Genomic DNA, 115,343 nt, shown 5'->3' on the forward strand with positions numbered 1-115,343 from the left:
AAAGTATCAACGCCCGGCGGGGGCGCAGCCGGGCAAGAAAAAACCCTCACTGCATTACGCAGTGAGGGTTTTTGGTGATCCCGCTGGGATTCGAACCCAGGACCCATACATTAAAAGTGTATTGCTCTACCAGCTGAGCTACAGAATCCTTTACTTTGCAACCGGCGGGGGTTATTCGCTGATTGTGGCACAAAAGTAGAGGCCCAGATTTAATCGTGCAACTGTTTTGCGTAAAAAAGCCTGCCTTTTTTTCTTATTCCTGACTACGGTTCTCCAACCTGTTCAGGCCCAAAAAGTTAGTTCTGCGCTTCAGAAGGCGGATTCTCTGTTTCAGGCTGGTCAGGTGGCGCAGGCTTACCCACTGTTCCGGCAAGCCCGGGAGCAGGACGGGGTACAGTCGGGCCGGCAACTGCTGCGCATGGCCTACATTCAGGAGGCGCTCGGGCACTATCCGGCAGCGTTGTACTACCTGAGCGTGGCCCAGGCCTGGCAGCCCCGCTACGGCACCTGGCGCAAAATGGTGACCCTGGCCCAGGAGCACCGCCTCACCGGCTACCCTGACACGTGGCGGCAGAACTTGCTCATTGGTTTGCAACGCTACTACTACCGCCTGCTCCAGGTCATGCTGATGCTGGCCATTGTGGGGGGCCTGTTGCTGGGGCTGCGCCGCCGCACCGCCGACCGGGCCTGGTGGGGCATTTACGCGGCCTACCTGCTCAGCATCGGGCTGTTTCTGAACCTGCTGGCCCCGGCGCGGATAGGCTTGGTGGCCCGCCCCCGGGCCCCGCTCATGGCCGGCCCCAGCGCCGGGGCCGCCTGGCTGACCACTGCCGCCGCCGGGGACCGGTTTGAAGTGCGTGGCCGCCAGGACATCTGGTACCGCGTGCAGTGGCAGGGCCGCGACGCCTACATCCGCCGCCCCGATTTGCTCCTGGTGGAGTAAGGGCACCAGTTGTCAGTTTCTGGTTGTCAGTTGTCAGTTGTCAGTTGTCAGTAAAAGAACGTCATCCTGAGCGGAGCGAAGGACCTTATCACGTAAAAACGACATCGTAATAACGACCCGTTCGAGCGTGATAAGGTCCTTCGCAAGCTCAGGATGACGTTCTTTTACTGACAACTGACAACCAGAAACTAACAACCAACAACCAACAATACGCCTTACAGGCTGAAATCGGGCTCTTCTTTGCGGAAGTGGTTGAGCACGAGCTTGTCGGCGAGGCCAGGGAGCAGTTTATTAAGGAGCACCGTGAGCTTGCCCTGGCCGGTGAGCACCAGGTCGCGGCGGCGCTGGCGCACGGCCGCGAGCAGGTGTTGGGCCACTTCCTCGCTGCTCATCATCTGCTGCTCGTCGCGGGGCGACTCGCCCTGCGGGGAGCCGTCGGCGGCCAGGGCCACGTTGCGGATGTTGGAGGCCGTGAAGCCGGGACAGGCCAGCAGCACGTGCACGCCCTGGGGCAGCAGCTCGGTGCGCAGGGCCTCCAGGAAACCGTGCATGGCAAACTTGGAGGCCGAGTAGCCCGTACGGCCCGGCAGGCCCCGGTAGCCGGCAATGCTGCTGATGCCCACAATGGAGCCCTTCGCGGCCGTGATGTGGGGCAGGGCAAACTTGGTGGCGTACACCGTGCCGAAGAAATTGGTTTGCATCAGCTGGCGGATGACGTCCAGGTCGGCGTCGCGGAAGAGGGCGCGCATGCTGATGCCGGCGTTGTTGATGAGCACGTCGAGGCGGCCGAAGGCGGCTACCGTTTCCTGCACGGCCCGCTCCGAGTCGGCTTCCACGCCCACATCGGCCCGGATGGTTAGGTGAAGAATCCCGAGGCGGGTGAGTTCTTGGGCGGTTTCCCGCAGGCGGGCTTCGTTGCGGCCCGTGATGGCCACCCGGGCGCCGGCCTGCCCGAAGGCCAGGGCCGTGGCCCGACCGATGCCCGAGGTGCCGCCCGTGATGAGCACTACTTTATCTTTCATAACAGCAGAAAAAAACGGGGCGGCCGCAGCCCCCCCATGAGGGGCCGCAAAACTACGGCAAAATCAGCCGGCGTATCAGGTATCCCCGCCGGCCGGCGCCCGGGCCGCCGGCTGTAAAATCACGGTGCCGGAACCGCGCATTTTGTTTGGGATTGGGCTACCTTCGGGCTTCGTCTTACATCCGCTTTTATTCTCGATTGTTATGCCCCTACCTATACCCCGACTCCGGGGTGGGAAAACGGGATTCGCCCCGGCCCTGCTGGCCCTGGCCCTACCGCTTTTCCCGCTCCTGGCGCGGGCCCAGACCTGTCCGCCTGCCGCCGCCAGCTGCACCCCCGGCAACGCTCCCGCCGCCACCAGCGCCTTCGGCATGGGCATATTCAACGTGACGCTGGGCGGCCTCAACCATACCACCGACGGGGCCCAGGACGGCTATAAGGATTATGCCTGCTCCCAGACGGCTACCCTGGCCGTGGGCACCGACGTGCCCATCAGCATCCAGACCAACCCCAACGCCGACGAAACCGTGCGGGTCTGGGCCGATTTAAACAACGACGGCGCATTTGCCGCCACCGAGCTGGTATTCAGCTCCAACGCCAGGCGCCTGCACACGGGTACGGTGCGCCTGCCCGCCAGCACCGTGACGGGCCTACGCCTGCGCCTGCGCGTGGCCGCCGACTACTCCAACGCCCCCGTGCCCACGGCCTGCTCCACGCCCCAGTATTCGCAGACCGAAGATTATGCCCTGCTGGTCACCAGCAGCGCCCAGGCTCCGGTGGCCGATTTCCAGGCCACTCCCACCCAGACCTGCTCCGGCGTAGTACAGTTCACCGACCAGAGTCAGAACGGCCCTAGCAGCTGGCAGTGGAATTTCGGCGACGGCACCACCAGCACCCTCCAGAACCCGCGCCACACCTACGCCGCGGCCGGCACCTACACCGTTTCCCTCACGGCCACCAATACCGTAGGCAGCAGCACCAAAGCTCGCCCCAGCTATATCAGCTACGACAACCTGGTGCCCGTGGCGGCCGCCTGCACGCCCGCCACCACGGCCTACTGCTGCGGCTACGGCATCACGCAGTTTACGCTGGGCAGCTTTACCAACGCCTCGGCCAACGGACAGGCCGGCTACGAGGATTTTACCTGCTCGGGGAAGTCGGAAGTGACGGCCGGCAACCAGTATCCCGTGCGCCTGACCACCGGCCCGGCCAACCCCCAGGATACGCGGGTGTGGCTGGACGCCAACAACGACGGCGTGTTTGCCGCCGGGGAGCTGCTGTTTGAGGCCCTGAACACCATCAACCCCTCCGGCACCCTCCAGATTCCGGCCACGGCCCTGCTCGATACGCCCCTGCGCCTGCGCGTGGTGTCGGATTTCGTGGGCTCGCCCTTTACGGCCTGCGGGGGCATTCAGTACGGCCAGGCCGAAGACTACACCCTTACCGTGCGCGTGAACGTGGCCCCGCCCACCCCGGAATTCACCTCCGATTACGTGGCGGGCAGCTGCCAGACCAGCATCCGGTTCAGCGACCTGAGCCAGAACGGGCCCAGCAGCTGGCGCTGGGATTTCGGCGACGGCACCACCAGCACCCTCCAGAACCCGAGCCACACCTACGCCGCCACCGGCACCTACACCGTGTCGCTGGCCGCCACCAACGCCTACGGCACCACCACCAGCACCCGCCCCGGCTACGTGGTGGTAACGGTACCCTGCCTGCAATACTGCGCGGCCGCCGGCAACAACGCCGGTTTCTGGATTACCAACGTGCGCCTGGAAACGCCCCAGACCACCGCCTTCAGCAATACCTCCGGCGCCGACCCCCGGGGCTACGGTAACTACGCGGGCCAGCTCATGACCATGCGCCAGGGCCAGAACTCCACGCTCCAGGTAACGACCAACGCGGCCTACCAACGCGTAACCAGCGTGTGGATTGACTGGAACCGGGACGGGTTCCTGGCCTCGTCGGAACTGGTTTCCAATGACCTCAGCTACACCCAGACCAGCATTGTGGTGGCCGTGCCGACTACGGCCGACGTGACCGGCATCACGCGCATGCGCATCATGGCCCGCCTCGACAACAACACGGCCCAGCCCTGCACCGGCAGCCAGCTGCGCAACAACACCGAAATTGAGGATTACAGCGTGCTGGTAGTGCCCCTGACGGCGGCCAGGGCGGCCCGGAACCTGCCCGCCCTGGCCGTGTTTCCCAACCCCACCGCCGACGGCCTCCTGCGCCTGACCGAGCCCGGAACCCCCGATACCTACGCAGTGGAGGTGGAAAGCCCCCTCGGAGCCCGGCTCTACCAGGGGCAGCTGCGCCTGGGCTCCGGCCTCGAAGCCGGCCTCGACCTGAGCCACCTGCCCCGGGGCCTGTACGTGCTGCGCCTGCGCGGCACCCGCGGCCAGAGCGCCGTGCGCCGCCTCGTGCGCGACTAAGCTGAGTTACCGCCTTTGTTTTGAGTGGCCGACCTGCCCGGCAGGTCGGCCCGGTTCTTTTTTATCCTGCGTTATGCACCCACGTTTACTGCGTATTAGTTTACTTCTGTTCTGGCTGGCCCTGCTGGTGGGGGCGCGGCCGGCGGCCGCCACCCACCTGCTGGGCGGCGAAATGAATTACAAGTACCTCGATGCCAACGGCCCGGCCAATGCCCCCTTCCGCTACCAGATTGCGGTATTGGTCTACCTCAACAAGGAAGCCGGTTCTGTCGCCCCCGACGGCCGGCCCTGGGTAGACATCACGTTTTACAATAAGTCGCAGAACGGGGCACGCATTATGACCGTTTCGGTGCCGCGCTCCAGCTTTGCGGAAGTCACGCCGCCCACCTCCGTCAGCTGCACCCTGCCCAACAGCCAGCCCCCGCGCGTGACGCTGGCCAAGTACGAGACGACCGTGAACCTGCCGCTTTCCTTCGACGGCTACTACGCCCTCTACACGGACCTGGCCCGCAACGTGGACGTGACCAACATTCTGGACCCGGGCAACACCAACATGACCCTTTACACGGACATGGCCCCGCCCCTGCTGCCCAACACGTCCCCCGTTTTCTCCGATACGGCCGTGGCCGTCATCTGCCAGGGCGACACCAGCATCATCCTCAACAACGCCTACGACGCCGACGGGGACCGGCTGATTTACGCCTTTGGCACCCCCTACCAGGGAGATGCCCCCTTCGGCAACTTCTCGCCGCCGCCCCCATCCGTCAGCTACGCCGCGGGCTATAGTGCTACCCAGCCCTTTGGGGCGGGCAGTTATGCCTTTCTCAATGCCAGCACCGGCCTGAGCCGCTACTCGGCCCCGCGCCAGGGCAAGTACGTGGTGGCCGTGGATGTGAAAGAGTACCGCACCATCAACGGCCGGGAAGTACTGGTGGGCACCACGCGGCGCGATATTCAGCTGGTGGCCCGCCCCTGCCAGGCCAACCGGCCGCCGGTATTCACCCCGGCTTCGGTGGCCGTGCGGGATTATACCGTGGAAGAAGGCCGCCCCCTGACGTTCAGCGTGACGGCCACCGACCCGGAAGGCAAGCCCCTGACCATGAAAATCAACAGCGCCCTGCTCGATGGCTCCGGCGCCTTTGACTTCAGCGTGAACGGCAACCAGGGCACTCTGCCGGCGGGCAGCGGAGTGGGCAGCGCCAACGTGACGGCCACGGCCAGCATCACGGGCCAGTTTGAATTCAATACCCGCTGCGGCGACGCCCGGACCACGCCCTACGACGTGGTGGTGACCGTGACGGACAATACCTGCGGCAGCAAGAGCGTAGCGGAAGTATTCCGCATTATCGTGACCCGCGCCGCCGGCCCCAGCGGCATCGTGGGCGACACGGCCGTGTGCGACCGGAGCCAGGCGCTGACCTACGCCGCGGCCGGCCCCACGGCCAGCTCCTATCGCTGGACGGTGCAGGGCGGTACCATTCAGGGTTCCGCCACGGCCCGCAGCGTACAGGTGCTCTGGGGCACGGGCGCCACCGGCACCATCACGCTGCGTAGCCTCTCGGCCGGGGGCTGCGCCACCGATTCCATTTCCCGCCGCGTGACCTTCGGCCAGGGTACGCTGAACGTGACGCCCAACGTGACTATCTGCGCGGGGGCCGCCACCACGCTGACCGCCAGCGGGGGCCAAGCCTACGCCTGGACCAGCAGCACCGGCCAGACCTTCACCGGCGCCAGCATCACCGTTTCGCCCACCCAGACGACCACCTACACCGTCACTACCACCGGTACTACCTGCGCACTCAGCCGCCAGGTAACCGTGACGGTAAATGCCACCGCCGTAGCCAACGCGGGCGCCAACCGGGCCGTGTGCGCGGGCACTACCACCACCCTCGGGGCCGCGGCCCTCACCGGCTACACGTACCAGTGGAGCCCGGCCGCCGGCCTGAGCAGCGCCACCAGCGCCCAGCCCGTGTTCACGGCCTCCACTCCCGGCACCTACACGTTTACCCTCACGGCCACGGCCCCGGGCAATTGCACCGCGACGAATACCGTGACCATCACTGTAAACCCGGCCGCCGTAGCCAATGCCGGGGCCAACCGGGCCCTGTGCTCGGGCGAGGCCACTACGCTCGGGGCAGCCGCCCTCACTGGCTACACCTACCAGTGGAGCCCGGCCACGGGCCTGAGCAGCAGCACCAGCGCCCAGCCCACGCTCACGCTCACCAATGCCACCGGTGCCCCCGTCACGGCCACCTACACGCTCACGGCCACCACGGCCCAGGGCTGCACGGCCACCAGCACCGTCACGGTGACGGTCAATCCGGCGGCCGTGGCCAACGCCGGGGCCAACCGGGCTCTATGTTCGGGAAGCAGCGTGACGCTGGGCTCGGCGGCCCTCACTGGCTACACCTACCAGTGGAGCCCGGCCACCGGCCTGAGCAGTGCCACCGCGGCGCAGCCTACGCTCACGCTCACCAATACCACCGGCGCCCCCGTCACGGCCACCTACACGCTCACAGCCACCACGGCCCAGGGCTGCACGGCTACCAGCACCGTAACCATCACCGTGAACCCCGCCGCCGTAGCCAACGCCGGGGCCAACCGGGCCCTGTGTTCGGGCGAGGCCACTACCCTCGGCACGGCCGCCCTCCGCGGCTACACCTACCAGTGGAGCCCGGCCACGGGCCTGAGCAGCAGCACCAGCGCCCAGCCCACGCTCACGCTCACCAACACCACCGGTGCCCCTACCACGGCCACCTACACGCTCACGGCCACCACGGCCCAGGGCTGCACGGCTACCAGCACCGTAACCGTCACCGTGAACCCCGCCGCCGTAGCCAGTGCCGGGGCCAACCGGGCCCTGTGTTCGGGCGAGGCCACTACCCTGGGCACGGCCGCCCTCAGCGGCTACACCTACCAGTGGAGTCCGGCCACGGGCCTGAGCAGTGCCACCAGCGCCCAGCCCGTGTTCAGCCAGCCGAACACCGGCGCCCCCGTCACGGCCACCTACACGCTCACGGCCACCACGGCCCAGGGCTGCACGGCCACCAGCACCGTAACCGTCACCGTGAACCCCGCGGCCGTAGCCAACGCCGGGGCCAACCGGGCCCTGTGCTCGGGCGAGGCCACTACCCTCGGCACGGCCGCCCTCAGCGGCTACACCTACCAGTGGAGCCCGGCCACGGGCCTTAGCAGCGCCACCAGCGCCCAGCCCGTGTTCACGGCCCGCAACGCCACTTCGGCCCCGATTACGCTTACCTACATCCTCTCGGCCACTACCGCCCGGGGCTGCCTGACCCGCGACACGCTGCGCCTGACGGTGAACCCACGCCCCGCGCCCGACAGCATCCGGGGCTCGGTTTCGGTCTGCCCCACGGTGCAGGGCGTGGCCTATAGCATTCTGAACCCCACCAACTCGGCCTACCAGTGGGAGGTGACGGGCGGCACCATTGCCAGCGGCCAGGGCACGGCGGCCATTACCGTGAACTGGGGCGCGGCCACTGCCAACGCCTCGGTGCAGGCCTTCCAGTTTAACTCCTTCGGCTGTTCTTCTGACACCATCCGCCTGCCGGTGCGGGTGAATCGGCAGCTGGCCACGGCCCGGCCCACCGGCCCGCTGCGGGTCTGCCTCGCCGATGGCCCCTTCACTTACCAGACCGCCTACACCAACGGCTCGGTGTATGCCTGGCAGCTTGTGGGCGGCACCCAGGTCAGCACCAGCCAGGCCGCGGTGCAGGTACGCTTCACCCAGCCCGGCGTGGCCAAGCTGGTGGTAACCGAATCCAGCAACCCGGCCGGCGGCATCTGCCGGGGCCAGAGCGATACGCTCTACGTGACGGTGCTGCCTTCCCCGGCCACCACTCTCACCGTAGCCGGCCCCGACCGGGTGTGCGGGGCCAGCGGTGACCTGACCTTTACGCTGCCCGGCTCCGCTACCTCGGCCTACGTGTTCACGCTGAACGGCGCCCCCGTAACCTGCACCGGCAACACCGTTACGCTGCCCGTGCCCGCCGTGAGTGCCACGCCCTACACGCTCAGCGTCCGGGAAACCAACGCCAACGGCTGCGCCGGCCCGCTCTACAGCAAAATCTTTCTGGTAGTGCCCCCGCTCGCCATTACCGGGCCGGCCAACTACTGCCCCGAGTCCCGCACGGGTCTGCGCTTCACGGTGCCGGCCTACGCGGGCGGCCAGTTCCAGTGGTCGGCCCCCGGGGCCACCATTACCGGCGGCCAGGGCACCAATACGCTCACCCTCGATGTGCCCGCCGGCTCCACCAACGTCACGCTCAGCGTCACCGATGCCAACCCCGCCGCCCAGAGCTGCGCGGCCACTTTCACGCTGCGGCCCGATAACGCCGCCGTGGCCCTGAGCACGGCCTCGGTGGAAGCCGCCGGCCAGGACCGCAGCATCACGCTGGCCCTGGCCGTGCCCAACAACACGGGCAACGGCAACCGCGTCCGGATTCTGCGCCGCGACGCGGGCAGCACCGCCGCCTACGCAGCCGTGGGCGACGTGGCCAACACGGCTACCAGCTTCACCGATATCGGCGTGGACGCCGACGCCCGCGCCTACCAGTACCGCCTCGACCTGACCAATGCCTGCGGCACCGTGCTCAGCAGTGAGGAGCACACCACCATCCTGGCCACGGCCACCGCCACGGAAAGCCCCGACCCGCGCCAGGCCGGCATGGTTCAGGTGAGCTGGACGGCTTACCAGGGCTTCCCGGTGCAGGAATACCGCATCAGCCGGGTGGCCGACAACGGCGCGGCCGAGCTGGTGGCCACCGTCAGCGGCACCACCCTGAGCCTGGAGCAGGCCAGCGGCACGGCCGGCTTCAGCCAGTGCTTCCGGGTGCAGGCCGTCAGCACCGAGGCCACGGCCCGCACGGCCTTCTCCAACGATGCCTGCGTATCGTTTGATAACAAGCTGGGCTTCTACAACATCATCACCCCCAACGGCGACGGCAAAAACGACGTGCTCACCATCAACAACGTGCACCTCTACCCCGCCAACACGCTCACCGTGTACAACCGCTGGGGCAAGCAGCTCTACGAAACCCGCAACTACCGCAACACCTTCGGGGGCGAGGGCTGCAGCCCGGGCATGTACTACTACCTCTTCCAGCTCGATAACGGCACCAGCTACAAAGGCTGGTTTCAGATTGTCCGCTAGAGCCCGTCTGCTCACCCAAAAAGCGTCGTTCAGGTCCCATCTGAACGACGCTTTTTTGCGTGCACGCCTTCCCTTATTTGTCACGCAGCCTCTCCGACACGAACTCCGGGGCTTTCGACACGACTCCCAGCCCCTTCGACACGACTCCCAGAGCGTCCGATACGACTTTCAGAGCGTCCGACACGACTCCCAGAGCGTCCGATACGACTTTCAGAGCGTCCGACACGACTCCCAGAGCGTCCGATACGACTTCCAGAGCGTTTGACACGACTTCCGGAGCGTCCGATACGACTTTCAGAGCGTTCGACACGACTTCCGGGCCCTTCGACACGACTTCCGGAACGCTATCCGCAGAATCCGTGCAATCCGATGCATCCGTCTGAATTCGTGATTACCTTTGCAGCGTGAGAAAATCCGTTAAAAACATCCCGGCGGAGCTGCTCCGCGAAGTCGAAATTACCGACATGGTGGCCGAGGGCAAGTGCCTGGTGCGCCGCGAAAACCTGGTCATCTTCGTGACGCAAGTGGCCCCCGGCGACGTGGTGGACCTGCGCGTGACCAAGGCCAAAAAGAACTTCCTGGAGGCCGTGCCCACGCACTTCCACAAGTATTCGGAGCTGCGCGTGCAGCCGTTCTGTGAGCATTTCGGTACCTGCGGGGGCTGCAAGTGGCAGCATTTGGGCTACGAAACCCAGCTCCAGTTCAAGCACCAGCAGGTGGCCGACACCCTGCAGCGCATCGGTAAGGTGGCCCTGCCCGACATCCTACCGATTCAGGCCTCCCCCGACCAGACCTACTACCGCAACAAGCTGGAGTACACCTTCAGCCACAACGGCTGGCTCACCAACGAGCAGATTGCCAGCGGCCACAACTACGAGCGGCGCGTGTTGGGCTTCCACACCCCCGGCCGCTTCGATAAGATTCTCGACATCAACCACTGCTGGCTGCAGCCCGACCCCAGCAACCAGATCCGGCTGGCCGTGCGCGACTACGCCCTGGAGCACGACCTGCCCTTCAACAACCTCGTGACCCAGGAAGGCTTCCTGCGCAACCTCATCATCCGCACGGCCAACACCGGCGACCTGATGGTGATTCTGCAGTGCTACTATGCCCACGACGCGCTGTTTCCGCTGCTGGATTTCCTGCACGAGCGGTTCCCGCACATCACCTCCCTCAACTACGTGCTCAACGACAAGGGCAACGAAACCTTCCACGACCTGGAGGTGGTGTGCTACCGGGGTGAGCCGCACATTCACGAGGAAATGGAAGGCCTGCGCTTCCGCGTCGGTCCGAAATCGTTCTACCAGACCAACTCCGAGGGGGCCTTCAACCTCTACAAAATCACCCGCGACTTCGCCCAGCTCACTGGCTCGGAGCTGGTGTATGACCTCTACACCGGGGCCGGCACCATCGCCAACTTCGTGGCCCGGCAGGCCAAGCACGTAGTCGGTGTGGAGTATGTGGAATCGGCCGTGCAGGACGCCTACATCAACTCCGAAATCAACGGCACCACCAACACCGAGTTCTACGCCGGCGACATGAAGGACGTGCTCAACGCTGAGTTCATTGCCAAACACGGCCGCCCCGACGTGGTCATCACCGACCCGCCCCGCGCCGGCATGCACCCCGACGTAGTGGCCCGCCTCCTCGAAATGCGCGCCCCCCGCATCGTGTACGTCAGCTGCAACCCCGGCACCCAGGCCCGCGACCTGGAGTTGCTGGACGAAGCCTACCAAGTGGTGAAAGTGCAGCCCGTAGATATGTTCCCCCACACCCACCACGTAGAGAATGTGGTATTGCTGGAGTTGAAGTAGCTGGTGTGGCTGCCGAGGAACACATACCTATTATCTGGCAGAATCAGGAAATCGGGACTCTCCTGAATCCGGTGCCAGATATGTGGTATCTAGAAGGTTCCTGGGTTAGCAACAACACTCCATCTGCAAATTCCTTTGAGTCAGCAGCCAGAGCGCTCAATGCCACAGCCACATTCAACAATCTAAAGGAGGGGATTGAGGTTTCGTTACAGGATAATGAAGGCAGTCAGACACTCGCCATTGTTATTTCCTTAACTGACCCGCATACCCTGTTCTTACGAAGGATAAATAGCAGCTTACATGACGTACCGGCTGAGACAACTGAAAGTATTTTCAGTTCAATTCTTCGAAAAATCACTGCCTTGATAACCCAACTGTAGTAACAAGTTGACTACGAACCACACCAAAGCTCTCTAACTGAATAATTAAGTACCTCAGCACCACTACCAAGTATTTTGCAGAGTTGCGGCCGGCACATATGTTTCCCCACACCTGTCACAGAAAAAGCCTGATGCTACTGAAACTGAAGTAAAATGCGACCTATGGGTGTTCAGTTCGAACTAGTAAACCTTGATAAGGAGGAGGTTATTTCTTTTGCAGGGATTGATGCCGGCAATAAGATGCGAGAACTCGCTGGGACAATTGTTACCAGTAACATTGTAACATGGTACTTGCTCCAAAATATTGGGGACCGAATAAGTTTTGTAAATGACACAAATGAGTCGCATGTCTTGTTCGGTCGTACTTACAGCAAAGACACCTTAGCCGCTTATCGAGATGTTACGCATCAATCAATCAACCAATTGATTGATGCTGGCATATTACGTCAAGCAGGAAATAAGATGGTTGATGAAGAAGAAGGGCTTTCTTATCAAGTCTTGCTCAACATTTGGGATCCAGCCATTCCAAGTAATAAATAACGTAATGGACTACACCAACGACCCCGAACTGAACGGCAAATACCTCGGCACCATCACCAAGGATTTCGCTACCGTTTCTGATACGCTGAGCGAGGCTTCCTCGCAGATCCGCAAGCGGGATATTTCCAAGTATCCCATCTTCGTGTTTGCCCGCCAGGAGGTGCCGCTGGGCGGCCTGCTCATCAACGCCGATGAGCTGAACCTGGAGTGGCACGTGTTTGCCAGCTACCTGGAGCTGTTCGTGCAGCAGGGCATCGTGGGCCAGGACGGCATCGAAGCCTTCCAAAGCACCTACCGCGACCCAAACGAGTACTGCTGCCTGTTCGTGCTCGATGAGGAGTTCACCAACTTCGTCTACATCCCCTACCCGGAGGATTAACAAACCCTGTCATCCTGAGCAAAGCGAAGGACCTTATCACGTATGAACGACAATCGTATCAACGACTCGTTCCAGCGTGATAAGGTCCTTCGCTTTGCTCAGGATGACAGGGTTTTTATTCTACTCCCCCTACTCAAAATGCTCAAACCCCTGCGCCTTCAGCGGCACCGGCTGGCCGGCTTTGGTGATGAGGTTGGCGCCTTCGCTCTTGTCGACCATGTGGCCGATGATAGTGATGTCGGGGTGGTTTTTGATTTTGGCGTGGTCGGCGAGCGGGACGGTGAACAGGAGCTCGTAGTCTTCGCCGCCGTTGAGCATGCACATGATGGGGTCGAGGTTGAACTCCTCGGCCACTTCCAGCGTGGGGTTGGCAATGGGCAGGTTCTCGGTGAAGATGCGCGCCCCGGTGCCGCTGGCCTGGCAGAGGTGGAGCACCTCGGAAGCCAGCCCGTCGGACACGTCAATCATGCTGGTGGGCGTCACGCCCAGGTCGCGCAGCTCGTGCACCACGTCCATGCGGGCTTCGGGACGGAGCTGGCGCTGGAGCACGTAGGGGTATTTGCCGAGCTCGGGCTGGGTTTCGGGGTCGGCCTGCCAGGCCTGCTTCTCGCGCTCCAGCACCTGCAGGCCCAGGTAGGCCCCGCCCAGGTCGCCGGTTACGCAGAGCAGGTCGTTGGGGCCGGCCCCGCTGCGGCGCACGGCTTTGCCGGCTTCGGCCTGGCCCAGGGCCGTGATGCTGATGGTCAGGCCGCCGCGGCTGCCGGTGGTGTCGCCGCCCACCAGGTCCACGTTGTAGGCTTCGCAGGCCAGCTTGATGCCCTCGAACAGCTCCTCCACGGCTTCCACCGTGAAGCGGGCCGGAATGCTGACCGCCACCACTAGCTGGGTGGGCAGGGCGTTCATGGCGGCCACGTCCGATACGTTGACGGCCACGGCTTTATAGCCCAGGTGTTTGAGGGGGCAGAACGTGAGGTCGAAGTGCACGCCTTCCACCAGTAAATCGGTGCTGATAACCAGTTCCTGACCGGCGGCCGGGGCCAGAATGGCCGCGTCGTCGCCGATGCCGAGGATGGTGCTGGGTTGGGTGAGCTGCACGGTTTGCTGAATCCGGCGGATCAGGCCAAACTCGCCTACTTGGTCAAGGGGCGTCATATTCATCACAGATTACGTTGATTTCTCACTGATTTCGCTGATGCAAACGGCGCGGGGCCGTCTGGGGCCAAAACAACCGCAAAGGTAAGGCGGCCGCAAGTAAGGGCCCGTCCGGCGTCGGTGCCGGCCAGGACAGGGTTTCCCCGGGACCTTTTGCCCGCAACCAGCGGCACTTTCGATGGGCCCGGCTCCTGCCCTTACCCTTCGCCTTGCCGGGCAGCCGGCGCCCGTCCCGGAAGAGAATCGGCTTCGTGAGGCAGGCCCCAGCCACCCCTACTTATCCCTGATTCTGTGCAGAATAGCGAAGAGAAGGAGTCCAAACTTTTTCTTGCTAACGAACGTTAGCAATGGTATATTTGACCTGCTTTTCCCGCCCGCTCCTCCCCATGGAACCCACCCTGCTTTCCCGCAAAGACCAGATCGACCACGTGGCTACGGCCCTGTTCCGCACCCGGGGCTTTGCGGCCACCAGCATGCGCGAGCTGGCCACGGCCCTGGGCATGGAAGCGGGCAGCATCTACTCCCACATCCGCAGCAAGGAGGAAATCCTGCACCGCATTTGCTTCCGGCTTGCCGACCGCTTCTTTGCGGCTTTCGAAGACGCTGCAAAGAACGATACGCTGCCCGTGGCCGACCGCCTGCGCCGTGCCATAGAAAGCCACGTGCAGGTGCTCACGGAGGATGTGGCCGCTTCAGCCGTGTTTTTGCACGAGTGGCGCCACCTTTCCGAGCCGGCCCGCACCGAGTTTCTGGCCCTGCGGGAGCGGTACGAAGCGGGGTTCCGCCAGCTGCTCGGCAGCGGGGCCGCCGCCGGCACGCTGTATGCTCCCGACCCTGCTTTTGCGGCCCTTACCCTGCTGGCCTCCCTTAACTGGCTGCCCGCGTGGTACTCGCCTGAGGGCAAGCTGGCCCCGCCCGACATTGCCCACCGCCTCGCCAATCAGCTCCTGTTTGGGCTGGAAGTGCGGGCTTAGTATTGAGTAGTTGGTAGTGAGTAGTTAGATGGCGTTCGTTAGAACCCATTTTCAATTTCTACTCTTAATCTACGTTTCAAAGTCTCAATACTTCATACCAATTACTCAGTACTAACTCAAAACCCCACCACCATGTACGGCTCCGCTTCCACCCACGATATACCCGCCAAAGCCACCACCGGCCTCGAGAACGAAGACCCCATCCTGCTGGCCGAATTTGAGGCCCGCATTGCCCGGGGCGAAAAAATCGAGCCCACCGACTGGATGCCCCAGCTCTACCGCAAGCAGCTCACGCGCATGATTGAGCAGCACGCCCACTCCGAAATCATCGGCTCCCTGCCCGAGGGCACCTGGATTACGCGCGCCCCCGGCTTCCGCCGCAAAATGGCCCAGATGGCCAAGGTGCAGGATGAAGTGGGCCATGCCCAGCTGCTGTACTCGGCTGCCGAAACCCTGGGCAAAACCCGGGAGCAGATGCTCTCGGACCTAGTGAACGGCAAGAGCAAGTACAGCAACGTGTTCAATTACCCCACTCCCACCTGGGCCGACTCGAACGTAATTTCCTGGCTGATTGACGCGGGCGCCATCGTCAACCAGATGGCCAATGCCAAGGGCAGCTACGGCCCCTACTGCCGGGCCCTGGACCGGATCTGCGCCGAGGAGGCCTTCCACCTCAAATACGGCCACGACGCCGTGGTGCATATGGCTACCGGCACGCCTGTTCAGCGCAAGATGATGCAGGAAGCCCTCAACCGCTGGTGGCCCGCCATCATGACCTTCTTCGGTCCTTCCGACAAGATGAGCGTGCACACCGAAATCCTGATGCGCTGGAAGGTGAAGATGGCCACCAACGACGCCTGCCGCCAGCAGTTCCTGGATATGTACGTGCCCAAAATCTGGGAAATCGGCCTGACGTTGCCCGATGCCAACCTGCGCAAGAACGAAGACGGTGTGTGGGAATTCACGGAGCCCGACTGGGAAGATTTCAAGCGCGTGATTAACGGCGACGGCCCCTGCAACGCCGAGCGCATTGCCGTACGCCGCGCGGCCGAGGAAAACGGTGCCTGGGTGCGCCGCGCCCTGCTGCAGCCCCAGGCCCGCTACGTCCGCCCGCTGGCGTAATTTCTAATGTGTTGAATGTGGGAAATGTGTTGAATGTGCCGAGGGTGTACTCAACTCATTTTCCACACTCTGCACATTTTCCACATTCTGCACATTAGCCAAAATGCTTTCCTCCTTCGATCCGCGCATCAACCGGTTGGGCCTGCCCGAATCGGCCCCGCCCCCGCCCGATAAGGCGGCCCTGGACCAGTTCCCGACTTACGAAGTGTTCCACCAGCGCAAAGAAAACGCGGCCTACGCCTACGTGGGGCCGGTGCACGCGCCCGAGGCCGACGTTGCCTTCCTCTTTGCCAAGGAGCAGTTCAGCCGGCGCTTTCCGTGCACCGGTCTGTGGGTGGTGCCCACCAGCGCCATTCAGGTAACCGGGTACGTCGGCGACCAGGAATCGGTGTACGACCAGTTGCCGCTGCTGCCGGCCGATGCGCTGCCCGCCGCTGCTGCCGCAACGGATGAAGCCTACGATATCTTTCACCTAAAAAAGCGCGGCAAGGCGCACGCCCACGTGGGTCAGGTGCGCGCCGCCTCGCCCGAAGCCGCCTTGCAGCAGGCCAAAGCTGCCTTCGGCGACCAGCGCCCGGTCGTGAACGTGTGGGTGATTTGCAGCGCCGATGTGCTGCGCTCCGACGACGACGACCGGGACATGTGGACGACCACCCCCGACAAGAAGTACCGCGAGGCCATTGCCTACAAAGTGCAGGACCGCATCGACCGGTTCAAGCAGGAAGGCTGATTTTTTTAATGTGACTGAATATGGAAATGTGGGTGAATGTGCACCGGGCATTTTCACATTCACCCACATTTCGCCCATTTCCCACATCACAATCGATGAACCCCACCCTCGACCTTCTTTACCGCCTCGCCGACGACCAGCTGATTCTGGGCCACCGCAACTCCGAATGGAACGGACTGGGTCCGATTCTGGAGGAAGACATTGCCTTTTCGAGCATGGCCCAGGACAAGCTCGGCCACGCCCTGCAGCTCTACACCCTGCTCCACGAGCTGGGCGAGGCGGAGCCCGACACCGTGGCTTTCACCCGCAACGCCCCTCAGTTTCACTGCTGCCAGCTCACGGAACTGCCCATCGGCGAGTACGACTTCAGCCTGATCCGCCACTTCCTCTTCGACCACGCCGAGCTGCTGCGCTTCGAGGCCCTGGCTGGCAGCTCCTACGAGCCCCTGGCCCAGGTGGCGCGCAAGGTGAAGGGCGAGCTCAAATACCACGTGCTGCACGCCAACACCTGGGTCAAGCGCCTGGGCTCGGCCACCGAGGAAGCCATCGGGCGGATGCAGGCGGCGCTGGAGTTCACCCTGCCCTACGCCCTGGGCATTTTCGAAACCACGGACGCCGAGCCCGACATTATCCGCAGCGGCCTGTTCATTGGCGAAGCCGAGTTGCAGGCGCGCTGGGAAGCCAGCATTGGCAAGGTACTGGCCCAAACCGCCCTCACGCTGCCCGATCTGCGCACCCTCACGCCCGTCGGCGGCGGCCGCCGCGGCCAGCATACCGAGTACCTGCAGCCCCTGCTGGACGAAATGGCCGAAGTATTCCGCCTCGACCCCACCGCTGACTGGTAAGGCTAGATGAAATTATTGGATTACGCTAGAACGGCCACGCTGGTGAGTCGGCACCCGCCCCACGAAATTGCGCGCCGCCTGACCGTGGAAACTGCTCCTACCAAGTGGTATGATATCTTCACTATGCAGCAATTCGTAGGCGATGTTTATGCGGAGAGTGGCTTCCGTATTCAACAGACCGGCCGCAGTCAACTTCGCATTCAGGGTAGCATAAGGCCGCTGGATTTCGGGGGTAGTCAGATTGATTTGACGTTTGAGAATAGGACTTCTAATAAAGTGTCCCGAGCTGTTCTGCTTCTCATCGTCAGCGTTTTTCTGCTGACAGCCTGCATTTTTATCTGGCGCGAGGGTTTTTCCTTTACACATCTGTACTTTGTCTTGATTCCGCTTTTGATGGTGATTTTGATAAATCTAGGGCCTAACATGGAGTACGACCTTAGTCTGATGAGGCTTCGTGAGTTGCTCAATGCAAAAAATGCCGAATAAAACGGGTTGACCAGTTAGGTAGCGGCGGAATCAATTGTAGGTAACGGGGTAAGTCTTTGGCTGAAACCTGTTCCTCGCTGACCTATTCACAAAGCCCTGTCACCCCTCAACCCCACCCCACCCATGCCCACCACCGAAGCGCAAATTCTCGACTGGCTGCAAGCCGTGACGGACCCCGAGATTCCGACGATTTCGCTCGTGGATCTGGGGGTGATTCGGGAGGTGCGGGTGGAGGACGACGGGGGCGTGCACGTGCGTCTGACGCCTACCTTCGCCGGCTGCCCGGCCATGGACTACATGCGCCGCGACGTGGAAACGACCCTGCTGGCCCATGGCATCCCGCGCGTCACCACCGAAATCAGCCTGCGTGACCCCTGGACCTCGGATATGGTCACGGACCGGGGCCGGGAGGGGTTGCGCCGGCACGGGCTGGCCACCCCGCCCAAGCTCAACGGCGGCCTGCTCGACCTCGATATTCTGGAGTACGCCGAGTGCCCGCGCTGCCACACCACCAACACGGAGCTGCGCACGCCCTTCGGGGCCACGCTCTGCCGGGCCGTGCACTACTGCCACGACTGCCGCCAGCTTTTCGAGCAGTTTAAACCTATTTGACGGGTTGGGCGGCCCGGTTGTGGCCGGTTAACCAGCGCTGATTTTTTTTCAGGCAGAACCGATTGATTTTCGGGTGGTTTTCGTTGGGCTGCTACACGTTTTTTTTCGCCTGCCTGTCTATGAAGCGCTTTACCTCGCTGCTGCTGCTACTCACGGCCCTGCTTTCGGCCAGCTGTAACCGGACTCCCAAACCTCTCGATCCGGCTTCGGCAGAAGCGGTAAGGGTGCAGCTCAACATTCTGCGCGATACCGTGGCGGCCAGTTGGAGCGAAATGCTGGCCTCCGACGACGCCAAACTGCGCGATACCCGCCAGTTGCTGCGTGAACTCACCGCCCAACCCGGCCCCGACCGCGCCCAACTGGCTCAGCTCCAATACGCCAACGACCGGCTGCCCGGGCGCCGCTACAACCAGCTGACCATGGCCGAGTCGGCCCGCATTGATGCCTATGATGCGGCTCAGGATTCCTTATTACAGGTGGTGTACCGCCTAGCGCTGCCGGCCGACCGGGAGCCCAGCCCCATGGTGAAGGAGCTGACTGCCCGGATTCAGGCTGCCGACGCCGACCTGATTGCCTACCGCGTCCACTACGATCAGGCTGTCACCCGCTTCAACGATTACCTGGTGGAGCACGCTTCGGAGCTGCAGCAGCTTGGTGGCGCTTACGCTACACTAGAACCCCTGCCCCGGTTTACTATCGGGAAATAACAATCAACGTTCCAGCCTTATTTCCAGTCGGGCCGGGTCGCATTCTGGAACAGCCGCACACGGTTGCGTCCATCTAGGTCCATCACCCAAACCTCCGGCACCGACTGGGCTACGTTGTTGACCTGCACAAAAATAATCCGGGCCCCATCCGGGGCGTAGCGGGGCAGCACATCGTTAAAGCCCAGTGGCTTGCCCGAGGTGGACGTACCGCTTACTCCGGCTGACACATCGGTTACACCAGTACCATCCAGATTCTGCGTGAACACGTGCGCGTTGAGCTGGCGGCCGGTTCCATCCTCGAAACCGTCCAGGTCGCGGGTATAGAGCAGGCGGCGACCATCCACGCTGAAAGAAGGTGAATCGAGCCGGCCGGGCTGGTTGCGGACGGCCAGCGTCAGGTTGGTGCCATCGGCATTGAGCAGGTAGATTTCCGCGTCGTAGACGTTCACGCCTACCGTTTGCACCGCAATGCGGTTACCGAGCGCCGTCCAGTCGCACTCCCGGAAATGGCGGTTGGCGGGGGCCGTGGCCAGCAGCGTCAGCCCGGTTCCGTCGCGGTTAATGCGGTAGAGCTTGTTGTAGCTGCTGTAAATCAGCTGGGACCCATCGGGCGACCACCGGTAGCCGATGCCCTGGTTGAAATAACCATCCACCGGCTGCAACGTTACCTGCCGGCTGTCCGAACCGTCACGGTTCATCGTGTAGAGCTGAAACTGCCCGGTTGCGTTGGAAGTATACGCCACCCGGTCGCGGTTGGGGCTGAGCTGAGGGGCCGTTTCGATGAACGGAGAGGACGTGAGCCGGAGCAGATTGGCGCCGGTTTCATCGGAGGAATAAATATCGGTATTGCCATTCTCAGTGCGGGCAAACAGGTAGCGGTTGTCCGGCTGGCTTTTGGTCTGGAAGCTCCAGACCTCACCCCGCACGGTTTCGCCGGCCTTGTCGCGCACCGTTACCTGCCAGAAATAGGTGGTATTGTATTTCAGGTTCGTGACGGTCACCATCGTGTCGCGGGAGTTGCTCAACAGTTGGCGACGGTCGGTAGAGTTGCTTTCGTAGAGCAGCACATCGTTACGGAGCGTGTCGCTTTTGCCATCGGGGTCGCTGACGCGCCACGTCAGCGTGAGGCTGGCATTTTGGTCGGAGGCTTTGTCGGCAGGGCTGGGGCTGGCGGGCCCGTTGGGCCGGCGATTGGTACCCACCGCTTCTTCCAGCAGGATGCGCACCTCCGTCGTAGCATCCAGATTTACCTGCACGTTCACGGTTTCCTGCTTGTAATCCGTCTTCTTGACGCTCAGTGCATACTTCCCCACTGCCAGATTGGAGATATCGAATTTACCCTGGGCATCGGTGGTATAGGAGGAAGTAGCCGGGTTGGTGGTAATGACCACGTTGGCTAAGGGTTGATTGTCCTGACTATCGAGCACCACGCCCGAGAGGCTTCCGTTTTGAGCCGGTTCAATTGTCGTATCCTCACATCCCAACAGGGCTTGCACGCATAGTACAACCATCAGCAGCCGGGCTGCCAGGCGCAGATAAGATAACATCAGAGGGGGAAAACGGGTGGGAAACAAGCGGGAGAAAGAGCGGAAGAGGTGGGTAAAACCAGTGAATCAGAGCCGGACGAGAGAATCCTGGGCCAGCAGGCGGTTATCGGCCCCAAACAGGCGCAGATGCACCCGGTACTGATCGGCCTCGCCCACGTTCAGGGTACTTTGCGAAAGCACCCCACTCTCCCGGGCCCCAATCGTGAGGTATCCCGATTGTGCATTGTGGCTGGTACCGGCCGCGCCGCGCCGGTCGGTCACCATTTCGTAGCGGACTTCCAGCGTTTGGTCGGATGTATTATGGCAGCGGCCTACCAGCGTCAGGAGCGCCCCTTCGCGCCGGGCATCCAGGTGTACCTGGCAAGGGCTGGGCGACTGCGGCCATATTCCGCCCAGCGGGGCGAGCAACAAATATAAAAAGGGGTTCATACGACTGGCTTTTAGCGAATTGGCAAAACCTTACGAAGCACTCCGGGCAAACCCGGAATGCTTCGTAAGAGGATATTCAGGGCAGTTGGGTGGCTTTGCCCTGCTCAATCATCACGTTGATGCCGTTGCCGCGCATCGTTACGTTGTAGCCCGGGGCATTGCCCCCGGTTTCACGTTGCAGCAGGTTGTTGTTATTGCCCTGCTGCTCCACTGAATAGCGCTGGTTGTCGCGCACCAGTTGCTGATCCACTTGGTTGCGGTTGCCGTTCTGCAGAATGTTCGACTCGGTATTGTAGCCCGTCAGGTCGCTGACGGCCACGTTGCCTGTGCCCACCTGCGTGATGGTAGTGCGGTTAGCCAGCCCCGTTTGCAGGGCGGCGGCGGCATTGCCGTTGCCGGTTTGCAGAATGGTAGCCACATTGCCCCGGCCAGCACTCAGCAAGTGTTGCTCAATAGTCGCTTGGTTGCCGTTGCCCTGTTGGGTAAGCAGGGCCTGGTTCTGGTTGTCGGGGCTAGCAGCGGGCAGCAACGCCGGGGTGGCACCGGCCTGCTGAATCAGCTGCTGGCCCGTACTGATATCCTCCGGATCTTGGCTCCGCTGCGCCCGGGCCTGCGTAGCGGCCAGCAGTGCCAGGCCCCAGAACAAATGCTTGATTGATGGTATCATACATTGAAATTGAAAACGTGAAGAGAAGGCGTAGTACACTATATGTAGCCGGAACCGATGCTTTTACCAGTTAGCTATTATAAAAATAAGTTTAATTATTAACAATAAAATTATAAAATTAAACTTTATGATAAACCATAAAAGCACCCGCCGACTACATGCAGTGGCGTGGTGCTTTTACTAGGAGAGAACAGATGCACGAGGTACTGCAGTCAGCTCGGTATACGTCAGCAGGCAATGAATCCGATAGTGCTGGCAAGGAGGCCGACTGATCCGGCGGGATTCAGTCTGACCGCCCTTCGCCATGCTGCCCGGGCCATGCGCTGCTGACCGGCGGGAGCCGACTACGGATGGTTTTGCTTTACCAGGCTGGTGTTATTGCTGCCAATCTGGAGTACGTCGCTGGAGTTACCGGTCATGCCCTGGTAGGTTGAAGCCGAGTTGCTGGAGCCCAACTGACGCTGACGGGCGTAGTGGTCGTCGCCATCCTGATCGATGTAGGCGCTGTTACCGGGCCGGAAGTCGGCGGCGGCACTCTGCTCCTGCACGGCCGTGTTGCGGTAGCCGTCCTGCTCGATGCGGGCATTCTGCTCATCCAGCAACTGGGTCTGGGAGGCGCGGTTGTTACCCCCAATCTGCTCCACGTAGGCCCGGCTGTTGTAGCTGTGAATCAGGCCACCCTGGGTCTGCTTGGAGATGTTCTCGTAGCCGCTTTGCGTGGCCGTTGCTTCGTTGTACAGGCCCCGCTGGTCCTGATCGGCATTGTTGGCCCGGCCAATCTGCGAGATGCTGGCTTTGTTGCTCAGAGCGCTATAGTCGAGGGAGGCACGCTGGCGCTGGCGGGCGACGTTGCCTTCGCTGCCACTCTGGAAAATGGTGGCCTCGTTGGTCGTTCCGGTCTGCTCCTGGGTTGAGGTATTCATACCGCTAAGCTGAGTAGCCGTGGCTTTGTTGCCATTGCCAACCTGCGTCTGGGTGGCCGTGTTGCCATTGTCGCGCGGAATAAAGTCGCCCTGAGTTACCTGCGCCTGGTTATTATTACCAGTTTGGGTTTGGGTAGATGTCTGGAAGCTGTTTTTCTGAACCGAAGAAGCGGAGTTGGATGAGCCCGCGTTCTGAGTCTGGGTGATGCTGTTGCTGTTGCCCGTCTGCGTACCCGAGGCCGTGCTCGAGCTACCTGCCTGCGTAACTGTAACGCTGTTGCTGTTACCGAGAGAGGAAGAAGACTGCGTATTGCCCTGAGCGAAGGCACCACCGGCAATCAACAGGGAGGCGGCAAGGAAAGTGAGCTTTTTCATGATGAGAGTGGGATTTTACGTAAAGTTTACTTGCATTAAAGAACTATTTTTTATTACCTCCGGAGTAATAACATAAATCTATATCAATAAAGTTTAATTGCAAGCATGTGTTAAATAAAAATTGTTAAACTTAACTTTAAAATAATCATATATAAAGTGAACACCGCCAACAAGGCCCCATAAAACACTGATAAACAACACCATCTGCATTTAGCGAAGGGACTGGCGTTGGCCGGCGGGGTTGCGACCCAGATAAAAAGTGAGACCACCACGCAAGGAGCCATATGAATCATTATACGTTCCCAGCGTAATCCTATCGAGCTGATCAGTCAAAAAGTAACGCCCCTCCAGGCCCACACTCAGGCCCACCCGATCGGTAAGCAGGTACTCCACTCCCACGCCGGCCGTGAGATGCCCCAGAGCAGCACGGGCATTAGTCCCTCGTGCTCGGGCCGTAACGCCGCCGCCGGCCAGCACAAATGGCGTAAACCGATCCTGAGGAAACAACCGGTACTGGCCGCACGCTTCCAGGTAGTTAAAGGTTTCCCGGTAAAAGTCGCCGGCCCCCAGCTCAAAGCGTCCCAGGTGCACGGATGCGGCCAGCTTCGGGTTTACGGCCTGATAATGCAGACTCAGCTGGCCACCGGCCCGCAGCTGCGGGCTTTTGAAGTCACCGTTGTAGCGGGTAGCGGCTCCGCTCAGGCTTAGTCCCAGGCGCCCGCGCCGCTCCCGCTGCACACGGCCCAGCACGTCAGTCTGCTGGTTTTCGGCTTTCTCGCGCAGATAAGCGGCCACGGCGGGCCCTTGCACATCGGCCTCGTTCAAGGGCGACCACAGGTTATCACGAATGCCTTCATAAATCAGGGCTTCCACCGATTTTTCAATGGCCTCCTTCACCGCCATCTCGGTGGGCTCATTGTACGTGAAGCCGGTTTCAGTTTCCAGCAGGCGCTTAAAGTTCACGAACCGGAACAGACTGGCATCTACCTGCTGAGAGAGAATGGTTTTGGAGGTGTATACGGTTTTGAGAATTTCGCCCGTGCTGGTACTGATGGCCCGCAGATACACCGTTACGCGGTCCTGACGGTACTGGCCCGAGGCCCCGGCCCCAAAATAGCGCAACCCCGCCCCGCCCGTAATCACGTTGGCATCGTAGGATACTACCCCGCCTTCGAGCAGAATGCCAGCGAACAACAGGGAAGGCAGCGCCGGTTGCCGCTGGCCGGTCAGGTCCTGGTATTCGGCCCGGCTGGAACGGATGATTTTGCGCTCGTTGAGCAGGTTGCCCAGGTTTTCGCGCTCAATGGGATTAAACCAGCGTGATTCCTCCAGGGCCCGCAGCAAAATGCTGGTACTTCCCTGGGTGATGGCCGTTGAGAAACTCGACCCGTTTTGGCTGGGCTTGTACTGACCGGTCTGGTCGCGGAACTTATAGACGGCAGCCACAATCCGCTCCCGGGGCGGCGGCAGCTGATAGAGCGCCCGGTTGCCCTCCACATCGGCTCCCAGCCGGGCCTTTTCCGGCGTAAACGACTGATGAAAAAACGGGGCGCAGGCCGTAGCTGCCCCCCAAACCCCCACTCCCAACAACACCCGACGACACAAGGAACGTAGCATAGGTAGCAGTAGGCCGCATTAAAAGTAAGGCACCGTAACGGTGGTCTGGTTGCCGGTATTGGTATCGGTGATCTGGATGGAAAAGCCTCCGCTGGAGGGCACCACGTTGATCTGGTAGGAGCCGACGTTGTAGTTGCCCGCCTGCAGGCCCTGCCCGGCGCTGCCGAACTGATTGCCCACGAGCTTCTGAGCCAGCTGCCCCAGAATCTGCTGATTCAGGTTCTGCTCAAACTGCTTGATTGGGTCCTGTTGGAACGGGTTAGACGTGGAAGCCGCCGGGTCAGCAATGGAGTTCTGAGACTGAGCCGAGCTCAGCAGCCAGGAATAATTGAACGTGTTGCCTCCCCCGAAAGCGGGGTTTTTGGGCTCGTACACGAAATCCTGGCCCATTGCGCCATGCGCAAACAACGCGAGCAGGGCCACCAGCGCGGCACGGAGGATGGAAGAGTTCATACCAATGAAATGGGTGGAGTAAGACGAATCAGAATCGGGAGGCTCAGAATACTTCGGGCGGAACGCGGCCCCCGCGCTCCAGCTGGCGGCTTTCGTCGCGGGCACGCGCCAGGAACTCCTGGGCCACTGATAAAGCGTAGGCGGCCAGCTCCTCTACTACTTCCGCCTTGGGCTGAAGCGGCAATTCGAGCAGCTCGTTGTCGTTCACTTCGAGCGAAATCAGGGTACTGGTGCCGCGGGCGGGCTTTTCGCGCACCACAATGGTGAAATCCGTTACGCCCGGCGGCACTTCCCAGTGGGTGTAAAACTCGTCGTAGAAGTCGTGGCCAAACTTGGAAATCGTCTGATCCATGACCAGCCCGTCGATTTCAGTAGCCTTGAACTGGCGCCGCTCCTGCCCCGCCGACGAGTCGCCTACTGCCTGTAGCAACAGGCGCAGGGCTTCTTCGAGCTTTTTGGGCGGCAACGGTACGGCCTCCGACTCCTTGGTGGCGGCCGGTGGAGCAGGTTTGAGAGGTGGTTTAGGAGGTGGTTTAGGAGGTGTAACCTGAGCGGCCGCGCTCAGGCTCAGCAACACCAGCATCAGGCAACTTACCCCCAGGGCCCACGGCCGCCACCACAGATAATACACCACGGGACGCGCGGGTTTTTCAGACGAGGACGTGGATGTTGCAGGCATAACACAGTAGTTACCAACCGAGCAGCAGACGAACTGTAGAAGCCAGATTCAAGAATTGAATCATAACAAGTATTATTCGCCACTAAATCGACATAAATGTAATTATATAATAAAATAATACAAATAAATAATTGATTTATTCAGCGCCTTTTCTCAGCTTACTACTCGCCTGGCTTCCACACACAACCTAACCACTTCACAGTCAGGCGCAAAATAGCGGCATTCACCTGACTCCTTATGGATCAGACGAATGCCGCATCGACTCTAAGAACAAAAGCGAGCTGCTACTCGCTACTCCCAGAGCGGGTAATGCTCCAGGTGCACTTCCTGCCCGAAGAAGATGCGGGTGCTCTCTTCAAAGGAGCGCGTAAAATCCGACACGTAGAAGTGATGGCGGGGCGGGGTCGCACCCGCTTCGGCCAGCAGCTGCCGGCTTTCCAGGTAGCGGCGCACGTGCTGGGCCACTATGTCGGAGGCGTCCAGCACTTCGGTGCGGCCCTGGTAGAACTCGGCAATCTGCTGCTTGATGAGCGGGTAGTGGGTGCAGGCCAGCACCAGCGCCTCAATCCCGTCGAGGGCGGGGTTGGAGAGGTAGGTTTCGATGACGTTGCTGGCAATGGAGTCGTTGAAGAAGCCTTCCTCTATCATGGGCGCCAGCAGCGGCGTGGCCAGGCTGCGCAGCTGCACCTGGGCATCCAGGTCGTCGATTTTCTTCCGGTACACGTTGCTGTTGACCGTCTGCTTGGTGCCAATCAGGCCCACCGTGCGGCCCGCGTATTCCTGCCCCACGTGGGCCACAATGGGGTCGATGACGTTCAGCACCTGGGCCTTGGAGCCCACGTATTCGCGCACCAGCTCGTAGGCGGCCGCCGAGGCGGAGTTACAGGCAATCAGGATGACTTTGCACTGTTGCTTGAGCAGCAGGTCGCAGATTTTGACCGCGTAAGCTTGAATGGCGGCCGTGCTTTTGTCGCCGTAGGGCAGGTGGGCCGTGTCGCCGAAGTACACCAGCCGCTCGTGGGGCAGCACGCGGGCCACCGCCCGGGCCACCGTGAGGCCACCAATGCCGCTATCGAATACGCCGATGGGGCGCGTGGTCAGGTCGGGGGAAGAAGTCGGGGAAGTCATGGAAGGCGAAGGTACGGGATGCGGGCAGGGTTTCGCCGGACGTAAGTGGGGCCACAACTGAAAAAGCCGAAACTCCACGTCCGTCAGGGGCCACTCCCCTACCCACTCAGCCGCCCGTCGGCGGCGTAGCGCAGCTCCCCCAGCTCGACTAAGTCGCGGAGCAGGGCCGTGACGGCGGAGGCCTGGCCGGGGGTGTAGTGGGTGAGCACCTCGCGGGGCGTGAGGGGCGTGGCTTTCACCAAATCCAGCAGCTGAGTCCGGAGCTCGGGCAGCGGGGTGGCTTCCTGGCGGGCTTTTTTGCGGGCCAGGCAGAAGTCGCACACCCCGCAGACCGGCGCGTCCAGCTCCCCGAAATACTCCAGCAGCAGCTGCTGGCGGCAGCGCCCCCCGGCGGCGTACCGAATCACGGAGTCGGTTTTATGGATGGCCAGGTCGCGCTGCTGGTGTAGGCGCTTTTGCTCCAGTGGGAGCTTATCGGCATCGAAGCGCGGGGTCGTGAACAGGGCCTGGGGCGACTCGTGGCGGGGCTGAAACTGAATAATGCCCGAGCGGTGCAAAAACACCAGCATCTTGCGCAAATCCACCACGCTCAGGCGCAGGTGCTGGGCCAGGCTGTTCTCCGAAATCCGCTGGAAACCCGCGAACAGCTCACCCCCATGAAAGCGCAGCAGACTCTTGATAAGCTGGTCGTGCTGGGCGTTGGCCACTTGGAAGCGGTAGAGGTCGGTGTGGTCGATGGGGATGTGGACGCGGGCGGGGTTGTTGACGGCCTCATTCACCTGCACGAACCCCTCCCGCGTCAGCGTCCGGAGACTGTTGTGGGCATCGAGGGCCCGGATGCGGTAGGTTTCGGCGAACTGCTGGAGGTCGAAGTCGAAGGTCACCAGCTCGCCCCCGCCCACGGCCGTGCGCGAAAAGTTGGCCAGGGCCTGGTACACCCGCCGCACGGTATCGAGGGGCGGAAAGCTCTGGCGGGTGCGGCGGCCCAGCTCATCGGCATCATTAGGGCCAGTGAGCAGCACGGCAAAGGCGTATTTCTCGTCGCGGCCGGCGCGGCCCGCCTCCTGGTAGTAGGCCTCCAGGTTGTCGGGCGCTTCCAGGTGCACCACCAAGCGCACGTCGGGTTTGTCGATGCCCATGCCGAAGGCGTTGGTGGCCACAATGCAGCGGGTTTTGTTCTGCATCCAGTCCTGCTGCACGCGGGTGCGCTGGTCGGCGGGCAGGCCGGCATGGTAGGCGGCGGCGGCAATGCGCTGCTGCTGCAGGTAGTGGGCCGCGTCCTCGGTCTGGCGGCGGGTGCGGGCGTACACGATGCTCGTTTTATCGGCCCCCACCCCGCGCACCACTTCCAGCATGCGCCGGAGCTTGTCCTCGGTAGGGAGCACCGAGTACGAGAGGTTGGGCCGGGCGAAGCTCTGCTGAAAAACGCGGTGCGAGGCCCCGAAATGCAGCTTGTCCACAATATCCTGGCGCACCTGCTCGGTGGCGGTGGCCGTGAGGGCGATGCAGGGCACGTTCGGCAGCAGCTCCCGCAGCTCGGCAATGCGCAGGTAGGGCGGGCGGAAATCGTAACCCCACTGGGAAAGGCAGTGCGCTTCGTCGATGGCCAGCAGGCTCACCTTCATCTTCGATACCCGGGCCCGGAACATATCCGTCAGCAGCCGCTCGGGGCTCACGTAGAGAAACTTCACCGGACCGTACACGCAGTTGTCGAGGGTCTGGTCGATTTCCTGGTGGCTCAGGCCCGCGTACACGGCTTCGGCCTTGATGCCGCGCTTGCGCAGGTTTTCCACCTGGTCCTTCATCAAGGCAATGAGCGGCGACACGACCAGGCACAAGCCCGGCCGGGCCAGGGCCGGCACCTGGAAGCAGATGCTCTTGCCCCCGCCGGTGGGCAGCAGGGCCAGCGTATCCTGCCCGGCCAGCACCGAGCGGATGATGTCTTCCTGCAAAGGCCGAAACCGGGAGTGTCCCCAGGTCTGGCGCAGCACGAGCAGGATGTCATCGGTGGCGTGTTCAGGCATGCAGCAAAAGTACGAACTCAACCCCTCCCCTCCGGGAGAGGCATGGGGGTGGGGCAAAAAAAGCCCGGCTCCTTGCGAAGCCGGGCGTGAGCAGAGAAACATCGGGAGCTTAAGCGGCAGCAGACGTCTGGCCGTTTTCGCGGTCGTCGATGGCCGCTTTCAGCTTGGCGATGGCCTGGGTGGCGCGCTCCTGGTCGAGGCGGTTAATGTTGAGCAGCATCTTGGTTTTCTCAGCCCGGGAGATAACCGGGTGGTTGAGCAACCGAATGATTTCTTCCTTCTGCGAAGCCGTGGCGTAAGCCAGGGCCGCAGGCTCAGCGACGGCTTCCGCCGGAACGGCCTTCATGGCCACCGGCGCGGGGGCCGCGGCGGCAGGCTGGGATGCCGGAGCGGCGGGAGCTTCTGCCACGGCGGGTACATTGCCGGCGTAATCCATTTCCTCGGCCGGAGTGGGCTCGTAGCCGGCGGCGCGGATAATCCACGCCAGAATGTTGCGGTAGGCCTTGCCGATGGCCCGGGTCTGGGCCATGCTCATGATGGCAAATTCCTGGTAGAATTTCTTGCCCTGCTCCTTGCTTGAGCACACGGCAAAGCCGGCGCCCACCGTCTGCCCGCTCTTCAGATCAAAGAGAATGACTTTGGCCTGGTACTTTATTTCCTGCTCGTTGCTGACGTTGATGACGTGCTCCACCACGGGCACGATGCCCAGGCGGGAGCCGGCGTACTGCCAGCCTTCCACGTTCACGAACTCCTTGCCCTGCACGTTGGTAGTGAGCTTATTTTCCTTGATGAACTTCGCCAGATCCGTGGCCAGGTGCAGCGTCTCGTCGGAGTGCGACAGGTCGTAGCTCTCAACTTTGGGCTTGCGGACGGGCTCTTTGGGGGCTTTCACTGCTTGGCTCATGGTTTGTTTCCGTTAGGTTCCTGTAATACCGTGTTTGTTTACGTGAATATAACCAACAGCCCCCTTAAAAGGTGCAGTTTTTAGCAGTTTTTTTATCAATTTTTACCATTGATTATCAGACTATTACAAAAGTATAATCCAATTATTTTAGCCACATAATTTCCAATCACTTTCAACTAACCACATTCGCACCGCCGGGCCGGTCATGCCACTAAAAAAACCCGCAGCTCCGTCTGCTTGCGCGTCAACGGAATTGCGGGTTTTGCTGCACGGTCCGGCTCTGGGCGGACGCGTGACCGGGGTCGAGTACTTAATTAACCCTTATTAGTCTCGGTTTAGTTGCCCGCGGACCGGTGCAAAATACGGGGAATGGCCCTTTTGGCTGTCTGACAACGCATCAGGCCAGCAAAAAGCCGGCCCGGGGCCGGCTTTTGCTGAATCAGAAATCTGTGCTCCTGGGCGTAGATGCCAGGGCGGAATGATGCCCAGCGCTTAATGGCCGCCTTCCCAGATGTTGCCATCCTTCATGGTAATCGTGCGGTCAGCCATTTCGGCCAGCTGGTCGTTGTGGGTCACAATCACGAAGGTCTGGCCCAACTCCTTGCGCAGCAGGAAGAAAATTTGGTGCAGCTCCTGGGCGTTCTGGGAATCGAGGTTGCCGCTGGGCTCATCGGCGAAGATAATTTCCGGGGAGTTGATCAGGGCCCGGGCTACGGCCGTGCGCTGCTGCTCGCCCCCGCTCATTTCGGAAGGCTTGTGGTCGGCGCGGCGCTCCAGGTTCAGCATCCCGAGCAATTCGCGGGCCCGCACCCGGGTTTCCTTTTCCGAGCGTCCTGCCAGATAAGCCGGCAAACACACGTTTTCGAGGGCCGTGAATTCGGGCAGCAGGTTATGAAACTGGAAGATGAAGCCGATGTGCCGGTTGCGGAACCGGGCCAGATCGGAGCGGCCCAGGGAGCTGACCGACTCGCCATCGAAGAGCACCTCGCCCGAATCGGGGTTATCGAGGGTGCCCAGGATGTGGAGCAGCGTGCTTTTGCCGGCCCCCGACGAGCCCACGATAGAGACGATTTCCGACTTTTCAATGGTCAGGTCGATGCCTTTGAGCACCTCCAGCGTATTGTAGCTTTTACGGACGTTGATGGCTTGCAGCAAAACGGAGCGAGGAAGTAAAGTGAGCCGGAGTACGGAAAACAAATCTACGGAATGTCGGGCGTTGCGGTGGTAAATAAGCACGACTTGTCGAGTGAAGCTACCCGACACCTCCTTGATTCTCTTATCTTCCCTCTCCCTATGTCCGTTTTTGCCTTGTCCAACCGCTTTTCCCTGTCGTCGCGGCTCCTGCTGGGGCTGGTATTGCTATTGCTGCTGGCTTCGGGCTGGTGGCTGCGGCCCCGCTGGGCCTCAGTGGCGGCCCCGGCAGGCCCCGGCCCGATTACCGCCGTTCCCGGGGCCCGGGCCCCGGAACGGATGCGCGGCGTGAGCTGGGTGGGCACCGATTCGGTTCCATCCCTGGATCTGGGCCCGCTGACCCGGGCCGGCGTGAGCTGGATTGCCCAGACGCCCTTCGGCTGGCAGGCCGGCGCAGCCACACCCGCCGTGCGCGTGAGCACCGGCAAGGGAAACCGTCATTACTGGGGCGAGAGCGACGCGGGCCTGACCTTCACCACCCAGCGGGCCCGCCAACAAGGGATCCGGACGCTGCTCAAGCCCCATTTGTGGCTGCGCGGCGGGGGCGGCACCTGGCCCGGCGACGTGAAGATGACCTCCGAAGCCGACTGGCAAACCTGGTTCGCCAGTTACACTATCTTTATGCTACACTATGCCCACCTGGCCGAGCAGGAGCAGATGGATGGCCTGTGCATCGGGACGGAGCTGGCCCAGACGGTGAGCCACGAGGCCGAGTGGCGGGCCTTAATTAAGCAGGTGCGGCAGGTCTACCATGGACCGTTGACCTACGCAGCCAACTGGAGCGGGGAGTTTGAGCAGGTCCGTTTCTGGGATGCGCTGGACTTCATCGGGGTGCAGGCCTACTTCCCGCTCAGCACCACCGAGCGGCCCACCAAGGCGGCCCTGCTGGTCGCCTGGCGGGAGCCCCTGCGCCGCCTGGAGGCCGTGCAGAAGCGGTACAAGAAGCCCCTCGTCTTCACCGAAATCGGCTACAAAACCACTCCCAACGCCGCCATTGAGCCCTGGGCCTGGCCCGACCACCTCAACGTGCTTACGCCCCCCGACGAGGCCACCCAGGCGGCCTGCTACGCGGCCATGTTCGAGACGTTCTGGCCCCGGCCCTGGTTCGGGGGCCTGTTCATCTGGAAATGGTACCCCGGCCTCCAGCCCGACGGCCCCGCCCGCCGCCACCTCGACTTCACGCCCCAGCACAAACCCGCTGAGCGCATCATGGCCGAGTGGTTCCGGAAGTGAGAAGTGAGAAGTGAGAAATGAGAAGTGGTACGAAGGCCGGGCACAACCGGCCGCTTCACCGGGAGCGAAATAGACATTGTTACAGGGTTGAAATATATCGTGGGGACGGCTGGGGCGGCAGGGTCATATTGGGCGCTGCGCCGCCGAGGCCCTCGTTTTCGCCCGTTTCCCGGCCGCCGGGTGCCAACTATTCCCGCCGGCTTGCCAACTCCCAACGCAATTCTCCCTACTTTCGCGGTTAGAAACCACCCCCATAACGGATCCATAACTGACCTCTATGAACATTCACGAGTATCAGGGCAAAGACATTCTGAAGCGCTACGGCGTGCGCGTGCAGGAAGGCATCGTGGCCGATACGGCCGAAGAAGCCGTGGCAGCGGCCCAAAAGCTGACGGAACAAACCGGCACCAGCTGGTACGTTATCAAGGCCCAGATTCATGCGGGCGGCCGCGGCAAAGGGGGCGGGGTGAAACTCGCCAAAAACCTGGAGCAGGTGAAGGAAATTGCCGGCCAGATCATCGGCATGCAGCTCGTAACCAAGCAAACCGGCGCCGAAGGCCGTAAAGTCCACAAGGTGCTCATCGCCCAGGACGTGTACTACCCCGGCGAGTCGGAAACCCAGGAGTTCTACATGAGCGTGCTGCTGGACCGCGCGACCGGCAAGAACGTGATTATCTATACCACCGAAGGCGGCATGGACATCGAGGAGGTAGCGGAGGCGCACCCCGAGAAAATTCACCGCGAACATATCGACCCGCGCGTGGGCCTGCGCCCCTTCCAGGCGGCTAAAATTGCCTTCAACCTGGGTCTCACCGGCCCCGCCCAGAAGGAGATGGTGAAGTTCGTGATGGCCCTCTACAAAGCTTACGACGAAACCGACTCGGCCATGTTCGAAATCAACCCCGTGTTGAAAACGTCGGACAACAAGATTCTGGCCGTGGACGCCAAGGTAACCCTCGACGAAAACGCCCTCTACCGTCACAAAGACTTCATTGAGCTGCGCGACACCAACGAGGAAGACCCGCTGGAAGTAGAAGCCTCGGCCTCGAACCTGAACTACGTGAAGCTCGACGGCAACGTGGGCTGCATGGTGAACGGCGCCGGTCTGGCCATGGCCACGATGGACATCATCAAGCTCAGCGGCGGCGAGCCAGCCAACTTCCTCGACGTAGGGGGTGGAGCCAACGCCCAGACCGTGGAAGCCGGTTTCCGCATCATCCTGAAGGACCCGAACGTGAAAGCCATCCTCATCAACATCTTCGGGGGCATCGTGCGCTGCGACCGGGTGGCCAATGGCGTGGTGGAAGCCTACAAGAACATCGGCGACATCAAGGTGCCCATCATCGTGCGCCTGCAAGGCACCAACGCGGAGGAAGGCGCCCGCATCATCGACGAGAGCGGCCTGAAGGTGTTCTCGGCCGTGCTGCTGAAGGATGCCGCCGAAAAAGTAAAAGAAGTGCTGGCCTCGCAGGGCATCTAATTTGCTCATTTCGGCTGTTTTGCCACTCACTAAGCTCGTCCGTACCCACGGACGAGCTTTTTGTTTGTCGCCTGCCCAACCTCTTGCAGAATACTTCGTTAGAAGCAGTAAAATTGACTTTATCGTATGATAAATAAGACTTTTACTTTGCTGGCAGCTGCATTCTGTTTTTCGTTTGCCGTTCAGGCACAGGATGCCGAGCGTGATTACCCCTACCTGACTACGCTCGATTCTACCCCTTACCCCTTTGAGTTTAGTTCCCCGACCACCCCCTATCTGACCCGCTTTCGGGAAATGTTCGGGCTCAAGGGTGTAATCGGTAAGGAAACGTCTGATCTGGGGCGTGCGCGGGCTTTGTGCGAATGGGTGCATTTCCGGCTCGAGCACGACGGCCACAAATCGTTCAAGTCCCAGGACCCGTTCGCCATTCTTAAAGCGGCTCAGGCTGGTCAGCAGGTGCAATGCGTGGAATATGGACTGGTACTGGCCGCGGCCTTCAACGCCGTAGGTATTCCGGCTCGCCCCCTTTACCTGAAAGCCGCCGATGTACAGACTCGTCGCTCGGCTGCCGGGCATGCGCTGGCCGAAGCCTGGCTGCCTGATTTAGGTAAATGGGTAATGGTAGATGCGCAGGCTAATATCATTCCCCTGCTCGGCAGCAAGCCCCTTAATGCGGTGGAACTGCAACAGGCACTGCTGGCCAAGCGCGACGATCTGACGGTCCTTAGTTCAACCAGAGCACCGGCCGGCTCCTATTTTCGCTGGGTTGACCAGTACCTGTTCTACTTTGATACCGTGATGGACAACCGCTACGATGTTAAGTCGGCCCGTACCGGGCTGATGCTGGTTCCTGTGGGGGCTCATAAGCCCGTAGTTTTTCAGCGTACTGAATCCATCCATAATATTCGCTACACAAATTCCGTGGCTACCTTTTACGCTTCTCCCTCGCAGGCTGATCTGCCAATTGCCACGTCGGGTAGCGCAGCCGGCCACTAAAAGGCCGGACGCGTATGTTTCTAGACGCTAAACGGCCCCGGAATCCTGGATTCCGGGGCCGTTTAGCGTCTTGCGCAATGAGAAGAGCTTACTTGGCTGCGACGGGCACTACCTCGCCTTTCACGCGCAGTTCCACTTCCATATTGCCGCGGGTGCCTACCGAGTACGGACAAATCTGATGCGCCTGGCGCACCATATCCAGGGTTTTCTGCTCGTCGAAAGCCTTCAGATCAACGTCGAGCACGGCACTCAGGCCATAGCTTTCCCCTTCCTGAAATAAGGCAACGGAGCACTTCACTTCTGTCTGCGGGTCGAGCTTGTCGCCAGCCCGCTGGGCAATTACGAGCAGGGCCTGCTGAAAGCAGGAGGCGTACCCGGCGGCGAACAGTTCTTCGGGGTTGGTAGCCCCCTTCTTGCCGCCCAGTCCTTCGGGCACCGACATTTCCATATCAATGACACCGGTAGCGGAACGAACGTGGCCGCTCCGGCCGCCTACGGCAGTAGCATCGGCGGTGTACAGGGTCTTCTTTTCAGTGTTGGCCATAAAAAAATACTAGACGGGGAATGATTTGCTATACATAACTCCCCTGTGGGCCGCAAGGTTACCTTAAACCAGTACATGATTTTGCAGAAAAAGCGCCGCCTGGTTTGGCGAACAAGGGTTTTCTATCTAGTTTTGCGCCTCACTACCGGGTTGCGTAGTACAACGGATAGTATGGGAGCCTCCGAAGCTCTAGATCTAGGTTCGATTCCTAGCGCGACCACACCAAAGCCCCTATACGGTCTGTATAGGGGCTTTTTGCTTTTCCCGGGGGCAGCTCACGGGACGGCGGTCCACGGTAACTCTGCTTCAGCCGCAACGGCCGGCGCGTAAACCGAACACGGTAAAAGGGCCTCGGGTACAGAGGCTTTGCGCGGCCACAAGCCGGGCGAGGCATTATGTACCTGTTTCACCCGGTTCCAGGCCCTCCTCCCGGGCCTCAAGCTTTTCTAATTCGTGGAGCTCCTCGATAATCTGGCTCGGAGTAAACAAGCCCGTCAGCGCTACGACGTCTTCAATCTTGGGCAGCAGATGAGCCTCGTCTTTGGGCAATTGATCTGATGTGGGTTGGGTGGGTTTGAGCGTATCCATAATGACAAGAACCTAAAATTCTGTCATACAGTAACCATTCAGCAACTGTCTGACAGGGATAGGCCCTAATTCAATAAGCAGGATCTGCTCCGTTTGCCCCACGGCCTGGGGCATACACGAACACACAGGCCGCAAAAAGCCTCCCCATGGCACGGCAAAGGCCCATCAGCAGTGTGCTGATGGGCCTTTGCCGTGCCATGGGGATTGCACTAGTTAGTCTAGTACTGAAACCTGGCTTTTCATGATCTGGCGGGCCATGGCCAGGTTGGTATCGGCTGAGTTTACAGCCAGGTAAATGAATTTGCCGCCATCGGCAGAAAGCCGGAGCAGGTGCAGCTGATCGGTTAGCGTCAGCAGGATATCCTGGATAGTCTGATTCAGCTTCAGGGCCTGGATTGCCTTCATTTTCTGCTTTACTACCTCCGTGTTGTAAGCGGCGGCCGTCTCGGCATCAAACGAGGCCAAATTAGAGTGGTGAGCCAGGGGCATGCCGGTCTCCGTCTCTACTACGGCCACGGCTACCAGAGAAGGAAGCTCTTTCAGAATGTTTTGTACTACTTCTTTGGGCGTTAAAACAGCCATTGAGATAAAGAAAAAGAGTGTGAGATGTGAGGTTATTTTATGTTGTATGACGCCGCAATACGTCCCGGACCAGGGACATATTCGTGTCAATGGAACGCACTACGAGGTAGCAAATCTGCCGGCCTTGCCCCATAGGGCGCAGACAGTGCAGTTGCTCATCCAATACTACGATCATATCGGTTACCTGTTGTGCTTGCAGCCACGGGGTCTGGAGCATGCGGTGCAGGGTGCGCAGCAGATCAGCGCTACGGGCCGTAAGCTTATAAGGATCGAACTTAGCCGTGGCAGTATAGGCGGCTACCATTTTACTGGAGGCGGCATCGACCACTGCCACTGCCACTAGCTCGGGTAGCTCCCGTAACAGATCCTGAATCAGCGCGTCAGCCCGGCTACGCGTCGCTCCGACAGCATCTCCCGTAATTTTTTTCACCACCAACTGGTTTAGAAACGGGATACGCATGGAGTTTGTGCTATTTGCAGTTCTTAGATTAATAAACTATTCAAGCTGAGTTTCTGCTCTGGCCGGGCGTTTCGGCCATTACCAGGCAGCGTCACCCGCCAGACGGCTGCAACGGAAAGAACCGACGGGTTTCCCGATAAGAGGATACAGTCCCTTCCGTTGCAACGGCTGCCTTAAAAAAACAGCCAGCGTTTCTTGGCGGCCCGGACTTTATTGCCGCGGGGCAGCAGCGTTACGTTAGCGGTGCCGCCCTTCGAGCGGATTACCTCTTCCTCGGTATAGCCAGCGTAGCCATACTGCAGGATAGTAGGCCGGCCGGCCGCCATGCGCAGGTTATAGCGTCCCTGGCCATCGGTGCTGACACCCGTTTGAGTGCCTTTTACCCACACGGTAGCGCCCACCAGGGGCTTACCATTCTCGTCCAGAATCTGGCCGGCTACGGTAGTAAGGCGCAGCGCGTTGGCGTCGGCGGCCGTTTCGGCCAGTTCCGTTGGTGCTGGCAACGCCTCGGTGGGCGTATTGGGCAGGTTAGCGCCGGCAAATACGGCTCCGCTTACCAAGGCCCCGCCGGCCACCAGAGAAGCCGCCCGACGACGGAAACGCTCCGGCTCCGTGCGCAGCAAGTCAAACTGGCGCTGCACCCACCCTACGGGCTGTACCTGATGGCCTTTTTGCTTGAGCTCATGGAACCGCTCCAGCGTTTCATCAGCCAGTTGTTTGTCCGACTTTAGAAAGGCGTCTACCAGTTCCGTGTTGTGGCTCGACAGGTCACCGCGCAGGTACGCGTCCCGGTAAGCCGGCAATAGTTCCCCTGTGACGGGGTGAAATGGGTTGGCATTTAGTTTCATTCTGAGAATGTAAAGGTGTGATACGTAAGAGAAACCCGCCTGCATGTTATGGATAACTGAACGCAAAGTTGCTTACTACAGCCTGGAAATGACCATGTACGAGTTAGCCTTTTCGTTGGTTAGCTACTTTCAGCGGTTAAAGCCATCTTTTCACAAGGCGAAACGCCGTTCCCATTTTAGGAATAGCCCTAATTTTGTATGTATAAATATCTATACTTCCTTTCCACCAGTTCTACCCGGCCGTCAGCATGGCCCAGCAATACCAAAAGTTACTATAGTACTATTACCTGTTGAGCTTACTCCACTCTGCTTCCCGGCCGTGCCAAACCTTGCGCTGACCTAAAACTGATTAATTCGCCGCTGAAAGGACCTATATAGCGTATTCGTGAACGATGTATCTCGGTTGTAGAGACGCAGTATTTTGCTTCTCGTCGTTGCTGATGTTGACTGACCCATACCGTCGTTCAACAATGAGACGCAAAATATTGCGTCTCTACACTACAGGATACGCCGTTCAGGAAACTGCTATATGTGGAAAAGTTGATAACCGGCTGTCGGCATGCGAGGCGGCATCATCGGAATAAATTCAGGACAGGACCAGGGCCCACGCTAACATAGGGGTCTGACTATATCTTTTACTGGCTGACCACCGTATAAGGCGGCACCCGATTCCCGGGTAGATTTTCCATCCTAACCCCCTGCGCAATGAACAAGTACCTGCTTTCCGCTTTGGCCCTTTCGTTTACCCTCACTACTGGCTCGGCTGTGGCTCAGGGCCGGATGAAAAAGAAATCGGACGACGAAAAAACCAAGGTCACCACCGACGACGGCATGATGACCAAAACCAAAGTAGCCGACGATGGCAAAACCAAAGTCAAAGGCAAATCGGGTAACGGGGCCAAGATGAAGGCCACCACCAAGCCCCGCGAGGGAGCCGAGATGAAGGATATGTCGATGAGCAACAGCGCCGGTGTGATGGTGGGCGGGGCTATGATGACGCCCGACAAGGACATTGTGGACAACGCCGTGAATTCGGCCGACCATACGACCCTGGTAGCGGCCGTGAAAGCCGCCGACCTGGTAGGCACGCTTAAAAGCGACGGTCCGTTCACGATTTTTGCCCCTACTAACGCTGCTTTCGATAAGCTGCCCGCCGGCACCGTCAGCACCCTGGTGATGCCCGAAAACAAGGAAAAACTCACTACTATTCTTACCTATCACGCTGTACCGGGCCGTCTGATGGCCGCCGACCTGCAGGATGGCCAGACCCTGACCACGGTAGAAGGTGAAACCCTGACCGTGCATCGCTCGGGCAATACCGTCATGATCCATGACGCCAAGGGGGGCATGGCCACGGTGGTAGTAGCCGATGCCGTATCGAAGAATGGCGTTACCCACGTCATTGACACCGTGCTGATGCCGACCCGCTAACCCGGCTTTCGTTCCTGATTACCGGCACTGCCAGCCCCCGGGGGCTGGCAGTGCCGCGTTTATACCAGTCGAAGTCAGCTGAAACGGTGGTAATCCTGAAAGTTTCCCGACCTTTGGAGTCAGTTCTCTTTTGTACCCACACACCTGATTAACTGCTTCATGAAACACCTCTTCGCCTGGATGCTGGCGGCCACCTTGGGCTTGGGCCTGAGTTCGGCCACGGCCCAAACGCTCCCCCCCGCCCCCGCCACCAGCCTGCAGGGGCAGGCCCTGAAAGACTGGCTGCGCGAGAACTGGTACGACGGCAAACGTGTGGAGCTGAGCTACAGCGAGGCCCGCGGCCGGATGTACAACTTCATCGACAACCAGGATGGCCGGGTGGTATGCGTGTACTCGGGCTACACCGAAACCGTCAGGCTGGACTCTTCCAATACCAGCCCCGGGGTGGTTCGCCGCATCAACTGCGAGCATACCGTGCCCCAGTCGTGGTTTGATGAGGTAGTGCGCATGCGCTCCGACATTCACCACCTGTTTCCGACCTACGACACCTGGAACTCGAACCGGGGCTCTGATCCGTTTGCTGAAATTCCGGACAGCCAGACCCAGCTCTGGATGCGCGACGCCCAGAGCCAGACCTCGATTCCGACTGCCAACCTCGACGAGTACAGCGAAGACACGAACTCGCAGTTTGAGCCCCGCGAAGACCACAAGGGCAACCTGGCCCGCGCCGTCTTCTACTTCTACACCATGCACCAGGGTCAGCGGTTCGATAGTGGCAAAGGCGTAATTACGGCCGCCGCCGACCTCAACACCCTCTACCAGTGGCACCTGGCCGACCCCGTGGACGCCCGGGAGCGGGAGCGGAACCGGCGCACGGCCAAGAGCCAGGGCAACTTCAACCCTTACATTGCCTACCCCGATCTGGTGGCCCGCGCCTGGGGCTTCCAGGTACTGCCCACGTTCTCGTTTGCTACTGCCACCGGCAGCATCGTGGAAGGCAATGCCGGCACCAGCACTTACACCGTTAACGTAACGGTTACCCCCGCGCCCACGGCTCCGCTTACGGTGCAGGTCGGTTTCGAGGCGGGCAGCTCCACGGCCGTTAGCGGCCAGGATTTCACCTTCAGCTCGCCCCAGACGCTGACCTTCGCCGCGGGCCAGACGTCGCAGCCGGTTACCGTGACGGTGAACGGCGATGCGACGCCCGAGGCCGATGAAACGCTGGTGCTGGCCCTGCGCAACCCTTCCAGCGGCGCGGCCGTGGGCGGCCCGGCCCAGCACGAGCTTACGCTCACCAACGACGACGGCCCGGCCCCGACCATCCGCTTCGCCGCGGCCACGGGCACCCTGCCGGAAGGCGATGCCGGCTCGAGCACCTATTCGGTGAATGTGACGCTGAGCGGCAGCGCGCCCTCGGCCGCCGTCACCATTCCGGTAAGCGTGAGCACCAGCGGCACCACGGCCACCTCGCCCGCCGACTACACCCTGAACACGACTTCGCTCACCTTTGTGGCCGGCCAGGCCAGCCAGTCGTTCCCAGTGACGGTGACGGTGGCGGGTGATGCCCAGCCCGAACCCAACGAAACCATCCGGCTGGTGCTGGGCACGCCCACCACGGGCGGCGCGGTGCTGGGCTCCCCGGTAGCCCACGTGCTCACCATCACCAACGACGACCAGACGCCCCCCAGTTCGCCCTGCACCGACCTGTACTTCTCGGAGTACGTGGAAGGCGCGGCCAGTAACTCCAAGGCTATCGAAATCTATAACCCCTCTACCGCGCCCATCAGCCTGAGCGGCATCGAAGTCCGGCTGTTTGGTAACGGCGCAACCACTCCCAACGCCATCCAGGCCCTGAGCGGTACCCTTGCCCCCGGCGACGTGTACGTGATTGCCAATACCGGCGTGGCCTCACCCGTGGTGCTGGCCCAGACCGACCTGCAATCCAGCGTGGGCTTTTTCAACGGCGATGATGCCCTGCTGCTCATGGACGGCACCGATACGCTCGACATCATTGGGGTGATTGGCCAGCAGCCGGCGGGCGGCTGGCAGCTACCGGGCGGAGGCAGCACCACCAATGCCACCCTCGTGCGCAAAGCCACGGTGCAGGGCGGCCGGAAGCGCTGGAGTGAGGCCGCCGCCGAGTGGCAGTTCCTGGGCACCGACGTGTACACCAGCGTAGGCAGCCACACCAGCACCTGCGCCACGGCCACGCCTACTGCCCAGGCCGCACCCCTGAACCGCGGCATTGAGGTATTCCCGAACCCGGCCGCCAGCAGCCTGCAGGTACGCCTGCCGGGCCTGCGCGGCCGCCAGACGGCCGTTATCAGCCTCTGCAACGCCCTGGGTCAGGAAGTACTGCGCTCCACTCAGGCTCTGACGGGGCCGCAAGCGGCCACGCTGCCGGTTGAATCTCTGGCCAGCGGCCTGTACTTTGTGCGCGTTACGGCCGAGGGCGTGCGCTACACCAGCCGCGTAGCCGTACAACACTAACGGCCTTTCTCGGCGGGCCCCAGCCCATCAGCCCAAACCCCGTACGCCCCGGTTTCCTGCACGGAAGCCGGGGCGTACTGCGTTCTGCCACTCTGTGTAGCTGCCCGGGGCAATGGGCAGCGCCCGTTATGGGCGCCAGGCTCAGGACCGGGACTACTGCGCCAGCAGCGGCGCGTATTCGGCGTGGTCGGCCACAAACTGCCGCATAAACGAGCAGCTGGTACGTACCTGTAGCTGCTGCTCGCGGGCGTAGGCCAGGGCGGCCCGGGCCAGCTCGGCGCCCACGCCCTGCCCGCGCAGGCCCTCATCGACGAAGGTGTGGGTGAAATCAATTACCCCATCGGCGGGCCGACTGTAGGCCAGCTCAGCCGAGAGGCCGCCCTGCTCAACGGTAAATTCCTGGTTTTCGGGATGATGCGCAACGGTAGTGGCCATAGTGGAGAAGAGGAAAAGTGACGTCATGCCGACGGGCCACCGGCAGCTTCTGCTGCTGGGCACCGCCATTTCCCGCAGCTTTACGTATGAAGCACAACGGCGGCCATTTACCGGGCTGCCGCTTCCCTATTCTTCCCTTCTACTCTCCGTCTCATGCACAACGACGCGCCCAATTCCCCCACTACGCCCTCCAATCCGGCCAACGGCCACGACACGCCCCAGTACGGCGACTTTGGCAAACCGCAGCATGCCGCTTCCGATGCCACTACGCCCGATGAAAGCGTAACCCACGGCGGCCAGGCAGCTCCTTCGGTCGCCTTCCCCGAGCAGCGCGGCAGCAGCCCCCAGAACCTCGACCCGGCCGCCGTGCGCAAAGTGGAGGACGCTGAGTACGAAGAGCAGCGCGAAGGCTGGGCCAAGGACGACCCCCGCTATGGCGGTGGCACCCGCAACTGGGCTACCAACGAGCCGGCCAACGCCACGCAGGCTCCGGCCTCAGAAGAACGCGAGGAGCGCAACCCGAACGTAGGCAGCAACGACAACCCCGACGAATTCAGCGCCTTCCGCAACGATGAGGGCCGCGGCATTCCCGGGGCGGGCAAAGAGGATGAAATGCCGAAGCCGGACCAGCAGTAAAGTGGTTTGCGTCCAATTTCACTCACCTTCCTTTCCCTGTACTCATGAGCACTGATCAGAAAAAAGACTCCCACCAGGAGCCGAACCAGGACCCCGCCGCGGCCCTCAACGCCCAGGATACCAACCTCACTCCCGAGCAGCTCAAGCACCGCCAGGAGCTCTACGGCTACAAGCGCGATGAGGAAGGCACCCTGGATACCTCGGCCCGCCTCGAAAATGCCATGTCGGGCACGCCTGCCGGCAGTGCCACCACTGGCCCCGATCCGGACAATTCCAGCATGACCGACGAGCTGATGAACCCGGGTTTCAATAACCCCATCAACGACAACAACCGCTAAGTCTGGCTTTGCCGCCCGCTGGTATTGCCCCCCCTTTCGCCCCATGGCGGAAGGGGGTTTTTGTTGCCGGTAACCGCGCCGTCGGCCAGAGGCCCGGGCCGCGTTGGCAAGCATTCCTGCGTTCCGGGCCTGGAAGGGTATAGGAATGCTTGGGCAGTATGCTATTTTTTGGCCGAAAAGCGCGGTCTGGTGGGGGTTTTTGCGTATACTGGCCGGGCTATTTTCTTGGTATTTCCTGCTCCTAATCCGCTGTTGCCATGGCTGCCTCCTTTCTCGTGCTGACTGACTTTACCCCGGCCGCCGACCAGGCCCTGCGCTACGCGGCCGCCCTGGCCGAACCCGCGCAGGCGTCCCTGATTCTGCTTCATATCCGGCGCGAAACCCTGCTCGACCCCGACATCTTCAACGGCAGCATCCGGCACCTGAGCGAGGGCGAAATAGCCGCCGCCCTGCAGGAGCGCGTGGCCCCGCTGAACGTGCCGACCACTGTGGAGTCGGCCGTGGATGGGGTGGAGGCCGCCCTGACGGAGGCCGTGCGCCGCCACGCTCCCCACCTGGTGATACTGGGCAAGCCCAATACCGAGCGCACACCCGATGAGCTGGTGACCAGCACTGCGCTGAAACTGTTGCGCGTCACGCGCACGCCCCTGCTGGTAGTGCCTCAGGCCAGTACGGCAACCGTCCCGCCCCGGCGCGTAACCGTGGCGGCCGATAAAACCGCCATTGCGCTCAAACCGCAGTCGGAAGGCGTGCGGGAACTGCTGCGGGCCCTGCAACCCTGCCTGACGGTGGCCCACGTGGCCCAGCCCGAGGACAACGACAATTGTACCGATTCGCTGGATGCGGTGGTGAGCAGCGGCCTGATTCAGGGTATCGAGACCCGCATTCATACCCACGGCACCCGGCATCGGCGGATACCGGAAGGCATTGTGCAGGCCGCCACCGAAACCCGGGCCGATTTGCTGCTGCTCGTGGCCCGCCGACGCAGCTTCCTGGGCCAGCTGTTCAACCGCAGCGTTACGTCGCAGGTAATTTTACACGGCCGGTTGCCCATGCTGCTGGTGCCGGCCCTGAGTTAGCTGCCGGCCTCAGGGTTTACGCGCCCACCACGGGGCTGCGGCGCTCCAGCAGGCATACGTCGCGCCAGTGCCCATGGAGTTGGCCCAGCTTTTCGCGGATGCCCACCAGCCGAAAACCGGCCCGCTCGTGCAGGCGCAGGCTGGGCGTATTTTCGCGCAGAATACCGGCCTGCAGCGTCCAGATTCCGTGGGCTTCCGAATCCTGAATCAGCCGCTTGAGCAACTCAAGACCCAGGCCGCGGCCCCGGCGGGCGGCGGCCACATACACGCTCACTTCGGCCACCCCGCAGTACACACACCGTCCCGAAACGGGCGTGAGGGCCGCCCAGCCACCCAAAACACCGCTTTCATCTTCCATAACCCAGCGGCTGTGGGGCAGGTGGGCCGCGTCCCAGGCTTCCCAGGTGGGGACTTCGGTGGTGAGGGTGGCCTGGCCGGTGGCAATGCCTTCGGCATAGACGGCGGCTACGGCCGGATAATGGGCCGCTTGTAGGGGCAGCAGACGGGCAGCAGAAACTGACATAGTACGAGGCAGCAGCAGGCGTTGGCGAAGCGAAGAAAACCGCAATGCCACGGAGTAGGCAGCTGTTTCGGCCGGCACCCGGCCACCGGCTTCAGGCGGGCTGAGTGTGGCGGCGAAGGTAAAAAGAAGTTGGCCGGCCGCAACGCCCGCCCGCCGCCCGCCGTTGAGGCTACTTCCGCCATTTGGTCCTGCGTATGCTCCCCACTGATTCTTTCCGCTCCTCTTCTTCATCCCGGCGACAGTTTCTGCGCCGCGCCGGCCTGGCTACTGCCGTAGCCGCCGTGGCGGGCCCGGCTGCCGCCTTATCCCCGTCGCCCGCGACTATGCAGTACGCCAATGAAAAAAAGCTCGGGTTTGCCATTGTCGGCCTGGGCAAATTTGCCACCGAGCAGATGATGCCCGCCTTCCGGGACTGTAAACACGCCCGCATTACGGCCCTGGTAAGCGGCTCGCCGGCCAAGGCCGAGCGTCTGGCCCGCGAGTATGGCGTGGCGGCCGACAGCATTTACACCTACCAGAATTTCGACTCGATCAAAGACAACCCGGCCGTCGACGTAGTGTATATTGTGCTGCCGCCGGCCCTGCACGCCGAGTACACGGTGCGGGCGGCCCGGGCGGGCAAGCACGTGCTGTCGGAAAAGCCCATGGCTCCCTCAGTGAAGGAATGCGAGCAAATGATTGAAGCCTGCCGCAAGGCCGGCAAGAAGCTCATGGTGGCCTACCGCGCCCAGTACGAACCCTTCAACCTCGACGCCATCGCCCGCATCCGCAAAGGCGAACTGGGCCGGGTGATGCAGCTAACGGCCGACCACGGCCGCATCGTGGACCCCACCGGCGACAAGGCCGATGCGTGGCGGGTGGTCAGGAAAATGGCCGGCGGCGGCTCGCTCATGGACATCGGCATTTACTCGCTCAACGCGGCGCGCTACCTCACCGGTGAGGAGCCCGTGGAAGTAACGGCCACGGACATGACCGACAAATCGGACCCGCGCTTCCAGGAGGTCGAGGACCGGATTCATTTCACGCTGCGCTTCCCGGGCGGCGTGCTGGCCACCTGCACCAGCGCCTACAGCATTGCAGAGGTGAAGCGCTTTCGCGTGTTCGGCGACAAAGCCTGGCTCGACCTCGACCCGGCCACCGATTACTACCAGCACACCATGACCATCGGCACCAAGCAGGGCAAGCAGCAGATTGCCCTGCGCGAAGGCAACCAGTTCGCCGCCGAACTCGACCACATGGCCGAGTGCGTGCTCCAGAACAAAACGCCCAAAACGCCCGGCGAAGAAGGCCTGCGCGACATCCGTCTCATCCAGGCCATCTACGAAGCCGCCCGCACCGGCAAAACAGTGAAGGTGTAGGTGAGGTGGTGAGATAGTGAAATGGTGAGGTGATGTTCGGGAACCTTGATGGCGCTGTATGCGCCGATAGGAGCTCCGAACATCACCTCACCATTTCACTATCTCACCACCTCACTATCTCACCATTTCACCGCTACGCCGGCGTACCAGTTGCGGGCGGGGGCGGGCTGGAAGTAGCGGCTGCCAAAGGCGTTCAGGTCGTTGCCCAGGGAGTAGCGCCGGTCCGTCAGGTTTTCGCCGCCTCCGAATACATCCAAAGCCAGCGGGCCGAGGCGACCGCGCCAGCCGCCCCGGCTGCCGAAGGTCCAGTAGCCGGCCGCGTACTCGGTGTTGGCATCGTTGAGCGGCAGGCGGCTCTGGTGGCTGACGGTGGGGCTGAGGTAGAAGCCGTAACGCTGGCGAAAATCGAGGCCGGCCGTGAGCGTGTGCGGGGCGGTGCCCGTGAGACGGTTACCGCCGAAGTCCTGCCCACCGGTTTCGTAGTTTCCGAAGCGGTAGTAGTTGTAAGCGTAGCTCACAAAGGCGCGGAGGCTGGATTCGGTAAAGGTATTTTGGTGTGTACCTCCTACAAAGTACTGGTTTCGCACCCATCTTTCCTGCCACAACAGCCCGCTCAATGCCACTTCAACGCCGCGCTGGCGGGTGGTGCCGGCGTTGGTGAACAGTTGAGTGCCCAGGTCGGTGGTGCGGGTGGTGATGGTCTGGCGCAGGCGCTGGTCGTAGAGGGCCACGTCGTAGTGCAGGCGCCGGCGCCCAAAGTCGCCCCGGGCGCCGACCTCGTAGCTGGTGGCCCGCTCGGCCTGCAGGGCCCGGTTGATGGACCCGTCAGAAGGCCGGATTTCCTCCTCGGTAGGCGGCGAGAAGCCGGTGCTCACGCTGCCGTACACCGTCAGCCCCGCTCCAAATTCGCGCAGCAGCGCCACCCTCGGCGACACCTGGGGTTGGAAGTTGCGCGCCAGCTCGTAGCCAGCGGGGTTGGTAGCCGCGTCGGAGAGGCGGCTGATGCGGTAGCGCAGGCGGTTGTAGCTGGCCCCGGCCGTGAGTTGTAGCCCGGCGGGCAGCTCGTAGTCGGCCTGGGCGAAGGCGAAGCCGGTGAGGGTCCGGATTTCATCGTCGTAGCGCAGAGCCCCGGGCTGGCCGGCGCGGTTCTGGTAGTTGCGGGAGCTTTCGAAGCTGGTCTGGGCTTCGGCCCCGGCCTGCAGGCGCAGGGTGCGGCCGGCCAGGGCGGTGCGGTAGCTGAGCACCGTGCGCCCGCCCCCGCCCAGTAGGGTGTTGCGCTCGAAGTCGATGAGGAAGGGCGTGTTGATGCGGCTGCCGCTCAGGTAGAGCATGGAGTTCAGTCGCCAGCGGTCCGAGAGCCGGGCTTCGTGAGTGGCACCGAGCAGGGCGGCGCGGGCGGCGTAGTAGGTGCGCTGCTGCACGGTGCCGGGCGCGGTACCCGTGCCCGGCCGGGCCTGGCGCGGGTCGGCCCGAAACTGGGCCCGCGTCAGGCCGCCGGGCAGCTGGTAGCGGATATCAGCGAAGAGCGCGTGCAGGCCAACGGTCTGCCGGGCCGTGGGCTGCCATTCCCCATCGAGCGTAAGCACGTCGCGGCGCAGGGCACTCTGCTCCCGGTAGCCGTCGAGGCTCTGGCGGGCGTAGGCGGCGCGCAGGTAGCCAGTGGCCGAGCCCGTTTCCACGGCCACCGTAGTGCGCCGTAGCCCGAAGCTGCCGGCGGTGAAGCCCGCCGACACGGTGGTTTCATCGGCGGCCGGGCGGCGGCCGGTCAGGAGCACGGCCCCGCCGGTGCCGGCCCCGTACACGCTGGCGGCCGGCCCTTTTATCACTTCCAGCCCGCCCAGCAGACTGGGGTCGAGCAGGTTCAGGGGGGTGCTGCCGCTGGCTTCGGTGAGCGGGATGCCCTGGTAGTAGACCTTGGTATTGCGCACCCCGAAGGGTGAGCGGAGCGTGCTGCCCCGCACGCTGAGCCGGTAGCTGGCCGTGGCCCGCTCTTCCAGCCGCACTCCGGGCAGCGTGTTCACGGCCTGGGTAAGGGCATTCTGCGGGAACCGCTCAAAGTCGCGGGCCTGCAGGACACCCACGGCGGCGGCGGTGCGGCGCAGGGGCAGCTGCTGGCCGTAGCCGGTAATGGTGGCTTCGGGCAGGGCCACGGCGCGGGCAGTATCGGGCGGGGCGGTTTGGGCCAGGGCAGTAACGGGCAGCAGCCAGAGTGGCGCGGCGTAGCGGTAGGGCATTATGCAGAAGAAGGGAGAAATCAGAAGGGAGAACCAAGATGCGAAGCCGCGCTGGTTCGGATTTGCTAACCTAAAATCAGCGGTTAGGGTTGGGGAAAATCGAATTGGGAGTTGGCACGCGTTTTTGAGCGAGCAGTTAGTCCGACTACCCATGGGGCTTGTTGCGGTGGGTTGCGTTGAACGCCCGGCATATCAGTGCCGGGCGAGCGACTGGTGTAGTGGCAGCAACGGCCCCTTGAAGCGCCGCTTCCTACAAGAACGAGCCTATCAGGCTCTTACCGGCAAACGGCTAGTATAGAATAAAGGGAATCTATTGTGCTTTTTCGAGCTTATTGCCTGATTTCCGGAATTTTACAGTTGATTTGTTTCGCGTGAGAATCCGGTTAACCGTCGGATTTCATCCTTGATTCCCTCTCGCAAGTCTGGTCTGCACGTCGGGCCCTCCCTAACCACTACTGCCCCCTTTCCAATCACCTACACTTACTCGTATGACTTCACCCTTATTCTCCCGGTGCTGGCTGCCGTTGTTGGCGGCCTTACTGACGGTTCTGCCGGGTCGGGCCCAGAACCTGCTGACCAACCCCGATTTTGAAAGTGGTAACACGGGTTTCACGTCGCAGTACACGTACGTAGCTACTCCCGCCGGCAACTCCACGGCCGGTCGCTACGCCCTGGTTACCGACAGTAAGACCTTCAACACGGCCTTCGGTTCTTTCGGCGACCACACTACCGGCTCCGGCCAGTATCTGATTGCCGACGGAGCTACCTCGGCTACCACCATCCTGTGGGAACAGACCGTTACCGGACTTACCCCGAATCAGAATTACCAATTCTCCTTCTGGCTGCTGAATGCCATTAACACGAACCGGGCGCAGATCCAGGTTTCCGCTAACGGCACCGATGTCGGTACTTCGTTCACGAATCCCAACGACGGGGGAAACTGGCAGCTTAACACCGTGACGGTAAATCCCGGCAGCGGCACGCAACTCATCCTGCGCCTGCGCAACCTGAGAACGGCAACGGGTGGCAACGACTTCGGCATCGACGATGTGGCGCTGACGGCCCCGATGGCCAACAACCAGCTCACAGCAAACAACGTCACGACGGCGGTCATCAGTACGTCGGCTACCACTTTTCCCACTCAGATCAGCCCCCTGCGTGCCACCATCACCGGCCCGGCCGGGGCTACGGTGTCTTATTTCACGCTGCTGACCATTCCCGCCTCGGGAACCCTGCGCCTGGGTAGCAACGGTCCGCTCCTGACGGCCGGACAGTCGCTGAACGCAACGGAAGCTGGTCAGCTCTTCTATACGCCAGCCAGCTCCACCACGCAGAATCTGACCTTCACCTACCGCGTGACCGACAGCAACGGCAACTTCAGCCCGTCCGCGGCCACTTACACCATTCCCCTTGTGGCTCCTGCTCCGCCCGCCAACTGCGGACCGGCCTACGGCGGCGGGGCCCCTTCGAGTGGTCTCTCGGCCAATTACTACCCCGGATATTTTGCTGACAACCTGAATTTCTTTGCCACTACTACACCCGGGCTCACGCGCATCGATCCGCAGCTGAACTTTGGCGGCAGCAGCTGGGGCAACATTGTGCCCCCGGCTACAGGCACTGCCACCAACCCGAATCAGTTTTCGACCCGCCACCGTGGGAGCGTGTACGTTCCTGCCACGGGCGCTTACACCTTCTATCTGACTTCCGATGATGCGTCCTTCATGTGGATAGATGGCAATGCCTTCTCTCCTACCGTTGCGAATGCCTTCATTAACAACGGGGGTCTGCACGGATCGAGAACTGTACAAAACACCGTCACCCTGTCGGCCGGCCTGCACAACGTGTTGGTCTACTATGGCGAAGACGGTGGGGGCGATGTGCTGACGTTGGAATACAGCAGCGCGGCCGGCGCAGGCATCAGCCGGCAGGTTGTTCCCAACAGCGCCCTGTGCGCCGGGCAGAGTGCCTTGCCGCCCACGGCGACCAACGTAACCAACTCGCCGGCCATGCCCAGCAGCAATGCCGCTACCGGTATTGCCGCTCTGGCCGGCTCCGACCCCAACGCGGGCGGCTCAGTCACGCGCTATCTGATTGCCAGCCTGCCGGCTCCCGCCAGCGGCATCCTGTACCTGGGGCAGGGCGGCGCGCCCATCACGCTCAACCAGTCGTTGACGGCGGCGGAGGCGGCCACGCTTAGCTTCGACCCGGAACCTGGTTTCACGGGTAACGCCACGTTTACGTTTTACGCCGTTAACAACGCCGGCATCAGCTCCAACACGCCCGCTACGTACACCATTCCGGTGGTAGGACCGGTGGCCGATGTGACGACTTCCCTGAGCGGCCCCGCCACACTGGGCGCCAACCTGTCGTCGGGCACGTTTACTGTCACGTTCACCAATAATGGACCTCAGCCGGCTACTCAGGTCACGCAGACCGTGCGCCTGCCCACGGGTGCCACCATGACGGCAGCTCAACAGGCGGCCCTGCCTTCTACGGCTGGTTACGATGCGGCCACCAACACCATCAACTTTGGTACAGTACCCGTGCTCAACAGCGGTACTACCAACACCTATACATTCAGTTTCCGCTCCCCCGCTACGCAGGGCGCCAATACCCTGGTCAGTAACGTGGGCACCACCACCAGTCAGGGCTCAAACAGCGCCGTCGACCAGTTCACGCTGAACGTAACAGTGCAGGCCGGCAACTTCTTTGTAACCAACGACGACTCCAACGAAGTACCCGCCAATACCACCAAAACGGGCAACATCATCCTCAACGATGCCAACCCGCAGAACTTAGCTAATAACGGCTTCGAAGTGCAGCTGGTAGGCGCCGGGGTCAGCCACGGCACGCTTACGCTCAACGCCAACGGCAGCTACAGCTACACGCCCGTAGGCGGCTACCTGGGTCCCGATACGTTCACGTACCGCGTGCGCGTACCGGGTGCCTCGCCCGAGTTTTCCAACATCTCCACCGTTACCCTGAACGTGTATGACAGCAATCAGGTGTGTACCATCGGCACGGGTAACAACCTGGTGGTGAACCCCAGCTTCACGGATGGCAACACGGGCTTTAGCTCCGCTTACGGCTACGTGGTTGATGACCCGGCCACCAACCGCGAGCTGGTACCCGAAGCCCTGTACGGGGTTGGTGCCGAAGCCGCCAACTACCATCCCTCCTTCAGTGGCACGGGCCGCAATGGCGTGGGCGACAACTTCATGATTGTGAACGGCTCGCAGAACCTGTCGGTGGTTTACCAGCAAATCATCAATGTGCAGCCCAACACGTACTACAGCTTCTCGGCCTATGCCAACAGCGTTAACGGTAACAGTCCGGCCCAGCTTGGCTTCGTCATCAATGGCAAGTCGACCTCGAACGTTACCACGCTCGATGGCACCCGTAACTACACCCAGATTGCCGACCTCTGGTTTTCGGGCAGCAGCACCACGGCCGTGTTTGAAATCCGGGATGTGAACAAGGCCACGGGTGGCAACGACTTCGGCCTCGACGATATTTACTTCGGTACCTGCACGGTAGGCCTGACGGCCAACGACGTAAACAACCGCTTTATGAGCAACGAGGCGCCGGCCACCAGCATTGCCGCTCTGAGCGCTACCGTGACGGCCGGTCCGGCCCTGAATTCGTTTATCATTCAGACCCTGCCCAACGCTGATGCGGGCGTGCTCTTCCTCGATAACGTGGTGGTCATTCCGGGGCAGGAAATTATGCTGGCCGATGCTGGCAAGCTTTTCTTTGACCCCAAAGCTGCTTACGTAGGCACGGCCCAATTTACCTACACTGCCACCGATGTCAGCGGGGCCGGTAGCCGCAATACGGCTACGTACAGCCTGCCCGTTGGCAACCAGCCCCTGCCGGTTACCCTCACGGGTTTCGAGGCTCAGCTCAGCGGCCGCACCGATGCGCTGCTGACCTGGGAAACGGCCGCCGAGCTCAACAATGACCACTTCGAGGTGGAGCGCAGCCTGGATGGCCGCACCTTTGGCATCATCACCCGCGTAGCCGGCCGCGGCACTACCAACCAGGCCACCCGCTACGCGCACACCGATGCCGGGGTGGGCGCCCGCAGCACTGGCCTCGTATACTACCGCCTGCGCCAGGTAGACCGTGATGGCACGGCCACTTACTCCGGCATCCGGACGGTTACCTTCCGCCCCGATGTAACGGCTGATATTACCCTCTACCCCAACCCTGCCACCGCCCTCACCCGCCTCGATATGCGCCTGCTGCCCGCCGGCACCTACCAGGTTCGGGTATTGGATAATGTGGGACGTGAGGTGCTACACCTGAGCGCCGAAGGTGGTGCCGAGCCCGCCCTGGACCTGCATGCCGTGGCCTCTGGCACCTACATCGTGCTGGTGCGGGCCGAAAATGGCCAGCAGTTCACGAAACGTCTGGTGAAGGAATAGTCCTTCTTGCCTGTACGGGTAAACGCCCGCTTTTTCCGCTACCGGAAGAAGCGGGCGTTTTTCGTTTTCACACGAAAACTCCGGCCCGGACCGTTTATCTTCCGTCACTTATCCTACCCGCTACTTATGTCTGCTCTACTGCTCCCCTACCCCCGTCGCACCCGCCGCCGCCTGTTGCTGCCGCCGGGTCTGCTGGCCCTGGCGTGGCTGCTGTGGCTGGGTTGCGTGGCGGTGCCGCAACTGCGGGGAGGAGCACGAATGCACTTGGTCGCACTGCTTGTTCCTGGTCCTCTGAAATTCGGCTGGCACACTAATCTACTGCAACACCGAATAGATGAAGGTATCCATGAGTTGAGTATAGCCCGTCAGGTTCAGACAGTTCCATCGTCTACTTGGCTTCGGTATTTTTACGAACAACAACTTCACTTCTCGCTGCCTCAAAATACCCAAGGAGCCACCTGGCAGGGAGTGGCTTTTCATTTTGATGGGGCTCCATCATATGGAGGAGCATCTCTGTTGGCCTCGTTAGAACGTCAATCTGACATTCTATACTGGTTTGTGAATGCTCCGGCAGGTGGAACGGCTTATGCATTTCGGATGCCGCCAGCCAATTTCGTTGAAAATGTAGGCTACATTGCCGATCCATGTATGTGTCATGATGTAATGCCATTTCAAGAACCGATGACACTGATCCGTGTCAAGGATATAATCGTGTCTGACATTGCTTTTTATCTCGCCCCCGAGTGGCGCAATACTTGGCTGCTGCTGTTACTTCTTGCCACCCTTTCCACTTGGAAGCTACGGCGGCAGTGGTGGGTAGAGGCTTAGGTTTCGCACAGTGTTTGGCAGTGAAAACAGCCTAGCGGAGTATATCTTGCCGGGATATGCCTAAACTGTTTCGTAACCTCACCGTGCAGGTGCTCGTGGCCATTGGGCTGGGGGTGCTGGTGGGCGCTTTGTTCCCCGCCTTCGGGGCCGGCCTCAAGCCCCTCGGCGACGCCTTCATCGGCCTCATCAAAATGCTCATCGCCCCCATCATCTTCCTGACGGTGGTGCTGGGCATGGGCAACATCGGCGACCTGAAGAAGGTGGGCCGCCTGGGCGGCAAGGCGTTGCTCTACTTCGAGCTCGTGACCACCCTGGCCCTGGTGATTGGCGTGGCCGCCGCCAACCTCATCCGGCCCGGCGCGGGTGTGGCCACTGGTCCGGTGGCCGCCGGGGCTGCGGCCACCCGCCAGTACAGCGAGAAAGCCGCCGACATGGACTGGCTGGCCTTCTTCACCCACATCATCCCCGATAACTTCGTGGGCGCTTTCACCAGCGGCGAGGTGCTGCAGGTGCTGCTGGTGGCCGTGCTGTTCGGGGCGGCGCTGGCCCGCGTGCCGGCTGCCGTGAGCGGGCCGCTGCTGGACACGCTGGAGCGCCTGAGCCGGGTGTTTTTCGGGGTGCTAAGCCTGGTGATGAAGCTGGCCCCGCTGGGCGCGTTCGGGGGCATGGCCTTCACCATCGGCAAGTACGGGCTGGCGGCGCTGCGGCCCCTGGCTTTGCTCATGGGCTCGGTGTACCTGACCATGTTTCTGTTCATTTTCGGGGTGCTGGGCGGTATTGCGCGCTTCTACGGGTTCAGCTTGTGGCGGCTGCTGGTCTTTATCCGGGAGGAACTGCTGATTGTGCTGGGCACGTCGTCGTCGGAGTCGGCGCTGCCGGGGCTGCTGGACAAGCTCACGGCCTTCGGGTGCGCCCGGCCGGTGGTGGGGCTGGTGGTGCCCACGGGCTACTCCTTCAACCTCGATGGCACGACCATCTACCTTTCAATGTGCACCATTTTCCTGGCTCAGGCCTTCCAGGTGCCGCTTACCCTGGGCCAGCAGCTCACCATCATCGGCATTCTGATGCTCACCAGCAAGGGCGCGGCGGGCGTTACGGGCTCGGGCTTTATCGTGCTGGCCTCCACGCTGGCGGCCATCAAGGTCATTCCCGTGGAAGGCATGGCCCTGCTGCTGGGCGTGGATCGGTTTATGTCGGAAGCCCGGGCCATCACCAACCTCATCGGCAATGCCGTGGCCACCGTCGTCATTGCCAAGAGCGAAGGCGAATTCGACGAGCACAAGCACCAGCTGGCCATTGGGGGATGAGTGACTCGGTGAATGGGTGAATGGTCATTGCGAGGAGACACGACGAAGCAATCCGTCCTTCACGCAGTCCAAAGCCCGGAGCAAACACGAAGCCCCTGACGTGCGGACGCCAAGGGGTTTGAAATAGGTCGAAGCTGGGAAGAAGGTGAAGGACGGATTGCTTCGTCGTGTCTCCTCGCAATGACCATCCAACCATTCACCCATCCAACCATTCACCCATCCAACCTCTCTTCCCCATGCCCGCCCTTTCCCCCGATCTTCGCAAAGCCTTATTCAGCCTGCCCACCAAAGAGAAAGACCAGCTGCTGGCCCGCCTCGTGGCCCAGGACGCGGTGCTCACCGAGCAGCTTGCGTTTCGGCTGCTGGAGGGTGAGGACGGGCTGGCGTTGCGCCGGGAGCGGCTGCGCCAGCAGGTCGATGACCCGGTGCGCGGCTTCCACCAGACGCCCAACGACCTGCTCCATATCCTGCGTCAGCTCCAGCAGCGGCTCACCTACCACGCGAAAATCACGGGCGACGCCACCGGCACCCTCGACCTGAGCCTGCGTCTGCTGCGCAACGTGCTGCATCATCAGCCCGAGGCCACCGCCCGCCTCCACGGCCCCAGCCAGCCGCTGCTCCAGCACCTGGCCCGCCGCACCCAGGAGGTGCTGCAGGCCCTTGGCAAGCTCCACGAGGACTACCGGGTGGAATTCGCACCTGCCGTGAACGAGCTGCTCACCCTACTCTACGCCTCCGCCGCCGCCCCCCTGGCCCGGGAACTGGCCCTCCCTGTGAGATGGTGAAATGGTGAAATGGTGAGATGGTGAGTTTGACGTTCTGGAATCCTGATTGCGCGGCATAAATAACCTGCGCTATCAGGATTCCAGAACGTCAAACTCACCATCTCACTATCTCACCATTTCACCATTTCACCACTTCACCACCTCACCTTTAATCCAAGGCCCGGAAGATGATGGGCAGGGTATAGGAGAAACGCACGGGTTGGCCGCCGATGCGGGCGGGCGTCCACCAGGGCATGATGCGTACCAGGCGCAGGGCCTCCTCATCGAGGCCGCCGCCGAGGCCCTTGACCACTTCCGCGTCCTGGATGTGGCCGGCTTCCGTGACGAGGAAGCGCACGTACACCCGCCCCGACAGGCCCCGGCGCAGGGCTTCATCGGGGTAGTGCAGCTCCTTGCTCATAAATTTCTGGAAAGCTGCCGGGCCGCCCGGGAAGGCCGGCGGCTGCTCGGCCGTATGGTATACTTCGGCCGCCGCCGGGGGGGCCGGCTCCGGGCTGGCAGCCGTGGCACTGTGGCCGCTGTCGGTGAGGGCCACCGGGCCCGACTGAGCCAGCACGCCCGCGGGCAACGTGAGCAAAAGCAGTAGCAGCGGTAGTTTTGGCATCATAACCAGGTAGTTGATCAGAAGTACTGCCAAAGCTAGAAAGCGGAGCAGAGCGCTGCATGAGCCTATTATTATAGTTATATTGTTGAATTGTTGGTAACACAGGTTGCGTCCTGCTTTATCAGCGCCCGGTACCATTTCCGGACTCCGTACTCCGTTTTAGTCCTTCCTGATTGCTATGCCTACTACTCCCGCCCCCGACCACATGCGTGCCCCGGCCAACCTCAGTGCCGACGCCCTGCACCAGGCCCTGACCGAGCTGGACGCGAAAATCCGGACCCTGCACAACCGGGCCCACGCCACGGTGGCCGGCTCCACGGCTACCTACCACCAGCACGCGGTGGCCCTGGAGGCCAAGCGCGCCCGCCTTCAGGAGCGCCTGCATCAGACCTCGCCCGCCACGGGCACGCCGCCGGCGGCAACCCCGCAGGACCACAACGCCTGGGATGAAATCTGGCGCGGCATCGAGCACCTGCGCCAGGATTTGCGCAACATCATCTAGCGCGTTCCAGCACCGGTCGGCGGATGGCCCCCGCGCGGGGTGGGTGGCCACCATTCGGCCGGGCTGCCGAACCGTTCGGCGGCCGGTAGTACCGTTCGCCCAAAAGCAGTTTCCCGGCGCGGTTACAGGTAGTAGGTTTGACTCATTCTTCCGTCTCACTCCTTCTCCTAACCGCTTTTCGCCATGCACCTGACCACCACCTTCCGCTCCCTGACCGCCGCCCTGCTGCTCAGCACCACGCTGCCCCTGGCCGCTGCCCCTGCCGCCGCTACCGCCGGACACCCCGCCGCCGCTGCCCGGCCCACCGACAACCCGGCCGCTCACCCCAACTTCACGGTGCAGGTAGTGGGCAAGGGCCGGCCCATGCTGCTGATTCCGGGCCTGACCTGCCCCGGCGCGGTCTGGGACGAAACGGTGGCCCACTACCAGAAGCAGTACCAGTGCCACATCATCAGTCTGGCCGGTTTCGGGGGCAATGCTGCCCCGGCCAGCACCGACCAGCTGCTGCAGAACGTGCGCGACCAGCTACTGGCCTACGTGAACACCCAGCAGCTGAGCAAACCGGCCGTTATCGGCCACAGCCTGGGCGGATTTATGGCCCTCTGGATGAGCAGCACCGCCCCCGAGGCGCTGGGGCCGCTGGTTATCGTGGATTCGCTGCCCTTCATCGGCGCTATCCAGAACCCGGCCGCCACCGTGGAGCAGGTACGCCCCATCGCCGAGCAGATGCGCCGGCAGATGACCCAGGGCCGTATGAACCCCGCCCAGCAGCGCCAGATGGTAGCCGGCTTGGTCACCGATACGGCCCGCATCAGCCAGGTGGCCCGTTGGGGCCAGGCCTCCGACCCGGCCACCGTGGCCCAGGCCATGTACGATATGTACACCACCGACCTGCGCCCCGCAGTAGCCCGCATTCAGCAGCCCGTGCTGGTGTTGGGGGCCTGGGCCGCTTATCAGGCCTACGGTTCCACCAAGGAAAGCACCCGGGCCATTTTCGAGCAGCAGTACGCCAAACTCCCGCGCCACCGGGTAGAAATGTCGGAGGCCGGCCGCCACTTCCTTATGTACGACGACACCCAGTGGTTTTTCCGGCAGGCCGATGCATTCCTGAAACAGCCCGCCGTGGCCCAGAAGTAAGGCGCAACCGGGGCCGCAGCTGAAACCTGTCCGTACATTCGCGGCCCCTGCCCTGCCTTGCCCACAACACTGCTTTACTCTTCCATTGCAATGCTCACTGCTTCCGAATTCCTCGGGCTCCGGCTGGAACTCTCGGTCCGGGCCAAAAACGGCCTCGACTTCATTGTGGCCGCCACCCTCGTCTGGGCCGCCATTGCCTTCGTCTGGACGCTGCCCTACCCCCCGGCCCGGCTCAGCTTCATTACTTTCTTCGTGGGGGCCCTGGTTCTGCCGCTGGCCGCGCTGCTGTCCAAAGCATTCGGCACCACCTGGACGCTGCCCGATAACCCCCTGCAGCCCTTGGGCCTGTGGCTGAACTTCGCCCAGCTCTTCTATTTCCCGATGCTGCTGTTCGTGTTTAGCCGTTATCCGCAGCACTTTATCATGGTCTATGGCATTATCACGGGTGCCCATTTTTTCCCCTACGCCTGGTTTTACAACGCCCGGCCCTACGCTCTGCTGGCCGGCCTCATTGCCGCAGGATGCGTCATCCTCGGCCTGCGCATTACCTCGGCGGCCGAGCTGTACCTGATTCCGCTGTTCCTCGTGGTGGCGCTGCTGGTGCTGGCGGGTTTGCTTTTCGTTTCTTACCGCCGCAACCGCCTGACCTACGAAGCTTCCTCTCCCTCACGCCGCCCCTCCCTGACCGCCTGATTTCTCCTCGCCCCGTGGCCCTGTTCTCTTCCGCCCCCATTCCGCCGCCCAGCCGGGCCTACTGGTACTGTCAGGCCCTGGGCTGGACGCTGTACGCGGTGTTCAACCTGGTGCTGTTCTCGGTTTTCTCCCGGTTTTCTCCCGATTTGGTGGCTATTACGGTGGCCATTGTGCTGCCGCTGCTGGGCCTCACCCACGCCCTGCGCTACTTTATCCGGGCCCGGAACTGGGTGCAGCTGGCGCCCTTGCCGCTGCTGGGGCGGCTACTGGTTACCAACTTGGTGCTATCGGTGCTGAGTCAGGTGATTATCTGGGCCCTGATTTACTGGGTAGTGCGGCCGGCGCCCACCGGGCAGCCCCACGGCTGGGGACAGTTCGTAGGCTACGTGTTCAACGTGAACTTTATGCTCTGGCTCTGGGAGGGTTTCTACTTTGGCTGGCACTACCTGAGCCGTTCCCGGCAGGCCGAGGTGGACCAGTGGAAGCTGACCGCCGCCGTGCGCGAGGCGGAAATGCGCACCCTCAAAGCCCAGATCAACCCTCATTTCATGTTCAACGGGCTCAACAACATCCGGGCCCTGGTGATGGAAGACCCCGCCCGGGCCCGTCACATGATTACTCACCTCTCCGATTTGCTGCGCTACTCCATCCAGCTCAACAGCACCGAGCAGGTGCCCCTGCGCCGGGAGCTCGAAATTGTGGAGCACTACCTCCAGCTCGAAGCCATTCAGCTCGAAGAGCGCCTGCGCTACTGCCTCGACGTGGACCCGGCCGCTCTCGAGGTACCCATTCCGCCCATGACGCTTCAGCTGCTGGTGGAAAACGCCATTAAGCACGGCCTCGCGCCCCGGCCGGCCGGCGGCACCATCCAGCTCACGGCCCAGCTCAACGACTCCAACACCCTGCACGTCACCGTCCGCAACACCGGGCACTACGCCCCCGCCCCCGACCACCCCGGCGTGGGCGTGCGCAACGCCCGGGAACGGCTGGCCCTGCTCTTCGGCCCCGCCGCCCACCTGCACCTCACCAACGACCCCCACACCCCCGACACCGTAGTCGCCCACCTGCAGTTGCCGGTCAGGGATTAGGGATTAGGGATTAGGGATTAGGGATAAACGGACGCGTGACCTTCTTCAGCAAAAAAATCAATGAAATCCTTTCCGTCAGCGGCAATCTGCGCGCAGGAAATCAATTTAATCAGCGTCAATTCGTGATTCATGAAAGTTCTGCTTGTTGACGACTCCCGCCTGGCCCGCACCGAGCTGCGCCACCTGCTGGCGGCCTTTCCGGAAGTGGAGGTGGTGGGCGAAGCCCGGCACGCCGAGGAAGCCCGCGCCCAGCTCCGCACGCTCCGGCCCGAGGTACTGTTTCTCGACATCCACATGCCCGGCGAAACCGGCTTCGAGCTATTGGCCTCCCTCGACGACGCGCCCCAGGTCATCTTCACCACTGCCTACGACGAGTATGCGCTGCGGGCCTTCGAGGTGAACGCCCTGGACTACCTGCTCAAGCCCATCCAGGAAAACCGCCTCGCCGCCGCCCTCGACAAAGTGCGGCCCCGGCTGCCCGCGGCCCCGGTGGCGTCCGTCCGGCCGGAGCCGGAGGCGGCCATCACCCCGCTCAGCGCCCAGGATCAGGTGTTTGTGAAAGATGGGGAGCGGTGCTGGTTTGTGCGTCTGGCCGAGGTGCGCCTGTTTGAAATCAACGGCAGCTACACCCAGATTTACTTCGACAACCACCGCCCCCTGATTCCGCGCACCCTGCAACATCTGGAACAGCGCCTCGACAACCGGGTTTTCTTCCGCGTCAACCGTCAGCAGATTATCAACCTGGAGTGGGTGGAAAGCATTGAGCCCTGGTTCAGCAACACGCTCAAGATCCGGTTGCGGGGCGGGCCGGAGGTGGAGGTATCGCGCCAGCAGTCGGGCCGGTTTCGGGAACTACTGAGCCTATAGAGTGAACAGAATTCTGGCAGGATTATTCCGATCCGGGTGTATCCTTTTCGCTTTCATCGGAGTACACAGAGGAGTAAGTGGCTGATCCTCCGCCGGAATCAGCCACTACACACCACCGCATTGCTCTTTACCATGAAAGTTTCATTACTCTGTTCTGCTCTCGTATTCCTGTTTTTGGGCACTTCCTGCTCCAGCGAGGATAAGATGCTGGAACGCACCGGCCGCTACGGCACCGTTTCGACTCACCGCACCAAGCGCAGCAACGATAAATCCCGGGCCTACAAACAGCGGCAGAAAATTGGTCTGGGCCTCAACCTCGACCTCAACGCCAAGGATGCCCAGAAGCACCGCACCGTGGACGCGCCCAAAAAATACAAGTACAGCAAAGGTCGGTAGCCTTTGGCTGTTGGCTGTTGGCTGTTGGCTGTTGGCTGAAAAAGTACGCCCCTCTTCCCTGATAAGCAGGTGAAGAGGGGCGTACTTTTTCAGCTAACAGCCAGCAGCCAACAGCCAATAGCTAAAGCTAACTAGGCTATCGGTTCGCGGAAGCCTACCCAGGTAAAGCGCTTGATGACAAACTCGGGGTTGGTGAAGGAGGCGTTGCCGGCGGGGTTGCCGCCCGTGACGTGGAAGTCGGAGAAGCCCGCGTTCTGGTTCACGTAGATGCCGCCCGTCAGGTTGAAGCTCACGGGAGTTCCGGCCAGGCTCATTTCGTCCATGATCTGCTCCTTGATGTCGGGGTCGGTGGTGTAGGCGCCGCAGGAGATGGCGCCGTGCTCCCGGGCCAGCTGGGCCGCCAGGCGGATGCTTTCCTGGGTGTCCCGGGTTTTGATAATCAGCATGATGGGCCCGAACAGTTCCTGGCTGAACTGCTCCACCCGGTCGGCGCTGATTTCGTGGATGCTCGGCGAACAGGTGCGCGCGTTCTGGAATACCGGATTTTCCACCGAGCCGTGGGCCAGGATGCTGCGGCCGCCTTTAAAGGCGAGCTGTTGCACCCGCTCGTGGGTGGCGGAGCTCTGAATGGCGCCCAGCACATGGGGGCCGGCTTTGGGGTTTTGAGCCAGGCCCGTTACGGCGGCGGCCAGTTTCTGCACTACTTCTTCGTAAGGCACCAGCTCGCCGGCCACCTGCACGCCATCCTGGGGAATGAAGAAGTTCTGGGGCGCGGTGCACATCTGCCCCGAGTACAAACTCACGGAAAAAGCCAGGTTCTGGGCCACCTTGTCGAGGTCGGGGCAGCTGTCGAGGATGATGGAGTTGACGCCGGTTTTCTCGGTGAACACCGTTTTGCCCTTCAGACCCTCGATGTACTCCCCGAAGGCTGAGCCGCCGGTGTAGTCAATGAGCTTCACAGCGGGGTTTTCGGCCAGTTCCTTGGCAATCAGGTGGTCGTTGGCATCCACGGCCAGCTGGCAGATGCGCGGGTCGAGGCCGTGGGCGGCCAGCACCTTCTGCACTTCAGCCACCACGATGGCAATGGGCAGTACGGCCTTGGGGTGGGGCTTGATGATGACCGGGTTGCCGGTCACGAGCGAGGCGTACATACCGGGCACCGTGTTCCAGGTCGGGAACGTGGAGCAGCCGATAACCAGGGCCACGCCCTTGGGCACGGCCCGCCAGGTTTTGTGCAGGGTGAGGTTGTACTTGCCCATGGGCTTTTCCCAGCGGGTTTCCTCCGGGAAGCGGGTCTGCTCCTCGTAGCCGGCGGCAATGGCTTCCAGGGCCCGGTCGGCGGCGTGGGGGCCGCTGGCCTGGAACGACATCATGTAGGCCTGCCCGGTGGTGTGCATGGTGGCGTAGGCAATTTCGAAGAAACGCTCCTTCATGCCCTCCAGGCTCTCAGTCAGCAGGGCCGCCCGCTGGGCCGGCTTGAGCTTGCGCCACTGCCCGAACACCTCCTGGGCATTATTCACCAGCGTATCGGGAGCAAAAAACGGGTAGGTAATGCCCAGGGGCTGCTGCTCGTAGGGGCTGTCTTCCTGGCCGGCCCAGGCAGTGGGCTCGCCCTGCTGCAGCTCCGTGAAGCGCTGGTCGCGGTGGGCTTTGAAGCGGGCCCGGCCTTCTTTGTCGGCCTCGGCTCCGTAGATGTCAGGCGAAGGGTTTTCGGGAAAAGCGGCGAAGAACGTGCGGCCGTGCAGGGCCTCCACGGCCGCGTCGAGGGTGGCCTGGTGCTTCTGGGTGGTTTCGGTGGTCATAAAAGGAGTGGGATGGAAGTTAAAAGCAGCGCACGCGCTGGCACTGGTGGGGAGGTGACAGGTAAAGTCAGCCGTTGGGGCGCAAAATGAATACGTTGGTCGAAACGTCTGCTTACGGGCTGGCTTGGGGGGTTAAAGTGGCTAAATTTACATAATCACCCCCGAACCGTTCTAGCCCAACCCACCCGGCCCTTTACTGCGTTTATACTGACCGCGTTACGCCTGCGGGCGCGGCTCCTTACTTATTCGCGGCCCTCGGCCATCTACAGGTTTACCTATGCTCCTACCATTACTCCGGAGAATTCTTACCGGCAGCCTACTATTGCTGCTCGCCGGGCCGATGCTGGGCCCCGGGGTCTGCGCTCAAGCCGTAGCGCCCGCCAAAACCGTGCTGCCGGGGTGTTTGGTTTTTAAGCTCAAGCCGGGCCACGCTACTCCCCCACCGGCCCTGCGAGCCGCCCTGGCCCGCCTCGGCGCCATGTCGCTCCGGCCCAAGTATCCGCACAGCCGCCCGCCCGGCCCCGACCAACCCGGCGCGGTGGACCTGAGCCGGTTGTACCAGGTAACGCTACCGGCCGAGGTTAGGGTAGCGGAAGCCTGCCAGACCCTCCGCAAAACCGGCGCGGTAGACTACGCCGAACCACTCTACAGCTACCCTCCCCTGGCGCAACCCTCCGATCCGCTGGCCGACTCCACCCGTAGCGGGGGGCAGTATCATTTGAAAAATATTCAGGCCTATCGCGCCTGGAACATTACCAAGGGCGATACCAGCTTGCTTATCGGTATCATCGACGGCGGTACCCGCCTGACCCACGAAGACCTGGCCTCCCAGTTTCAGCCCAACCGCCTGGACCCAATCGACGGCTTGGACAACGATAACGACGGCTACGTGGACAACTACTCTGGTTGGGATTTTGCCGATGCTGACAACAACCCCGGCCGCGACCCGCGCAGTGTCCACGGCATTCTGGTAGCCGGTTGCGCGGCCGGCGCCACGGACAACGGCAAAGGCATAGCCGGCGTGGGTTACCAGTGCCGCTTTCTGCCCCTGAAAATCTTCCCGAGTACCGCCACCGGCTCCTTCGCGGGCTACGAGGCCATCGTATACGCCGCCGACCACGGCTGCCAGGTCATCAACCTGTCCTGGGGCGCCCCCGGCGGCTACTCCCAGTATGAGCAGGACGTCATCAACTACGCCGCCATCAACCACGATGTGGTGGTAGTGGCCGCCGCCGGCAATACTCCCGCCGAGCTTGACTTCTACCCGGCCAGCTACGACAACGTGCTGTCCGTGGCTTTTACTTCGGTAAGGGACGAGCGTAGTAGCAGTGCTACCTACAGCCGCCGGATTGACCTTTCGGCCCCCGGGGTGAGCGTCCTGACGACATGGGGCGATACGGATTCTGACTACGTTGCCGTCACTGGCTCTTCCTTTGCTGCCCCGCTGGTGGCGGGAGCGGCGGGACTGGTCCGGACGCGGTTTCCGCAGTTTACGGCCGCTCAGGTAGCCGCCCAGCTGCGGCGCACTACCGATAATGTGGACGCCCTGCCCGGCAATGTAGCTTACGCCGGTCGGCTCGGCTCAGGCCGCCTGAACGTGTACCGGGCCGTTACGGAAGCTCAGTATTCGGCCCGCATTCAGCAAACCACCTACGTGCCCGACTGTCCGGCTTACGGCGCCGGCGACACCATGCGGCTGGCCGTGCGTGTACAGAACCTGCTGCAGCCGCTCAACAACCTCACCGTGAAGCTCACTTCGCTTTCTGCCTACCTCACCGTCCGCCAGGATTCTTTTGCCGTGGGGCCGCTCGTTACGCTGGAGCAGCGCGCCAACGAGCGTGTGCCCTTCCGGCTGGAAGTAGCCTCTTCAGTGCCTTCCAATACCCGGGCCGTTCTGCGCTTCCGCCTCCGGGACGCGGCTACCGGCTACCAGGAAGATCAGTACGAAACCGTATTGCTGAACCCCAACTACGTGGTGCTGGAAGCTAACAACCTTTCCCTCACGCTCACGGGCCGGGGCAATATTGGCTACGACGGGCTGAATACCACGGCCGGCTGGGGCGTGCGCTACCTGCAAGGCCCCCCGCTGCTGTCCGAAGGGGGACTGCTGCTAGGCACTTCGGCGACCCGCGTATCCGACAACGTGCGCTCAACGCCAGGCCAGAGCAACACCGATTTCTCGACCCTGGCCCACGTGGCCTACGTGCCCGGCCCACCCCGGGCCGACCAGGAGGCGGTAGGCCGGCTGCGCGACGCCCTGCCTACGGTGGCCCGCCCCCGGGCTGTGGGGGTGCATATCCGCCAGCACGCCCTGGCCTGGACCGCTGCCCCGCACCAAGATTACGTGGTGCTGGATTACCGCCTGACCAACCTCACGGCCGATACCCTGAAGCCATTGCGCCTGGGCTTGTTCATGGACTGGGATCTGCCCGGGGAGCCGGCCCGCAACGTGGCCGCCTGGGATTCCGTCCGCCAGCTCGGCTACGTGTACGACCCCGTTACCGCGGGGCAGTACACGGGGGTGCAATTGCTGACCGGCGGTACCCCCAGCGCCTACGCCATCGACAACCAGGCCCCGGCCGGTGCAGAAATCCGACTCGCTGATGGCTTCAGTACCGCTGAGAAATGGCTGGCGCTGAGCAGCGGAACCACGCACGCCGCCAGTGTGTCCAGCACGGGCACCGATATTTCCCAGGTAATTGGAGCCCGGTTGCCTTACCTGGCACCTGCCGACTCGGCCACTGTGGTTTTTGCGGTGCTGGCCGCGCCTTCGCTGGCCCAGCTACAGGCCGCCGCCGATGCAGCCCGGACCCGGTATCAGCAGGTACTGCCCGTGCGGTCTGCAGCCACCCTGCCGGGGGTGCTGGTTTATCCCAATCCTACTGCCGGTCAGCTGCGGCTAACGCTGCCGGGAGGCCTTACCGGCGTACAAATACTTTCCGTGCTGGGCCAGGAACTGGGCACGTATTCTTTCCACCAGACCACTGCCACCCTGGACCTGAGCACCTATCCGGCTGGCGTGTACCTGGTGAAAATCCGCAATGGTCAGCGCACCGCCACTTACCGGGTGCTGCGCCAGCCCTGAAGCCCAAAATTTCACTATCCATCTTAGCAAGTCATTTGTCTAACTGTGGGTTGCTATATAGTATGATTCTATTCCAGAAAACATCATCATAGGTTGCCTGGAAGCAAAATAACCTCTTTATGAGATGAAATTTTGCAGCTGTCAACGCAAAATTTACAGCTAATATATTTAGTAAAAACTGGTAATATTCGTACCTTTGGATATGTCAAAAACGAAGCTCCCCGTTCCTCTTCCCGTGCAGCAATACGCGCGTTGTGTGGATGCCCTCGGACGCCCCGCGGACCACATCGGCGACTGGCCTACGGCCGGTCAGGTTTATCCCGTTCAGATGCGGCGCAATGCCCGAACCGGCCGCTTGCAGGTGCACGTGCTGGGCTTCTATGCCGAGCGCCCCTACGGTGCTTTTGCCCGCCACCGCTTCGAGCCCGTAGCCCAGATCTGGCTGAACTAGCCTTTTTTCCACCTCTTTACTGGCTGCTTTCAGAACCTGTTCTGAAAGCAGCCTTTTTGTTATGCGGCTTGCGCAGGCCTGCCTTGGTCAAGCCTTCACTTACGCAAAGTGCCAGCCACCGAGCTGCCCCATATATGGGAAAGCCCGGCAGCTGGCAACGTGTACTAACCCCGTCGTTCCGACGACGGATTAAACCCGCTCGGACTCTTCCTTGGCTTTGGAGGCAATTTCCTCGGCTGGGTTTTCGGGGTCCTGCTCGTAGGTGAACAGGGGTTCGTCGCCCAGGTTATAGATGGCCTGAATGTCGTGGAGCATCTTCTCGTAGTCGAGTTTGAGGTCCTTCAGCAGGCCGGTTTTCAGATCGAACACCCAGCCGTGCACAATGGGAGTTTTTCGGTTGAGGTAGCTTTTCTGGACCACAGCCGTTTTAATGACGTTGGCACACTGCTCCTGCACGTTCAGCTCCACCAGCCGGTCGTAGCGGGCATCGGCATCCTCAATGGCGTCCAGTTCCTCGTGGTGCAGCCGGTACACGTCGCGGATGTTGCGCAGCCAGGGATTCATAATACCCAGGTCTTTCGACTGCATGGCCGCTTTCACGCCCCCGCAGCCATAGTGCCCGCACACCACAATGTGCTTGACGTGCAGATGGGCTACCGCATACTCCACCACCGACATGGCGTTCAGGTCGATGTTGTTCACCAGGTTGGCCACATTGCGATGCACGAACACTTCTCCCGGCGCCACTCCCATCAGGTCCTCGGCCGTTACGCGCGAGTCGCTGCATCCGATGTAGAGGTAATCCGGCTTCTGATCGGCGGCCAGATGCTTGAGAAAGTCCGAATTGGAGGCCGAGTTGGAGGCCACCCAGTTGCGGTTGTTGTCGAATATTTCGTCGTATGTCGTCATGGAAATTCTATACGTTGCGGCGGCCACTTGGATACCTGGGCCGCGCATTTTGAAACAAAGCTAAGCCGGTTTTAACGGTACTGCCAGAAAATCCCGAAGTCGAAGGGCGTCCAGAGGGCCGCTTTCTGACCCGCCACTTTCAATCCTTCATTCGCCCAGGTGTTGCAGGTATAGAAGAGGTTGTAGGTGCGGCGGGCTTCGTAGAAGGCATCATGGCGACCGTAGCTATGGCCGGTAAGGTGCCGGGGCCGGCCTGCTGCATCAGGCGCAAAGCTGGCCTGAATGAACTGAATCAGGCGAGTGTACTCGGCGGGCGTCAGATTCAGGCGTACGCAATCTTCCCCCACGGCGGGGCGGTGGTGGAAGGTGGTATGCATGGCCGTGGTGCTGAGCCAGAACATGGCTTTGAGGCCGGTGCTGAGCTTGAGTTCGGCCCAGGTGGGCGTTTCGAGATAAAAGCCCTTGTCGCCCCATCCAAACCCGATAAACTGCCGGCTCTGGTCAGCGGCGGGCGTATCGGCGTAGGGCAGTAGCTGCGACCAGTCCATCTGGGCCGTCCGCACGGGCACCACCAAGTCGGTATGCACGCCGTTGGAGAGGATGTAGGCCTCAATAAACTCCTCACCGGGTGCCGGCGGGGCCTCTGCGCCCGCCACCGGTATAGCGGATAGTGCGGCCCCGGCCGCCAAGTAAAGCGCCACCGTTCCCACCACGCCTCCCCCCGTCCAGGCTAGTACTTTGGCGGTTTTCTTGATCAGATCGGACGTGTTCATGCAGAATAAGGAAGTACGGGTTGGGCTCCCTATACGCAGCCCGCCTAAAAAAGCTGAACTACGCGCTGATGCAGTTGTGGCAATCGGCTGATTCTGCCTCTAAGCACAACACGCTTATGGCGTTACTTCTACCTCTACCCGCACCGTTTCGGTGGGTCCTAGTTTGGGTACCAGCGCGTGGTAGCTACGGAAGCCGAAGTCGGCGGTGAGGCCCGGCTTAAGCATCACGCGGAGCACCCGCTCCTTGGCGGGACAGGTGAACTGATAAGAGTAGGTCACGCTGGACGAGCTGCTGCCGCTCATCTGCTGCTGGCCGATCACTAGATCAAACCTGGTGAAATCGATCTGCGGGTGGCACTCGCCACTGACCCGCCGGTCGAAGTCGGCTTGGGTACGAATAACGACGGCGGATTCAAGCGGTTGCGAATTCAGGAAGCGCGTGTCAGAACAGCCATACTCGGTTTCCAGACTACTGATGATCAGTGGCTGTGGTGCACAGGGCTCTGGTTCCAGGCCGCAGTTGGTGGCACAGCCGTGCAGGCCCAGGGTCAGCAACAGGGCGGCACTGAATTCGGTTACTCGATTCATAGAAAATGTTATGAAACAGTGACAGGATACTCAGTAGAGCACCACGAGCACCGGCGGGTTGCAAGGACAAAAAAAATGCCTCCCGGTCAGGGAGGCATTTTCTGGTCAACGCAGATCCGAAAGACCTAGCGGGCCGACAGTTCGGCTCCGCCGGCTTCTTTCTGGCGGATCAGGTTCAGGGCCGAACCGGCTTTGAACCACTCAATCTGCCCCTCATTGTAGGTATGGTTCACCGTGATGAGGTCCGTGTCGCCGTCCTCGTGGTGCAGGCGTACCTGCAGGGGCTGGCCGGGCTGGAAGTCCGTCAGGCCGAGGATGTCGATGGTGTCATTTTCCTCCACCAAGTCGTAATCGGCCTTGTTGGCGAAGGTCAGGGCCAACATGCCCTGCTTCTTGAGGTTGGTTTCGTGAATCCGGGCGAAGGATTTCACCAGCACGGCGCGCACGCCCAGGTGGCGGGGCTCCATGGCGGCGTGCTCGCGGGAGCTGCCTTCGCCGTAGTTTTCGTCGCCAATCACCACCGAGCCGATGCCCTGGCCCTTGTAGTTACGGGCCACCTGGGGCACCGTGCCGTACGGCGTACCCGAGGTAAGCTGGTCCTTCACCGAGTTAGCTTCCTCATTGAAGGCGTTGATGGCCCCGATGAGCATGTTGTTGGAGATGTTGTCCAAATGGCCACGGTACTTGAGCCAGGGGCCGGCCATGGAAATGTGGTCGGTGGTGCACTTGCCTTTGGCCTTGATGAGCAGACGCAGACCCAGCAGGTTGGAGCCTTCCCAAGGCTTGAAGGGGTCAAGCAGCTGGAGACGGTCCGAATTCTCGTCTACGAGCACCTGCACACCCGAGCCATCTTCGGCGGGCGCCTGGTAGCCGGCATCCTCCACGGCGAAACCGCGGGGGGGTAGTTCAATGCCCTGGGGCTCATCAAATTTCACCTGCTGGCCGTCTTTGGTGGTCAGCGTGTCGGTGAGGGGGTTGAAGGTCAGGTCGCCGGCAATGGCGAAGGCCGTCACGATTTCGGGCGAGGCCACGAAGGCGTGGGTGTTGGGGTTGCCGTCGTTGCGCTTGGCAAAGTTGCGGTTGAAGCTCGTGATGATGGAGTTGCGGCGCTTGGGGTCGTCGGTGTGGCGGGCCCACTGACCGATGCACGGACCGCAGGCGTTGGCCAGCACCACGCCGCCCATCTGGGCGAAGGTGTCGAGCAGCCCGTCGCGCTCCACCGTGTAGCGCACCAGCTCCGAGCCGGGCGTTACGGTGTACTCGGCCTGCACGGTCAGGCCCTTGTCGGCGGCCTGCTTGGCGATGCTGGCGGCGCGGGTGATGTCCTCGTAGGACGAGTTGGTGCAGGAACCAATGAGGCCCACTTCCAGCTTGGCGGGCCAGTTGTGCTCCTTCACGGCGGCGGCAAACTCCGAAATCGGCCAGGCGGCGTCCGGCGTGAACGGGCCGTTCACGTAGGGCTCCAGGGTGCTCAGGTCGATTTCGATGAGCTGGTCGTAGTAGGCGGCGGGGTTGGCGTACACTTCGTCGTCGGCGCGCAGGTGGGCGGCCACGCCGGCGGCCAGGTCGGCTACCTCGGCCCGGCCGGTGCCGCGCAGGTAGTCGCCCATCTTCTCGTCGTAGCTGAACACCGAGGTAGTAGCTCCAATTTCGGCGCCCATGTTGCAGATGGTGCCTTTGCCGGTAGCCGAGAGGTTGTTCGCGCCTTCGCCGAAGTACTCCACGATGGCGCCGGTGCCGCCTTTCACGGTCAGAATGCCGGCTACTTTCAGAATCACGTCCTTGGCCGACGTCCAGCCCGAGAGCTTACCGGTCAGCTTCACGCCGATAACTTTCGGGAACTTCAGCTCCCAGGCCATGCCGGCCATTACGTCCACGGCATCGGCACCGCCTACGCCAATGGCAATCATGCCCAGACCGCCCGCGTTGGGGGTGTGCGAGTCGGTGCCAATCATCATGCCGCCGGGGAAGGCGTAGTTTTCGAGCACTACCTGGTGAATGATGCCGGCGCCAGGCTTCCAGAAGCCAAGGCCGTACTTATTGGAAACGGAGGCCAGGAAGTCGTACACTTCCTTGTTTTCGGAGTTAGCAATGGCCAGGTCCTCATCGGCGCCTTCTTTGGCCTGAATCAGGTGGTCGCAGTGCACGGTGCTGGGCACGGCGGCCTGGGCCTTGCCGGCCTGCATGAACTGGAGCAGGGCCATCTGGGCGGTGGCATCCTGCATGGCCACGCGGTCGGGGGCGAAATCGACGTAGGAAACGCCCCGCTCATAGGCCTGCGAAACCGAGCCGCCGTACAGGTGAGCGTACAGGATTTTTTCCGTCAGGGTGAGCGGACGGCCGACCGTGGCACGGGCCGCTTCGATACGGGAACCCATGCCGGCGTACACGGCCTTGATCATTTCTAAATCGAATGCCATAATGTCAAACTGGAAAAAGTGGAGAGAACGGGTCTGCCGGGGCAGATGTGCAAATATAGCTAGGCGGCGGGGCGCGACCCAAACTTTTCGGGGGCGCGCCCGGGCGGCCCGGGGACTGTAGGGCTCCGGGCGGGGCGGCCGCTGTTGCTTAACCAAACGGATATTGCCGGGTGGGGTTACCCACCGTCCCGCCGACCCGTACACAGCCCCAAGAACATCAGCCCGTTACCAGACAAGTTCGACCGGACTTTACCGCCCGGTGCCGGCGGCGGCGGATGGTCGGGCGGGTGAGCGGGCCAAACTATCGGACAGCCGCCGTAGTTTAGCCCCGAATCAACTTAACTCCTCCTTCACTATGCCCGTTGCCTTCTCTTTTCGCAAGGCCATTGCCGGGGCCGGACTCGCGCTGGCCGCCGCGGCCTGCCAGTCCAATTCCACTTCCTCCGACACCACAACGCCCGCTGCCAACGCGGCCGCCTCGCCCCTCTCGGCCGGTACCTGGCGAGGTGTGCTCTCGGCCCAGGGCCAGGAAATTCCGTTTCTGTTCGACGTAGCCCAGGACGGCGGCCAGCCCACCGTGACGCTGCGCAACGGCGAGGAGCGCCTGAAACTCGACGAAATAACCACCGCCGGCGACTCCACCACCATCCGCTTGGGCGTATTCGACGCCGCCCTGGTCGTGCGGGCTGACGGTGAGGGCAAGCTCAAAGGCTCTTGGGTGAAGTACGACGCCGGCAAGCCTTACCGGGTGCCGTTTGCGGCGCAGAAGGGGGATCAGGCCCTTTTCTCCGATGATTACCAAGACGGAAACAAGCTCGCCCCAGTTATAGCGCCTGAATTAATGAAAGGCGCTACTTACCGTGTAACCTTCACAGGTGAAGAAGGAGAAACGACTCCTGCGGTCGGCATCTTTACGTATGACAAGACGAGTGGAGCAGTTGCCGGAACGTTCCTCACCACGACTGGTGATTATCGGTATCTGTCCGGCAATATCGTTCGGAGCAAAACGGGTGATTTTCGCATGAAAACCTCCACCTTCGATGGGAGCCATGCCTTTCTGTTCGATGCGAAGCCAACTAAACCTGCCTTTACGGAGCTGCAGGGCGACTTCTACTCCGGTCTGACCGGCCACGAAACCTGGACGGCTACCCTCGACCCCACCGCCAAACTGCCCGACGCCAACGCCCTGACCGGCATGAAGCCCGGTCAGAAAAAGCTCGACTTCAAGTTCCCGAGCATCTACGAAGGCGCCAGCATCTCCCCTTCCGACCCCAAGTACCGGGGAAAAGTGGTGGTGGTACAGATTCTGGGCTCCTGGTGCCCCAACTGCATGGACGAAACCAATTTCCTGGCCCCCTGGTACGAGCAGAACAAGCAGCGCGGCGTGGAAATCATCGGCCTGGGCTACGAGCGCACTACCGACCAGGCCCTGGCGGCGCAGAAGCTGCTGAAGATGAAGCAGCGCATGAACGTTGGTTACGACCTGGCCGTGGCCGGGCAGGCCTCGTCGGCGGAGGCCAGCAAGTCGCTGCCGCAGCTGCAGAAGGTGCTGGCTTTCCCCACCACCATTTTCCTCGATAAAAAGGGCGAAGTCCGCAAGATTCACACCGGCTTCTCGGGCCCCGGCACCGGCCAGTACTATGAGGCAGAAAAGGCCGAATTCAACAAAACCATCGACCAGCTGCTGGCGGAGTAACGGCACCTCACTCCCTAGCCCCCTCTCCTCAGGGAGAGGGGGAACTAGCTTTTAGTTTTTAGCAGTAAAATTGACTTTCTGCTGTTATTTAAAAATAGCCTGCCAGACATTCTGACGGGCTGTTTTTTTGGCTTCTTAGTGCTAAATCTCCTCGCCTGTGGAGAAGGATTGGGGTGAAGTTCGGGCCCGCTCCAGCAGCACAATCGGCGCATTGTGGTAGGTGGCGCGGGCGAATTCGTGGAAGTGGAACTTGCGGGCTACGGCCAGGGAGGCCACGTTATCGGGGTCGATGAGGCAGGTGAGGCGGGCCTGGGGGAAGCGGGGCGCAATCCAGGCCAGGGCAGCCTGCACGGCCTGACTGGCGTAGCCGCGGCCGTGCAGGCGGGGCGCAATCGTCCAGCCGGCCTCCAGCGTGCCTTTGAGCGAGGGCGTCAGGTCGCGCTGGAAGTCGAAGAAGCCCACGCTGCCGGCGTAGCGGCCGGTGGCCTTTTCCTCAATGGACCACGCTCCGTAGCCAAACATGGCCCAGTGGCCCAGCTGGCCCAGCATGCGCCGCCACACTTCCTCCTCGGTCTGGGGCTTGTTGCCCAAGAAGCGGTAGAAAGCTGGGTCGTTGGAGAGGGCCGTGAATTCCGGCAGGTCGGCGGGCAGCGGGCCGCGCAGCAGCAGGTCGGGCGTTTCGAGGCGGGGCACTGCTACGGCGGGCGTATCGAGCAGGCTAAGCAAGGGCGGCGTCATGGAGATTAGCGAATGAGGTGGGATACAGACGGGCGGCGGAACTCAGGCGCTGGTGACGGCCAGCCACAGCGGCCCCTTGGGGCGCAAGGTAATCAGCGGATCGGTGGCGGCCGGCGCTTCGGAAACGGGTGCAAACGTGAAGTGGCGCAGGGCTTCCAGCAGTACCAGCTGAATTTCGGTGAGAGCGAAATGGCTGCCCACGCACAGGCGCGGCCCGCCCCCGAAGGGCAGGTAGGCATAGGTAGGAATGGGCGGCTCCTGGCCGGGGGCAAACCGCTCGGGCCGGAAGGCATCGGGCTCCGGCCACAGCCCGGGGTGGCGGTGAATGCCGTGGATGTAGAGGGAAAACAGCGTGCCTTTCGGGATGGGCAGGCCCCGAAACTCGTCGTCCTCCAAGGCCACGCGGTCCAGAATCCAGGCGGGCGGGTACAGGCGCATGGTTTCCTGAATCACCTGCATCGAGTACGGCAGCTGGGGTAGCTCCGCGAATTCGGGCGGGCGGCGGGCGAGGCCGGCGGCGGCCCGCTCCTGCCGCACCTGGGTGGCGGCGGCCGGGTGGCGGGCCAGCAAATCAAACAGCCAGCTCAGGGCGTTGGCGCTGGTTTCGTGGCCGGCCAGCAGCAGAATGTTAGCCTCATCCAGCAGCTGCTCCTCGCTCATGCCTTCCCCGGTGTCCTCATAGCGGGCATCCAGCAACATCTGCAACAGGTCGTCGGGCGGCGCGGCTGGGGCTACGGGTAAATTGTCAGAAACGACAGAGGCTGCTGTTTCAGGTGAAGCTGGAGTGGCCGGCGCCGCCTGGCGTTGGCGGATGTAGCCGCGCACCAGCTCGCGCAGTTCCTGGCTGAGGGCATCGTGCCGGCGAAACGCGCCCCGGGTCGTGAACCAGGGCCGCAGGTAGGGCTGCCGGATGGTGCGCACATAGAAGGCCTGAATCTGGGTCAGCACGTCGGAGAGGCGGTTGCGCTCGGCATCGGTCATGCTGGTGCCGAAGGTGGCCTGCGCGATGATGTGGAACGCCACCCGGGTCATTTCGGCGTGGATGTCCACCGTGAGCGAACCACCGGCCGCCGCCAGCCGGGCGCGCAGATCTTGGCTCCACTCCTCGGCGGCGGCCTGCATGAGGCGCGTGAGGGCCGCCAGCCGCTGCCGGTGGAAGCCGGGCTGAATCAGGCGGCGCTGCCGCAGCCAGTCGGGGCCCTCATTAGTGAGCAGGCCGCGGCCCAGGTACCGAATCAGGCCGTGCGTGAGGTCGGACTTGAGGTAGCGGCGGTGGTTTTTCTGGAGAATATGCTGGGCCAGGGCCGGGTCGCGGGTGACGATGCAGGGCCGCACCCCGCCCAGGTGCAGGCCCACCGTGTCGCCGTGGTGGGTGAGGGCGCGGTCGAGGTTGCGGATGGGCTGGCGGGCCAGGGCCAACGAGCCCAGCAAGGTGCGCCAGCGGGGCACGCGCGGCAGCGGCCCGACTAGCGCCAACGGGGGCAGTTCAGGTAGTGCAGACATAGCAGGCAACCAGGCCCGGCGTTGGGCCCCGGAAGATACTGCCCCCGGCGGTTGAGCGGCGCTGCTGTTGCTCCAGATAAAGCAAGCCACCGGCCTGGGCGGCACCTAAGCTGAAGCGCCCCGAAGGCCGGCGGGCGGGTGGGTTGCTGGCACAACCCGGCACGGGGCTTTCCGCGTACAGCTACCTGGGCCCCGGGCCCGCTCTGTTCCTTCTCCAACAACCAAACCAGCAATAAATTATGTGGATTCAACAAAAAGCTGACGTTCTGGCCCCGCTGGCCGACCTGCAGGGTCACACCGTCGGCCTGAAATTCGAGTGCAACCACTGCCAAACCGAAGTTTTCACCGACTCGCTCGGCGTACCCGCCCCCGACCATCTGGCCAACTCCCTGGAAGACGACGGCCAGTATGAGAAAGAGGAAATCAAGTGCCCCGGCTGCGACATGACCCACGAAATCACCGTGAAAAGCACTTTCGACGGGGTGAAATTCGACGTCTCGGAAGTAGCCCCCGGCAGCGTTTCCTACCAATTGAATCACTGATTGCTCACGGATTACAACGAATTGAAGCGAATTCGTCGGATTTTGTGAACGGCGCTGATTCTCTTTTACTTGCCCTACAAACAGCAGAGGCTTGCCAGTTGGCAAGCCTCTGCTGTTTTACCTGAACACTAATCGTCCGCAAAATCCGTGAAATCCGCTGTAATCAGTGATTTCGCTCAATGGTGTAGTTGATGAGCTGCTCCAGTGACTCCCGGGAAGCCGAAGCCGGGAAGGTGTGCAGAATGGCCAGGGCCTCGTCGCGGTAGCGCTCCATTACCCGGATGGCGTAGTCGAGTCCGCCCGACTGCTTCACGAATTCGATAACCGCCTGCACCCGGTCTTTGCGGCCATCGTTGTTTTTGACGTTGAAGATCACGCGGCGCTTGGTCAGCCAGTCGGCCTGGCTGAGCGCGTGGATAAGCGGCAGGGTCATCTTCTTTTCCTTGATATCGATGCCCACGGGCTTGCCGATTTCGGCGGTGCCGAAGTCGAACAGGTCGTCCTTGATCTGGAAAGCCATGCCCACTTTTTCCCCGAAAAGCCGGGCCCGCTCCACCGTTTCCTTATCGGCCCCGGCCGAGGAGGCCCCCACGGCGCAGCAGGAGGCAATGAGCGAAGCCGTTTTCTGGCGGATGATATCGAAGTACACGTCCTCGGTGATGTCGAGGCGGCGGGCCTTTTCAATCTGCAGCAGCTCGCCTTCGCTCAGCTCCTTCACGGCGTTGCTCACGATTTTGAGCAATTCGTAGTCGTCGTTTTCCAGGCTCAGCAGCAGGCCCTTGCTCAGCAGGTAGTCGCCCACGAGCACGGCAATCTTGTTTTTCCAGAGGGCGTTGATGCTGAAAAAGCCGCGGCGGTAGTTGCTTTCGTCCACTACATCGTCGTGCACCAGCGTGGCCGTGTGCAGCAGCTCAATCAGGGCCGCGCCCCGGAACGAGGCTTCCGGCAGCGGCCCCTCGGGCTGGGGCCCGCTGATTTTAGCCGTGAAAAACACGAACATGGGCCGGATTTGCTTGCCCTTGCGCTTGACGATGTAGCCCATAATCTTGTCCAGCAGCAACTGCTTGGACTGCATCGACTGCCGGAATTTCTTTTCGAATTCCGCCATGTCGGAGGCAATGGGCGCCTGTATCTGATCCAGGGTTACGGTCATGCGGGTGTTTTGGGCGCTGCGAAGGTAAGTGGATTGTTGAATTGTTGGGCGCCTGAGGCATCGGAGAAGCTCAACAGACGAAAGCCTGCTTTTGCGGGGGCCCGCTCACCCGTCCGGTAATTCCGCCACGCCCCCACCCAACCATTCGTCAATCCGCTTACCTTCGCCACTATGGCCACTCACCCCACGTCCGTCGATTTCCGGCTCTCCAGCCCCCACCACCGCCGCCCTTTCATGGCCGATGCCCGCTTCGTGGCCGATGGGCAGCCCAAGCCCGTGGTGGTGTTCGTGCACGGCTTCAAGGGGTTCAAGGACTGGGGGCACTTCAACCTGCTGGCCGATTGGTTTGCCCGCCGGGGCTTCGTGTTCGTGAAGCTCAACCTCTCCCACAACGGCCTGGTGGTGGGCGGTACCGGCGACCTGGAAGACCTGGAAGCTTTCGGCCAGAATAATTTCAGTCTGGAACTCGACGACATCGGCATATTGCTCGACGCCCTGCACGCCCCCGGGCAGACCGGCATTCCGGCCGCCGAACTGGATGTAGCGCGCCTGGGCCTTGTGGGTCACAGCCGGGGCGGTGGGCTGGTGCTGCTCAAAACGGCCGAAGACCCGCGGGTGCGGGCCGTGGTTACCTGGGCCGCCATCAGCGACGTAAATCCCGGCTGGCCCGAGGCGCTCATGCAGCTGTGGCAGCAGCAGGGCGTATTTCACGTAGAAAACTCCCGCACCGGCCAGCAGCTGCCCCTCTACTTCCAGATTGTGGAAGACTACCACCAGCACCGCCTGCGTCTGGATATCCGCCACAACCTGCGCCGCAAGCTTAAGGAGCGCCCCCTGCTCATCATCCACGGCGACCAGGACGAGACCGTGCCCCTGAACCGCGCCCACCAGCTCAAGGAGTGGCAACCCGCCGCCGAGCTACTGGTGCTGCCCGGCGTGACCCATAATTTCGGCGGGGCCCACCCCTGGCCGGCGGAGGTGCTGCCCCCAGAAAGCCAGCAGGCCGCCGAAGCCACCGCGGAGTTCTTACGGCGCGTGCTCTGATGCCGGTTGCCTACCTGCTGCTTGGCTCCAACCTCGGCGACCGGGCGGCCCTCCTGCGCGCCGCCAGGGAACACCTGGCCCGGACGGCCGGGACGGTTACGGCTTCTTCGGCTCTCTACCAAACGGCGGCCTGGGGCCTGGCCGACCAGCCGGCCTTTCTTAATCAGGCCCTCGAAATCCGGACGGCGCTGACGCCCGCACAGCTGCTGACGGCCTGCCTGGCCACGGAGCAGCAGGCGGGCCGGGAGCGGCTGGTGCGCTGGGGCGCCCGCACCCTGGACGTGGATATTCTGCTTTACGACCAACGGGTAGTGGATACACCTACCCTGCAGATTCCTCACCCCCGCCTGCCGGAGCGCCGGTTTGCCCTGCTGCCCCTGGCCGACATTGCGGCCACGGTACAACATCCCGGCCGGGGCTGCACGGTGGCCGAGTTGCTGGCGGCCTGCCTCGACCCGCTGGCAGTGACGCGGCTGTAGCACCCTTGCTATAAAAGCTAAAAGCGGCCCGCCGACAACGTCAGCGGGCCGCTTCTGGTATTGTGTCCGAAATGCTTATACCACCGCTGAGCTGGCAGTTGCTTCCGGCGCAATCTTTTTCACCAGTCCTTGCAATACCTTGCCGGGGCCGCATTCCACGAACTCTGTGGCGCCGTCCTGCACCATGCGCTGCACGCTCTGGGTCCAGCGCACGGGGGCCGTGAGCTGGCGCACGAGGTTTTCGCGGATTTCGTCGGGGTTGGTGTGGGGGGCGGCGTCCACGTTCTGGTACACCGGGCAGATGCCGGCCGCAAAAGTGGTACGGGCAATGGCCTCGGCCAGGGCCGCTTCGGCCGATTGCATCAGGGGCGAGTGGAAGGCCCCGCCCACGGGCAGCGGCAGGGCCCGCTTGGCCCCGGCCGCCTTCAACTGCTCGCAGGCCAGCTCAATGCCCCGCTGGGAACCCGATACCACCAGCTGGCCGGGGCAGTTGTAGTTGGCCGGCACCACCTCATGGCCACTGGCCGTGATTTCCTGGCAGATGCGGGCCGTAGTGTCGTCGTCGAGGGCCAGAATGGCGGCCATGGTGCCGGGCTGCTCCAGGCAGGCGGCCTGCATGGCCTGGGCCCGCTGGGCCACGAGGCGCAGCGCATCCTCGAAGCGCAACACCTTGGCCGCCACCAGCGCCGAAAATTCGCCCAGGGAATGGCCCGCCACCATGTCGGGACGGAAGTCGGGCAGCACGGCGGCCAGGGCCACGGAATGCAGGAAGATGGCGGGTTGGGTGACATCGGTCCGGCGCAGGTCCTCCTCGGAGCCCGCAAACATGATGTCGGTCAGGGAGAAGCCCAGGATGTCGTTGGCCTGGTCCATGAGGCTCTTGGCGGCGGGATACTGCTCGTACAGCTCGCGGCCCATGCCGCTGAACTGGCTGCCCTGGCCGGGAAAAACAACTGCTTTCATGCGTTCAGAATTGGCCCGGCGCTGGTGTACCCCTGCGCCCGGGCTAGGAAAAGAGAATTTACCGCTGCAAGCTGCACAAATCGGCCGGAATGCGCAACGCCGGCCCCGGCGCCCCTATTTCACCCGCACCGGGCTGATGGCTCCGGTCTGCTTGTCGATGTCGATGGCCGCGTTATCGGGCATAACGCCCACCCGGTCGGAGCGCTTGACCAGGGCCTGCCAGCTGGTGCCGGCATCCAGCACGCGCAGGGTAGGCAGCAGATACACCGCCGAATCGGGCTGGCTGCGGAAGTAGCGGGCGGCCCGTTCGGCGGCCCGGGCCTCATTCAGGGGCTGGGAGGCGGGTATAGCAGCCGGCGCAGTGGTCGAATCGGGGGGCGCCGTAGTGCAGGCAGTGGCCAGCAAGAGCAGCGTAGGCAGCAGAAGTCTCATAGTTGGAAGGCAAATAAAGGCTTGGAACAGAATAAAGCCGGGCCGCCCCTGCGGGCAGTCCGGCTTTATACGCCCGGGGCGCTTGGAAGGCCGTTAGCGGTTGATCTGCACCCAGCCTTTAAAGGTGCGCTTGGTGCGGTTCACGTCCTTGAATTCTACTTCGGCCTGGTAGAAATACATCCCGTCGGAGACTTTGCCGTCGGAATTTCCTTCGCCCGTGCCGCCCCCGTTCCAGTTGATGTATGGGTCCTTGTCGCTCTCGTACACCTTCGTGCCCCAGCGGTTGTAGATTCTGACTACCGTGCGTTCTATCGGGCTGAACACCTTGGGGTAGAAGGTGTCGTTCTTGCCGTCGCCATTGGGCGTGAAGATGTTGGGCAGCAGGAAGAGCAGGCAGTTATCCTTGCATTCCGTGTTGCTCACGGCGCTCAGCGCCCCGTTTACGTCCACGGCTTGCACCGCGTAGCAGGCCTGGGCCGACTCCAGGTTGGTATCCTCGTAGAAAAGCTGGGTGCCGGGCACCCGCGCAATTTCCTGGAGGGGCGCGCCGGGTACCGTGCCTTTCAGAATAATGTACTGAACAATGTCGCGGCTGCAGTCGGCCGTGGGCTCATTGCTCAACGTCCAGCGCAGGGAGTTCGTATATCGCTCCCCTTCCTTGGGCGTGCGCAGCTCAAACAGCCGGCTGGCCAGACTGTCGCAGTTAGTGGGTTTGAGCGTGAGCACCGGCGTACAGGGCACGGGCTGCAGGTTGGCGCATTGCTCCTGGCTGAGGTTGATCAGCGAATCGGCGGGTACACTTCCCGGGTAAATCCCGTTGGTTTTCACGTAGTAGCAGTACGTGCGGTTTTTCGGCAGCGGAGTTCCGGTTTCGCCGTCGGTAAACGAGCCGCCCGTGGCCGTACCCGTTACCTTGGCAATGGGACGGAACGTGCCGTTCAGTTCGCGCCGGTACACCGTAGTGGGGCTGCGGGTATTGTCCCAGGGCACGTTGTAGGTCCAGCTCAGGCCAATGGTTCCGGCCAGCGGATTGGGCGTCGCCGTGATTCGCACGCTGGAAGCCAGCGCGGACTGCTCCACCGATTCGGGGGCACTGGCAACGGGCTTGTTGAAGAACTCCAGCCGGTACGAGTAGGCGTTGTCGGTGGTATTAAGGCCGCCGTTGACGAAGGTCGTGTCGTTGAGGTTGCTGGTGGTGAATACCTGCGTAAAGTCGGTAGCGGCCGGATTCTGCCCCTGAGCCCGGAACAGGCGGTAGCCGAACGGGGCCTGGAAGCCCACCGAGGAAGTGGGCTTGGTCCAGCGCACGGTAATCTGCCCGTCGGTAGCCGCGGTGCGGTCCACGGTCACGTTGGTGAGGCGGGCCGAGCGGCCGGTGATGGTTACGCAGGTTTCGTTGGAGGCCAGGCTTTCGCCGCCGGCCGGGGCCGCGAACTTCACGTAAATGCGGTAGCAATAGGTTTTGCCCCGGTCCAGCCCCTGACCGTTGTTGTCGTCGAGGAAGGTGCGCGAGCCCACTCCCACGCTCCCGACCTGGGTGTAGCCCGCCGCGGCGGGCAGGCCCGTTTCGCAGGTATCGGGCGTGAAGGGAAAGGAGTTCTCCCGGCGGAAAATGAGAATCTGCGCCCCCGGATTCTGGCAGGTGTAGCTGTCCCAGTCCAGCCGGGCCGTGGTGCCCAGCAGCGCCGCCGTCAGGTTCTGGGGCGCAGGACCTACCACGGTAATCCGCCAGATGCGCTGGTCAATCAGCGGTACCGAGTTATTGGCAGGCTCATCCGTGGCCTTGAACAGCACCTGGTACGGGTCCTGCCGAATATCGAGGCAGGTAGGCGTCCAGCTAAACAGCCCTCGGGCCGTGGGCGGGCCTTTGGTGGATTGCACGAAGGAGCCGGGAGTGGGCAGCATCCCGCCAAAGGCTTCCAGTTTCACCGGATTGCCATCGGGGTCGGTGGCCGTGACGGTGCCCCCCGGCACGGGTGTGTTGGCAATAACGCAGATGTCGCGGGGCACCTGAATGAGCGGCCGCAGGTTGGTCGTGTTGGTTACCGTAATCTGCATGTCGCGCACTACCTCGCCAATCAGCCGGGCCGGTGCGCCCGGAACGCGCCGGTACTCCTGTACTGCGAAGGCAATGTTGTAGATGCCCGCGACGGAGGGAGCATTCCACACAATCTGGCCCGTCTGGGCATCCTGCTGGAAAATGGCCGCATCGCCCGGCCGGCCCACCGGGGGGCCGGCGTAGGGCACCTGCACCGGGTTGCCCGGCGTGTTCTGCGGGAAGAAAAAGCCGGCTACGGGCACTGGCACCGGCGTGCAGCCCGGTGGCTCCGGCGCCTGCCGGCTGGGGCGCAGGGTGAAAACCAATGAATCCCCGTCGGCATCAAAAGCGGCCGGATTATGCAGAAAGACCTGCCGCACCGCCGCCTTATCGATGGCCGGGGCCTGCAGAACGGGCGATGTATTCTGCAGGAACGGGTCGATGGTGATGGTGGTAGCAACGTAGAACGGGGTGTTAACGGAGTTCTGCATGTTGATTACCCCATTCACCCGGTTAAAGCTCAGGTAACTGACAGTATACACCCCGGGTGAATTATACGTGTGGTCGAATTCGTAGAGGTTGCGGTAGGTATCCGGCGAAACCAACTGCCGGCTATTGGGCGTGCGCGGAATGTCATTATCCCCGGTGCAGCTGTTGTCCCCGAAGTAGATTGACACCCCCGGCTCATCGGCAACACCCTGGTCGGCAGAGGTGTACAAAACCAGGGTAAAAAACACGTGGCGGGCATTGGCCGGGTCCGTACGGGCCTGGATGTCGGCGGCCCGCAGGTGGGTGGCCCGGGCCGCCGGGGCAGCGCTCAGCCAGATTACCAATAACAGGAGCCCAGTCAGGCAAAGCCGTACCGGGCGGGTAAGTAACGGGATACGCATACAGTCAGCAGCTTAGCGGGCGGAAAACGGAGACGGGGAAGGTCAGTAAAAACCCTGCGGGAACCTAACAAAATCCAAGGCTCCGGGTTAATCAAGCAGTGCAAGGTACTAACGGAGTTGGCTTCCGATAGATTCACTCTAATGCGAAACCCAATAGCCAGATTGTTTCCTACTGGCTTGGGGCCTAACTTTGGCCGGTACAACTGACCTACCCACACCCCTTTCGAAGCTCTCTATGAGTTGGATTTCCAAAACCTTTTCCAGCAGCATCGGCCGCAAGATTATTATGGCCGTTACGGGCCTGTTTCTCTGCTCTTTCCTGGTCGTGCACCTTGTCGGCAACCTGCAGCTTTTCAAGGGCGACAATGGCGTGGCCTTTAACGCCTACTCCGAGTTCATGGGGCATAACCCCATCATCCGCACCCTGGAAATTGTGCTGGTGCTCGGCTTCGGCTTTCACATCTACGAAGGCCTGGCGCTGGCCATCAAGAACCGGGCGGCCCGCGGCAGCCAGGGCTACGTGTCCAACCACATTGAGCAGAACAGCTCCTGGCACTCGCGCAGCATGGCCATGCTGGGGTCCATTGTGCTGTTTTTCCTGATTGTGCACCTCTACAACTTTTTCGGTTCCCTGCGCTTTACCGATGTACCACGCGACGCCAACGGCAACGAAGACGCCTACTCGCTGGTGCTGGAAGCCTTCCGTAACCCCCTGTACGTGGCCCTGTACGTGGTAGCCCAGTTTGCCCTGCTCTACCACCTGCTCCACGGCTTCAGCAGCGCCTTCCAGACGCTGGGCCTGGTTCACCGCAAATACACGCCGGCCATCAAGTTCCTCGGCTATGGCTTCTCGATTGTCGTGTGCGCCGCTTTCGCCGCCATGCCGATCTACTTCTATTTCTTTCAATAAGTCCTAAACTCGACGCCGATGTTTCCGGATTCCAAAATTCCCGAAGGCCCCATAGCTGAGAAGTGGGAAAAGCATAAGTTCAACGTCAAGCTCGTCAACCCCGCCAACAAGCGCAAGTACGACGTGATTGTAGTGGGCACCGGCCTGGCCGGAGCGTCGGCGGCGGCTTCCCTGGCCGAGTTGGGCTACAACGTGAAGGCCTTCACCTTCCACGATTCTCCCCGTCGGGCGCACTCCATTGCGGCCCAGGGCGGCATCAACGCGGCCAAAAACTACCAGAACGACGGTGACTCAGTGTACCGCCTGTTCTACGACACCGTGAAAGGTGGCGACTACCGTTCCCGCGAAGCCAACGTGTACCGCCTGGCGCAGGTATCGGTCAACATCATTGACCAGTGCGTGGCCCAGGGTGTACCCTTTGCCCGCGAATATGGCGGGCTGCTGGCCAACCGTTCCTTCGGTGGGGCGCAGGTAAGCCGCACGTTCTACGCCCGCGGCCAGACCGGGCAGCAGCTGCTGCTGGGCGCCTACTCGGCCCTGAGCCGGCAGGTGGCCTACGGCAAGGTAAAGCTCTACACCCGCTCCGAAATGCTGGACCTGGTAGTAGTGGATGGGCAGGCCCGCGGTATCATTACCCGCAACCTGCTCACCGGCAAAATTGAGCAACACGCGGCCCACGCCGTGGTGCTGGCTACCGGCGGCTACGGCAACGTGTTCTTCCTGAGCACCAACGCCATGTACTGCAACGCCACGGCCGCGTGGCGGGCCCACAAAAAGGGTGCGTACTTCGCCAACCCCTGCTTTACCCAGATTCACCCCACCTGCATTCCCGTATCGGGCGACTACCAGTCGAAACTGACGCTTATGTCGGAGTCGCTGCGTAACGACGGGCGCGTGTGGGTGCCGGCCAGCAAGGAAACGGCCGAGAAGCTGCGCAACGGCCAGATCAACGTGAACGATATTCCGGAGGCCGAGCGTGACTACTTCCTGGAGCGCAAGTATCCCGCTTTCGGGAACCTGGTGCCCCGCGACGTGGCTTCGCGCAACGCCAAGCAGATGTGCGACGAAGGCCGGGGCGTAGGCTCGACGGGCCTGGCCGTGTACCTCGACTTTGCCGACGCCATCAAGCGCAACGGAGCCGAGTGGGTAAGCCAGAAGTACGGCAACCTGTTCGACATGTACGCCAAAATCACGGGCGAAAACCCTTACGAGCGCCCCATGCGCATCTACCCGGCCGTGCACTACACCATGGGCGGCCTGTGGGTGGACTACAACCTGCAGACCACCGTACCGGGCCTCTACGCCACGGGCGAGTGCAACTTCTCCGACCACGGCGCCAACCGCCTCGGAGCTTCGGCCCTGATGCAGGGTCTGGCCGACGGCTACTTTGTGATTCCCTACACCATCGGCGACTACCTGGCCCAGACGGCTCCCAAGCCCGTGACCACGGAACACCCCGCATTCCAGCAGGCCCAGGCTGATGTGGAAGCCCGCGTGCAGAAGCTGATGAGCATCAACGGCACCCGCACCCCAGACGACTTCCACAAGAAGCTGGGCCACCTGATGTGGGAGTACTGCGGCATGTCGCGCAATGCCGAGGGCCTGCGCTACGCCAAAGCGGAGATTCAGAAGCTGCGCCGCGAGTTCTGGAGCGACCTCAAACTGGTGGGCACCGAGAACGAGATGAACCAGGCCCTGGAAAAAGCCGGCCGCGTGGCCGATTTCCTGGAACTGGGCGAGCTGATGATGGACGACGCCCTGGACCGCAACGAAAGCTGCGGGGGTCACTTCCGCGAGGAGTACGCGACCGAGGAAGGGGAAGCCAAACGCGACGACGACAACTATGCTTACGTGGCGGCCTGGCAGTACGTAGCCGATAATCAGCCCGAAATCCTGAACAAGGAAGAGCTGACCTTCGAGAACGTGAAGCTCACCCAGCGCAGCTATAAGTAAATTTTAGAGGCTGTTAGCGGTTGGCTAGTAGCTGTCAGCTCCGTGCTGGCAGCCACTCCAGTCAGAAAAGCTAACAGCTATCAGCCAACAGCTAATTGCCAACCATACAATGGCCGGAAGTAATCCTAACGCCAAACCCATGAACCTCACCCTGAAGGTGTGGCGTCAGCAAAACCGTACTACCCAGGGCAACATCGTCGATTATCAGGTAAAGGACATCTCCCCCGATATGTCGTTCCTGGAAATGCTGGACGTGCTCAATGAGGACCTGCTGCGCCGGGGCGAGGAGCCGGTGGCCTTCGACCACGACTGCCGCGAGGGCATCTGCGGCTCGTGCAACCTGTTCATCAACGGCCGGGCCCACGGCCCCGAGCAGGGCACTACCACCTGCCAGCTGCACATGCGCAAGTTTTCCGACGGGGACACCATCACCATCGAGCCCTGGCGCGCCACGGCCTTCCCCGTGAACAAAGACCTGAGTGTGGACCGCTCGGCTTTCGACCGGATTATCCAGGCGGGCGGCTACATCTCCATCAACACCGGCGGCACGCCCGACGCCAACGAAATTCCGATTCCCAAGGACATTTCGGACCGCGCCTTTGAGGCTGCTACCTGCATCGGGTGCGGGGCCTGCGTGGCTTCCTGCAAAAACGCCTCGGCCATGCTGTTCGTGTCGGCCAAGGTGAGCCAGCTGGCTTTGCTGCCCCAGGGCCACGTAGAGCGCAAAACCCGCGTGGAAAACATGGTGGCCCAGATGGACTTGGAAGGCTTCGGTGCCTGCACCAATATCGGTAGCTGTGCCGCCGAGTGCCCGGTGGGCATTTCGCTGGAAAACATTGCCATCCTGAACCAGGAATTCCTGGCCGCCAAGGCCACATCCAATAACCTGGTGTAAGGTTTTCGGTTACTTACTCAGGACTCCTCAAAAGGCGAAACGGACTTCCGTTTCGCCTTTTTTGTTAGGCCGGCCCCGGGTAGTTGCGTTCCGGCGGCGTCAGTATTTTCTTAACCTCTGCTTACCTGATGATAACCATCGTAGCCGGCACAAACCGGCCCCAGTCGCGGGCGCGCCGCTTGGCCGACCTGTACCTCAACCTGCTGGCCGAGCGCGGCGCCCAGGCCCAGATCCTGGACCTGGCCCGGCTACCCGCCGATTTTACCACCTCCGCTTTATACGACAATGCCGGCCGGCACCCGGAGTTCAACCAGCTGGTAGCATTGGCCAACGAGGCCGAGAAGCTGGTATTTATTGTACCCGAATACAACTGCTCGTTTCCGGGGGTGCTCAAGGCCTTTATTGATGGCCTCCCCTACCCCGGCGGCATCCGAGGCAGGAAAGCGGCCCTGGTAGGGCTGAGCAGCGGCGGCCAGGGCGGCCTGCTCGCCCTCAACCACCTCACCGATGTGCTGATGTACCTGGGCACCGCCGTGCTGCCCCAGCGCGTCCGCCTGCCTTTCATCGACCAGCACCTGAGCGCCGACGGCACCCTCACCGAGCCCCTCTACCAGCAGGTACTGCAGGAACAGGCCGAATTCCTGTTACGATTTTAGCGGGGCACCACGGAGCCGGGCTGGGGCGCAGAATTTAGCCCGCAGCCCCAGCGCAAGCCCTTGCTTCTTGCAGGTTACGCACTGAAGTCTGTGCCAGAATAGCTGCTTTCTGCGCATCGTGGCGTACCTTGCGCCGGCAAGCGTTTTAGCTTGCCGTGTGGGTATGACGCGTTGTTTCGCTGCTTTTCTGGCCGTGCTGATTCTGCTCCAGACGTTTAGTCGGGAGTTGCTGGTACTGGATTATCAGGCGCGCAAGGCCGAAATCACCCGCTTGTTCTGCGTGAACCAGGACAAGCCCCAGCTCCATTGCAACGGCAAGTGTCACCTCGGCAAGCAGCTGCGCAAAGCCGCCGATGCGGAGAGCAAGGCCCCGGCTTCGGGGTTTGCCAAAATCAAGTACGAGGTACTCTCGCCCCTGCCCGGCTTTGCGTTGCGGCCGGTGGCGGACAGCTACTCTATGGCGGCGCATTTCGCGCCCGGCGTGGCCCCGTGCTACACCTTTGAGCCGGTACACGGCATTTTTCATCCGCCCACGGCGCGGGTCTGAATTTCGCATGGCGGCCGGTTGCCCAACCGGCCCGCAGGAACAGTTGCATCCGGACCTTGTGCGGATGGCAGCTGGTTCCGTCTATTCAGTACCCTGACTTCGCGCTTTTTTCGATGAAAACCCGTTTCTTCTCCCGTTTTTCCCTGCCCCTGCTGGCCGCTTCCACCCTGCTTGCCAGCTGCAACAAAAACGACAGTGCGCCCGAACCCGGCTCCCTCGCTATTGAAATCGACCACTTGGTAGGCAACACGCCGCTGAAGCTCAACACCGGCACCTATACCAATGGCCTGGGCCAGCCGTTCACGGTTTCAACGTTCAACTATTACTTGTCCAACATCAAGCTGGGGAAGGCCGACGGCACCGAATACGCCGAGCCCGAGAGTTACCGGCTGATCAAGGAATCGGACACCAGCACTAAAACCTTCACCCTCGAAAACGTGCCGGCCGGTGACTATACCAGCCTCAGCTTCACCATTGGCGTAGACAGTGCCCGCAATGTGGCCGGCGCCCAGACCGGCGCCCTCGACCCGACTAACGGCATGTTCTGGTCCTGGAACTCGGGCTACATTTACACCAAGCTGGAAGGAAGCTCGCCCGCGGCTGGCGGCAACCAGCAGTTGCTGTTCCACATCGGCGGATTTAAGTCACCCAACAATACCATTCGCATTGCGTCGCCCTCGCTGAACGGGGCCGTACTTCAGGTGCGCAAGGATCGTACGCCGGCCGTGCACCTAGCCGCCGATGTGCAGAAGATGTTCACGGGCCCGCACGTCATCGACTTTTCGAAGCTCTCCAACACGATGGGCGGCAGCAACTCGGTACTGGTGGCCGATAACCAGGCCGTGGGCATGTTCCGCGTCGACCACGTGCACGCGAACTAATGCCCCGTCGCTGGATTACCACGGTCCGGCCGGCCTTGTTAGGGCTGGTCGGGCTGCTGGCGGCGGCCTGCACTACCGATGCCGATGTAGCTCCGGCCTGGGAGGTGCCGGGCACCGGAACGCCGGCCAATTTTCCGGCCCCGGTATACGCCGCCAGTCAGAACCCGCCTACCCGGGAGGCCTTTGAGCTGGGCCGCACCCTGTTCTACGACCCGTTGCTTTCGCGCACCGGCGACATCTCGTGCGGCAGCTGCCACCAGCAGTTCGTGGCGTTTGCCCACCAAGACCACCGCCTGAGTCATGGCGTGGATAACTTACTGGGCACGCGCAACGCCCCGGCCCTGCAAAACCTGCGCTGGCGGAGCGAATTCCTGTGGGATGGCGGAGCCAAGAACCTCGAAACCATGCCCCTGGCCCCGCTCACCAGCCCCGTGGAGATGGACGAGACGCTGGAAAACGTGCTCCGCAAGCTCAACGCCGCCCCTCGCTACGTGGACCAGTTTGAGCAGGTGTACGGCCGCCGGCCCATCGACTCCCAGCAGCTGCTCCGGGCTCTGGCCCAGTTCACGGCGTCTCTCACCAGCAGCAACTCCCGCTACGACCACTACGCCCGCCACGAAGCAGGCGGCACGTTGGCAGCCAACGAGCTGCGGGGCCTGGAAATTCTGCGCCAGAAGTGCAGCCCCTGCCACGCGGGCGAGTTGTTCACCGACGAAACCTACCGCAACAACGGACTTGACCGCACGTTCGCGGCCGATTCGGGAAGGGCCCACATCACGGGCCGGCCCCAGGACGTGGGCCGTTTCCAGGTGCCCAGCCTGCGCAACGTGGCCCTCACGGCGCCCTATATGCACGACGGCCGCCTCCAAACCCTGCGTCAGGTGCTCGACCACTACTCCGACGGCATGGTGGAATCGGGCACCCTGGACGCGCAGTTCCGGCGCGCGGGCCGCGGGCCGGGCATCACGCTTTCCGAAACCGAGAAAACAGATTTGCTGGCCTTCCTGCACACCCTCACTGACCCGACTTTCATTCAGGACCAACGACTGGCGGAGGGGCGGTGAGGTGGCTCAAGGTGAAATAGTGAGATGGTGAAATGGTGAGTTTGACGTTCCAGGGTCCTGCTTGCGCAAACAGCGCCGGCTGGGCCATTGAACATCAAACTCACCACCTCACCATTTCACTATTTCACCTTGAGCCACCTCACCGCCCCTCCCGACCTGCAAACGTATTTTCATGTTCAAAAAACTAGTATTTCCGCTGCTGCTGGCGTTGCTGGCGGCTAGGGCGGGGCGGGCCTGCGACATTTGCGGGTGCTTCATGGGCATCACGCCCTACGATAACCAGAGCGGGTTTTCGCTCATGCACCGCTACCGGGTGTTCAACGGCTATCAGCACTACGGCCAGCGTCCGCAGTTCTTCCCTGCGGGGGCCCGGCCGCTGTTTCCCAAACCGCTCAACCACGTCGATGACGACTTCCGCCACGCCCACCGGGGCGACGCCTCCGACTACGAGATTTTCCGGGTGGTGGAGTTGCGGGGCAAGTATTTCCTGAGCCAGCGGGTGGAGCTGAACGCCTTTCTGCCCTACGTGATGAACTCGGCCCGGGCCAACGGGGCCACCCTCAACCTGGCCGGCGTGGGCGACGCCACGGTGTTTGCCGGCTACCACCTCATCCGGCAGATTGAAACGGCCGGGGTCCAGAGCCGCCTCATCGTGGGCGGGGGGCTAAAGCTGCCCACCGGCGACTACCAGCGCCGCAACACCCTCGGTCGCCGCTACCCGGCCCTCAACCAGCCCGGCACCGGCACCACCGACGGCTTCGTGTACGCCAACTACATCGGCAGTTTCCGCAGCGTCGGGCTGAGCGTGAACGGCAGCTACCGCCGGGCCGGCCGCAACCCCGTGCAGGAGAGTCTGGCCCCCAGCACCACCACGTTTGCCAACCTGTTCTACCGGATAGCGGTGGGGGAAAACTGGCAGGTATATCCCTCGGCCCAGTTTTTCTACGAGAAAACCCGGGGCGAAACCTTCGAGGGCCACCTCACCGGGGAGCACGCCATGAACAACGCCCTGCTCGGACCCGGCCTCGACGTGTACTACCAGAACTTCTCGCTCAACACCAGCTTCCAGCTACCCATCTACACCGCCCCCACCGACCACCCCGCCAGCGCCGGCCGCCTGGTAGTAGCTGTGGGCTATAGCTTCAAGCAAAGCAAGTATTTGCTGCGGTGAGGGCCTCGGTTAAAAGTTTGGTACAGAAATTAAGCGAGGCGCTTCCAAACTGGGCACCTGCACGCTAAAATCCCGCGTTCAGCAGTTATGAGGCCTGTTTGTTCAGAGAAACCTCCGTTTTATTGAAAAAGTAAGCCGACCACCTGCCGAACGGGTAGCTGGCACCGAAAGCAGCCGATTTGGTTCAGAAAACTTGTTCAGCAATCAAAGTACATCTAACCCTAGCTACGCGATGGGAAAACTGTACTCTAACTCCACAAATGGCCACCTGAACGCGTTAAAAGCAGGTTTTCTGCGGTGAGAGCGCGCAATCAGCAACTGTCCTCATGTAAAAGGAGCGGTTGACAAGCTCGCCAATAAACTTTTGGACCAAACTTTTAACCAAGGCCGGTGAGGTGGCTCAAGGTGAAATAGTGAGATGGTGAGTTTGACGTTCATAGGTCCTACTGGTGCAGTTGGCGCAGTTAGGGCCATTGAACATCAAACTCACCATTTCACCATCTCACTATTCCACCTTGAGCTACCTCACCGTTTCACACCTCCCGCAGGGGTTTGCCCTGCTGGCGGACCCAGCGGCGGTGCTTGGGCTCCCCGATAACCTGGGCGCTGTAGATGCCGCGGTGGCCCGAGAACAGGTAGCTCACCACGCAGGCCAGCCCGGCGTAGAGGCCGCACTCGTTGCCGAACAGCTCCATGGCCATGAGCGTGCAGGCCAAAGGCGTGTTCGCGGCCCCCGCAAAAACGGCCACGAAGCCCATGCCCGCCAGCAGCGGCAGGGGCAGGGGCAGCAGCCAGGCCAGGGCGTTACCCAATGTGGCGCCCACAAAAAACAGGGGCGTCACCTCGCCGCCCTTAAAGCTGGCGCCCAGCGTGAGGGCCGTGAGCAGGATTTTGAGGGCGAAGGCGTAAGGCACCAGCGGCCCCTGGAAGGCCGCGACGATGGTGGGCACGCCCAGTCCGATGTAGTCGGTAGTGCCCAAGGCCCACACCAGCGCGGCCACTACCACGCCGCCCAGCGCGGGCCGTAGCGGGGGCCAGCTCACCCGGCTTTTATAGAAGCGGCCCACCGCGTGGGTGGCTTCCGCGAACAGGCGCCCACCCAGCCCGAAAGCCACGCCCGCCACGGCCGCCAGCAGCAGGTTCTGCACGGACAGCGGCGGCACGGCGGGCACTAGCAGGTGCGGATAGGCGGTGTGGCCCACGCCCCAGGCCCGGGTTACGAGGTCGGCGCCGGCGGCGGCCAGGAAGGCGGGCAGGATGGCATCGTAGCGGAGGCGGCCCAGGAAAAACACTTCGAGCCCGAACACAGCCCCGGCCAGCGGCGTCCCGAACACGGAGGCAAAGCCCGCGCTGATGCCCGCAATAAGCAGAATCCGCCGCTCCCGGCGGTGCAGGCCCAGCCGGCGGTGAAGCTGGTCGGCCAGGGAGGCGCCCATCTGCACCGCCGTGCCCTCCCGCCCCGCCGAGCCCCCGAACAGGTGGGTGAGCACCGTGCCCAGCAGCACCAGCGGGGCCATGCGCAGGGGCAGCACCGCCCGGGGGTGATGGATTTCGTCGAGCAGCAGGTTGTTGCCGGCTTCTACGCTCCGGCCCAGGTAGTGGTAAAGCAGGCCCACCAGCAGCCCCCCCACCGGCAGCAGGGCAATCATCCAGACGTGAGCCTCGCGCCAGTTGGTGGCCCAGTCCAGGGCTACTAAAAAGCCCGCCGAAGCGGTGCCCGCCAGCAGCGCCACGCCCGCCCCCAGCAGCAACCAGCGGCCCAGATAAAGCAGCAGCAGCCGGTATTCAGTCAGCAAAGCGGGCAGAGGATTCTTCATACGCAGTTCCCGAAAGGCGGGCCGGTAAAAGTACGCACCCCAATTGAAGCCACCGCCCCGGAACCGGGCAGGACGCCCCAGGTGTTCGAATGGGGAAAATCAATATATTCAATCCCACGTCGCTTCGTTATTGCCCTATGACTTCTTCTACTGTTGAATGGCCGTTTCGGGCGGGGCTGATGGCCGCGCTGCTGCTGCTGCTGGCAAGCTGCGGTGACAAGCAAAAATCAGATGATTCGGGCCAGAATACGTACATCCCGACGCCTTACGTGCTTAGCCTGCCGGCCAACCTGCCCCGGAACGTAGCCATTCCGGCCGATAACCCGCTAACCGAGGAGGGGGTAGCCCTGGGCCGGAAGCTGTTCTACGAAGTGCGGCTTTCGGGCAACGGCACCCAATCGTGCGGAAGCTGCCACCAGCAAAGCCGGGCCTTCACCGATGGCCGCGCCCGGGCCCTGGGCGCCGAGGGCCAGACGCACCGGCGCAACACCATGAGCCTGGCTAACCTGCTCTGGGAAAAAACCTTGACCTGGGATGGTGCCGCCACCAGCCTGGAGCAGCAGGCGCGCGTGCCCCTCGAAGACCCGGTGGAAATGCACCAGTTGCTGGCTACCAGTGTGCAGCGGCTCCAGCAGACCGACCTCTACCCGCCCCTGTTTCAGCAGGCCTTCGGGAGCAGCACCATCACTGAAACCAACGTGCTCAAAGCCCTGGCTCAGTTCGAGCGGACCCTGATTTCGGCCAACTCGCCCTACGACAAGCACATCCGCAAGGAAGGCTCCCTCACGCCCACCGAGCGGGCCGGGGCCCGCCTCTTCAACGACCATCCGGGCGAAGTCAGCGGGATTTTTATCCGGGGCGGGGCCTGCCACCACTGCCATATCAGCGAAAACGGCCTGTTCAGCTCCCCCGACTTCTTCAACAACGGCCTCGACCTGACCTTCGCCGACCCCGGCCGGGCCGGCGTGACGGGCCAGGCCCTCGACCGGGGCCGCTTTAAAGTCCCCAGCCTGCGCAACATCGCCCAGACGGCCCCTTACATGCACGACGGACGGTTCGCTACGCTGGAAGAAGTTCTCGACCACTACAACGAGCACGTGCAAACGGCCAGCCCTGGCCTCGACCCCAACGTGCTCCTTTCCAACACGCCCAACGGCACCCGTCTCGACCTCACGGCCCAGGAAAAAACGCAGTTGCTGGCCTTCCTGCGCACCCTCACCGATTCAACTTTCCTCACTGATAAGCGTTTTTCCAACCCATTTTAGGGTTAGACAGCAACAGTGGGCAGCGAAAAAAGGGGGCTGGCTATTACGGCCGGGGGGCGTAGCGCCACATCTACCCGCCGTTTGCCAGTCAGTTGCTTGGTCAGAGGCGCCACCTGATTTTCCGATTTGGCGTCCGTTGCCGGCCGTACTGCGTACCAGCCCTGTCTTCTGTTTTATCGACCTGCTTCTTATGAAACGCCTGTTCTTGTACGTCGGCTTATGGGCTGCGCTGGCCTCCTGTACCCTCTCGCCGCGTCAGAGCAAGGGACGCACCCTTAGCCCCGACCGCGAAACCATGACCCCGGACCACATGCCCGAAGACTCCGCCGATGCTCGTCCTGATTCCCTGCGCCGATAGTTCGGATTTGTGCTACAGCAAAATGCTCATCCTGCCTACAGGATGAGCATTTTGCTGTAGCACAAATCCGAACTGTTAGTCCACGTTGTCGTGGAGGAAGCGGTTGTCGCCCAGCAGCTCGTTGTCGTCGGAGAGGTTGAAGCGGCTGATGTTCTGCTCGGAGGAAGGCACCACGTTTTCCAGCTTCACCTGGCGGCGCAGGTAAGCGGGCGTGTCCAACTGGTCCTTGAGGGTTTCGTTGGTCAGACCGTTGCTCAGGGCCTGCAGCCGCAGGCGGCGCTCCTCCGCCCGGGCATCCAGAGCCGGGCGCGGCAGGGCGTGCTGGGCTGCTACGGGCGGGGCCGTCTGGGGCTGCTGCTGGTAGAGTACCGGCTCGGGCGTAGGCATCGAAGGAGCTGAAACCGTGGGCTGGCCGTGCTGGGCCGGGGAGGTTTCCAGGTCGCGCTTTACTACCTGAGGCTCAGGCTCGGCGGGTACCGGCGTCCCGAAAGTAGGGACCACCGCTGCCGTTTCTGCACGGTCAGCCGCCGTTTCTTCGGCCTCAGGCTGTATCGTATTCGGGTCGCGGGCTACTACTTCGGTGATGTTGTGGGCGTCGCGGGCAAAGCCGGTGGCAATAACCGTCACCCGGATGCTCTGGCCCAGGGTAGGATCGATGCCATGGCCAAAAATCACCTCGGCATTCTGTCCCGCCTTGTCCTGGATGTACTCCGTAATTTCGGTCAGCTCATCCATTTCCAGCTCGGCCTGGTCACCCGACATGATGCTGAGCAGGATGCGCTGGGCCCCGTGGATATCGGTGTTGTTGAGCAGCGGCGAGGCCAGGGCTTCTTCAGCCGCCCGGGCGGCCCGGTTCTCCCCTTCCGTCACGGAGCTGCCCATAACGGCCGCGCCCGAGTCCTTCATCACCGTTTTCACGTCTTCAAAGTCCACGTTCACATCGGCCGTTACCGTAATGATTTCGGCAATGGACTTGGCGGCGGTGCTCAGCACGGTATCGGCCTTGGCGAAGGCGGCCCGGATGGGCAGGTTGCCGTAAATCTCGCGGAGCTTGTCGTTAAGAATCACCAGCACCGTGTCGCAGTTGTCGCTCAACTCCTTGATGCCCTGCTCAGCCTGCTGCCGCTTCTTGCGGCCCTCAAACATGAAAGGCGCCGTCACGATGCCTACCGTGAGAATGCCCAGCTCCTTGGCCACTTTGGCAATGATCGGGGCGGCCCCGGTGCCGGTGCCGCCGCCCATTCCGGCCGTGATGAACACCATGCGGGTACCGTTGCTGAGCAGTTCCCGGATCTGTTCACGGCTCTCGATGGCGGCCTGCTTGCCCCGTTCGGGGTTGGCACCGGCGCCCAGCCCTTCGGTCAGGTCGGCCCCGATCTGCAGGCGGTTGGGCACCGTGGAAGAGGCCAGGGCCTGCTTGTCGGTGTTGCAAATGACGAATTCGACGTCCTTGATGCCCTGGCTGAACATGTGGTTCACGGCATTGGAGCCGCCTCCCCCCACGCCAATCACCTTGATGATGGACGTCGATTGCGCCGGAATGTCAAATGTATAATTCATTTTTTGGGGTCTTAGGGTCTAAGGGACTTAGGGTCTTGGTTTGATCAGGCGAAGGGTTGGATTACGTTGCTAGTGAACTTCAATCCAAGATCCTAAGCTCCCAAGACCCTGAAACCCTAGTATTGTTTGTCGTCGAAGTCGTCAATCAGCAACCCTTTGGTGCGGCTGAGGATCTTCTGGAAGAAGTCGCCGGCACCCGACGATTTCTTGGGCTGCTCCGCGGCCGGCTGGGGGGCCGGCTGCGGGGCGGGCACGTTGTGCTGGGGGGCGGCCACCGGCGGGGCGGGGCGCACTTCCGGCGCAGCGCTGCGGTAGTAGTTCTGCTCGGGCTCGTCGTAGCCACGCTGGGCCACCCGGTCATCGATGGAGCGGTAGCCGGCCAGCACGAGGCCCACCGTGGTGGCGTACATCGGCGACTTCACAGCTTCGATCTTGCTCTTGCCCAGGTGCTCGTTGGGGTAGCCGATACGGGTATCCATGCCGGTTACGTACTCCGTGAGCTGCACCAGGTTCTGGAGCTGGGAGCCGCCACCGGTCATCACAATGCCGGCCGCCAGCTTGTCGTGGAAGCCCAGGCGCTGAATCTCGGCGTACACCAGCTCCACGATTTCCTCCATCCGGGCCTCAATGATGTAGGCCAGGTTTTTCAGGCTGATTTCTTTGGGCGACCGGTCGCGCAGGCCGGGGATGCTCACGATTTCGTACTCGGAAGCTTCCTCGGCAATGGCTTTGCCGAACTTCACTTTGAGCTGCTCGGCCTGGTTCTGCATCACCAGGCAGCCCTGCTTGATATCGGAGGTGATGATGTTGCCGCCGAAGGGCAGCACGGCCGCGTGCCGGATGATGCCATCCTTGAACACGGCCAGATCGGTCGTGCCGCCCCCGATGTCAATCAGGGCCACACCGGCCTCCTTCTCCTCGTCGCTGAGCACCGACATGCTCGACGCCAGGGGCTCGAGAATCAGGTTATCGATTTCCAGACCCGCCTTCGTGACGCACTTGTAGATGTTGTTGATGGCCGTGCTCTGAGCCGTGATGATGTGGAAGTTGCCCTCCAGGCGCACGCCCGACATGCCCACGGGGTCCAGAATACCTTCCTCGTAATCCACCTTGTAGTCCTGGGGCATCACGTGGATGATCTGGGAACCGGGAGGCGTTACCAGCCGGTACATGTCGCTGGTGAGGCGCTCCACGTCGGCCTGGGTGATTTCGTTGTCGACGGAGGCGCGGGTGATGCTGCCGTTGTGCTGCAGGCTCTTGATGTGCTGGCCGGCAATGCCCACATTCACCACGCCAATGTTGATGCCCGACTGCTCCTCGGCCTGGCGGATGGCGCGCTTGATGGCATCCACCGTCTTGTCGATATTGGACACAATGCCCCGCACCACGCCCTCCGAGACGGCCTTGCCCAAACCCAAAATTTCGAGTTTGCCGAACTCGTTTTTGCGCCCGACCAGAGCGCAGATTTTGGTGGTACCGATATCGAGGCCGACTACAATCTTATCGTGTTGCATGGGGAGGAAGGGCGAGAGAGTTGCGGTTGGGTGCAGGAAAGTAGAGTCTAATGCGCTTTAAGGTAGCGTTTTAGACCGATAGTTTTATTCGCAGATGATTTGGTCCTTGAACTCGACGTTGACGCGATGGTACGTGTCCCAGCCCAGAACCGGGGGAATTTGCCGGTAAAATACCATCAGTTTCGCGAATTTTTCCGAAATATTCTCAGGAAAGCCAAATTCCACACGTTGGTCGCCAACCTGTTGGGTGAACGAAATTTTACCGTTCGGTCCGACAAATACTTCGGCCACCTGCGCCCGCCAGAATGGCTGCTCATCCACGTAACGCAGAAACTCCAGGTAACGCGTGCCGCTGCTGTCCTGAAAAAAGGCCGCCGACAACGGCGCCCCATCCGGGCGCGACACCGGCACCACCCGGGCCGTAAACAGGGGGGAAAGCGGCAGTCGCCGGCCATCAGCATCCAGGTAGCTGTCCTGGCGCGAGTCGGCGTGCACGAGGCGGGCGATGGGCCGGCTCTGGCGCACGTCGGCGTGCAGGTTACCGGCCAGGTCGCGGTACACCTGCGCATCCTTCACAAAGCTGTGGGCCTTCAGGCGGGCTTCCAGGTCTTTCAGATTCACGTCTTCGGGAGCGGCTCCCTCCAGACGATCCTGGCCCTGGCGGGTCAGCAGGCCGGTGACTTCCCGCTCACCGATGAAGAAGTTGTTGAACTCGTTGCCAATGGTTACAATGACGCCACCCACCCGCCGATTAGCCTGCCGCACCGCGGCAAAGGCCGTCAGCCCGGCCAGCAGCAGCAGGCAGACGGTGGCAAACAGCAGGTTATGGGCTTTACGCTTCATGGTGGGTTCAGGGGCGGGAGCGTCGGGCAGGCCGGCGGCAGGAAGCTAGGGTCGGGGCAGGCAGAAAGCCAAAGGCTTATTCCCGCCAGCGAATATTCAAAATATTCCTTAATTGAGGCACCAACTGGTCCACATCGCCGGCCCCTACGGTGGCTAATACGTCAAAATTCGGATTGGTTTCGGCATTTTGCAAAATTTCGGCCTTGGTTTGCAGAGATTTTTCCGGGGCCGTGATTTGGGATAAAATCAATTCCGACGTAACACCCGGCATGGGCAGCTCCCGGGCCGGGTAGATGTCGAGCAGCACCACTTCATCGGCAAGACTCAGACTTTCAGCGAATCCGGGGGCAAAATCGCGGGTGCGGCTGAAGAGGTGGGGCTGAAAAATCACGCGCAGCCGCCGGCCCGGATACAGGGCGCGCAGGGACTTGAGGAAAGCCTCGATTTCGCGGGGGTGGTGGGCGTAATCGTCTACGTACACCTTGGGCGCGGCGGGCGTGCCGGCCGTGACAATGAACTCGAAGCGGCGTTTGACGCCCCGGTAGGCCGCCACGGCGGCCCGCAGCTGCTCCTCGGAAAGGCCGTGCAGGCGGGCCACGCAGGCGGCCGCCAGCATGTTTTCCACGTTGTGGAAGCCCGGCACCGCCAGCTCCAGCCCTTCTATTCTGGCTGTTGGCTGAGAGCTATTGGCTGATAGCGCCGTTTGTTCCGCATCCGACGGGCCGTGCATGTCGAAACGGAACAGGTGCCCCTCGGCCGAGATGTTGGCGGCGTACAGTTCGGGGCCCTGCGCGGGGCTCAGGCCGTAGTGCAGCACCCGCACCCCGGCCGGGGCGGCGGCGGCCACGCTCGCATCGGCGGTGTGGTTGATGATGAGCGTGCCCCCGGGCTGAATCTGACCCACGAACTGCCGGAACGACTCGAGCAGCGTGTCGGCGTCGCCGTAGATGTCGAGGTGGTCGGCATCGGTGCTCGTGACGATGGCCACGGTCGGGAACAGGGTCAGGAAGCTCCGGTCGTACTCGTCGGCCTCCACGACTACGGGAATGGCGCTGGTTGTTGGTTGTTGGTTGTTGGTTGTTGGCTCTCCGTCACTCAACCTGCTCCCCCGCTCACCGGCTTCCGAAGGCAGCAACAGATTCGAGCCCAGGTTTACGCTGATGCCGCCCAGAAAGGCCGCGCAGGGCACGCCCGCGTGGTGGAGCAGGTGGGCCACCATGCTGCTGGTGGTGGTTTTGCCGTGGGTGCCGGCCACCGCAATGGTAGGGCGGCCCTGGGTGAGCAGGCCCAGCACCTGGCTGCGCTTGCGGATGTCGTAGCCCTGCTCCCGCAGCCAGGCCCACTCGCGGTGGTCCTTCGGAATGGCGGGCGTGAGCACAACGAGCGTATCGGCGGGGTTTTCGCGTACGGCCGACGGCAGGTTTTCCACCGCGTCGTCGTAGTGAATCAGGATGCCTTCGGCCGTGAGGGCCTCCGTGAGGGGAGTTCTCGTTTTATCGTAGCCGCTCACGACGTGCCCGTTGGCCCGGAACCAGCGCGCCAGCGCCGACATACCGATGCCGCCGATACCGAGGAAGAAGACGTTGGTTTGCATGCTGTGGGGTGTTGGGAGCCTAGGGTCTGGAAAACTGGGTAACGCCAGTCGTTATTACTCGTTCGGAATCAGTTTCAGCAGCTCGTTCACGATGGTAGCCGTGGCCTGCGGGCGGGCCAGCTGGCGGATGTTGGTGGTCAGCTGCTGCTGACGCACCGGGTCCTGGAGCAGGGCCAGGGCCTGGTCGTAGAGGGTGGCGGCGGCTTCCGAGTCGCGGACGAGCAGGGCGGCGGCGCGGGTGCTCAGGGCCAGGGCGTTCTTGGTCTGGTGGTCTTCGGCCACGTTGGGCGAAGGCACCAGGATGCTGGGCTTACCCGTGAGGCACAACTCCGACACCGACAGGGCCCCGGCCCGGCTCACCACCACGTCGGCGGCGGCGTAGGCCAGATCCATGCGCCGGATGAACTCGTGGGCGTGCAGGCCGGCTTCGCGGAAGGGCGCGGCCTGCTGTTCGGCCTGGGGGAAGTAGAGCTTGCCGGTTTGCCAGAGCAGCTGCACGCCGGCCGCCTGCAGGCGGGTCAGCGCGGCGGCCGTGGCCTGGTTGAGGGTGCGGGCCCCCAGGCTCCCCCCGATGACCAGCAGCACGGGCCGGGTGTCATCAAGCCCGAAAAAGGCCCGGGCTGCGGCGCGCTGGCCATCGGCCATTTCGGTGCGCACGGGGTTGCCGGTGAGCACAAGGCGGTCGGCGGGGAAGAACTTGTCCATGCCTTCGTAGGCCACGCAGATGCGCTGCACGCGCCGGGCCAGCAGCTTGTTGACGAGGCCGGCGTAGGAGTTCTGCTCCTGAATCAGGGCCGGAATGCCGCGGGAGGTGGCCGCCAGCAGCACTGGCGCCGAGGCGTAGCCGCCCACGCCCACCACGGCATCGGGCCGGAAATCCTCAATAATTTTGCCCGCCTTGCGCACGGCCCGCATCACCTTGATGGGGAACAGCAGATTTTTGGGCGTGAGGCTGCGCTGCAGGCCCGCAATATCGAGGCCCACGATGTGGTAGCCGGCCTCGGGCACGCGGGTCATTTCCATGCGGCCGTTGGCTCCCACGAACAGGATTTCCGCATTGGGGCGGCGGCGGCGGACTTCGTTGGCAATGGCTACCGCCGGGAAAATGTGCCCCCCGGTACCCCCGCCGCTGATGATGAGTTTCATTGTTTTAGTTGTCAGTTACTAGTTGTCAGTTATTAGGTTTATAAAAGCTTAACAATTGCCCAATCACTTGACTGACAACCATAAACCATCAACTGACAACTAAAAAAATCAGGCGTACTGCGACACTTTCGGGATACGGGGCGTGTCGGCGGGCTCACCGGCCATAGGGCGGATTTCCCGCTCGCCCCGGCTCACCGCCAGGATGATGCCGATGCTGATGCCAGTGAAAATGAGCGACGTGCCTCCCATGCTCAGCAGGGGCAACGGCAGCCCGGTAATCGGACCCAGGCCCACGGCCACGCCCATGTTCACCATGGCCTGCAGCACCAGACTGAACGTGATGCCCGCCGAGAGCAGCCCCCCAAAGGCCCCGTAGCTGTTCATCACCGTTTTCAGCCCCCGGTACAGGAAGGCCAGGTACAGAAACAGCACCACCACGCCCCCGAACAGACCGTATTCCTCGATGATGATGGCGTAGATGAAGTCGGAATACGGGTGGGGCATGATGTTGCGCTCGGTGCTTTTGCCGGGTCCCTTGCCAAATAGCCCCCCGGTGGCCTCGGCAATGTAGGCGTGCTCGAGCTGGAAGGGCACGGGCTTGCTCTTGTCGGTGAAGCTTTCAATGCGCGACTGCACTGTTTTCCAGCGCTGCCCGGCTACCAGCCCCACTCCCCCGATCACGACGCCAATGACTACCATCACGGCCATTTGCTTGAGCGGCACCCGCCCGATGAACATCAGCAGCAGGCAGGTGGCAAACAGCAGCAGGGCCGTGGAGGCGTTCGAGAGGATAATCAGCCCGCAAATGACGCCCACCCACAGCATTACCGGCAGCAGGGTGGTTTTGAAGTCGCCCACGTGCTGCTGGCGGCGGCTGAGCATGGAGGCTAAATGGGAAATCAGGGCCAGCTTGGCCAGGTCGGAGGGCTGGAAGGTTTGGTTGATGACGGGGATGGTGAGCCAGCGGGAGGCATCGTTGAAGGTGGTGCCGCCCATGAAGTAAGTGAACAGCAGCAGCGGCACCGACAGCAGCAGGGCGTAGAGCGAGATGCGCGAGTAGTAGCGGTAATCAATCCGGTGCGCCAGCCACATAAAGAACAGGCCCACAAAAATCAGGCTGGTGTGCTTCATGAGGAAGTACTCCGTGTTACCGCCCCGGCTTTTGTAAGCCAGCGTGCCCGTAGCCGAGTACACCACTGCAATGGAAATGAGCGAAAACAGCACCACGATGCCCCACAGAATAGGGTCGCCCTTGAGGTTTTTGCGCAGCCAGTTGGTTACAATCTCCATGAATCACTGATTTTCGTTGATTTCGTGCTGATTACACTACTTCAGTCTTGTCGGGGGCAGTACCTAACGCGGCCACGGCAGCCGCGAACTGCCGGCCGCGGTCTTCGTAGTTCCGGAACAGGTCGAAGCTGGCGCAGGCGGGCGAGAGCAGCACCACGTCGCCGGGGGCGGCGAGGGCGGCGGCCCGGCGCACAGCCGATTCCATGCTTTGGGTTTCTTCGAGATGAGGCACAATATCGCCAAAACCAGCCTTTAGCTTCTCGTTATCTACGCCAAGGCAAACCAGGGCCTTGACCCGCGACTTGGCCAGCGGCAGCAGGCTGGTGTAGTCGTTGCCCTTGTCGGTGCCGCCCGCAATCCACACAATAGGGGCCGTGATGCCGTCGAGGGCGTACCAGGCGGCTTCCACGTTGGTGGCCTTGCTGTCGTTGATGAAGCGGGTGCCATGCCGTTCGCCCACCAGCTGCAGGCGGTGGTCGGCGTTGCGGAAGGTGCTCAGCGCGGCCTCAATCTGGGCGGCTTCCAGCCCCGCCACGCGGGCGCAGAGCACGGCGGCCAGGGTGTTCTGGCGGTTGTGCTGACCGATGAGCGGGGAATTGGCGGTGCTCACGGTTTCAGTCTGGCTGTAGAAGCCCGGCAGCAAATCCAGGCGCACCCGCTGTTCTTCCTCGTAATAGCCGGCCAGATGGAAATCAGGGCGGTGGTGGAGGCTGAAGGGCAGCTGGCGCATGGGCCGCAGCGCACCCTTGAAGTAGCGCTGGATGGTTTCGTCGTCGGCGTTGTAGATGAAGAAGTTGCTGCTGTCCTGGCGCCGGGTGATGCGCAGCTTGGACTGGGCGTACTTTTCCAGCGAGTAGTCGTACCGGTCGAGGTGGTCGGGGGTGATGTTGAGCAGTACCGCTATCCAGGGCTGGAAATTAATGGTATCGTCGAGCTGGAAGGAGCTCAGCTCCACCACGTAGTAGTCGTGCTCGTCGGCCATGACCTGCTCGGCCAGGGAGTAGCCCACGTTGCCGGCCAGGCCCACCTTGAGGCCCGCTTCCTTGAGCAGGTGGTAAGTGAGCAGGGTGGTGGTGGTTTTGCCATTGGTGCCCGTGATGCAGATGCACTTTGCTTGCGTATAGCGTCCGGCCAGCTCAATTTCAGAAATGATGGGCGTGCCCTGGGCCCGCAGCGCCTGCACAACGGGCGCTTTTTCCGGGATGCCGGGGCTTTTCACTACCTCGTCGGCGGTCAGAATTTCTTCCAGCGTATGCTGGCTTTCCTCAAACCGGATGCCGGCCTGGGTTAGCTTCTGCTGGTAGCGGGGCTGAATCGGGCTCTTATCGGACACGAACACGGAGTGGCCCTTGGCCTGGGCCAGCAGCGCTGCCCCTACCCCACTCTCGCCGGCTCCTAGAATGACAATCTTAGACATGAGATTTGAGAACTTAGAGCCTAGAATTGAGAGCTTAGAGTTTAGAACTTAGAGCTTAGAGTTTAGAGCTTAGATGGGAGGAAGGGCAGCGTTGCCATTTCATCTTCCAAGCTTTGGCCTCTCCGTTCTTAGCTCTATGATCTAGGTTCTGAGCTCTCAATTCTGAGCTCTACTATTTAGCGCAGTTTCAAAGTTACTAGCGTCAGAACGGCCAGCATGATGCCCACAATCCAGAAGCGCGACACGATTTTGGATTCGTGGTAGCCCAGTTTCTGGTAGTGGTGGTGCAGCGGCGACATGCGCAGCAGGCGGCGGCCTTCGCCGTACTTCTTGCGCGTGTACTTGAAGTAGCTCACCTGCACCATCACGGAGAGATTTTCAATCAGGAACACCCCGCAGAGCACCGGAATCAGCAGCTCTTTGCGCACGATGAGGGCCAGCACGGCAATGATGCCGCCGATGGCCAACGAGCCCGTATCGCCCATGAAAACCTGGGCCGGGTAGCTGTTGTACCACAGAAAGCCCACGCAGGCTCCCACGAAGGCGGCGCAGAAAATAACCAGCTCGCCCGAGTTCGGGATAAACATGATGTCGAGGTAGTCGGCCAGCAGGGCGTTGCCGCTCACGAAGGCGAAAATGGCCAGCGTGGTGCCGATGATGGCCGAGGTACCTGCCGCGAGGCCGTCGAGGCCGTCGGTGATGTTGGCCCCGTTGCTGACGGCCGTGATGATGATGATGACGATGGGAATGTAGAAGAAGGCGTAGTACTCGTTGAAGAAGTCACCGGCCGTGGCGAACAGGTCGCCGTAGTTGAGCTCATTGTTCTTGAGAAACGGTACGGTGGTAATCATCAGCTTCACGTCCTGGTACACGCCGCTGGCGTCCACGGCCGAGAACGTGCCGTTGGCCAGCGCGTACTGGCGCACGGTTACGTCGTTGCTGAAGAACAGCACCCAGCCCACCGTGAGACCCAGGCCCACCTGGCCCAGAATCTTGAAGCGGCCGGCCAGTCCCTCCTTGTCCTTCTTGACTACCTTAATATAGTCATCCACGAAGCCGATCAGGCCCAGCCACACCGTGCTCACCAGCATCAGAATGATGTAGATGTTTTCGAGCTTGGCAAACAGCAGCACCGGTACCAGAATGGCCAGCAGAATAATGAGCCCGCCCATCGTGGGGGTGCCCTTCTTCTCGGCTTGGCCCTGGAGGCCCAAATCCCGGATGGTTTCCCCGATTTGCTGGCGCTGCAGCAGCCGGATCAGCGGGGCGCCGAAGTACTGGGCAATGATGAGGGAAGAGACAATGGCCAGCGCCGCCCGGAACGAGCTGTACTGCATTACCCCCGTACCCGGCACGTGGTGAACTTTGTAGAGGTAATTAAAGAAGTAGTACAGCATGGGCGCAACGGTCAGCAGTCGGGGTATGGAGGTTTTCGGACTGCAAAGGTTCGGTTTTTTGGGTTGGGGTCAAAGGTGAGTTATCAGTTGCTGGTTGTCAGTTGTCAGTTGTCAGAGGAACGTCATGCTGAGCGCAGGCGTAGCCGAAGTTGAAGCATCTCTACTGCTATGGTAATCCTGACGACGGCAACGAAGCGGTAGAGATGCTTCGACTTCGCTCCGCTGCGCTCAGCATGACGTTCCTCTGACAACCGACAACCAGCAACTAAAAACTCATTTCCCCAGCAGCTGAAACATGTCGGTCAGCACCTGCTTGTCGTCGAAGTCGGTTTTGACGCCGTTGATTTCCTGGTAGGTTTCGTGGCCTTTGCCGGCTACCAACACAATGTCGCCGGGCTGGGCCAGGGCCACGGCCGTTTTGATGGCTTCGCGCCGGTCGGCAATGGTAAGGACTTTACCCAGCGCGGCGGCCGGCACGCCGGTCTGCATCTGGGCCAGAATATCGGCGGGGTTCTCGAAGCGGGGGTTGTCGGAGGTGAGCACGGCCCGGTTGGAGAGCTCGGCGGCCAGGCGGGCCATGATGGGGCGCTTGGCCCCGTCGCGGTTACCGCCGCAGCCCACCACCGTAATCACCTGCTGGCTGGGCTGGCGGATGTCGGCAATGGTCTGGAGCACGTTTTCCAGCGCGTCGGGCGTGTGGGCGTAATCCACAATGCCCGTGACGCGCGTTTTCTCCGACACCACCGGCTCGAACCGGCCCGGGGCCGAGGTCAGGCCCGAAAGCACCGTGAGCACCTCCGTGGGGTCTTCGCCCAGCAGCACCGCCGTGCCGTAGATGGCCAGCAGGTTGTAGGCATTGAACACCCCGATGAGGCGGAACTGCACTTCCCGGCCCTCGATTTCGAGATGCAGACCGTGGACCGCGTTTTCCAGCAGCCGGGCCCGGAACTCGCCGTGGCCGCGCAAGGAGTACTGCTCCCGGCGGCCGGCCACGTTCTGCAGCATCACGGCCCCGCGCTTGTCGTCGGCATTGCTCAGGGCAAACCCCGACTTCGGCAGCATGTCAAAAAAGCCCTTTTTGGCCTTCAGGTAAGCATCGAAGGTGCCGTGGTAGTCGAGGTGGTCGTGGCTGAGGTTGGTGAACACCCCGCCCGCGAAGTGCAGGCCCGTAACGCGGTGCTGGACCACGGCGTGGGAGCTGACCTCCATGAACACGTGGGTGCAGCCGGCCTTCAGCATCCGGGCCAGCAGCTCATTGAGGCGGATAGCGTCGGGCGTGGTGTGGGTGCTCGGAATCACCTGCTCGTCAATCTGGTTCTGCACCGTGCTCAGCAGGCCGCAGTGGTAGCCCAGCTCCCGAAACAGCTTGTGGAGCATGGTGGCGCAGGTTGTTTTGCCGTTTGTGCCCGTAATGCCCACCAGTTGCAGCTGCCGGGAGGGGTGGCCGTAGAACTCGGCCGCCATCAGGGCCATGGCCCGGGCCGAATCGGCCACGCGCACGTAGCGGGTGGCCGGGTTGAGCTCGGCGGGCAGCTCCTCGCAGACCACCACGGCCGCCCCCTGCCCGGCCGCCTTGGCCATGAACTGGTGGCCATCGGTGGCCGTACCGCGCAGGGCGAAAAACACCGCGCCCGGCCCCGCCTGCCGCGAGTCGAGGGTGAGCGTATCCACGGTAACGTCCGGCGGGCCCGGCTGGTCGAGCACGGCTACGGCGGTCAGGAGTTGGGCAAGCGTGGTATTCTGGTTCAAGAGCAGTCTGGTATATCGTTCGTGTTACTTCCCGGGCTTCCCAGTTTCCCAGGGCTGAAGCCCTGGGCTACGTAGTGGGTCTTGGCTTCACCGCTGACTAGCCCAGGGCTTCAGCCCTGGGAATTCAGGGTGCCCCCGCCAGTACCGCCAGCGGCCTCGACTGGGTGCCGATGGGTTCGAGCTGGAGCACCACCGTGGTGCCGCGCCGGGCCGGCGTGCCGGCGGCCACCGACTGCGCCCGCACCCGGCCCGAGCCGATGCTGCGCACCCGCAGGCCCCGGTTTTCGAGCAGGAACAGGGCGTCGCGCAGGGTGAGGCCCTGCACGTTGGGCACCCGGCCAGGGCGCACGGGCATAGGCCGCAACAGCACGTCGGCCGAATCGGGGGCAGGGGCGGCGGCGGTGCGCACCCAGTCATCGGTGCCGGTGCTGCCCGCGTGGCGCACGCCCAGCTGGGCGAACATCATCGTCAGCTCGTCCTGCATGCCGGCCTGCACCAGGGGCACCCGCGACTTGCCCTGGGGGGCGCGGGCCAGCAGGGGGCGCTGGGAAGCCGCGTCGCGGGCCATGGCTTTGTCGGCCAGCTCCCGGAACACGGGCGCGGCCACGTCGGCCCCGTAGATGCGGCCGTTCTTGGGCGAGTCCACCACCACGATGCAGCTGTACTTGGGATTATCGGCCGGGAAGTAGCCGCAGAAGCTGGTGGAGTAGGTGCGGGTGTAGGCCCCGTTCTTGAACTTCCAGGCCGTGCCGGTTTTGCCCGCAATCAGGTAGTCGCGGCTGCGGATGCCGCGGGCGGTGCCGTGCTCCACCACGCCTTCCATCATGGCGCGCACCTTCTGCAGGGTTTCCTCGGAGCAGATTTTGGGGTTGAGCACCACGGGCTCAAACTGCTCAATCACCTTATCGGCCTGCTTGATTTGCTTGACAATCATGGGCTGCATTTTCACCCCGCCATTGGCCACGGCGTTGTAAAACGCCAGGGTTTGGAGCGGGGCCAGCTTGAGCTCGTAGCCGATGCTCATGGTGGTGAGCGAGGTGCGGCTCCAGCTCCGGTCGGTGGGGTCCTTGATGTAGGGGCGGGCCTCGCCGGCCATCTGGAAGCCCAGGGGCTTATCGAGCCCGAAGCGCTTGAGGTACTCGGTATATTTCTCGGGCTTCTTGTTGAAGATGCGGTCCGTGAGCTTGGCCACCCCAATGTTCGACGACTTCTCGAACACCTGCTGGAGCGTGATGCGGCCGTAGGGGTGGGAATCGGTTTTCACGGCGCCCCCGATTTTCAGCGAGCCGGTGCGGCCGGTGTTAATGGTGTCGGTGAGCTGCAGGCTGGGGTCTTCCTCGAAGGCGGCCATCATGGAGGCCAGCTTGAAGGTGGAGCCCGGCTCGGTGCGGCCCTGGTCGGCAATGGCGTAGTTGTAATCCTCGCGGTACACGCCCTCGGCCACCTTGCCCAGGTTGGCCACGGCCTTGATTTCGCCGGTCTTCACCTCCATCAGAATCACGGTGCCGTACTGGGCGTTGTTTTCCACCAGCGACTTATACAGGGCGTTTTCGGCCATGTCCTGGAGGTTGATGTCGAGGGTCGTTTTCACGTCGTAGCCGGGCTGGGGCTTCACCTCGGTGCCGTCGTAGATGGGCTTGTTGCCCCCGGGCAGGCGCTCAAACAGGGCCTCGCCGTCGCGGCCGGCCAGGTGGCGGTTGAAGGTAAACTCCAGGCCCGCCCCGTTCTTGTCTTCGTTGATAAAGCCGATGGTGCGCTGAGCCAGCCCGCCGAAGGGCCGGAAGCGTTTGTCCACCTTCTCAAAAATCACCCCGCCCCGGTTCTTGCCCTCCCGGAAAATGGGCCAGGTAGCCAGCTCCTTCTTCTCCTGGTAGTTAATCTGCTTGGAATTCAGTCGGATGTAGCGCGTTTTGCTTTTCGGATTGTGGGCATCCTTGAGCCGGCGGGAATATTCCTGTTTGCTCCGGTCGCCGAAGAAGCTGGCCAGCAGGCCGGCCAGGGAATCTACTTTCTGGTTGAACAGGTCGTCCTTTACCACGCTCGGGTCCCAGGCCACCCGGTAAAAAGGTAGGGAGGTGGCCATGATGCTTTCGTTATCGGAGTAGATGTTGCCCCGGGTGGCGAAAACGGGCTGGTACACGATGCGCCGCTCCTGCTCCAGGGCGCTCCAGCGGGCTCCTTCCTGAAACTGGATGTGGGCAATGCGCCACACAATGGCCGCCGAAAACAGGCAGACCCCCAGAAAGGCCAGCCGGATGCGGGTTACAATACTTTTTTTAACGTTTCCTTTCATTGCGGCGGTTGGCTGAACGATTGGAAGATGCGGCGGCCGGCACGGCCGGCTCGCCATTCACATCGGTGCCGATGGGCACGGGCGGCGCCCCTACCTCCACCGAGTCGCCGCCCAGGGCGGGCCCCACGGCGCGGCGCAGCGAGTCGGCGCGGGCGCGGGCGGTCATGGCCGCCACCGAGTCGGCCGTGAGCAGGGGCATGCGCTCGAGCTCGGCGGCGTCGAGGCCGCCGGCGGGCACGGCAATGCGGAAGGGCGGCGAGGAGCTTTCCACCAGCCCGTAAGCGGCCACTTTGCGGGCCACCTCGCTCTGCTTGCTGGCCTCCATGTAATCCGATTTGAGGGTGGTGTAGTCGGCGCGCAGGTCCTCGGTTTCAATTTTGAGCTTCTGAATACTGCGGTTCAGGCGCGTGGCGTAGTGCGTGTTGCCGATGTAAACCAGCGTCAGGAACATGACGAACAGCAGGTGGGGCAGGAACCGCACCGGCAGGCCCTCCCGAAACAGCCCGTCTACCCGCGTGACGCGCTCGAGCAGGGTGAACACGCTCCAGTTGCTGCGCTTTTCGGCCGCCGGCCGCGGCGGCCGCACGGGCCGGGGGGCGGGGGCCGCCGCGGGTTCCGGCCCGGCTACCGGCGGGCGCTCCGGCACCGGCTCCGCAGTGCGGGGCACGTTGGCGCGGGGCTGGCTGGCGGCAGGACGGACGGTGTTGGTGGCCATTCTTGTTCAAGTAAGAAGTAAGAACTGAGAATTAAGAGCTGAAAGCTTACGGTGCGCGTCAGTATCCAAAGCACCCGGCTATTGACGGGCAGCTTTGCAGCATTGACAATGGAAACTGTAATTCCTCATTCTTAATTGCTAATTCTTAATTGCGATGCGCAGCTTCGCGCTCCGGGCGCGGCTGTTGAGGGCAATTTCTTCGGGCGTGGCTTCCACGGGCTTGCGGGTGATTACCTCGAAGGGCAGGTCGGTGCGGCCGAACAGGTCCTTTTCGGCTTCGCCGTAGAACTTGCCCTTGGCCAGGAAATTCTTCACCAGCCGGTCTTCGAGGGAGTGGTAGCTCATGACCACCAGCCGCCCGCCGGGACGCAGCACCCGGGCCGTTTGCTCCAGCATCTCGCGCAGGGCCGCCATTTCGTCGTTGGCCTCGATGCGCAGAGCCTGGAAAACCTGGGCCAGGTACTTGTTTTCCTTGCCCCGGGGCGTGCAGGGCGCAATGGCCTTTTTGAGGCCCGCAATGGTCGTAATGGCCTGCCCGCGCCGGGCACTTACCACGGTGGCGGCCAGGGTGCGGGCGTTGGTTACCTCCCCGTACATACCAAAAATGCGGTGCAACTCGGCCTCCGGGTACTCATTAATAAGGTCAGCAGCCGAGGCGTCGCCACCGTCGGGGTCCATGCGCATGTCCAGGGGGCCGTCGAAGCGGGTGCTGAAGCCGCGCTCGGGCGTATCGAACTGGTGCGACGACACGCCCAGATCGGCCAGCAGGCCATCCACGGGCAGCACCCCGCGCTGGTTGAGCTCGGCGTGGAGGTGACGGAAGTTGCTGCGGATAAAGGTAAACTCCGGCCGGGCCAGCCGGGCGGCTTCGGCCTCGGCATCGGCATCCTGATCGAAGCTGAACAGGTGGCCGGGGTGCTGCAAACGCTCCAGGATGCGGGCCGAGTGGCCGCCGCCCCCGAACGTAACGTCGACATAGCGGCCGCCGGGTTGCAGGTCGAGCCCCTCTAGGCACTCGCGCAGCATCACGGGGCGGTGGTAGGCGGTATCGTTGGCGTACTCGTTCAAATCGTTGCTCATGCGGCCAGGGGGCCGAAAGGGCCGGTATCGGTGGTCAGAAATTTCTGGGCCAGCTTCGAGAAGCGCTGCTGGTCCTTGATGAGGAAGTCGTCGTAGCGGGTGGGGTCCCAGATTTCGCAGCGGTTGCCCAGGCCCACGATAATGGCTTCCCGCTCGATGCCGGCGTAGCGCAGCATGGTGCGCGGCAGCATAAACCGCCCGATGCTGTCGAGCTCCACCTCCGTCATGCCCCGGAAGAAGTTGCGCTGAAACTGGCGGTATTCCTCATTGAACTCGTCCAGGGCCATCACCTTCTCATGAATTACGCGCCAGGCTGCCCGTGGGTAGAGCACTAGGCAGGGCTCAAACCCGCGCACCAGCACCAGCTGGTTGCCGGAGGCTTCGGGCAGGTTGGCCTTCACCTTCGCCGGCAGCACCAGCCGACCTTTCGGGTCGAGCTTGCACTCGTATTCGCCGGAGAGCAACTGGTTCATAAGGGCGGGGTGCGGGGGCCATGGCAAGGGGATATAGCAAAAGTACGCAACCGCCCGGAAAAGGCCACCACGATTTACCATTTTCTACCACCCCCGACTATGCCCTTCACGCTATATACAGGCGGTTTTCCCGCTCTTCCACCCCGCAGCCACGCGACGGCCCGCCAGAATGACAGACGCCCGTCGGACAGCCACGCCGGCCGGAAGGACTGCTGGTGCCCAGCCGGTGAACCGGACTTTTGCACCTCCCGGACCCGGATTGCGCACGGTCCGTTCAGCCAGCACGTTGTATCTTTGGCACTGCTTATGAAACGTCCGTTCCGCCACCGGTTTTTCAGTGCCCTGCTGGCCCTGCTGGTGCTCACCGCCTCGGTGGGCCTCACGGTTCAGCAGCACACCTGCCGGCAGAGCGGACACCATTCGGCGGCCATTATCTTCCGGCCCGCGCACCACGGCTGCCCGCCGGCGGGACGGACGCCGGGCGTCCACCAGGCCGCCGCCCCCCAACTGACCAAAAGCTGCTGCGAGTTCGGGGCCCACTTCCACAAGCTCGACGCGCCCGCCGCCCAGCTCAGCTGGGTGAAAGCCCCGGCGCCGGCCCTGCTACCCCTGTGGCCCAGCGCGCCGGCGCCGGCCTTACGGGCTAACGCCACGGCCGAACCAGCCGCCCGCTGGTTTGCAGCCGACTCGTCCCCGCCTCCGCTGGGGGGCCGCGCCCTGCTCACGTTCGTGGGCGTACTGGTAGTCTAGCGTTTCTTCCGTGGGCTTCCGCTTGGCAGCGGAAGCCGGCCGTGCCCGTGGGGGCGGCCCGTTTACTTCGGCAAGAACCGCTAACTTCCTCTTCCTATGCTTTTTCCTGACCGGCTCCGCCGGGTGCTCACCGTAGCCGGCCTCGTGCTGGGTCCCGCGGCCCGCGCCCAGTCGCCCGATGCCAGTGTGGCCCCCGTACGCGGCCTCGTACTCGATGCCACCACCAGCGCGCCCGTACCCGGGGCCGTGGTGCGCTGGCTCAGCACCACGGCCGGTGCCACCACTACCGATGCCCAGGGCGCCTTTTCCCTGGTGCGCCCGGCCGGCTCCGACAACCGCCTCATCCTTAATTTCCTGGGGTACCTGGCCGATACGGTACGCGCCGGCGGCGGTTACCTGCGCGTGCCGCTGCGCCGCTCAGCCGAGCTGGGCGAGGTGAAAGTGGAAGCCCGGGCCTTGGCTTACTCGGCCCTCACTCCCACCAATACCCAGGTCATCAGCAGCCGCGACCTGACCAAATCGGCCTGCTGCAACCTGGCCGAAAGCTTCGAAACCAACGCCTCGGTAGAAGTTTCGACCACCGACGCCGTGTCGGGGGCCAAGCAGATTCAGCTCCTGGGGCTCGACGGTGCTTACTCCCTGCTGACGGTGGACAACCTGCCCGCCCTGCGCGGCCTGGCCACGCCTTACCGCCTCAACTACCTGGCGGGTCCCTGGATTGAGGGCATCGACATTATCAAGGGCATGGGCTCGGTGGTGAATGGCTACGAAAGCATTTCGGGCCAGGTCAACATCCGCCTCAAGGAGCCCGACAAAGCCGACCGCCTGCACTTCAACGCCTACGTCAACGACCTGGGCAAATTCGATCTGAACCTGAACCTGGCCCACCGGCTCAGCTCCAAGGTGAGTACCACCCTGCTGCTGCACACCGACCACCTGGGCCGCCGCGCCGACCGCAACGACGACGGGTTCCTGGATCTGCCCCTGGCCACCCAGTACAACCTGTTCAACAAGTGGAAGTACCTTTCCGGCAAGGGTCTGGTGATGGAAATCGGGCTGGGGGGCCTGCGCGAAACCCGCCAGGGCGGCCAGCTGGGCTACCGCCCCGAGGCGCCCGGCAGCTTCTACGGCACCACCCAGGCCACCGACCGCTACACCGGCTACGCCAAAACCAGCTACACCTGGGCCGGCCGGCCCTACCAGAGCCTAGGCCTGCTGCTCTCGGCCACCGACCACGACTTCACCTCCCGCTACGGCCTGCGCACCTACGACGGCACCCAGCGCACCGGCCTGGCTACCCTGCTCTTCCAGAGCATCATCGGGACCACGGCCCATACCTACCGCACCGGCCTGAGCTTTCTGCACGACGACTACCGGGAAGTATACCGCACCGGCTTTTTGTACCCCGGCGAAACGCCCCAGCAACGCTTTGACCGGGAAAACCGCCGCCGCCGCGAGCAGGTGCCCGGGGTATTCGCCGAGTATACTTACCAGAACGCGCGCAACCTCACGCTGGTCACGGGCCTGCGCCTCGACCGCCACAACCTCTATGGCTGGCTGCTCACGCCCCGCCTCAACGTGAAGTACGACGCCACCCGGAACACGGTGCTGCGCCTGGCCGCCGGCCGGGGCCTGCGCACGGCCAACCCGCTGGCCGAAAACTCGGGCATGCTGGTCAGCTCCCGCGAATTCGTTATCAGCCCCGGGCTGCGGCCCGAAACGGCCTGGAACGTGGGCGGCTCGTTTACCCAGTACTTCAATGCCTTCGGGCGACCGGGCACCTTCATCACCGATTACTACCACACCGAATTCCAGAACCAGGTGGTAGCCGACCCCTACACCGACCCGGCCCAGCTGCTCATCGGCAACCTGGAGCCGGGTGGGCGCAGCTACTCGCGCAGCTTCCAGGCCGAAGTGCAGGTGGAACCCGTGAAGGGCCTCCAGGCTAAGGCCGCCTACAAGTACCTGGATGTGCAGACCACCTACGCCGGCCAGCTGCTGCCCCGGGTGCTCACGCCCCGCAACCGCCTGTTCCTGAACCTGGCCTACGCCACAGCCTTCGATAAGTGGCGCGCCGACCTCACGGTGCAGGGCTACGGCCGCCGGCCCCTGGCCCATGAGCCTGGCAGCCCCGGCCACCAGCACGGCTCCGGCGAAGCGACCCTGCCCCGGAGTCCGCGCTACGCCCTGCTCAATGCCCAGCTCACCCGGGCCTTCAAGCGCTGGGAGGTGTACGCCGGGGTCGAGAACCTGACCAACTGCCGCCAGCCCAACCCCATTCAGGGCGCCTACGCTCCGTTTGGTCCTGATTTTGATGCGGCCATGATCTGGGGCCCGGTGTACGGCCGCCTCACCTACCTGGGCATGCGCGTAACGCTGCCCTAACCCTTCTTTTCGTCCTGCGGGGCACTTTTACCGTCACTTTCTTTGTTTTCTTGCCATGAAATTCTTTGCCTCCCTCCTGCTCTCCGGCGGCCTGCTGCTGACCTCGGCCGGCGCTTTCGCCCAGACTGCGGCCAAAACCAAAGGCCCTGCTACCGAAACGCTTCAGCTCAAGACCTCCGCCGTCTGCGACATGTGCAAGGCCCGCCTCGAAAAGTCGCTGGCTTACGAGAAAGGTGTGCAGCAGGCCAGCCTCGACGTACCCAGCAAAGTCCTGACCGTCACCTACCGCCCCGACAAAACAACTCCGGAAGCGCTGCGCTCCGCCGTTCAGAAAACCGGCTACGACGCCAACGACCAGACCGCCGACGCCCGCGCCTATGAGCGGCTGCCGGAGTGCTGCAAGAAAACCAACAGCACCCACTAACGCCGCGCCCTTTCATTCAAAAGCCCTCTGAAAATCGTTTCAGGGGGCTTTTTCGGTACTACAGGCTGGGCTGTTCCGTTTTTTGGGGCGGAGTTGTCTTGCAGTTGCGCGCTCAGGCCAGGGCCACCGCGCCGGCCATCTGCACTTCAAACTGCAGGTTGACCCGGAAATCGAGGGAACGACTAAGCCGCCGACGGTTGGTGCCCGAAATTTCGAGCATGAAGGACTCGGCACGCAGGTATTCCAGCAGGTTAGGTTGGCCCAGCAACTCCATATTTATCTGCGCCGGCTTGATGTGGGCGGGCCCGAAGGTGGCAATGGGTACCTTGCGGCTGTTGGCCGTCAGGAAACAGTTGCCGCGCTCCAGGGCGCCCAGCGTGGGAGTTCCCCGCCCGATGGCCTGGTCGGCTTCGGGCACCCAGCTGAGCGTGGCCTGCCGCAGCAGTACGGCCTGAACGGCCGGGTGCGTGAGGGTGGCCAAACAGGGCAACGAGCCCGGCAGCGTGGCCTCGCAGAGGAAAATCAGGTCCATGCCCGGATCGATGCGC

General features: G+C 62.2%; 98 protein-coding genes and 2 tRNA genes (1 of these 100 cut by a window edge). 51 read left to right on the forward strand and 49 right to left on the reverse strand.

Annotated elements, in window-relative coordinates; translation table 11 throughout:
• Positions 1-72: 72 nt before the first annotated feature.
• A tRNA-Lys gene (locus KLP40_RS11460) sits at positions 73-148 on the reverse strand.
• A gap of 195 nt (positions 149-343) precedes the next feature.
• Between KLP40_RS11460 and KLP40_RS11465 the strand changes: the two genes are divergently transcribed.
• Positions 344-943: an SH3 domain-containing protein gene (locus KLP40_RS11465; RefSeq protein ID WP_215593918.1), complete on the forward strand. Its 600-nt coding sequence runs from the start codon at positions 344-346 to the stop codon at positions 941-943.
• 215 nt (positions 944-1,158) lie between these two features.
• Here the strand turns inward: KLP40_RS11465 and KLP40_RS11470 are convergent, their stop codons facing one another.
• Entirely contained in the window at positions 1,159-1,965 is an 807-nt protein-coding gene (locus KLP40_RS11470; protein WP_215593919.1) for an SDR family oxidoreductase, read from the reverse strand.
• 202 nt (positions 1,966-2,167) lie between these two features.
• Here KLP40_RS11470 and KLP40_RS11475 point away from each other — a divergent pair, with 202 nt between their 5' ends.
• The 5 genes from KLP40_RS11475 to KLP40_RS11495 all read left to right on the forward strand — a co-directional run bounded on the left by KLP40_RS11475 (position 2,168) and on the right by KLP40_RS11495 (position 12,688).
• Positions 2,168-4,402 carry a GEVED domain-containing protein gene (locus KLP40_RS11475; protein WP_215593920.1) on the forward strand — a complete coding sequence of 745 codons (2,235 nt, stop codon included), beginning with the start codon at positions 2,168-2,170 and terminating at the stop codon, positions 4,400-4,402.
• A gap of 73 nt (positions 4,403-4,475) precedes the next feature.
• Positions 4,476-9,575 carry a T9SS type B sorting domain-containing protein gene (locus KLP40_RS21420; RefSeq protein WP_215593921.1) on the forward strand — a complete coding sequence of 1,700 codons (5,100 nt, stop codon included), beginning with the start codon at positions 4,476-4,478 and terminating at the stop codon, positions 9,573-9,575.
• Positions 9,576-9,979: 404 nt separating this feature from the next.
• Entirely contained in the window at positions 9,980-11,389 is a 1,410-nt protein-coding gene (rlmD, locus tag KLP40_RS11485) for a 23S rRNA (uracil(1939)-C(5))-methyltransferase RlmD (RefSeq protein ID WP_394370031.1), read from the forward strand.
• 542 nt (positions 11,390-11,931) lie between these two features.
• Positions 11,932-12,309 carry a hypothetical protein gene (locus KLP40_RS11490; protein ID WP_215593922.1) on the forward strand — a complete coding sequence of 126 codons (378 nt, stop codon included), beginning with the start codon at positions 11,932-11,934 and terminating at the stop codon, positions 12,307-12,309.
• Positions 12,310-12,313: 4 nt separating this feature from the next.
• Positions 12,314-12,688, forward strand: a complete 375-nt coding sequence (locus KLP40_RS11495; RefSeq protein ID WP_190785279.1) for a hypothetical protein — start codon at positions 12,314-12,316, stop codon at positions 12,686-12,688.
• Between the two features lie 129 nt (positions 12,689-12,817).
• Here KLP40_RS11495 and thiL read toward each other — a convergent pair whose 3' ends face one another.
• Positions 12,818-13,840, reverse strand: a complete 1,023-nt coding sequence (gene thiL / locus KLP40_RS11500; protein ID WP_215593923.1) for a thiamine-phosphate kinase — start codon at positions 13,838-13,840, stop codon at positions 12,818-12,820.
• A 386-nt stretch (positions 13,841-14,226) separates the two neighbouring features.
• On the opposite strand from thiL, the gene KLP40_RS11505 reads away from it, so the two are divergent.
• From KLP40_RS11505 to KLP40_RS11535, 7 genes are all read left to right on the forward strand, one after another.
• Positions 14,227-14,814 (forward strand): TetR/AcrR family transcriptional regulator, encoded by a 588-nt coding sequence (locus KLP40_RS11505; protein ID WP_215593924.1) that lies wholly within the window; start codon positions 14,227-14,229, stop codon positions 14,812-14,814.
• 132 nt (positions 14,815-14,946) lie between these two features.
• Entirely contained in the window at positions 14,947-15,936 is a 990-nt protein-coding gene (paaA, locus tag KLP40_RS11510; protein ID WP_215593925.1) for a 1,2-phenylacetyl-CoA epoxidase subunit PaaA, read from the forward strand.
• A gap of 103 nt (positions 15,937-16,039) precedes the next feature.
• Positions 16,040-16,666, forward strand: coding sequence for a phenylacetic acid degradation b (locus KLP40_RS11515; protein WP_215593926.1), 627 nt, complete (start codon positions 16,040-16,042; stop codon positions 16,664-16,666).
• A 95-nt stretch (positions 16,667-16,761) separates the two neighbouring features.
• Positions 16,762-17,511, forward strand: a complete 750-nt coding sequence (paaC, locus tag KLP40_RS11520; RefSeq protein ID WP_215593927.1) for a 1,2-phenylacetyl-CoA epoxidase subunit PaaC — start codon at positions 16,762-16,764, stop codon at positions 17,509-17,511.
• Positions 17,512-17,517: 6 nt separating this feature from the next.
• Positions 17,518-17,997 carry a hypothetical protein gene (locus KLP40_RS11525; protein ID WP_215593928.1) on the forward strand — a complete coding sequence of 160 codons (480 nt, stop codon included), beginning with the start codon at positions 17,518-17,520 and terminating at the stop codon, positions 17,995-17,997.
• Between the two features lie 123 nt (positions 17,998-18,120).
• Positions 18,121-18,609, forward strand: a complete 489-nt coding sequence (gene paaD, locus KLP40_RS11530; RefSeq protein WP_215593929.1) for a 1,2-phenylacetyl-CoA epoxidase subunit PaaD — start codon at positions 18,121-18,123, stop codon at positions 18,607-18,609.
• 119 nt (positions 18,610-18,728) lie between these two features.
• Positions 18,729-19,316, forward strand: a complete 588-nt coding sequence (locus KLP40_RS11535) for a hypothetical protein (protein ID WP_215593930.1) — start codon at positions 18,729-18,731, stop codon at positions 19,314-19,316.
• A gap of 17 nt (positions 19,317-19,333) precedes the next feature.
• Here the strand turns inward: KLP40_RS11535 and KLP40_RS11540 are convergent, their stop codons facing one another.
• The 11 genes from KLP40_RS11540 to KLP40_RS11590 all read right to left on the reverse strand — a co-directional run bounded on the left by KLP40_RS11540 (position 19,334) and on the right by KLP40_RS11590 (position 31,217).
• Complete coding sequence (locus tag KLP40_RS11540; protein ID WP_215593931.1) at positions 19,334-20,863, reverse strand: carboxypeptidase-like regulatory domain-containing protein; 1,530 nt, start codon at positions 20,861-20,863, stop codon at positions 19,334-19,336.
• A gap of 66 nt (positions 20,864-20,929) precedes the next feature.
• Positions 20,930-21,292 carry a curli-like amyloid fiber formation chaperone CsgH gene (gene csgH / locus KLP40_RS11545; protein WP_215593932.1) on the reverse strand — a complete coding sequence of 121 codons (363 nt, stop codon included), beginning with the start codon at positions 21,290-21,292 and terminating at the stop codon, positions 20,930-20,932.
• Between the two features lie 76 nt (positions 21,293-21,368).
• A complete protein-coding gene (locus KLP40_RS11550) occupies positions 21,369-21,959 on the reverse strand; it encodes a hypothetical protein (protein WP_215593933.1) in 591 nt (196 codons plus the stop codon).
• Positions 21,960-22,303: 344 nt separating this feature from the next.
• Positions 22,304-23,257, reverse strand: a complete 954-nt coding sequence (locus tag KLP40_RS11555; protein WP_215593934.1) for a hypothetical protein — start codon at positions 23,255-23,257, stop codon at positions 22,304-22,306.
• A 210-nt stretch (positions 23,258-23,467) separates the two neighbouring features.
• On the reverse strand, positions 23,468-24,874 hold the full coding sequence (locus tag KLP40_RS11560; RefSeq protein ID WP_215593935.1) for a CsgG/HfaB family protein: 1,407 nt from the start codon (positions 24,872-24,874) through the stop codon (positions 23,468-23,470).
• Between the two features lie 18 nt (positions 24,875-24,892).
• Entirely contained in the window at positions 24,893-25,327 is a 435-nt protein-coding gene (locus KLP40_RS11565) for a curli production assembly/transport component CsgF (protein WP_215593936.1), read from the reverse strand.
• A gap of 43 nt (positions 25,328-25,370) precedes the next feature.
• Positions 25,371-26,006 carry a curli production assembly/transport protein CsgE gene (locus KLP40_RS11570; RefSeq protein ID WP_215593937.1) on the reverse strand — a complete coding sequence of 212 codons (636 nt, stop codon included), beginning with the start codon at positions 26,004-26,006 and terminating at the stop codon, positions 25,371-25,373.
• 291 nt (positions 26,007-26,297) lie between these two features.
• Positions 26,298-27,134: a glutamate racemase gene (gene murI, locus KLP40_RS11575; protein WP_215593938.1), complete on the reverse strand. Its 837-nt coding sequence runs from the start codon at positions 27,132-27,134 to the stop codon at positions 26,298-26,300.
• A gap of 98 nt (positions 27,135-27,232) precedes the next feature.
• Positions 27,233-29,158 (reverse strand): RecQ family ATP-dependent DNA helicase, encoded by a 1,926-nt coding sequence (locus KLP40_RS11580; RefSeq protein WP_215593939.1) that lies wholly within the window; start codon positions 29,156-29,158, stop codon positions 27,233-27,235.
• Positions 29,159-29,267: 109 nt separating this feature from the next.
• A complete protein-coding gene (locus KLP40_RS11585) occupies positions 29,268-30,062 on the reverse strand; it encodes a hypothetical protein (RefSeq protein ID WP_215593940.1) in 795 nt (264 codons plus the stop codon).
• Between the two features lie 492 nt (positions 30,063-30,554).
• A complete protein-coding gene (locus tag KLP40_RS11590; RefSeq protein WP_215593941.1) occupies positions 30,555-31,217 on the reverse strand; it encodes an ABC transporter ATP-binding protein in 663 nt (220 codons plus the stop codon).
• 138 nt (positions 31,218-31,355) lie between these two features.
• On the opposite strand from KLP40_RS11590, the gene KLP40_RS11595 reads away from it, so the two are divergent.
• The 3 genes from KLP40_RS11595 (at position 31,356) to KLP40_RS11605 (ending at position 34,962) form a co-directional block, all read left to right on the forward strand.
• Positions 31,356-32,486, forward strand: a complete 1,131-nt coding sequence (locus tag KLP40_RS11595; RefSeq protein ID WP_215593942.1) for a glycoside hydrolase family 113 — start codon at positions 31,356-31,358, stop codon at positions 32,484-32,486.
• Between the two features lie 277 nt (positions 32,487-32,763).
• Positions 32,764-33,966, forward strand: coding sequence for an ADP-forming succinate--CoA ligase subunit beta (sucC, locus tag KLP40_RS11600; protein ID WP_215593943.1), 1,203 nt, complete (start codon positions 32,764-32,766; stop codon positions 33,964-33,966).
• A 126-nt stretch (positions 33,967-34,092) separates the two neighbouring features.
• Positions 34,093-34,962 carry a transglutaminase-like domain-containing protein gene (locus tag KLP40_RS11605; RefSeq protein WP_215593944.1) on the forward strand — a complete coding sequence of 290 codons (870 nt, stop codon included), beginning with the start codon at positions 34,093-34,095 and terminating at the stop codon, positions 34,960-34,962.
• 88 nt (positions 34,963-35,050) lie between these two features.
• Here KLP40_RS11605 and KLP40_RS11610 read toward each other — a convergent pair whose 3' ends face one another.
• Positions 35,051-35,506: an Ohr family peroxiredoxin gene (locus KLP40_RS11610; RefSeq protein WP_215593945.1), complete on the reverse strand. Its 456-nt coding sequence runs from the start codon at positions 35,504-35,506 to the stop codon at positions 35,051-35,053.
• A gap of 148 nt (positions 35,507-35,654) precedes the next feature.
• Between KLP40_RS11610 and KLP40_RS11615 the strand changes: the two genes are divergently transcribed.
• Positions 35,655-35,726: transfer RNA gene (locus KLP40_RS11615), tRNA-Arg, on the forward strand.
• A 173-nt stretch (positions 35,727-35,899) separates the two neighbouring features.
• Here KLP40_RS11615 and KLP40_RS11620 read toward each other — a convergent pair.
• From KLP40_RS11620 to KLP40_RS11635, 4 genes are all read right to left on the reverse strand, one after another.
• Positions 35,900-36,094 (reverse strand): hypothetical protein, encoded by a 195-nt coding sequence (locus KLP40_RS11620; protein ID WP_215593946.1) that lies wholly within the window; start codon positions 36,092-36,094, stop codon positions 35,900-35,902.
• Positions 36,095-36,307: 213 nt separating this feature from the next.
• Positions 36,308-36,676 (reverse strand): hypothetical protein, encoded by a 369-nt coding sequence (locus tag KLP40_RS11625; RefSeq protein ID WP_215593947.1) that lies wholly within the window; start codon positions 36,674-36,676, stop codon positions 36,308-36,310.
• A gap of 37 nt (positions 36,677-36,713) precedes the next feature.
• The gene (locus KLP40_RS11630) at positions 36,714-37,136 is read right to left on the reverse strand and encodes a hypothetical protein (protein WP_215593948.1); all 423 of its coding nucleotides are present in this window, start codon (positions 37,134-37,136) and stop codon (positions 36,714-36,716) included.
• 173 nt (positions 37,137-37,309) lie between these two features.
• Positions 37,310-37,984, reverse strand: a complete 675-nt coding sequence (locus tag KLP40_RS11635) for a carboxypeptidase-like regulatory domain-containing protein (protein WP_215593949.1) — start codon at positions 37,982-37,984, stop codon at positions 37,310-37,312.
• A 705-nt stretch (positions 37,985-38,689) separates the two neighbouring features.
• Here KLP40_RS11635 and KLP40_RS11640 point away from each other — a divergent pair.
• Together KLP40_RS11640 and KLP40_RS11645 are read left to right on the forward strand one after the other, a co-directional pair.
• Positions 38,690-39,415 carry a fasciclin domain-containing protein gene (locus tag KLP40_RS11640; protein ID WP_394370032.1) on the forward strand — a complete coding sequence of 242 codons (726 nt, stop codon included), beginning with the start codon at positions 38,690-38,692 and terminating at the stop codon, positions 39,413-39,415.
• Between the two features lie 159 nt (positions 39,416-39,574).
• Positions 39,575-41,905 (forward strand): endonuclease, encoded by a 2,331-nt coding sequence (locus KLP40_RS11645; protein WP_215593950.1) that lies wholly within the window; start codon positions 39,575-39,577, stop codon positions 41,903-41,905.
• A 153-nt stretch (positions 41,906-42,058) separates the two neighbouring features.
• Here KLP40_RS11645 and KLP40_RS11650 read toward each other — a convergent pair whose 3' ends face one another.
• Entirely contained in the window at positions 42,059-42,340 is a 282-nt protein-coding gene (locus tag KLP40_RS11650) for a GNAT family N-acetyltransferase (protein WP_215593951.1), read from the reverse strand.
• A gap of 153 nt (positions 42,341-42,493) precedes the next feature.
• Here KLP40_RS11650 and KLP40_RS11655 point away from each other — a divergent pair, with 153 nt between their 5' ends.
• From KLP40_RS11655 to KLP40_RS11665, 3 genes are all read left to right on the forward strand, one after another.
• Positions 42,494-42,976: a hypothetical protein gene (locus tag KLP40_RS11655; protein ID WP_215593952.1), complete on the forward strand. Its 483-nt coding sequence runs from the start codon at positions 42,494-42,496 to the stop codon at positions 42,974-42,976.
• Between the two features lie 44 nt (positions 42,977-43,020).
• Positions 43,021-43,314, forward strand: a complete 294-nt coding sequence (locus KLP40_RS11660) for a hypothetical protein (RefSeq protein ID WP_215593953.1) — start codon at positions 43,021-43,023, stop codon at positions 43,312-43,314.
• A gap of 257 nt (positions 43,315-43,571) precedes the next feature.
• Complete coding sequence (locus tag KLP40_RS11665; RefSeq protein ID WP_215593954.1) at positions 43,572-44,393, forward strand: universal stress protein; 822 nt, start codon at positions 43,572-43,574, stop codon at positions 44,391-44,393.
• Positions 44,394-44,409: 16 nt separating this feature from the next.
• Here KLP40_RS11665 and KLP40_RS11670 read toward each other — a convergent pair whose 3' ends face one another.
• Positions 44,410-44,916: a GNAT family N-acetyltransferase gene (locus KLP40_RS11670; RefSeq protein ID WP_215593955.1), complete on the reverse strand. Its 507-nt coding sequence runs from the start codon at positions 44,914-44,916 to the stop codon at positions 44,410-44,412.
• 194 nt (positions 44,917-45,110) lie between these two features.
• Here KLP40_RS11670 and KLP40_RS11675 point away from each other — a divergent pair, with 194 nt between their 5' ends.
• Positions 45,111-46,274, forward strand: coding sequence for a Gfo/Idh/MocA family protein (locus tag KLP40_RS11675; RefSeq protein WP_215593956.1), 1,164 nt, complete (start codon positions 45,111-45,113; stop codon positions 46,272-46,274).
• Positions 46,275-46,393: 119 nt separating this feature from the next.
• Here KLP40_RS11675 and KLP40_RS11680 read toward each other — a convergent pair whose 3' ends face one another.
• Complete coding sequence (locus tag KLP40_RS11680; protein ID WP_215593957.1) at positions 46,394-48,508, reverse strand: TonB-dependent receptor family protein; 2,115 nt, start codon at positions 48,506-48,508, stop codon at positions 46,394-46,396.
• A 488-nt stretch (positions 48,509-48,996) separates the two neighbouring features.
• Between KLP40_RS11680 and KLP40_RS11685 the strand changes: the two genes are divergently transcribed.
• The 4 genes from KLP40_RS11685 (at position 48,997) to KLP40_RS11700 (ending at position 55,855) form a co-directional block, all read left to right on the forward strand.
• Positions 48,997-52,935, forward strand: a complete 3,939-nt coding sequence (locus tag KLP40_RS11685) for an Ig-like domain-containing protein (RefSeq protein ID WP_215593958.1) — start codon at positions 48,997-48,999, stop codon at positions 52,933-52,935.
• A gap of 126 nt (positions 52,936-53,061) precedes the next feature.
• Positions 53,062-53,763 (forward strand): hypothetical protein, encoded by a 702-nt coding sequence (locus KLP40_RS11690; protein WP_215593959.1) that lies wholly within the window; start codon positions 53,062-53,064, stop codon positions 53,761-53,763.
• 56 nt (positions 53,764-53,819) lie between these two features.
• Positions 53,820-55,070, forward strand: coding sequence for a C4-dicarboxylate transporter DctA (dctA, locus tag KLP40_RS11695; RefSeq protein ID WP_215593960.1), 1,251 nt, complete (start codon positions 53,820-53,822; stop codon positions 55,068-55,070).
• A 236-nt stretch (positions 55,071-55,306) separates the two neighbouring features.
• Positions 55,307-55,855, forward strand: a complete 549-nt coding sequence (locus tag KLP40_RS11700; protein WP_215593961.1) for a hypothetical protein — start codon at positions 55,307-55,309, stop codon at positions 55,853-55,855.
• 148 nt (positions 55,856-56,003) lie between these two features.
• Here KLP40_RS11700 and KLP40_RS11705 read toward each other — a convergent pair whose 3' ends face one another.
• Positions 56,004-56,492, reverse strand: coding sequence for an energy transducer TonB (locus KLP40_RS11705; protein WP_215593962.1), 489 nt, complete (start codon positions 56,490-56,492; stop codon positions 56,004-56,006).
• Between the two features lie 145 nt (positions 56,493-56,637).
• Here KLP40_RS11705 and KLP40_RS11710 point away from each other — a divergent pair, with 145 nt between their 5' ends.
• From KLP40_RS11710 to KLP40_RS11735, 6 genes are all read left to right on the forward strand, one after another.
• On the forward strand, positions 56,638-56,961 hold the full coding sequence (locus KLP40_RS11710) for a hypothetical protein (protein WP_215593963.1): 324 nt from the start codon (positions 56,638-56,640) through the stop codon (positions 56,959-56,961).
• A gap of 183 nt (positions 56,962-57,144) precedes the next feature.
• Positions 57,145-58,098, forward strand: a complete 954-nt coding sequence (locus tag KLP40_RS11715) for an alpha/beta fold hydrolase (protein ID WP_215593964.1) — start codon at positions 57,145-57,147, stop codon at positions 58,096-58,098.
• Positions 58,099-58,188: 90 nt separating this feature from the next.
• A complete protein-coding gene (locus tag KLP40_RS11720; RefSeq protein ID WP_215593965.1) occupies positions 58,189-58,791 on the forward strand; it encodes a DUF7010 family protein in 603 nt (200 codons plus the stop codon).
• Positions 58,792-58,805: 14 nt separating this feature from the next.
• Complete coding sequence (locus tag KLP40_RS11725) at positions 58,806-59,879, forward strand: sensor histidine kinase (protein ID WP_215593966.1); 1,074 nt, start codon at positions 58,806-58,808, stop codon at positions 59,877-59,879.
• Positions 59,880-60,008: 129 nt separating this feature from the next.
• Positions 60,009-60,746, forward strand: a complete 738-nt coding sequence (locus tag KLP40_RS11730; protein ID WP_215593967.1) for a LytR/AlgR family response regulator transcription factor — start codon at positions 60,009-60,011, stop codon at positions 60,744-60,746.
• 132 nt (positions 60,747-60,878) lie between these two features.
• A complete protein-coding gene (locus KLP40_RS11735; protein WP_215593968.1) occupies positions 60,879-61,142 on the forward strand; it encodes a hypothetical protein in 264 nt (87 codons plus the stop codon).
• 131 nt (positions 61,143-61,273) lie between these two features.
• Here KLP40_RS11735 and paaN read toward each other — a convergent pair whose 3' ends face one another.
• Positions 61,274-62,944, reverse strand: coding sequence for a phenylacetic acid degradation protein PaaN (paaN, locus tag KLP40_RS11740; protein ID WP_215593969.1), 1,671 nt, complete (start codon positions 62,942-62,944; stop codon positions 61,274-61,276).
• 277 nt (positions 62,945-63,221) lie between these two features.
• Here paaN and KLP40_RS11745 point away from each other — a divergent pair, with 277 nt between their 5' ends.
• Together KLP40_RS11745 and KLP40_RS11750 are read left to right on the forward strand one after the other, a co-directional pair.
• The gene (locus tag KLP40_RS11745; RefSeq protein ID WP_215593970.1) at positions 63,222-66,029 is read left to right on the forward strand and encodes a S8 family serine peptidase; all 2,808 of its coding nucleotides are present in this window, start codon (positions 63,222-63,224) and stop codon (positions 66,027-66,029) included.
• Between the two features lie 235 nt (positions 66,030-66,264).
• Entirely contained in the window at positions 66,265-66,480 is a 216-nt protein-coding gene (locus tag KLP40_RS11750; protein WP_215593971.1) for a hypothetical protein, read from the forward strand.
• A gap of 189 nt (positions 66,481-66,669) precedes the next feature.
• On the opposite strand, the gene KLP40_RS11755 is transcribed toward KLP40_RS11750, so the two are convergent.
• The 4 genes from KLP40_RS11755 to KLP40_RS11770 form a co-directional block, all read right to left on the reverse strand.
• Entirely contained in the window at positions 66,670-67,389 is a 720-nt protein-coding gene (locus tag KLP40_RS11755; RefSeq protein WP_215593972.1) for a carbonic anhydrase, read from the reverse strand.
• A gap of 71 nt (positions 67,390-67,460) precedes the next feature.
• Positions 67,461-68,162 (reverse strand): TIGR02117 family protein, encoded by a 702-nt coding sequence (locus KLP40_RS11760; RefSeq protein ID WP_215593973.1) that lies wholly within the window; start codon positions 68,160-68,162, stop codon positions 67,461-67,463.
• Between the two features lie 114 nt (positions 68,163-68,276).
• Complete coding sequence (locus KLP40_RS11765) at positions 68,277-68,750, reverse strand: hypothetical protein (RefSeq protein ID WP_215593974.1); 474 nt, start codon at positions 68,748-68,750, stop codon at positions 68,277-68,279.
• A gap of 125 nt (positions 68,751-68,875) precedes the next feature.
• Positions 68,876-71,170: an aconitate hydratase gene (locus tag KLP40_RS11770; RefSeq protein ID WP_215593975.1), complete on the reverse strand. Its 2,295-nt coding sequence runs from the start codon at positions 71,168-71,170 to the stop codon at positions 68,876-68,878.
• 355 nt (positions 71,171-71,525) lie between these two features.
• Here KLP40_RS11770 and KLP40_RS11775 point away from each other — a divergent pair, with 355 nt between their 5' ends.
• Complete coding sequence (locus KLP40_RS11775; protein WP_215593976.1) at positions 71,526-72,866, forward strand: TlpA family protein disulfide reductase; 1,341 nt, start codon at positions 71,526-71,528, stop codon at positions 72,864-72,866.
• Positions 72,867-73,007: 141 nt separating this feature from the next.
• Here the strand turns inward: KLP40_RS11775 and KLP40_RS11780 are convergent, their stop codons facing one another.
• Positions 73,008-73,604 (reverse strand): GNAT family N-acetyltransferase, encoded by a 597-nt coding sequence (locus tag KLP40_RS11780; RefSeq protein ID WP_215593977.1) that lies wholly within the window; start codon positions 73,602-73,604, stop codon positions 73,008-73,010.
• A 42-nt stretch (positions 73,605-73,646) separates the two neighbouring features.
• The gene (locus KLP40_RS11785; protein ID WP_215593978.1) at positions 73,647-75,107 is read right to left on the reverse strand and encodes a cytochrome P450; all 1,461 of its coding nucleotides are present in this window, start codon (positions 75,105-75,107) and stop codon (positions 73,647-73,649) included.
• A 239-nt stretch (positions 75,108-75,346) separates the two neighbouring features.
• Here KLP40_RS11785 and KLP40_RS11790 point away from each other — a divergent pair, with 239 nt between their 5' ends.
• Positions 75,347-75,649, forward strand: coding sequence for a hypothetical protein (locus KLP40_RS11790; protein WP_215593979.1), 303 nt, complete (start codon positions 75,347-75,349; stop codon positions 75,647-75,649).
• A 163-nt stretch (positions 75,650-75,812) separates the two neighbouring features.
• Here KLP40_RS11790 and KLP40_RS11795 read toward each other — a convergent pair whose 3' ends face one another.
• A complete protein-coding gene (locus KLP40_RS11795; protein ID WP_215593980.1) occupies positions 75,813-76,802 on the reverse strand; it encodes a polyprenyl synthetase family protein in 990 nt (329 codons plus the stop codon).
• A 171-nt stretch (positions 76,803-76,973) separates the two neighbouring features.
• Here KLP40_RS11795 and KLP40_RS11800 point away from each other — a divergent pair, with 171 nt between their 5' ends.
• Together KLP40_RS11800 and folK are read left to right on the forward strand one after the other, a co-directional pair.
• Positions 76,974-77,846 carry an alpha/beta hydrolase family protein gene (locus tag KLP40_RS11800; protein WP_215593981.1) on the forward strand — a complete coding sequence of 291 codons (873 nt, stop codon included), beginning with the start codon at positions 76,974-76,976 and terminating at the stop codon, positions 77,844-77,846.
• Positions 77,846-78,325 carry a 2-amino-4-hydroxy-6-hydroxymethyldihydropteridine diphosphokinase gene (gene folK / locus KLP40_RS11805; protein WP_215593982.1) on the forward strand — a complete coding sequence of 160 codons (480 nt, stop codon included), beginning with the start codon at positions 77,846-77,848 and terminating at the stop codon, positions 78,323-78,325. Before KLP40_RS11800 ends, folK begins: the two co-directional genes overlap by 1 nt.
• Before the next feature lie 75 nt (positions 78,326-78,400).
• Here folK and fabD read toward each other — a convergent pair whose 3' ends face one another.
• From fabD to KLP40_RS11820, 3 genes are all read right to left on the reverse strand, one after another.
• Positions 78,401-79,288 carry an ACP S-malonyltransferase gene (fabD, locus tag KLP40_RS11810; protein WP_215593983.1) on the reverse strand — a complete coding sequence of 296 codons (888 nt, stop codon included), beginning with the start codon at positions 79,286-79,288 and terminating at the stop codon, positions 78,401-78,403.
• 114 nt (positions 79,289-79,402) lie between these two features.
• Complete coding sequence (locus KLP40_RS11815; RefSeq protein ID WP_215593984.1) at positions 79,403-79,720, reverse strand: hypothetical protein; 318 nt, start codon at positions 79,718-79,720, stop codon at positions 79,403-79,405.
• A gap of 93 nt (positions 79,721-79,813) precedes the next feature.
• Entirely contained in the window at positions 79,814-82,648 is a 2,835-nt protein-coding gene (locus KLP40_RS11820) for a T9SS type B sorting domain-containing protein (RefSeq protein ID WP_215593985.1), read from the reverse strand.
• A 235-nt stretch (positions 82,649-82,883) separates the two neighbouring features.
• On the opposite strand from KLP40_RS11820, the gene KLP40_RS11825 reads away from it, so the two are divergent.
• The 8 genes from KLP40_RS11825 to KLP40_RS11860 all read left to right on the forward strand — a co-directional run bounded on the left by KLP40_RS11825 (position 82,884) and on the right by KLP40_RS11860 (position 90,725).
• Positions 82,884-83,558, forward strand: a complete 675-nt coding sequence (locus tag KLP40_RS11825) for a succinate dehydrogenase cytochrome b subunit (RefSeq protein WP_215593986.1) — start codon at positions 82,884-82,886, stop codon at positions 83,556-83,558.
• Between the two features lie 18 nt (positions 83,559-83,576).
• Entirely contained in the window at positions 83,577-85,511 is a 1,935-nt protein-coding gene (locus tag KLP40_RS11830) for a fumarate reductase/succinate dehydrogenase flavoprotein subunit (RefSeq protein ID WP_215593987.1), read from the forward strand.
• Between the two features lie 139 nt (positions 85,512-85,650).
• Entirely contained in the window at positions 85,651-86,406 is a 756-nt protein-coding gene (locus KLP40_RS11835) for a succinate dehydrogenase/fumarate reductase iron-sulfur subunit (protein WP_215593988.1), read from the forward strand.
• 128 nt (positions 86,407-86,534) lie between these two features.
• A complete protein-coding gene (locus KLP40_RS11840) occupies positions 86,535-87,062 on the forward strand; it encodes an NADPH-dependent FMN reductase (protein WP_215593989.1) in 528 nt (175 codons plus the stop codon).
• A gap of 163 nt (positions 87,063-87,225) precedes the next feature.
• Entirely contained in the window at positions 87,226-87,609 is a 384-nt protein-coding gene (locus KLP40_RS11845; RefSeq protein ID WP_215593990.1) for a hypothetical protein, read from the forward strand.
• 113 nt (positions 87,610-87,722) lie between these two features.
• The gene (locus KLP40_RS11850) at positions 87,723-88,490 is read left to right on the forward strand and encodes an MbnP family protein (RefSeq protein WP_215593991.1); all 768 of its coding nucleotides are present in this window, start codon (positions 87,723-87,725) and stop codon (positions 88,488-88,490) included.
• Positions 88,490-89,554 (forward strand): cytochrome-c peroxidase, encoded by a 1,065-nt coding sequence (locus KLP40_RS11855; protein WP_215593992.1) that lies wholly within the window; start codon positions 88,490-88,492, stop codon positions 89,552-89,554. Before KLP40_RS11850 ends, KLP40_RS11855 begins: the two co-directional genes overlap by 1 nt.
• Before the next feature lie 172 nt (positions 89,555-89,726).
• The gene (locus KLP40_RS11860; RefSeq protein WP_215593993.1) at positions 89,727-90,725 is read left to right on the forward strand and encodes a transporter; all 999 of its coding nucleotides are present in this window, start codon (positions 89,727-89,729) and stop codon (positions 90,723-90,725) included.
• 533 nt (positions 90,726-91,258) lie between these two features.
• On the opposite strand, the gene KLP40_RS11865 is transcribed toward KLP40_RS11860, so the two are convergent.
• A complete protein-coding gene (locus tag KLP40_RS11865) occupies positions 91,259-92,542 on the reverse strand; it encodes a voltage-gated chloride channel family protein (RefSeq protein WP_215593994.1) in 1,284 nt (427 codons plus the stop codon).
• A gap of 137 nt (positions 92,543-92,679) precedes the next feature.
• On the opposite strand from KLP40_RS11865, the gene KLP40_RS11870 reads away from it, so the two are divergent.
• On the forward strand, positions 92,680-93,807 hold the full coding sequence (locus KLP40_RS11870; RefSeq protein WP_215593995.1) for a cytochrome-c peroxidase: 1,128 nt from the start codon (positions 92,680-92,682) through the stop codon (positions 93,805-93,807).
• Between the two features lie 433 nt (positions 93,808-94,240).
• Here KLP40_RS11870 and ftsZ read toward each other — a convergent pair whose 3' ends face one another.
• From ftsZ to mraZ, 13 genes are all read right to left on the reverse strand, one after another.
• On the reverse strand, positions 94,241-95,725 hold the full coding sequence (gene ftsZ, locus KLP40_RS11875) for a cell division protein FtsZ (RefSeq protein ID WP_215593996.1): 1,485 nt from the start codon (positions 95,723-95,725) through the stop codon (positions 94,241-94,243).
• Between the two features lie 116 nt (positions 95,726-95,841).
• Positions 95,842-97,239 carry a cell division protein FtsA gene (ftsA, locus tag KLP40_RS11880; protein WP_215593997.1) on the reverse strand — a complete coding sequence of 466 codons (1,398 nt, stop codon included), beginning with the start codon at positions 97,237-97,239 and terminating at the stop codon, positions 95,842-95,844.
• Between the two features lie 84 nt (positions 97,240-97,323).
• A complete protein-coding gene (locus tag KLP40_RS11885; RefSeq protein WP_215593998.1) occupies positions 97,324-98,082 on the reverse strand; it encodes a cell division protein FtsQ/DivIB in 759 nt (252 codons plus the stop codon).
• A gap of 76 nt (positions 98,083-98,158) precedes the next feature.
• Positions 98,159-99,676, reverse strand: coding sequence for a UDP-N-acetylmuramate--L-alanine ligase (locus KLP40_RS11890; RefSeq protein WP_215593999.1), 1,518 nt, complete (start codon positions 99,674-99,676; stop codon positions 98,159-98,161).
• Positions 99,677-99,730: 54 nt separating this feature from the next.
• Complete coding sequence (gene murG / locus KLP40_RS11895; protein WP_215594000.1) at positions 99,731-100,822, reverse strand: undecaprenyldiphospho-muramoylpentapeptide beta-N-acetylglucosaminyltransferase; 1,092 nt, start codon at positions 100,820-100,822, stop codon at positions 99,731-99,733.
• Positions 100,823-100,930: 108 nt separating this feature from the next.
• Positions 100,931-102,112, reverse strand: coding sequence for an FtsW/RodA/SpoVE family cell cycle protein (locus tag KLP40_RS11900; RefSeq protein ID WP_215594001.1), 1,182 nt, complete (start codon positions 102,110-102,112; stop codon positions 100,931-100,933).
• A 31-nt stretch (positions 102,113-102,143) separates the two neighbouring features.
• Positions 102,144-103,529, reverse strand: a complete 1,386-nt coding sequence (gene murD, locus KLP40_RS11905) for a UDP-N-acetylmuramoyl-L-alanine--D-glutamate ligase (RefSeq protein WP_215594002.1) — start codon at positions 103,527-103,529, stop codon at positions 102,144-102,146.
• 176 nt (positions 103,530-103,705) lie between these two features.
• Entirely contained in the window at positions 103,706-104,926 is a 1,221-nt protein-coding gene (gene mraY, locus KLP40_RS11910) for a phospho-N-acetylmuramoyl-pentapeptide-transferase (RefSeq protein ID WP_215594003.1), read from the reverse strand.
• Between the two features lie 273 nt (positions 104,927-105,199).
• Positions 105,200-106,675, reverse strand: a complete 1,476-nt coding sequence (locus tag KLP40_RS11915; RefSeq protein WP_215594004.1) for a UDP-N-acetylmuramoyl-L-alanyl-D-glutamate--2,6-diaminopimelate ligase — start codon at positions 106,673-106,675, stop codon at positions 105,200-105,202.
• Positions 106,676-106,799: 124 nt separating this feature from the next.
• A complete protein-coding gene (locus tag KLP40_RS11920; RefSeq protein ID WP_215594005.1) occupies positions 106,800-108,968 on the reverse strand; it encodes a penicillin-binding protein in 2,169 nt (722 codons plus the stop codon).
• On the reverse strand, positions 108,952-109,683 hold the full coding sequence (locus KLP40_RS11925) for an FtsL-like putative cell division protein (RefSeq protein WP_215594006.1): 732 nt from the start codon (positions 109,681-109,683) through the stop codon (positions 108,952-108,954). Before KLP40_RS11925 ends, KLP40_RS11920 begins: the two co-directional genes overlap by 17 nt.
• Before the next feature lie 138 nt (positions 109,684-109,821).
• Positions 109,822-110,763: a 16S rRNA (cytosine(1402)-N(4))-methyltransferase RsmH gene (gene rsmH / locus KLP40_RS11930; protein WP_215594007.1), complete on the reverse strand. Its 942-nt coding sequence runs from the start codon at positions 110,761-110,763 to the stop codon at positions 109,822-109,824.
• A complete protein-coding gene (mraZ, locus tag KLP40_RS11935; RefSeq protein WP_215594008.1) occupies positions 110,760-111,236 on the reverse strand; it encodes a division/cell wall cluster transcriptional repressor MraZ in 477 nt (158 codons plus the stop codon). Before mraZ ends, rsmH begins: the two co-directional genes overlap by 4 nt.
• 306 nt (positions 111,237-111,542) lie before the next feature.
• Between mraZ and KLP40_RS11940 the strand changes: the two genes are divergently transcribed.
• From KLP40_RS11940 to KLP40_RS11950, 3 genes are all read left to right on the forward strand, one after another.
• Positions 111,543-111,986, forward strand: coding sequence for a hypothetical protein (locus KLP40_RS11940; protein ID WP_215594009.1), 444 nt, complete (start codon positions 111,543-111,545; stop codon positions 111,984-111,986).
• 96 nt (positions 111,987-112,082) lie between these two features.
• The gene (locus KLP40_RS11945) at positions 112,083-114,371 is read left to right on the forward strand and encodes a TonB-dependent receptor plug domain-containing protein (protein ID WP_215594010.1); all 2,289 of its coding nucleotides are present in this window, start codon (positions 112,083-112,085) and stop codon (positions 114,369-114,371) included.
• Positions 114,372-114,426: 55 nt separating this feature from the next.
• Entirely contained in the window at positions 114,427-114,795 is a 369-nt protein-coding gene (locus tag KLP40_RS11950; RefSeq protein ID WP_215594011.1) for a heavy-metal-associated domain-containing protein, read from the forward strand.
• A 112-nt stretch (positions 114,796-114,907) separates the two neighbouring features.
• Here KLP40_RS11950 and KLP40_RS11955 read toward each other — a convergent pair whose 3' ends face one another.
• On the reverse strand, positions 114,908-115,343 hold the 3' portion of the coding sequence (locus tag KLP40_RS11955; protein WP_215594012.1) for a hypothetical protein. It continues 137 nt past the right edge of the window; the window shows 436 of its 573 coding nt (coding positions 138-573); its start codon lies beyond the right edge, outside the window; its stop codon occupies positions 114,908-114,910.

This window comes from Hymenobacter piscis (assembly GCF_018760735.1).
Lineage (GTDB): Bacteria > Bacteroidota > Bacteroidia > Cytophagales > Hymenobacteraceae > Hymenobacter > Hymenobacter piscis.

Bases quoted from the DNA above. Each gene is read 5' to 3' on its own strand.
- KLP40_RS11470 (WP_215593919.1), bottom strand. From the start codon at position 1,965: ATGAAAGATAAAGTAGTGCTCATCACGGGCGGCACCTCGGGCATCGGT.
- KLP40_RS11475 (WP_215593920.1), top strand. From the start codon at position 2,168: ATGCCCCTACCTATACCCCGACTCCGGGGTGGGAAAACGGGATTCGCC.
- KLP40_RS21420 (WP_215593921.1), top strand. From the start codon at position 4,476: ATGCACCCACGTTTACTGCGTATTAGTTTACTTCTGTTCTGGCTGGCC.
- KLP40_RS11490 (WP_215593922.1), top strand. From the start codon at position 11,932: ATGGGTGTTCAGTTCGAACTAGTAAACCTTGATAAGGAGGAGGTTATT.
- KLP40_RS11495 (WP_190785279.1), top strand. From the start codon at position 12,314: ATGGACTACACCAACGACCCCGAACTGAACGGCAAATACCTCGGCACC.
- thiL (WP_215593923.1), bottom strand. From the start codon at position 13,840: ATGACGCCCCTTGACCAAGTAGGCGAGTTTGGCCTGATCCGCCGGATT.
- KLP40_RS11505 (WP_215593924.1), top strand. From the start codon at position 14,227: ATGGAACCCACCCTGCTTTCCCGCAAAGACCAGATCGACCACGTGGCT.
- paaA (WP_215593925.1), top strand. From the start codon at position 14,947: ATGTACGGCTCCGCTTCCACCCACGATATACCCGCCAAAGCCACCACC.
- KLP40_RS11515 (WP_215593926.1), top strand. From the start codon at position 16,040: ATGCTTTCCTCCTTCGATCCGCGCATCAACCGGTTGGGCCTGCCCGAA.
- paaC (WP_215593927.1), top strand. From the start codon at position 16,762: ATGAACCCCACCCTCGACCTTCTTTACCGCCTCGCCGACGACCAGCTG.
- KLP40_RS11525 (WP_215593928.1), top strand. From the start codon at position 17,518: ATGAAATTATTGGATTACGCTAGAACGGCCACGCTGGTGAGTCGGCAC.
- paaD (WP_215593929.1), top strand. From the start codon at position 18,121: ATGCCCACCACCGAAGCGCAAATTCTCGACTGGCTGCAAGCCGTGACG.
- KLP40_RS11535 (WP_215593930.1), top strand. From the start codon at position 18,729: ATGAAGCGCTTTACCTCGCTGCTGCTGCTACTCACGGCCCTGCTTTCG.
- KLP40_RS11540 (WP_215593931.1), bottom strand. From the start codon at position 20,863: ATGTTATCTTATCTGCGCCTGGCAGCCCGGCTGCTGATGGTTGTACTA.
- csgH (WP_215593932.1), bottom strand. From the start codon at position 21,292: ATGAACCCCTTTTTATATTTGTTGCTCGCCCCGCTGGGCGGAATATGG.
- KLP40_RS11550 (WP_215593933.1), bottom strand. From the start codon at position 21,959: ATGATACCATCAATCAAGCATTTGTTCTGGGGCCTGGCACTGCTGGCC.
- KLP40_RS11555 (WP_215593934.1), bottom strand. From the start codon at position 23,257: ATGAAAAAGCTCACTTTCCTTGCCGCCTCCCTGTTGATTGCCGGTGGT.
- KLP40_RS11560 (WP_215593935.1), bottom strand. From the start codon at position 24,874: ATGCTACGTTCCTTGTGTCGTCGGGTGTTGTTGGGAGTGGGGGTTTGG.
- KLP40_RS11565 (WP_215593936.1), bottom strand. From the start codon at position 25,327: ATGAACTCTTCCATCCTCCGTGCCGCGCTGGTGGCCCTGCTCGCGTTG.
- KLP40_RS11570 (WP_215593937.1), bottom strand. From the start codon at position 26,006: ATGCCTGCAACATCCACGTCCTCGTCTGAAAAACCCGCGCGTCCCGTG.
- murI (WP_215593938.1), bottom strand. From the start codon at position 27,134: ATGACTTCCCCGACTTCTTCCCCCGACCTGACCACGCGCCCCATCGGC.
- KLP40_RS11580 (WP_215593939.1), bottom strand. From the start codon at position 29,158: ATGCCTGAACACGCCACCGATGACATCCTGCTCGTGCTGCGCCAGACC.
- KLP40_RS11585 (WP_215593940.1), bottom strand. From the start codon at position 30,062: ATGAGCCAAGCAGTGAAAGCCCCCAAAGAGCCCGTCCGCAAGCCCAAA.
- KLP40_RS11595 (WP_215593942.1), top strand. From the start codon at position 31,356: ATGTCCGTTTTTGCCTTGTCCAACCGCTTTTCCCTGTCGTCGCGGCTC.
- sucC (WP_215593943.1), top strand. From the start codon at position 32,764: ATGAACATTCACGAGTATCAGGGCAAAGACATTCTGAAGCGCTACGGC.
- KLP40_RS11605 (WP_215593944.1), top strand. From the start codon at position 34,093: ATGATAAATAAGACTTTTACTTTGCTGGCAGCTGCATTCTGTTTTTCG.
- KLP40_RS11610 (WP_215593945.1), bottom strand. From the start codon at position 35,506: ATGGCCAACACTGAAAAGAAGACCCTGTACACCGCCGATGCTACTGCC.
- KLP40_RS11620 (WP_215593946.1), bottom strand. From the start codon at position 36,094: ATGGATACGCTCAAACCCACCCAACCCACATCAGATCAATTGCCCAAA.
- KLP40_RS11625 (WP_215593947.1), bottom strand. From the start codon at position 36,676: ATGGCTGTTTTAACGCCCAAAGAAGTAGTACAAAACATTCTGAAAGAG.
- KLP40_RS11630 (WP_215593948.1), bottom strand. From the start codon at position 37,136: ATGCGTATCCCGTTTCTAAACCAGTTGGTGGTGAAAAAAATTACGGGA.
- KLP40_RS11635 (WP_215593949.1), bottom strand. From the start codon at position 37,984: ATGAAACTAAATGCCAACCCATTTCACCCCGTCACAGGGGAACTATTG.
- KLP40_RS11640 (WP_394370032.1), top strand. From the start codon at position 38,690: ATGAACAAGTACCTGCTTTCCGCTTTGGCCCTTTCGTTTACCCTCACT.
- KLP40_RS11645 (WP_215593950.1), top strand. From the start codon at position 39,575: ATGAAACACCTCTTCGCCTGGATGCTGGCGGCCACCTTGGGCTTGGGC.
- KLP40_RS11650 (WP_215593951.1), bottom strand. From the start codon at position 42,340: ATGGCCACTACCGTTGCGCATCATCCCGAAAACCAGGAATTTACCGTT.
- KLP40_RS11655 (WP_215593952.1), top strand. From the start codon at position 42,494: ATGCACAACGACGCGCCCAATTCCCCCACTACGCCCTCCAATCCGGCC.
- KLP40_RS11660 (WP_215593953.1), top strand. From the start codon at position 43,021: ATGAGCACTGATCAGAAAAAAGACTCCCACCAGGAGCCGAACCAGGAC.
- KLP40_RS11665 (WP_215593954.1), top strand. From the start codon at position 43,572: ATGGCTGCCTCCTTTCTCGTGCTGACTGACTTTACCCCGGCCGCCGAC.
- KLP40_RS11670 (WP_215593955.1), bottom strand. From the start codon at position 44,916: ATGTCAGTTTCTGCTGCCCGTCTGCTGCCCCTACAAGCGGCCCATTAT.
- KLP40_RS11675 (WP_215593956.1), top strand. From the start codon at position 45,111: ATGCTCCCCACTGATTCTTTCCGCTCCTCTTCTTCATCCCGGCGACAG.
- KLP40_RS11680 (WP_215593957.1), bottom strand. From the start codon at position 48,508: ATGCCCTACCGCTACGCCGCGCCACTCTGGCTGCTGCCCGTTACTGCC.
- KLP40_RS11685 (WP_215593958.1), top strand. From the start codon at position 48,997: ATGACTTCACCCTTATTCTCCCGGTGCTGGCTGCCGTTGTTGGCGGCC.
- KLP40_RS11690 (WP_215593959.1), top strand. From the start codon at position 53,062: ATGTCTGCTCTACTGCTCCCCTACCCCCGTCGCACCCGCCGCCGCCTG.
- dctA (WP_215593960.1), top strand. From the start codon at position 53,820: ATGCCTAAACTGTTTCGTAACCTCACCGTGCAGGTGCTCGTGGCCATT.
- KLP40_RS11700 (WP_215593961.1), top strand. From the start codon at position 55,307: ATGCCCGCCCTTTCCCCCGATCTTCGCAAAGCCTTATTCAGCCTGCCC.
- KLP40_RS11710 (WP_215593963.1), top strand. From the start codon at position 56,638: ATGCCTACTACTCCCGCCCCCGACCACATGCGTGCCCCGGCCAACCTC.
- KLP40_RS11715 (WP_215593964.1), top strand. From the start codon at position 57,145: ATGCACCTGACCACCACCTTCCGCTCCCTGACCGCCGCCCTGCTGCTC.
- KLP40_RS11720 (WP_215593965.1), top strand. From the start codon at position 58,189: ATGCTCACTGCTTCCGAATTCCTCGGGCTCCGGCTGGAACTCTCGGTC.
- KLP40_RS11730 (WP_215593967.1), top strand. From the start codon at position 60,009: ATGAAAGTTCTGCTTGTTGACGACTCCCGCCTGGCCCGCACCGAGCTG.
- KLP40_RS11735 (WP_215593968.1), top strand. From the start codon at position 60,879: ATGAAAGTTTCATTACTCTGTTCTGCTCTCGTATTCCTGTTTTTGGGC.
- paaN (WP_215593969.1), bottom strand. From the start codon at position 62,944: ATGACCACCGAAACCACCCAGAAGCACCAGGCCACCCTCGACGCGGCC.
- KLP40_RS11745 (WP_215593970.1), top strand. From the start codon at position 63,222: ATGCTCCTACCATTACTCCGGAGAATTCTTACCGGCAGCCTACTATTG.
- KLP40_RS11755 (WP_215593972.1), bottom strand. From the start codon at position 67,389: ATGACGACATACGACGAAATATTCGACAACAACCGCAACTGGGTGGCC.
- KLP40_RS11760 (WP_215593973.1), bottom strand. From the start codon at position 68,162: ATGAACACGTCCGATCTGATCAAGAAAACCGCCAAAGTACTAGCCTGG.
- KLP40_RS11765 (WP_215593974.1), bottom strand. From the start codon at position 68,750: ATGAATCGAGTAACCGAATTCAGTGCCGCCCTGTTGCTGACCCTGGGC.
- KLP40_RS11770 (WP_215593975.1), bottom strand. From the start codon at position 71,170: ATGGCATTCGATTTAGAAATGATCAAGGCCGTGTACGCCGGCATGGGT.
- KLP40_RS11775 (WP_215593976.1), top strand. From the start codon at position 71,526: ATGCCCGTTGCCTTCTCTTTTCGCAAGGCCATTGCCGGGGCCGGACTC.
- KLP40_RS11780 (WP_215593977.1), bottom strand. From the start codon at position 73,604: ATGACGCCGCCCTTGCTTAGCCTGCTCGATACGCCCGCCGTAGCAGTG.
- KLP40_RS11785 (WP_215593978.1), bottom strand. From the start codon at position 75,107: ATGTCTGCACTACCTGAACTGCCCCCGTTGGCGCTAGTCGGGCCGCTG.
- KLP40_RS11790 (WP_215593979.1), top strand. From the start codon at position 75,347: ATGTGGATTCAACAAAAAGCTGACGTTCTGGCCCCGCTGGCCGACCTG.
- KLP40_RS11795 (WP_215593980.1), bottom strand. From the start codon at position 76,802: ATGACCGTAACCCTGGATCAGATACAGGCGCCCATTGCCTCCGACATG.
- KLP40_RS11800 (WP_215593981.1), top strand. From the start codon at position 76,974: ATGGCCACTCACCCCACGTCCGTCGATTTCCGGCTCTCCAGCCCCCAC.
- folK (WP_215593982.1), top strand. From the start codon at position 77,846: ATGCCGGTTGCCTACCTGCTGCTTGGCTCCAACCTCGGCGACCGGGCG.
- fabD (WP_215593983.1), bottom strand. From the start codon at position 79,288: ATGAAAGCAGTTGTTTTTCCCGGCCAGGGCAGCCAGTTCAGCGGCATG.
- KLP40_RS11815 (WP_215593984.1), bottom strand. From the start codon at position 79,720: ATGAGACTTCTGCTGCCTACGCTGCTCTTGCTGGCCACTGCCTGCACT.
- KLP40_RS11820 (WP_215593985.1), bottom strand. From the start codon at position 82,648: ATGCGTATCCCGTTACTTACCCGCCCGGTACGGCTTTGCCTGACTGGG.
- KLP40_RS11825 (WP_215593986.1), top strand. From the start codon at position 82,884: ATGAGTTGGATTTCCAAAACCTTTTCCAGCAGCATCGGCCGCAAGATT.
- KLP40_RS11830 (WP_215593987.1), top strand. From the start codon at position 83,577: ATGTTTCCGGATTCCAAAATTCCCGAAGGCCCCATAGCTGAGAAGTGG.
- KLP40_RS11835 (WP_215593988.1), top strand. From the start codon at position 85,651: ATGAACCTCACCCTGAAGGTGTGGCGTCAGCAAAACCGTACTACCCAG.
- KLP40_RS11840 (WP_215593989.1), top strand. From the start codon at position 86,535: ATGATAACCATCGTAGCCGGCACAAACCGGCCCCAGTCGCGGGCGCGC.
- KLP40_RS11845 (WP_215593990.1), top strand. From the start codon at position 87,226: ATGACGCGTTGTTTCGCTGCTTTTCTGGCCGTGCTGATTCTGCTCCAG.
- KLP40_RS11850 (WP_215593991.1), top strand. From the start codon at position 87,723: ATGAAAACCCGTTTCTTCTCCCGTTTTTCCCTGCCCCTGCTGGCCGCT.
- KLP40_RS11855 (WP_215593992.1), top strand. From the start codon at position 88,490: ATGCCCCGTCGCTGGATTACCACGGTCCGGCCGGCCTTGTTAGGGCTG.
- KLP40_RS11860 (WP_215593993.1), top strand. From the start codon at position 89,727: ATGTTCAAAAAACTAGTATTTCCGCTGCTGCTGGCGTTGCTGGCGGCT.
- KLP40_RS11865 (WP_215593994.1), bottom strand. From the start codon at position 92,542: ATGAAGAATCCTCTGCCCGCTTTGCTGACTGAATACCGGCTGCTGCTG.
- KLP40_RS11870 (WP_215593995.1), top strand. From the start codon at position 92,680: ATGACTTCTTCTACTGTTGAATGGCCGTTTCGGGCGGGGCTGATGGCC.
- ftsZ (WP_215593996.1), bottom strand. From the start codon at position 95,725: ATGAATTATACATTTGACATTCCGGCGCAATCGACGTCCATCATCAAG.
- ftsA (WP_215593997.1), bottom strand. From the start codon at position 97,239: ATGCAACACGATAAGATTGTAGTCGGCCTCGATATCGGTACCACCAAA.
- KLP40_RS11885 (WP_215593998.1), bottom strand. From the start codon at position 98,082: ATGAAGCGTAAAGCCCATAACCTGCTGTTTGCCACCGTCTGCCTGCTG.
- KLP40_RS11890 (WP_215593999.1), bottom strand. From the start codon at position 99,676: ATGCAAACCAACGTCTTCTTCCTCGGTATCGGCGGCATCGGTATGTCG.
- murG (WP_215594000.1), bottom strand. From the start codon at position 100,822: ATGAAACTCATCATCAGCGGCGGGGGTACCGGGGGGCACATTTTCCCG.
- KLP40_RS11900 (WP_215594001.1), bottom strand. From the start codon at position 102,112: ATGGAGATTGTAACCAACTGGCTGCGCAAAAACCTCAAGGGCGACCCT.
- murD (WP_215594002.1), bottom strand. From the start codon at position 103,529: ATGTCTAAGATTGTCATTCTAGGAGCCGGCGAGAGTGGGGTAGGGGCA.
- mraY (WP_215594003.1), bottom strand. From the start codon at position 104,926: ATGCTGTACTACTTCTTTAATTACCTCTACAAAGTTCACCACGTGCCG.
- KLP40_RS11920 (WP_215594005.1), bottom strand. From the start codon at position 108,968: ATGAAAGGAAACGTTAAAAAAAGTATTGTAACCCGCATCCGGCTGGCC.
- KLP40_RS11925 (WP_215594006.1), bottom strand. From the start codon at position 109,683: ATGGCCACCAACACCGTCCGTCCTGCCGCCAGCCAGCCCCGCGCCAAC.
- rsmH (WP_215594007.1), bottom strand. From the start codon at position 110,763: ATGAGCAACGATTTGAACGAGTACGCCAACGATACCGCCTACCACCGC.
- mraZ (WP_215594008.1), bottom strand. From the start codon at position 111,236: ATGAACCAGTTGCTCTCCGGCGAATACGAGTGCAAGCTCGACCCGAAA.
- KLP40_RS11940 (WP_215594009.1), top strand. From the start codon at position 111,543: ATGAAACGTCCGTTCCGCCACCGGTTTTTCAGTGCCCTGCTGGCCCTG.
- KLP40_RS11945 (WP_215594010.1), top strand. From the start codon at position 112,083: ATGCTTTTTCCTGACCGGCTCCGCCGGGTGCTCACCGTAGCCGGCCTC.
- KLP40_RS11950 (WP_215594011.1), top strand. From the start codon at position 114,427: ATGAAATTCTTTGCCTCCCTCCTGCTCTCCGGCGGCCTGCTGCTGACC.